Below are 115343 nucleotides of genomic sequence, written 5' to 3'. Positions count from 1 at the left end.
TCCAAATGTAAGTGAAGATTTAATGGTTGCAAGAGATGGACTTCTAGCCTTGGATTTGGGAGCAAAAATTGACATACAACACATCAGTTCTAAAAATTCTGTAGAAATTGTTAGGTCTTTAAAAAAATTGGGGGCAAATATCTTTGCAGAAGTTACACCTCATCATTTTAGCCTTAACGAGGAAGCTATTTTAGAGAAAAAAACATTGGCAAAGATGAATCCTCCAATAAGAAGCGAGAAAGATAGGTTAGCTATAATTGAGGGATTAAAAGATGACACCATAGAAGTTATAGCGACAGACCACGCCCCACATACATTTGAAGAAAAAAATGTAGAAGATATAAGAAAAGCTCCTAGTGGAATAATAGGTTTAGAGACTTCACTTTCCCTAGCAATAACAAATTTATTAAGGCCAGGATACTTAAGCCTCGAAAAAATTTTAGAGAAGATGACCTATAATCCAGCTAGATTTTTAAATTTAGATGCAGGTCAAATAAAAATTGGAGCAAATGCTGATATAGTGATTTTTGATAAGGATGAATTAGTTACATACACTAATTTTAAATCAAAGTCTTCAAATTCTCCTTTTATAAATAAGCCTTTGTTTGGATCTGTCAAATATACAATAGTTGATGGAAAAGTAGTTTATAGAAATGAAGTTTAAAATGGGGAAAAAGAATATTATTAAAATTATATTCGCTGTTTTGTTATGATTGGCAATGATACCTTTTAGTTTTACAAAAAGTCCCGAAACTTATATTTTAGAAAATAAATTAACAAAGAAAGAGTAGAAAAAAGATTTTTCTAGATTTTTAAAATTACACAAAAGTTCTATAATAGAAGAAGGAGGATATTATGTGGTTAATACTTGCAATTTTATCATCAGTTTTTGCTGCCCTTACTTCAATTTTGGCAAAAGTAGGAATTGATGGAGTAAATTCAAACCTTGCTACTGCTATTAGAACTTTTGTGGTTTTACTTATGAGCTGGGGGATGGTTTTTATAACATCATCATTTTCAGGTATTTATAATATTAGCAAAAAATCTTGGATATTTTTAATTTTATCAGGACTTGCAACAGGCGCAAGTTGGCTTTGTTATTATGGAGCCTTAAAATATGGAGATGCTTCAAGGGTTGTTCCTATTGATAAGATGAGTGTAGTTTTAACTTTAATTCTTGCCTTTTTATTTTTGGGTGAGGATCTTTCAATGAAATCTATTATTGGATCTATATTAATTGGAGCAGGTACCTTGCTTATGGTTTTATAAATATCTATTTTTTTAGATAAAAATCAATTTGACTTTTTTCTCTAAAAATAGTAAATTAGTCAGTAGATATAAGCAATTAAAAGAAGAGTAGTTTTAAAAAATAATTAACAGAGAGGCCTTTAGGTGAAAGTGGCTATGCATTTTTTATTATGAAGATCATCTTTTAGCTTAATAAATGAAAAAAATTAGTTTATTACGTAAGATAGGCGTTAACTTCATACTCAATTTTTGGGTGGACCGTCCCTTCTGGGGGCGTTTTTTTATTATAAATTATTTTAAGAAATTAGAAAGAAAGGGTATTATGGCAAGTTTTAAATCATTAGATACTAAAAACACAAAACAAAGAGAGCTTGATCTTTCCAAATACTGGGCTGATATAGACCTATTGGACAAGACCTTTACAACAAGAAAAGATGCTGAAGAATATATAATTTTTGATGGACCTCCAACAGCAAATGGAAAACCAGGTATCCACCATGTTATAGCAAGAACCTTAAAGGATATGACTTCAAGATATAAAAACATGAAGGGCTTTAAGGTTTTGAAAAAAGCTGGATGGGATACACACGGCCTTCCTGTTGAAATAGAAGTTGAAAAAGAATTAGGATTTAGCGAAAAAGATCAAATAGAAGAATACGGAGTTGAAAAATTCAACCAAAAATGTAAGGATTCTGTTTTTAAATATTCAGATATGTGGAGAGATATGTCAGATAGGATGGCTTTTCTTTATGACATGGACAATCCTTATATAACTTTGGACAATGACTATATAGAAACTGAATGGTGGCTTTTAAACCAAGCTTTCAAAAAAGGATTAATTTATGAAGGGGCAAAAGTTATGCCATATTGCCCAAGATGTGGTACAGGTCTTGCAAGTCACGAAGTTGCTCAAGGCTATCAAATGGATAAGGCCATAACTTTAATTTGTAAATTTAAGAAAAAAGATGCCGACAATGAATATTTCCTAGCTTGGACAACAACACCATGGACTCTTCCATCAAACGTTGCATTGACTGTTCATCCAGAACTTGATTATGTAAAGGTAAATGATAAAACTGATGGATGCTATTATTATTTGGCAAAATCTTTGCTTGAAAAAGTTATGGCAGATCATGAATATGAAGTTGTTGAAGAGATGAAGGGAAAAGATCTTGAGTATGTTGAGTACGAACAATTACTTCCTTATGTAAAACCAGATGGAAAGGCATTTTTCTTAACTTGTGCTGATTATGTTTCAGCAGAAGACGGAACAGGAATTGTTCACACAGCTCCAGCCTTTGGTGAGGACGACTACCAACTCGGTAGAAAATATAATTTACCATTTGTTCAACCAGTTGACCTTGAAGGATGTTTTACAGAAACTCCTTGGAAGGGCAAATTTATTTTTGATACAAACGAAGAAATTTTCTTACATTTAAGAGATGAGGGAAAAGTTTATAAAAAACAAACAATCGAACACAATTATCCTCATTGTTGGAGATGTAAAACTCCACTAGTTTATTATGCAAAACCATCTTGGTATATTGAAATGAGTAAACTTTCTGAAAAAATGGTTGAAAATAATAACGAAGTTAATTGGTATCCACAAACAATCGGAGATAAAAGATTTGGAAATTGGCTAGAAAATGTAAAAGATTGGGCAATTTCAAGATCAAGATATTGGGGAACACCACTAAATCTTTGGAGATGTGACGATTGTGGTCATGTTGAATCAATTGGATCAAGAAAAGAATTGGCCGAAAAAGCTAGGGAAGATATAAGTGAAGATATAGAACTTCACAGACCATATGTAGATGATGTAACAATAACTTGCCCTGATTGTGGAAAAGTAATGCACAGGGTTCCAGATGTAATTGACGTTTGGTTTGACTCAGGAGCAATGCCATTTTCACAAGTTCATTACCCATTTGCAAAGGGAGAAGATTTTGAAAATTATTTCCCAGCAGATTTCATTTGCGAAGGAATCGACCAAACAAGAGGATGGTTCTATTCACTTATGGCAATTTCAACAATCATAACAGGAAAAGCACCTTACAAAAATGTTTTGGTAAACGACTTGGTTGTTGATAAAAACGGACAAAAAATGTCAAAATCAAAAGGAAATACCCTAAATCCATTTGAATTATTTGATAAATATGGGGCAGATGCAGTAAGATTTTATTCTTTATATGTATCACCTTGCTGGGTTCCAACAAAATTTGACGAAAAAGGTCTAATCGAAGTTAAAAATAACTTCTTTAGAACAATAGAAAATGTATATAACTTCTTTGCTCTCTATGCAAATACAGATAATATAGAAATAGATGAAATCAAAAATTTTGAAAATGTAGAACTTGAAGAAATCGACAAGTGGCTATATTCGAAATTAAATTCACTATTAAAAGCTTATTATGAACAAATGGAATCATTTGACTACAACAAGGTTGTCCACTTAGTAAATGATTTTGTAGTAGAAGATTTATCAAACTGGTATATAAGAAGAAATAGAAAAAGATTTTGGAGCCAAGATTTAACAGAATCTAAAAAAGCAGTTTATAAAACATGCTACGATGTCTTGCTAAGTCTTTCAAAAATGATAGCACCAATAGCTCCGTTTATATCAGAAGAAATCTACAGAAACCTAACAAATGGACTTTCAGTTCACGTTGAAAAACTGGATGAAGTTAATGAAGCTTTAATTGATGAAAAATTAGAAGAAAAAATGGACCTTGTAAGAAAAATGGTAACACTTGGTCGTGCATCAAGAGAAAAAGAATCAATCAAGGTTCGCCAACCTCTAGAAAAAATAATAGTAGATGGATCATTTAAAGACACAATCGGTGATTTGACAGGTTTAATCAAAGAAGAATTAAACATAAAAGAAGTTGAATTTGCAGATGATCTTTCAGACTTTATGGATTATTATTTAAAACCAAACTTTAGAAAAGTTGGACAAATATTTGCTAAAAATGTGGGAGCCTTTGGAAAATTCTTGGCTGGAGTTGATGCAAAAGAATTTGTAGAAAAGGTTGAAAATTCTCCACAAGAAATAGAAATAAATGGAGAAAAATACACAGTTGAAAAAGATTATCTTGACGTAAGAATCCAAGCAAAAGATGGATTTGATGTTGAAATGGATGGAAATGTCTTTGTAGTATTGGATACAGAAATTACAGAAGAGCTTAAAAAAGAAGGATACGCAAGAGAATTTGTATCAAAAATCCAAAATCTTAGAAAAGATAATGGCTATGAAGTAACAGATAGAATTGAAATCTTCTACAATGCAGATGATGAATTGAAAAATGCTCTAAAAGAATTTGAAGAAGAAATCAAAAAAGAAACTTTGGCTGATAGTATGGAAGTAAAAGACCTTGATACAGAAGAATTCGAATTAAATGATAAAACTGTAAAAATTGAACTTGAAAGAAAATAAAAACAAAGGGAAGTAAGGAAACTTGCTTCCTTTTTTTATGGATTGGAGAAATAATGAAAATTAGATTAATGAACATGGTAAAAATTTACGATGAAAAAAATAAAAAAGTCCTAGTATTAGATAAAAAGAAAAAATACGGCTGGGAGGGCCTAACCTTTCCTGGAGGAAAAGTTGAAGAAAATGAATCATTTGAAAATTCAGTAATAAGAGAGGCAAAAGAAGAAACAAACCTGGATATAAAAAATCCTGAGCTTGTTGGAATAATAACTTGGACCTTCACAAATGATGAGGGCGAATTTCAAAAAGATGTGGGACTTTTATACCAAACAAAGGATTTTTCTGGCAAATTAATTGAAGATAATAGGGAAGGAAAATTATTTTGGAAAGATTACGACGAATTTAAAAAGATGGAAAAAATGAGCGAGTCTATGCCTGAAATTTTAAAAATTTATGATGGAAAATATAGGGAAATTTATTGGGATATAGATAAGAATACAAAAAAATTTCACTAGAAGGACTAAAAAAATAACCTTATAGATTGTTTAAAAAATTGGAGAAATGATTTTTTAAATATAGATATAAGAAAGTAAAAATTTTAATAGGATTAATAGTATTGAATAATACAAAAAAATATAAAATGTTCTGGTCATGAGGAATATAGACAGAAATTTTTATAGAAAAATATTAAAAAACCTAAAAATATACTTGTTTACTAAAGATGTAGGTTTGAATAATGCAATCATTTAGCTTTGATAATATATTTACAAATTAACGTTTTCATTATATCATCGCCTTATAAAGAAATATTCTGATTTTAGGAGGGAAAAATGATAGAAAGAGGCTTTAGTAAACCTACACAAAGAGTTGAAAGACTTAGAAAAGTAATAATTAACGCAACTCCAGAGGTTGAAGCAGACAGGGCTAGATTAATAACAGAATCTTACAAAGAAACAGAAGGTATGTCAAATATACTAAGACGTGCCAAAGCATGTGAAAAGCTTTTTAAAAATCTACCTGTAACAATAAGAGAAGACGAACTAGTAGTTGGTTCTTTGACAAAAACACCAAGATCAACAGGTTTGTGTCCAGAATTTTCATATTCATGGGTTGCAGACGAATTTGATACTATGGCAACAAGGTCTGCTGATCCATTTTTGATAAGAGAAGAAACAAAAGAAGAATTAAAGGAAATTTTCAAATATTGGAAAGGAAAAACAAATTCTGAATATGCAGACTCTCTTATGAGCCAAGAAGCCAAAGATTGTATAGAAAATGGTATATTTTCTGTAGGAAATTATTTCTATGGTGGAGTAGGTCACGTAACTGTAGACTATGGAAAAATTTTAAAAAGAGGATTTAGGGGAGTTTTAGAAGAAGTTATTCTTGCTATGAGAAAACTTGACGATAAGGATCCTGAAACTATAGAAAAAATGCAATTTTATAAGGCACTTATAATTACATATACAGCTGCTATTAAATTTGCTCACAGATACTCAGAAAAGGCAAGAGAGCTTGCTGATAAAGAAAACGATATTAAAAGAAAAGAAGAATTACTAAAAATATCTGATATTTGTAAAAAAGTTCCAGAATATGGAGCAGATACATTTTGGGAAGCATGCCAATCATTCTGGTTTATCCAATTAATGGTACAAATAGAATCTAATGGTCACTCAATAAGTCCAGGAAGATTTGACCAATACATGTATCCATATTTGAAAAATGATAGCATAGATAGGGAACTTGCCCAAGAATTAGTTGATTGTATTTGGGTTAAATTTAATGATATAAATAAGGCAAGAGATGAAGTATCTGCCCAAGCTTTTGCAGGATATTCAATGTTCCAAAACCTATGCGTAGGTGGACAAGATATCCATGGCCTTGATGCTACAAATGATGTTTCATATATGTGTATGGAATCTGTATCTCACGTTGCCCTTCCAGCACCTTCATTTTCAGTAAGAGTACACCAAAATTCTCCTTATGAATTTTTACTAAGAGCTTGTGAAGTTTCAAGATTAGGTTATGGAGTACCTGCTTTTTACAATGATGAAGTAATAATATTAAACTTGGTATCAAGAGGGGTTAAGCTTGAAGATGCAAGAGATTATTCAATAATAGGTTGTGTTGAACCACAAGCAAGCCATAAAACAGAAGGATGGCACGATGCGGCCTTCTTTAATGCAGCAAAAGTTTTAGAAATTACACTTAATAATGGTAGGTGCAATGGAAAACAATTAGGACCTGTAACTGGAGAAATTACAGAAATGACTTCTATAGAACAAATTATAGAAGCGTTTGAAAAACAAATGGCCTACTTTGTAAAATATCTAGCAGAGGCAGATAACTGTGTAGATTATGCCCACATGCAAAGAGGAAATCTTCCATTTATGTCAGCTTTGGTAGATGATTGTATTAAAAGAGGTAAATCTTCTCAATCAGGAGGAGCTTTATATAACTTTACAGGACCTCAAGCATTTGGAGTAGCAGATTCTGGTGATTCTTTATATGCTATTGAAAAGAATGTATTTGAAAATAAGAGAATAAGCCTTGAAGAATTAAAAGAAGCTTTAGAAAATAACTTTGGCTTTACAGATTCTATAATGCCAGGACCTTGTGGAGGAGATAGTGTTTCTGCAAAAGTAGGACAATTATCCGAAGCAGAAATATACGATGCAATAAAGAAAATTTTATCAAACTCTGACACAACAGATGTAGATGAAATTGCTAAAAAACTTGAATTAAATAATACAGCAAACTCTTCTTACCAATCAGCTTGTGGATGTTCTGCAAATGAAACAGGAAGATTTAAAACAATCCAAAAAATTCTAGATAATACTGGTAGTTTTGGTAACGATGATCAAGGATGCGATGAATTTGCAATAAGAGTTGCACAAATTTATTGTGATGAGGTAGATAAGTATACAAACCCAAGAGGCGGTGCTTTCCAAGCAGGTATATATCCAGTATCAGCAAACGTATTATTTGGAAAAGATGTAGGAGCCTTACCTGATGGTAGACTTGCAGGAGCGCCACTAGCAGATGGAGTTTCACCAAGACAAGGAAAGGATGCTAATGGACCAACAGCAGCTGCAAACTCTGTTGCAAAACTTCCTCACTTCCAAGCATCAAATGGTACACTTTACAACCAAAAATTCTCACCAAAATCTGTAGAAGGTGAAAAAGGACTTAAAAACTTTGTATCTATAATAAAATCATACTTTGATCACAAGGGTGCTCATATTCAATTTAACGTTATAGATAGGCAAACTTTAATCGATGCTCAAGAAAATCCACAAGATCACAAAGACTTATTAGTTAGAGTAGCTGGATACTCAGCACATTTTGTTACATTAGCAAAAGATGTACAAGACGATATTATAAGCAGAACAGAACATACAATGTAGTAAGGATCAGCTATGGATTCTATAGACTACAAAAAACAAGGTGTTGTATTTGATATTCAAAGATACTCTATTAATGACGGCCCTGGAATTAGAACCATAGTTTTTTTGAAAGGATGCCCTTTGCGTTGTGCATGGTGTTCTAACCCAGAATCTCAGCATCCAAACAGAGAGCTACTTTATAGAAAAATGCTTTGTATACACTGCAATTTATGTCTAAAAGCTTGCAAGCAAGGGGCCCTCGATCCTTCAAATCCAAATTTAATTGATAGGGAAAAATGTATACTTTGTGAAGACTGTGCTAATATATGTCCTACCGGAGCCTTAGAAGTTAAGGGTAAGAATATGACTGTTGAAGAAGTTATAAATGAATTAAAAAAGGACGAATCTTATTATCATAGGTCAAATGGAGGAATTACCTTATCTGGAGGAGAGGCCCTAATGCAAGCTGACTTTTGCAGGGAACTATTAAAAGCCTGCAAGGCTAGAGGCTGGCATACAGCAATTGAAACTGAAGGTTATGCAAGTAAGGATGCTATAAATAAGGTTATGCCATACATTGATTTAGCCTTATTAGATTGCAAGGCTAGCAATGATGAGATCCATAAAAAATGGACTGGAGTAAGTAATAAACTCATAAGAGAAAATTCATATTTAATTCAAGATATAACACACACAATAATAAGAATACCAACTATACCTACAGTCAATTCTGATATAAATGAGTATAGGGACATGATAAAATTTATAAAAACTTTGCCAAAAGTAAAAGAAATCCACATACTTCCCTACCATAATTATGGAGAAAAGAAATATGAACTTTTGGGCAGAGATTACAAGCTAAAAAATATAGGAAAACTAGATGAAAACCATATAGAAAAGCTAAAACAACTAGTTGAATCTGAAGGCTTTATATGTGAAATTGGAGGATAAAATGGACAAAGATCTACTAGAAAAGATCATCGGGCAAGTATCTGATGATATAGAAAAAGAAAAAAAACCAAGAAAATCTAATCAGGATATTGGTGTTACTGAATTTGTTGGAACAACAGATGGAGATACAATAGGACTTGTTATTGCAGGTGTTGACTCTGAACTTGCAAAAAAAATGAACCTTGGCAAGTACAGGTCTCTTGGAATAATAGGTTCAAGAACAGGGGCTGGTCCTCAAATAATGGCTGTTGATGATGCTGTAAAAGCTACAAATACAGAAGTTATTGCTATAGAAATGCCAAGAGATACAAAAGGTGGAGGAGGACATGGTGTCCTAATTTATCTTGGAGCAGATGATGTTTCTGATGTAAGACGTGCTGTAGAAATAGCCCTAGAAGCTACACCAAAATATTTTGGAGATGTATATGGAAATGAGGCAGGTCATTTGGAATTTCAATATACAGCAAGGGCAAGCTATTGTCTTGAAAAAGCCTTTAGTACTCCATTAGGAAAAAGTTTTGGAATGGTAATAGGATCTCCTGCAGCTATAGGAACAGTTTTAGCTGATACAGCAGTTAAAGCAGCTAATGTAGATATAGTTGGATATTCATCACCTGCCCATGGAACAAGTTTTTCAAACGAGGTCATCTTATGTTTTACAGGAGATTCAGGAGCTGTAAGACAAGCTGTAAAAACATCTATTGACTTAGGTAAGAAGTTATTGTCAACTCTAGGTGAAGAACCTGTATCTTCTTCAACTCCTTATATATAAAAAATTAAAATTTAACTAACTTTAATATTTTATAAAATAAAAGGAAAAAATCATGACAAATCTAGGAGTTTACAGTAGTGTATGCGAGATAATAGAAAAGTCTAAAATAGCTTATAAGTCTTATAGAGAATTTGGTTTAGCAAATAGAGAAAAAATAATAGAAAATATAAGAAAAACATTAAGTAACTATGCAGATAAGTTGGCAGAAATGTCATTTTCTGAAATAAATATGGGAAAATTGGATGACAAGAAAGAAAAAATCCGACTAAGCATTGAAAAAACTCCGGGAACAGAAGATTTAGTATCGGAGGTTTATACCAAAGATAGGGTTATGACCCTATATGAATATTCTCCTTATGGGGTTTCTGCTGCCTTGCTACCAAGCACTAATCCTGTTGCAACTGTAATAAATAATGTAATAGGAATGATAGCAGCTGGAAATTCAGTCGTTCTTTGTCCTCATCCAAGGGCTATTGAAGTAACTAAATTTTTGACAGGCCTCTTAAATAAAATTATTATCGAATCATCTGGAATAGAAAATTTGGTTACTTGCTTGGATGATTTAAGTATTAAAAATATAAATGAACTAATGAATCATCCAGAGTTGGACTTATTAGTTGTTACAGGCGGAAGCTATATAGCTAAGGAAGCTTATAAGTGTAACAAGAAAGTAATTTCAGCTGGCCCTGCCAACCCAACATTTATAGTAGATGAAACTGCAGATATTGATGATGCTGCTAGAAAAATAGTTAAAGGTGCAAGTTTCGACAATAATATTTTATGTGTTACAGAAAAAAATATAGTTGTTGTTGATCCTATATATGAAAAATTGAAAAAATCCTTAATCAGCCAAGGATGTTTTTACATAGATAATGTAGTAGATATGTTAAAACTTACCAAGGTTGTCCTAACTGAAGACTTTAAAATAAATAAATTTTTTGGAGGAAAATCAGTAGGAGAAATTTTAGATTATGCTGGCATCAAAAATGATGGAGACTATAAATTAATAGCTGTAGATGTGCCAAAAATTCATCCACTAGCAACAGAGGAACAACTTATGCCAATTTTGTCAGTGATTAGAGAAAGTGATTTTGATGAGGCTTTAAACACAGCTATACTTTTAGAACAAGGATTATATCATACGGCAGGTATTCATTCAAACAGTATAAGAAGGATGAATATAGCAGCAAAAGAGTTGAAAACTTGTATATTCGTAAAAAATGGTTCATCCTTAGATGGGATAGGATTTTCAGATGATAATCCAGTTAGCTTTACTATAGCAAATAAGACAGGAGAAGGCTCTACTAGTACAAGAAATTTTGCAATAAAGAGAAGGTGTGTTCTGGTAGATGGATTTTCGATAAGATAGGCTCTTATAAAATTCTTTGTTTTAAAATTAGCGAAAAAATTGTAAAATTATTGGTAAGTAGCTAATTACAAACAAGGGGTTTTTATGGAAAATACAAGTAATCATTCAAATTCAAGCCAAGATATAAGAGATGGTATAGATCTTTTATCGATTTTTGGAAAAGAAAAACTTGAACACATACAAAAGTTAATATCTGATGTTACAGGGATTGCCTTTGTAGCTATAGACTACAAGGGCGAACCCCTAACAAAAATGACTAATTTCACAAAACACTGTGCAAGTATAAGAAAAAATCCTATTTGCAAACGCATATGTGAATTATCAGATGCCTCAGGAGCTATCAGGGCAGCTGTCACCAAAAAGACTTCAATTTATTTATGTCCTTTTGATATGTTGGAAGTTGCAATTCCTATAATTATTGACGATACTTATTTGGGTGCTCTAGTAGGAGGTCAAATAGATTGTCCAAATCCACCAGATGATATTTTAAAAATTGAAGAAAAATGGATTTTAGGCAATGAAAAAATAGAAGATTTGGAAAGTAAAAAAGAATTAAGTTCAGGAAAAGTATTAAAATACCAAGAATTTGTAAATTCAGTAAAATTAGTTGAATTTATAATCACAGAAATTATAAGTAAAGAAATACAAATAAGGAATATGGAGAAGTCTTATAAAAATAATATTAGTATTCTTGAAAAAGATATTTCCTTATTAGAAAAATCAAATAAAAATTTGGAAGAAAGATTACATGTTTTAGGAAATAATATAAATAAATATATAATAAACGATTTATTAGAAATATTATCCAACCTTTCCATATTAGCTGATAAAAATCTTATGAATTTTTATATTGACAATTTAGTATTTTTTGCTATAAATTTTTTAAATAAGAAAATCTTACCAATTGATAAGGTTACTAATTTAATAAAATCTTATTTGGAAATAAAGAAAATCCAATATTCTGATAGGTTTACTTACAATATTTCTGTAGATCAGACAATTTCTAACTTTATTATTTCATATAGACCTATAATTATTTATACAGTTTTAATGGCAAATATTAGCCTTAAATACCTTGACGAAGCTTATCATATGGACCTTAATATAAGTTCTAAGGAAAATAAAATTATTATAAAAATATCAGATAATGGCATAGGCCTAGGTGAAAAATCAATGGGGATATTAAAAAAGACTTACATGACAGAATATGAGTTTATAGAAATTTCTTCATACCTTGCTTATATAAAACATACAATAGAAGATAGTAAAGACAAAGAAGTAAGAATAATCAAAGAAAATAATAAAAATCAAGTACTTATTAAATACGAGATAGGTGATTAAATGTTTAATCTTATGATAATAAACAATCAAAGTTTAACTAGAAAAACCTTAATAAAAATTTTAGAAGAAAGTAAGATGGCAAAAGAAATTATTACAAAAAACACAATAGATGAGGGCCTATCTTATCTAGATAAAAATAATGTTGATGTAATAATATTAGAAGTGTCTATGCAAAATTCAAAATTTTTAAACTTCATAGAAAAAATCAAATTAAAAAATAAAAAAATTAAAATTTTTCTACTTTCAAGAGATATAAACTTGACAAACATTAATAAATTAAACCTTGATTTTAATGACATTATAAAAAAACCCATATCTAAAAAAGATATAACAAATAAATTAATAAAGTTAAAAGAAGAGTCTATAAATATAAATCTGGATGATTTTTTGACAGAATTTAATATAAAGCTAAAAGAAAGGGACTTTTTAAAAAGTTTAGATATTTTAAAAACTAAGCTAAAAGAAGTATGTCTTGATAAATCATCTAAATTACAAAGAAAAAAGCTAGAGTTTGTCCTAGAAAAAATATTAATAAAGGAAAAAATAGGAAATATAAATCTTGGTAATTATTTTTCAAAGAATATGACTAATTCTAAAATTCTTGACATAATAGCCTTTGAATTTTTAAAAGACTTGTATCAAGTAAAGGCGTGCAAAGATTTTTCTATACTAGAAGATGTCTTTATATATATAAATAATAATATATACAAAAACATCTCCTTAAATGATATAGTAAAAAATTGTGCCATATCTCAGGCTTATTTAAGTAGACTTTTTAGAAGTAATTTTAAAATAACAGTGGTCAACTACATAAATTTATTAAAAATAAATATAGGCAAAGAGATAATAATTAATGAGGAAATGACCATGGTTGACCTATCAAATTATTTATCCTATAGTGATTACTCATATTTTTCTAAAGTTTTCAAAAAACATGAAGGAATGACCATAGAAAATTATAAAAAGACTTAAATTTTTAAATTTTTATAAAATATATTAAAAAAATTAATGTATTTTATAAAAATTTATTTAAAAAAATAACTAAAAAAACCTGCAAAGAAATCAAAAACTTTTACGCATAGGTTAGAGTTAAATAAAAGATTTAAGGATGGTATGACAAAAAAATATCAAAAGAAAGCTACAATTTCAACGGAAAACGTTAGTCAAGCGAAAAAAGTTGACTTTTACGTTAGGTATATTGTTAATATTTAGATAAGGAAAACATTATATATTTCCAAATTAAGAAAAAAGGAGACGAAGTGGTGGAAAAAACAAAAAATTATTCAGATGCTGTTAGTAAAGCAGAATCCACTAAGAAAAAACTTGATAAAAAGTATTTTAATAAGGGATTAAATATTGGAATTCAATCTGGTATTTATTACGGACTTTACACAGCATTAGTTACTACAGCCACAGTATATGGAATATGGAAGTATTGGTATTCAGGAGAAGCTGGACTTTCTGATATTACCATAGCTTTTATTCTTGGTACACTTGCAACCGGAATAAATGATTTAACATCGGCAATCTGGGCTTTAGTAAATTCAATAATCAAGGGAAAATTTGGAGATTTTCTAAAAACTTTAAAAACAAAACCTGGAATGATTATGGTATTTGCGGCTGTAGTCGGAGGACCTATAGCAGGGGTTACATATATTCTTGCTGTTCAAATGGGAGGACCAGTTGTTATTCCAATAGCAGGTCTTAACGTTGCCATCGGAGCTATACTTGGAAGAGTAATTTTAAAACAAGAATTATCAGCAAGAACAATCCTAGGAATTGTAATTTGCTTGGCATCTTCTCTTTTAATAGGTGCAACAAGTCTTACAGGAGAAGTTAAAGATGGAATGGTTTTAGGAATAATTCTTGCAATAGTTGCAGCTTTTGGCTGGGGACTTGAAGGAGTTATAGCAGGATTTGGAACATCAATGATTGATTCTGAAATAGGAATTGCAATAAGACAAACAACTTCATCATTAACAAACCTACTAATTGTATTACCAATTTTTGGAGTAATTGAAGGAAGCGGGATTCATCTTATTTCAAAGCTTTTCGTTAATGCTATAACTGATCCAACAATCTTAATCTTGTTTGCCAGTGGATTTTTTACATTTATATCATTTGCTTTTTGGTATAAGGGAAATTCAATGTGCGGTGCAGCCTTAGGTATGGCTTGTAATGGTACATATACTTTCTGGGGACCATTTTTCTGCTGGATCATACTTGGAATAATTTTGAAAAATCCAGGTTATGAAATAGCACCAATAGCATGGATAGGATCACTTCTTATGGCATTAGGTATTTTCATAATGAGTGTAAATCCACTTGATTATTTAAAAAGAGGTAACAAATAATGAGAAGACCATTAAATTATGAAATATTAAAATATTTTACTAATGTTGATAAGGCATCAGCCAATGATGTTTATCTAGCTTTAGAAGATGAATTTAAAGATCATAAGGCTTTTACTAAAGAAAACATAATAGAAAGTCTTATGACAGCTAAGGAAAATGGCTTAGTAGATGAAGATTCATACACCTTAATAGATGGTGAATTAGTCGTATATTACAAAGCAAGCGAAGATCAAAAAAACACTATAAATTCTTATATTAAGTAGGTGAAATTATGCAGTACGAATCACAAGCAATAGGTCTTATAGAAACTTTGGGCATGTTACCAGCTATAAAGGCATTAGATGCAATGCTAAAAGCAGCTGATGTAAAACTTGTATCTTATGAAAATATTGGATCAACCCTTGTTACTGTAATAGTAAGAGGAGATGTTTCTTCATGTATAAGTGCAGTAGAAGCTGGAGTAGCTGAGGGCGAAAAAATCGGAAAAATTACAGCTCACAATGTTATGAAAAGACCAGTAACAAATGTAAGCAAGGTAATATCAGTTCATAAAGTAGAAGATTAGGAGTGAATATGCAAGCATTAGGAGGCATAGAAACTTTCGGTTTAGTATATGTGCTAGAAGCTGCAGATGCAATGGAAAAAGCAAGTGGAGTAGAAATTGTAGGCTACGAAAACGTAGCTAGTGGATATATTTCAGTACTTGTAAAAGGAGATGTATCAGCAGTTGAATCTGCAGTAGAAGCAGGAGTTAAGGCAGTAGAAGCTATGGGAGCAGAAGTTTATTCATCTCTAGTGATACCAAGCCCACACCCAGATTTAGAAAAAGTAACCGAAATTTATAATTTAGATAATTTGATATAAGGGGGGACTATGAAAGTAATAGATACAGATCTTCTTTCAGTTCAACAGGCTAGGATTTTACTAGAGCAGGCAGAAAGTTCTAAGGAATCTCTTCTTGAAATTGACAAGGAAGAAAGAAATGACCTATTAAATAAAATAAAACAATACTATAAAGCTAACATAGACCAACTTGCAAAAATGTCTTTTGAAGAAACATCATATGGAAGATATGAGGATGAGATAAAGCTTGGTAAATATTATTTAGATAATATAGATAACGAGCTAGATTCCTATCCTAACATATTTGACATAGTAAGCGGTCAAAATTCGAGACAAGTTGCCCTTTCAAAAGGTCTTAGCCTTGTATTTATATCCCCATACCTATCAACACTTACTTGTTTTCAAGCGATTTATTTTGCAATAAGGGCCCTAAATCCTCTTATTATAGTAAGTGATACAAGATGTGAAAAGACAGTAACAAAGATGGTTGAAGATATTAAAAAAATCTTAAAAGAAGATTTTTATCCAAGAGGATTTTTAGATATCTTAACCTACAATTCTGACTTAGGAGAAAAAACCTTATACGAAAGCGATAAAGTTTCTTTCATATTAGAAAATCTTCTAAGTGAAGATAAAAGAGAAATTCAAAACGATCAGGCTCAAATTTTTAAAGCAGAAATAGGCAACAATATAGTATTTATAGATAAAGATTGCGATATAGATAAGGCAAGTTGTGAAGTTATAAATTCAAAAGCCTTTAATAACGGCCTTTTGCCAGGCGTTGAGCAATCTGTAGTAGTTGAAGAAAATGCCTATGACCAAGTCGTTCAAAAATTCAAAGAATATGGTGCATATTTTCTAAGCAAGGACGAGCATATAAAACTTGAAAAAATTTTATATGACAAAAATTACAATTGCAGGAAGGAACTTATAGGAAGAAGTGCAAAACAAATTGCAGAAATTGCAGGAATAAAGGTTAATTCAGATACAAAGATTTTAGTAGTTACCAAACCTTATGTATCAGAAAATAGCCCTTACTCAAAAGAAAAATACAATCCTATTCTTTCCCTATATATTGAAAATGATTGGTTAAACGCTTGCGAAAAATGTGTTGAATTAATTTTAAATGACAAAAAAGGTCAAAGCCTTTCAATATATTCCAATGATTCCTATGTAATAGAACAATTCATAGAAAAAAAACCAGTTGCAAGAGTTCTGGTAAATGCTCCAACAGGTTTAGGATCAGTAGGAATAGGAACTAATCTTCCAATAAGTTTTAGCCTATCAACCAAAAAAATAGAAGGATTAAATCAAACATCCCTAACACCAAATCACTTTATGAAATTTAGAGAAATTGGTATATGCGATGAAAAAGATATAAATTCTTTTCTAAGTAAAAAAACAGTTAAAAAAGACAAAGATTTATTTGAAAAAATATTAAATTCATTAGAAAAAAATTATTAGGAGGAGAGATGGACTTAAGAGAGTTTTCTAAGAAATTGGCAATGGCTACAGAGCATATGTCAGATTCTGAAAAGGAAAGTGTACGTCAATTATTTGAAAAAGTACAAGACCAATTAAACAAAGAAGATAATAACAATACAAATTTAAATGTAGGCATACAATCAGAAGGTACAGAAATTCCTGATGGACCAACACAAAGACTTGTTGATCTAAAAGCAAACTTTTTAAAACAAGTTCCAACTATAACCTTACATAGGGCAAAAATAGTAACAGAACTTACAAGAGAAAATCCAGGAATGCCAAAGAATGTACTAAGAGCAAAAGCTTTTAGAAAAAATTGTGAAACAGCACCACTTGTTATTCAAGATAACGAATTAATAGTAGGTTCACCTTGTGGGGCACCAAGAAGTGGAGCATTTTCTCCAGATATATCTTGGAGATGGCTAAGAGATGAATTAGATACAATTGAAAATAGACCACAAGATCCATTCCACATTTCAGAAGAAGATAAACAATATTGTAAAGACGTATTATTCCCATTCTGGGAAGGAAGAAGTCTTGATGAAGTTTGTGAAGACCAATATAGAGATGCTGGAGTATGGGAATTATCAGGAGAATCTTTCGTATCAGACTGTTCTTACCACCAAGTAAACGGAGGTGGAGATTCAAACCCAGGATATGATGTAATCCTAATGAAAAAAGGAATGAAAGATATCCAACAAGAAGCAAAAGATCACTTAGAAAAACTTGATTATTCAAATCCAGAAGATATAGATAAAATTTACTTCTACAAGTCAGTTATTGAAACAACTGAAGGAGTAATGATTTATGCTAAAAGATTAAGCGAATACGCAAAACAATTAGCTCAAAAAGAAACAAATCCAAAAAGAAAAATGGAATTGGAAAAAATAGCAGAAGTAAATGCTTATGTTCCAGCAAACAAACCAAGAACATTCTGGGAAGCTATTCAAGCTGTTTGGACAATAGAATCCTTACTAGTAGTTGAAGAAAACCAAACAGGAATGTCTATAGGAAGAGTTGACCAATACATGTATCCATTCTACAAAGCAGACATCGAAAGTGGAAGAATGAATGACTACCAAGCATTTGAGCTTGCAGGATGTATGTTAATAAAGATGAGTGAGATGATGTGGTTAACAAGTGAAGGATCATCTAAATTCTTTGCAGGATACCAACCATTTGTTAATATGACAATAGGTGGAGTTACAAGAGAAGGTGTTGATGCAACAAATGATTTAACATACCTATTAATGGATGCAGTAAGACACGTAAAAGTATACCAACCATCACTTGCAACAAGAATCCACACAAAATCTCCAGAAAAATATTTAAGAAAAATTGTAGATGTAGTAAGAGCTGGAATGGGATTCCCTGCTTGTCACTTTGATGATACTCACATAAAAATGATGCTTGCTAAGGGAGTAAGTGTAGAAGATGCTAGAGATTATTGTATGATGGGATGCGTTGAGCCACAAAAATCTGGAAGATTATATCAATGGACATCAACTTCATATACACAATGGCCAATAGCAATAGAATTAACACTTAACCATGGTGTCCCACTTTGGTATGGAAAACAAGTAACACCTGATTTAGGAAGCCTATCAAACTTTGATACATGGGAAAAATTTGAAAAAGCTGTAAAAGAACAAATTTCTTATATAACAAAATTAACAGCAGCTGCAACAACAATTTCTCAAAGAGTTCACAGAGACATGGCACCAAAGCCATTAATGTCAGTAATGTATGAAGGTTGTATGGAACATGGTAAAGATGTTTCAGCAGGTGGAGCTATGTATAACTTCGGACCAGGAGTTGTATGGTCAGGACTTGCAACTTATGCTGATAGTATGGCAGCAATCAAAAAATTGGTTTATGATGATAAAAAATATAGCCTAGAACAATTAAATGAAGCATTAAAAGCAGAATTTAAAGGCTATGACCAAATCAAAAGAGATTGCTTAGATGCACCAAAATATGGAAATGATGATGACTATGCAGATAGTATTTGTAACGATATTATAAACTTTACAGAAAGAGAACATGCTAAATATAGAACACTTTATTCTAGACTTTGCCATGGAACACTTTCAATATCAAACAACACACCATTTGGACAAATGACAGGAGCATCTGCAAACGGTCGTGATGCATGGACACCTCTATCAGATGGTATATCACCAACACAAGGAGCTGACTTTAACGGTCCAACAGCAATCATTAAATCAGTATCTAAAATGGCAAATGATTCAATGAATATGGGTATGGTACACAACTTCAAGATTCAAAAGGGAATTTTAGATTCTATAGAAGGTGAAAATGCTCTTGTAACCTTATTACGTACAGCTTGTATGTATGGAAATGGTGAGATGCAATTTAACTACCTAGACAATGAAACAATGTTAGATGCTCAAGCTCATCCAGAAAAACACAGAGACTTAGTTGTTCGTGTAGCTGGATACTCAGCATTCTTCGTTGAATTATGTAAGGATGTACAAGACGAAATTATAAGCCGTACAATGCTAGAACATTTCTAGACTAGAAAGGAATATAAATGGATGTAGATTCAAAAAAAGAAGGAATTGAAAGAACTGCTAGAATTTTCAATACTCAAAAATACAACGTCCATGATGGTCCAGGAGTAAGAACTTTAATATTTTTCAAGGGTTGCCCACTTAGGTGTAAGTGGTGCTCCAACCCTGAAGGATTAAAAAGCGAATATCAAGTAATGATCAAAAAAAATGCTTGTATAAATTGTGGTCAATGTGTAGATGTTTGCCCTAAAAAAATTCATTATATGGAAAATGGCATCCACAAAGTTCATAGAGATATAACATGCATTGGTTGTAGAAGGTGTGAGAAAAATTGCCTACAAAAAGCTATAGAAATTGTTGGTGAAGATAAAACAATAACTGAATTGATGGATATTGTTAAAGAAGATAAAGATTTTTATATGATGAGTGGAGGAGGACTTACAGTAGGTGGTGGAGAATGTAGTGCCCAAGCCGAAAGTTTAAAATCCTTACTAGAAGCAAGTCACATGGATGGAATAAATACAGCTATAGAAACTTGTGGATATATGCCAAGAAAATCTTTAGACCTAATAAAAGACCATGTAGATATTTTCTTATTTGATATTAAGCAAATGGATCCTGTAAAACATAAATATTGGACTGGAGTAAATAATGAAAGAATCTTATCCAATCTAAGATATTTACTCGAAAGTGGAAAAAAAGTTAGGGTAAGGATGCCAATTTTAAAAGGCGTAAATGATAGTCATGAAGAAATAATGGCAGTTGTCGATTTTTTAGAAGATTTTAAATGTTTTAAAAATTTTGATGGCATAGATTTACTCCCTTATCATAGGTATGGAGTTGGAAAATACGAACAACTCGATATGGACTATCCAATGGATAGTGAAATGGAAGGAGAATTTGCCTTATCAAATGAACAACTTGATGCAATTCAAAAATGGATTGATGAAAATAAAATTGAAGTAAATTTAGTAAGGCATTAGGTGATTATATGGAAAATTTACAAAGAATAGTTCAAGAATCAGTTCCAGGTAAACAAATAACCCTTCTTCATCTTATTTCATCTCCAGATCCATCGGTAAATGAGAAAATCGGTTTGGATAAGGGAAATGCCATTGGAATTATGACCCTAACCCCAACAGAAAGCTCCATTATAGCAGCTGATGTAGCAGCAAAGGCTGCAAGCGTTGAAGTTTGTTTTATAGATAGATTCAACGGATGCGTACTTTTACAAGGAGATAATGAAAGTGTAAAACAGTCCTTAGAGGCAGTTAAATATACTTTTGAATCCATGCTAAAATTTACCTCTTGTCCTGTGACAAAGTCATGAGAAGAAAGTGGTTGATAGCTGGCAATGATGGGGTGGGAAAAACAAGTCTAGCAAGCTTAATCGAAGGAATTGACCTTAAAGCAAAAAAAAGTTTAGACCTACAATTTAGAGATAAGACTATAGAAGTTTCAGAAGGCTATATTGAAAATCCTTACTTAAATAGTGCCTTGATTATGGTTGGTCAAAATCAAGCTTTAGTAAATATTTTCATGATAGACCTAGAAAAAGATTGTCATTTCCCACCAAACTTTGCCAAGTCATTTACTAGACCAACTATTACTGTAATTAATAAGATTGACTTATATGATAAAAAACAAGTTAAAAAATTAAGACAAATAGCTGAGGCTATTGGAAGCAATCATATATTTGAGATATCTATTAAAAAAGGTACGGGTCTAGATAAGTTAAGAAAATATATAAAAGAAATTGAGGATGAAAGATGCTTTTTATAACAGAAGAAAATTTAAGATACCAATACAAAAAAAGCCCTTTTGACTCATACATCATTGAAAAAGGTAGTAAGCTAACTCCACAAGCTAGACAATTTCTTTTAGATTTTAGAATTGACATAATTGACAAGTCAAAGCCTAAAAAAATAAAAAAGGAAGAAATTAAGCTAAAGGATAATCCAGATTGTAAAAAATCGGATGATGATAAATTAGATAAGAAAGTAGTGCTAATAATTAAAAAACTAGCACTTGAAATAAGAGATTTTGATCATGAATTTGCAACTTATCTAAATAACTTAGCAATAAAAATTTATAAAAATGAAAAAATAGACCTAGAAGAAAAAGAATGTAAAAAAGAAGAGGCTATTAATATCTACATAAACATGAACCTTGATAATCCATATCTTAAAAGCTTTGTAAGTATTGATGAAGCGATTGAGAAACTTAATAAAATCAAAGAAGAAAACAATGAAGATTTCATAGATAAATTAGCTTCTAGACTTTATAAATGGTTTATAAACATTAGCAAAGGAGGATAAGCTTATTAATTTAGAAAATGTAAATAAAGTCATAAAAGACTTTGAACAATCAATAGAAAAGCCCATAAAAACAAAAAATAAAAAACTCTATACAGGTATAGACATAGGAACTGCTTTTATAGTCTTATGCGTCTTTGATGAAGACAAAAGACCAGTTGCAGGAGCTTATGAATTTGCTCAAGTAGTTAGGGATGGAATGGTTGTAGATTATATAGGAGCTTGCGATATAGTAAGAAAGTTAAAAAATCAACTAGAAGAAAAACTAGGAGAAGAACTTCTTATTGCAGGATGTGCTATACCACCAGGAACAGAGAATATAGACGGTGGAGCCGTTAAAAATGTTGCTGAATCAAGTGGTTTTATAGTAGAAAAAGTCCTAGACGAACCAACAGCTGCAAATAAATTATTAAATCTTGATAATGGAGCTGTAGTTGATATTGGTGGTGGTACAACTGGAATATCAATAATAAAAAATGAAAAAGTAGTTAAAGTTTTAGATGAGCCTACAGGGGGAACCCATTTCTCCTTAGTCCTATCAGGAGCATATAAGATTGACTTTGACAGTGCAGAAAAATTAAAAAGAGATTTTTCTAAACATAAGGAAATATTTCCTGTTGTAAGACCTGTTATAGATAAAATAATTTCTATAATTGAAAATTCAAGTAAAGACCAAGAAATCGATCAAATTGTTTTAGTAGGTGGTACAGCACTTTTAAGTGGAATGGAAGATTATGTTTCTAAAAAGACTAATATAAAAACTCTAAAACCATCAAACCCTATGTTTGTAACACCAATAGGAATAGCCCTATCACTAATAGAGGATCAAAAAAATGGATATTAGACTAATAAAGGCACCAAGCCCAGCTACACTTGATATTGTTAAAAACAGATCAAAATTAAAAATCGAAACAAATCCTGGAGCAATGGGACTTGTTCAGGGGAAATTAATTGAAATGACTCTAGCAAGTGACATAGCTTATAAAACTAGTGGGGTTGAAGTTATAGATGTTAGGGGTTCATGTCCACAAAATATGATAATGCTTGCAATAATAGGAGAGATGGAAGAAGTTAAGGTCGCCCTAAGAAATATTGAAGAAAAAATTAAGGAAAAAGATATATGGTAATCGCAAAACTTATAGGCAATGTATGGGCTACAAGAAAGTATGATTCACTAAACGGTCTTAAATTTATGTTAGTAGAAATTTTAGATGGAAGTGAGAAAAATAAAAAAATAGTAGCAGTAGATACAATAGGTGCTGGTAGGGGAGATAGGGTAATTATAACCCAAGGCTCATCTGCAAGAGCAATCCTAGAGGAAAATCAAAATCAAAAAATTCCTGTAGATGCTGTTATAGTCGGAATAATAGACGAGGATTGTGATTTCTAGGAGGTTTTGATGAAAAGACTCATAAGTCAAGAAGAAGTCTTAAAGAACAAAAATGAAAAAGAAATCTATATCGATGATAATACTATAATCACAGCAGCTGCCAAAGATCTCGCAAAAGAATTTGGTATAGAATTTAAAAAATGTGATTGTAAGAGTCAAAAAAATGATATAGAAGAAAAGAAAGAAGAAGTTAAACAAAGTCAAGACTGTAAAAAATCATCAGCTGTTTTATCAGAAGATCAAATTTACAAGATTCTTAAAAAAGGTATAGAACAAGGCCTATTATCTGAATCAGATATTGAAAGGATGATGGGTTAGGATGAATGATTTAAGTCAGTTGTTAGAAAGTTTAGTAGATAATTATAAAAAAAATAAAAACGAAGTTAATATAGACCTTTATAAAGTTCCTGTAGGAATATCAGGAAGACATATTCACCTATCACAAGAAGACTTAGATACTCTTTTTGGTAAGGGATATAAACTTACACCAATAAAAAGCCTATCACAACCTGGACAATTTGCATGTAAGGAATGTGTAACAATTGCAGCAAAAAAAGGTTGTATAGAAAAAGTTAGGGTAATAGGACCAACAAGAAAACAAAGTCAAGTAGAAATACTTAGGTCGGATGCCTTTAAACTTGGTATAAAACCAGTACTTAGACTCTCAGGTGATCTTAAAGATACTCCAGGAGTTACAGTAATTGGACCGGAAGGAACAGTTATTTTAAATGAAGGGGCAATAGTCGCTCAAAGACATATTCATTTTAACAATCTTCAAGCAAAAGAAAGAGGATTTAAAAATGGAGATATAGTTTCGATAAGAACTAAAGGCGAAAGATCGGCAATACTTGAAAATGTAAGTATTAGGGTTGGAGATAATGGATATCTTGATTGTCACATTGATCAAGAAGAAGCTAACGCTCTAGGCTTAGGTCCTAAAGACTTTATAGAAATTATAGTATAAGGGGTTTAGATGACAGAGAAAAAACAAGAAGTAGCAAAGAAAACTGAAGCTACAAAAGACCAAGAAGTAAAGACAGAAGTAAGCAAAAAAAATACAAATAAAAATGTAAAAAAAGAAGAAAAAAAGGAGACTAAAAAAATGGCACAATTAGACGCATTAGGAATGATTGAAACAAAAGGTTTAGTAGGAAGTATCGAAGCAGCAGATGCTATGGTAAAAGCAGCTAACGTTACATTGATGGGAAAAGAAAACATCGGTGGAGGACTTGTAACAGTTTTAGTTAGAGGAGATGTAGGAGCTGTAAAAGCAGCAACAGATGCAGGAGCTGCAGCAGCACAAAGAGTTGGAGAATTAATTTCAGTTCACGTAATTCCAAGACCACATACAGAAGTTGAAACAATCTTACCACACAAAGAATAATAAAAATAAATTAGAAAGAAGGTAAGCATGGCAGAATTAGATTTTGATCTATCTTCAATCCAAGCAGCAAGAGATCTTGCTAGAAAAGGAGCTGAAGCAGAAAAAAAATTAAGAGATTATACATTCGATCAAATCGATAAAATAATAAAAGCAATTGCAGAAGCTGGAGAAATTCATGCAAAAGAATTAGCAGAAATTGCTGTAGAAGAAACAGGTTTTGGAAAAGTAGAAGATAAAATTTATAAAAACCACATGGCAAGTGGACTTTTATATGAAGAAATTAAAAATCAACAAACTATAGGAATAGTAGATGCTGACCAAGAAGGTCAAGTTATAACTATAGCAGATCCAGTTGGTTTGGTAATGGGAATTGTTCCATCAACAAATCCAACATCAACAGTTTTATACAACTCAATGATAGCTATAAAATCTAGAAACCCTATAATCTTTAGTCCACATCCAAAAGCTAGTAAATGTACATCAAGAGCAATTGAGATAGTAAATGAAGCAGCTGTAAAGGCAGGGGCACCAGAAAATATAGTACAAGGATTAACAAAACTTTCAATGGATGCAACAAATGAGTTGATGCATGCTGATGAAGTAAAATTAATCATAGCTACAGGTGGTCCAGCAATGGTAAAAGCAGCATATTCTGCTGGAAAACCAGCTATAGGAGTAGGAGCAGGAAACTCTCCAGCTTATATAGAAAAAACTGCTGATATCAAAAAAGCTGTTAGAAATATAATGGCATCAAAAACTTTTGATAATGGAACAATTTGTGCATCAGAACAATCATTAATTGTTGAAAGATCAAATAGACAAGAAGTTGTATCAGAATTTGAAAAAGCTGGTGCATATTTCATGACTGATGAGGAATGTAAAAAAGTTTGTGCCTTATTATTTAGAAATGGAACAGCAATGAATCCTAACTTTGTAGGAAGAAGTGCAAAAGTTATAGCAGATGCTGCAGGAATTAGCATACCAAGTGGAACTAGAGTACTTGTTGGTGAACAATATGGAGTTGGAAAAGAATATCCACTATCTTATGAAAAATTAACATCAGTACTAGGATTTTACACAGTAAATGATTGGAAGGAAGCTTGCGATCTTTCATTTAAACTTCTAGAAAATGGTATAGGACACACAATGAGCCTACATACAGAAGATAAAGAAATTGCAAGAAAATTTGCTATAAAACCAGCAAGTAGAATTCTTGTAAATACTGGTGGAACAATGGGAGGAACAGGACTTACAACAGGCCTTCCAATAGCTTTAACCTTAGGATGTGGAACAATGGGAGGATCAAGTGTATCAGAAAATGTTGGTCCAAAACACCTTGTTAACTTCAAAAAATTAGTTTATGGAGTAAAAGATGCTGATAAACTTGTTGAAGAAGATGAATTATTCAAAAAATATCACGGAAATAATTCCTCAATAAATAATAACTCATTACCAAACTATGGAAATCAACCAAAATATTTTGAATATTCAACAGGTTGTAATAATTGTAAAACAGAAGAAGAAAAAAGATCTTCAAACTTTAATGAAACAGGTGAGATAAACCTAGAAGAATTAAAAGAAATGGTAGACTCACTAGTAAATGCCTTCAAAGGTGAATAAATAAGTTAATAAAAAAATAAAAAATATAAAGGAGAGAAAAAATGAACGAAGCTTTAGGAATGATCGAAACAAAAGGATTAGTAGGAAGTATTGAAGCAGCAGATGCTATGGTAAAAGCAGCTAACGTTACTCTTGTAGGAAAAGAACATGTTGGTGGAGGACTTGTAACAGTTTTAGTTAGAGGAGATGTAGGAGCTGTAAAGGCAGCAACAGATGCAGGAGCTGCAGCAGCACAAAGAGTTGGAGAATTAATTTCAGTTCACGTAATTCCAAGACCACATACAGAAGTTGAAACAATTTTACCAAAAAATAAATAAGAATCATGAAATATGATTTATCAAACTTTTATAAAGATTTAAAGCTAAAGTTTAATAAATCAAATGGCAAGGAAGTTATTCTATTTTTGATGGAAGAATTTTCTAAAACTATAAGTTTAAAAGATGAAAGAGCCATTATCGCTGTCGGTAATGAGCTCGCATCTTTTCTTAGAGTAAAGGGTCAAACAGACTTTGCTTATAAGATTTATAAAGTAATACAAAAATTAGTGTTAGACAGCTACGGATTTATTTCAAAAGATTATGCCAGTCTTCTAATAAATATATCAAACTGCGATATTGTTGCTAAAAACTATGACATGGCAATTAAAAATTTAAATGAAACTGAAAATATTTTAAAAGAACTTGAAGATACAAAATATTTGATGGCAAGCGTATATAATAATAGGTCTCAGGCTTATAGGGCAAAAAACATGCTTGATTTAGCCCAAGAAGATATTGAAAATGCCCTAAAAATTATAGAAAATGGAGAAAAGATAGCTGTGTCTAAAATTAATCTTGCAGAGATTTTAATACTCAAAAAGAAGTTTGGCAAGGCCTTGGTAAATGCCAATGAGGCTATATTTTATTATGAAAAAAATAAATTAAGACTTCCACACTTGGCTAACGCTTATGCAACAGCTGCCAATATTTACTATAATAATAAAGAATACTATACATCTATATATTATTACGAAAAAGCCTTAGAGGTATTTGATGAAACTGTCGGTAAGGGTCCAGTAAGGGATATTTTAGTTAAAAACCTTAATCAAGCTAAAAAACAAAGGGCTATGTCATGAAAGGTATTGAATTATCAAAAAAATATTTTAATGATATAGCCTATCCTATATTTAAAGACACTTGTCCAGAAATTTTAGATATTGCATCAATTGGACTTGTAGGAGAAGGCTCTGAATGTTTTGGTCTTGATGATGATATTTCAAAAGATCATGATTTTGGTCCTGGATTTTGCATTTGGTTAAAAGAAGATGATGTAAAAATTTATAAAAATAAAATTGAGTCTGTACTCAAAAAATTACCTAAGGAATTTTTAGGCTTTGAGAGAGTAGATTCAAAGCTTTCAGATAAAAGAGTGGGCTTATTTTCTTTAGAAGATTTTTATGAAAAATACACATCATATAGGAAGTTTCCAATTAATGATATAGATTTTTTAAAAATTCCAGAATCTTTCCTTGCTACTGTTACTAATGGAGAAATTTTTTTAGATAATTGTAGTCTATTTTCAGATTATAGAAAATATTTACTAGATTTTTATCCAGAAGATGTAGTTAGAAAAAAACTTGCAGCCTATTTATTTCAAATGGCTCAAGCTGGACAATATAACTTAAAAAGATCTCTTGATAGAAGTGATATTTCAGCAGTTTTTTTTGCAAAGGCTGAGTTTATGGAAGCTTTATTTGGAGTGCTTTTTTTATTTGCAAAAGTTTATATGCCTTATTATAAATTAAGATATAAAAGACTAGTACAAATTAAGTATTATCCTGACCAGTTATTTGAGGATATGAATAAATTTTTCTTATCAAATGATAAAAAAGACCTTGTTTATTTGAGTGAGAAACTAAGTCTATATGTAAAGGATATATTAAGGTATAGGTCTATTACAAGATCAGATGATGATTTTTTATTAAATCACGCTATTGAAATACAAAATTCAATTAAAAATCCACAAATTAGGGCCATTAATTTGGTGAAAGGAAATTAATATGAGATATTTATTTACAAATATTGATAAAAACTTGATGAAAGATATAGTTGAGGATTATAATTTATCATGTATTTTCGATGAACTTTCTTGGATTTTAGATTTTGAATGGAAAAACTTTGACCAAATTAGGGGGATTAATGGCAGGGCAGTGTGCCAGGATTCACCAAAAGAATTTTTTATTATGAGACTTGCTCAATATTTAGCTTATAATAAAAAAGTTATAAATTATATATACGAAGACTTAAAAGAAGCAGAAAAAAATTCTTTTAATCCAATTTTTGATAAATATGCCAGGATGATGGAATTTACGGATGAGGATAAGTTTGTATCTATTAAAGAAAATTTAGAAATCTTATCACCAGTTAAGCTTCATTTATTGGAAAATATTAAAAATATATTAAACTTAAAGTCAACGGATACTCCAAAGGAACTCTTAAGAGTAAGGCCAAAAGAGACTGAGGATAAAAGGATTTCATCTAATGATTATTATATAGCAGAAATTTCATCTTTGTCTTTAAAAAGCTTGTGGGCTATTGAAGAGATGATAAAAGATCCTTCTTATAACTTGGAAGAAAGTATTTATGAAAATACAAAGTACTTATTTAAAAAACTAAATGATTAAGGAGTAAAAATGATCAATAAAGAAAAATTATATTCCATTGGTCAAGCTTCAAACAAGGCAGATGTATCTACTAGAACTTTAAGACATTATGAGACTATAGGGCTTATTAAACCTGACTTAGTTAAAGAAAACGGATACAGGTATTATACAGAGGATACTATCCTCTTAATTTCTATAATAAAATACTTACAGTTTATGGATTTTTCATTGGATGAGATTAGAGATTTTATATTTAATGCAGATTATGATGATGTTAGTAGAACTTTTAATGAACTAATTAAAAGAACAAGCAATGATATAAAAAGATTAGAAGAAAGATTAACTATAATAAAAGATTGGAATGAGTTAATATCAGAAGCATCTTCAGCTTTTTTAATCGGAAATAACACTCCTAGTATTAAATATATAAAAAAAAGTGATTTAATTTCTTATCCAATAGATTTTTCTTTTTATTATGAAGATACTGTCCTAGATTTAGACTTTGCAAATTTTGTAAAAAGTAAGGATAACAAGATAACAGGTCCTGTTATGTTTTATTTTGATTCTTATATTAAAAGATTAAAATATGAGAAGGAACATAGGCCTATAAAGGGTCTATACATACAAAAAGCAGTAAAACCAATTCTTGATAAGAAAATCACCTTCACTATTAAAGATGGATTTTATGGATCAATTTATCATTTTGGAAAATATGAAAATTTAAGTAAATCTTACGAAAAACTTAGAAGTTGGGCTAAAAAATATAGGTATAAATTATCAGATGAGGTTATAGAAAGATTTGTAGTGGATTCTTGGACTTTTAGAGATGAAAAAAAATATGTAACAGAGATACTAATACCCATAGAAATGAAAGTAGAGGAAAATAAATGACATTTTCAGTAAAACCTACTATAAATGTTGGAGATGATAGCCTAGAAATTTTAAATTCTTTAGACGTTAATAAAATATTTTTTGTAACAGATCCATTTGTAGTAGAAAGTAGAATGATAGACCAAGTAACAAGATTATTAGATAGAAATATTTCTTATGATATTTTTAGTGAAATAAAACCAGACCCTAGCCAAGAATTAATTGAAGAAGGAAAAAAAGCCCTAAAGGCTTCAAATCCTGATTTAATTTGTGCAATTGGGGGAGGATCTGCAATCGATGCTACTAAGGCTATTATTTATGACATATACAATGAAGAAAAAACAAAGAAAACTTTTGTAGCCATTCCTACAACAGCAGGTACAGGAAGTGAGTCTACAAATTTTGCAGTTGTAACAGTTGGTAATGATAAAAAAGTATTAATAGATGATATAATGCTTCCAGATTATGCCCTATTAATTCCAAAATTTACAAAAACTGTGCCAAATTTCATTACAGCTGATACAGGAATGGATGTACTTACTCACGCAATAGAGGCTTATATTAGCAAAAACTCATCAATATATACTGATACTTTTTCAAAAACTTGCATAGAAACAGTATTTGAAATTTTACCAAAAGTTTATGATGATGGAGATAGGCTAAAACTTAGAGAAAAGATGCTAGAAGTTTCAAACATGGCAGGAATTGCCTTTAATAATGCAGGACTTGGAATTAACCATTCTCTAGCCCACACTATTGGTGGAACTTTCCATATTTCTCATGGTAGATTAAATGCAATACTTCTTCCTTATGTAATAGAATATAATTGTAAAAATTCAGAAGAGGCTAGAAAAAAATTAGATAAATTAGCTCAAGAACTAAACCATAGGGACTACACTTGCCTAATCAAAGTGATAAAAGAAATGAATCAAAAATTCAATATTCCAGAAAAATTAAGTGGACTTGGAAAAATTGATGAAAAATCTTACCATGATGCTATAGAAAAAATGGCACTTACAGCCCTAAACGATAGGTGCACACCAACAAATCCAGCCTTGGTTACAAAATTTGATTTGGCAAATATCTTAAGAGATGCCTTTTAAAAATGAATATATAAAGAATACTTCTAAATTTCAATGTGTCAAAAAAAGGATGGTTATAATTTAATTAACCATCTTATTTTTTTAAAAAAAATAAAGTGATTTTTATTCTGTGAGTGTTTTTTCTTCTTTTATGTTATACTTTTAAAAGAAACTATGGGGGTGATAATGTGTGTGATAATAAATATTCTGTTGTTTTAAAGAAGGTTTCTAAATTTTTTGATGATGAAGAAATATTAAAATCTGTTGATTTGGAATTAGAAAAAGGAAAATTTTATACCCTTTTGGGACCTTCTGGTTGTGGAAAGACTACAATTTTAAACCTTATTGCCGGTTTTTTGGAAGCAAATTCTGGAGAAATTTATATAAATGGTGAAAATGTTTTGAATGTACCTGCAAATAAGAGGACTGTTAATACTGTTTTTCAAAATTATTCTCTTTTTCCTCACATGAATGTTTTTGATAATGTTGCCTTTGGGCTTGAAATTAAAAAAACTGATAAAAAAATTATAGAAAAAGAGGTTAAAAAAGCTCTTGATATGGTTAATTTATCTGGTTTTGAAAAGCGTGAAATTTCTCAAATGTCTGGTGGACAAAGGCAAAGAGTTGCCATAGCTCGTGCAATTGTTAATAAACCTGATGTGCTTTTGCTAGATGAGCCCTTGTCTGCTCTTGATATGAAGCTTCGTAAGTCTATGCAGGTCTTACTTCGTGATTTGCAATGGGAGCTGGGTATTACTTTTGTTTTTGTAACCCACGACCAAGAGGAGGCCCTTGCTATGAGCGATTGGATTTTTGTAATGGATAAGGGAGAAATTGTTCAACAAGGAAGTCCAAAAGATATTTATGATGAGCCGATAAATCGATATGTTGCCCAATTTATTGGTGAAAGTAACATTTTAAAGGCTAGGATGGTTGATGATTATAAGGTTGAATTTTCAAATAAAACTTTTGCCTGCTCTGATGCTGGAATTAATAAAAATGAAAGGGTTGAAGTTGTAATTAGACCTGAAGATATTAATATTCTTCCAATAGATGAGGCTGATATAGTTGTAAATATTGATAATATTTTGTACAGGGGAGTTTTTAATGAATTAATTTGTTTTGATTCTTCTGACTTTAGGTGGAAAATTCATACAACAAGAAATTTTGAAGAGGGCGATGATATAGGGATTTCTTTTGACGCAGAAAATATCCACGTTATGCGCTATAACGAAAGCGAGGATGATTTTGATAAGAGAATGGAAAAATATGCTATAGGAGAAGATGATGGCTAAAAAATACCAAAAATTATCAGCTATTTATTATATTTGGATTTTAATTTTTATAATTGCCCCAATTCTTCTATTAATTTACCAATCATTTTTTGATATTTATGGAAATTTTACCTTTAACAATTATATTTCCTATTTTTCAAATAAAAATTATATGATTATGACCTTTAATTCTATCTTTACTGCATTTTTGATAACAGCCTTTACCCTCTTGTGGGCCTATCCTTTTTCGTATTTTTTATCCAAGGCTAAGCACAAAGATTTTATCTTGCTTTTGGTAATCCTTCCAACTTGGATAAATTTGGTTTTAAAGGCCTATGCCTTTATTGGACTTTTTAATAAAAATGGAAGTATTATGGGGTTTTTAGGACTTGCAAGTAAGGGGGTTTTGTTTACAAATCCTGCCTTTATTTTGGTTGCATCCTACGTTGAGCTTCCCTTTATGATAATTCCGATTTTTAGGGCTATAGATTCTATTCCAAATGAATATATAATTGCAAGCGAAGATTTGGGAGCAAGTAAGTTTCAAACTTTTAGAAAAATAATTCTTCCCCTTTCTATGGACGGTGTAATGGCTGCAAGTCAAGCTGTTTTTATTCCTTCTCTTTCCTTGTTTTTGATTACAAGAATTATTGGTGGAAATAAAATTATAACCCTAGGAGCTGCAGTAGAAGAACATTATTTGGTAACTCAAAATTGGGGCATGGGATCGACTATTGGTTTGGTTTTGATTTTTATGATGTTTGGAGTTATTTCTATTTTAAATAAAAAGGCGGTCAAAAATGGAAAATAAAAAAAATGGACTGGGAAATTTATACTTGATTTTTTTATTTATAGTAATGTACTTACCCCTAGGATTTTTGATTTTTTATTCCTTTAATAGCGGGGGTAATATGAATGTTTTTGAAAGCTTTACCCTAAAATACTACAAAAAAGTTTTTGAGGACGAAAGATTAATAAATATTGTAATAAATACCCTAATAATTGGACTTTTATCATCTTTAATTGCAACAATTATTGGAACGCTTGGTGCTATTTCAATTTACTATATGAGGGATAAAAATTTAAAAAAGAAAGTTTTAAGCCTAAATTCGGTTTTGATGGTTTTACCTGATGTAATGATGGGGGCCTCATTTTTGATTTTATTTTCATTTTTAATAAAAATTCCCATGGGATTTTATTCTGTTTTGCTCTCTCACATTGCCTTTTCGATTCCAATTGTGGTTTTGATGGTTCTACCAAGACTTTACGCCTTAAATTCTGATATGATGAAGGCTGCGGAAGATTTGGGAGCAAATGATATTACTATTTTAAATAAAATTATCCTTCCAAATATTGCAAGTGGAATTTTTGCGGGATTTTTTATGGCTCTAACCTATTCTCTTGATGACTTTGCAGTTACATTTTTTGTGACAGGATCAGGATTTTCTACTCTTTCTGTAGAAATTTATTCAAGAGTTAGGACAGGAATTTCTCTAGAAATAAATGCCCTTTCAACCATGATTTTTATTTTGTCCTTAATTTTGGCAATTGGCTATTATGTCATACAGAGTAGAGAAGAAAAAAGGAGAGCAAGATGAATAAGGTTTATAAATTTTTTATAGGAATTTTAACTATTGGTCTTCTTTTATTTTTGGGACAAAAAAAATTAAACGAAAAAGAAAAAGACCAGGATTCGAAAAATATTTATTTTTATAATTGGGGAGACTATATCGATCCTCAAATTATAAAGGATTTTGAAAAAGAAACAGGCTATCACGTAATATATGAAACTTTCGATTCTAACGAGGCCATGATGGCAAAAGTGGAGCAGGGAAAAACTTCCTATGACTTGGCCTTTCCATCAGAATATACGGTTGAGATGATGAAAGATAAGAAACTTTTGAAAAAATTAGACCACAAAAAAATAAAGGGTCTTGATAATATAGACTCTAGATTTTTAAACTTATCATATGATCCAAATAACCAATATTCAATTCCGTATTTTTGGGGATCTTTTGGTATAATTTATAACAACAAAAAGTACAAAAAAGAAGATTTTTCATCTTGGAAAAATTTGTGGGATCCTAAATTTGAGGGTGAAATCTTATCCTTTGATGGGGCAAGGGAAACATTGGGAATTGGACTTTTGGCAAATGGAAGATCTTTAAATGAAACTGATGAGAAAGTTTTAAGGCAAACTAAGGATGAATTAGTTGGTTTTATGAAAAATGTAAAGGCAATCCTTGCTGATGAGATAAGAATGTACATGGCCCAAGGCGAGGCTGATGTTGGAATTACATTTTCTGGAGAGGCCTCAATGGCAGAATCTATTAATAAAAATCTTTCTTACACGATTCCAAAAGAAGGATCAAATATTTGGTTTGATACCATGGTTATTCCAAAAACATCAAAAAATACCAAGGGGGCTTACGCCTTAATAAATTATCTTTTAAGGCCAGAAGTTGCAGCAAAAAATGCAGATTATGTTTGGTATCCAACTCCAAACAAAAAGGCAATGAAATATATTGACAAAGAAGCAAGAGATGATAAGACCTTGTATCCAGACGATGAAGATATAGAAAAGTTGGAAGTTTTTAAAAACCTTGGCAAGGAAAGAACAATATTATATAATGACTTGTTTTTAGATTTAAAAATTTCCCCACATGCTGATTAATAAGGTCCTTGTCAAATTTGGCAAGGATTTTTATAAATTTAAGGAATGAATATGGAAAGAGAAAAAAGATTGAAAAAAATTCAAAAAATAGGCTATGGCTTGGGAGATATTGGGTCCAATTTTTCTTGGACTTTTATATCTTCTTTTATAATGCTTTATTGCACAAATATTATAAAAATTGACCCTGCCATAATTGGGTCCTTGTTTATGGTATCAAAAATTTTTGATGGAATAAGTGACATAATAATGGGAAGAATTATTGATAAAACCAATAGTAAAATGGGCAAGGCAAAAATTTGGTATCTGATTTCAATTTTTCCGACTGTGATTTTTACCTATCTTTTGTTTAATGTGAGAGATGATTTCAGTCAAAATGGAAAATATGCCTATGTATTTTTAATTTATTCCTTGCTTGGAACAGTTTTTTATACTATGAATAATATTTCCTATTCGGCTATGACAGCCCTTTGTACTAAAAATAAGGAAGATAGGGTTGAGATGGGATCTTTTAGGTATTTTTTTGCCATGATAGCCATAGTTTTTATAAACTCTTATAGCCTTAATTTGATAGCTTATTTTGGTAAGGGAGAAAAAGCTTGGTCAAAGCTTGCCCTTATTTATTCAATTATCGCCCTTATATTTTTACTTATTCCTGTATTTTCAGTAAAAGAGCTTAAAGATGAAGAGATAAAAAGTGATTTTAAAGTTTTCCAAAGCCTAAAAATTTTACTTAAAAATAAATATTTTATCCTCATATTTTTTCTCCATATTTTCACCTACTTATCAATTGCTCTTTCATCAACTATGATGGCTTACTTTGCAAAATACAGTTTAAAAAATACAGATAGGCTTATTACAATAAATATTTTCACCTATCTACCAATAATATGTGCCCTTCCCTTTATACCAAAGATTACTAAAAGATTATCTATGAGAGATGCTGGAATATTAGGCCATAGTATAGGTTTGATTGGGGGATTTATTTTAATTATCTCTCTTGTAAGAAAATCATTTATTTTATTTTTATTGGGGATATTTTTAAAATCTTTGGGTACAGCTCCTCAAACAGGAGTTTTAAATGCAATAATAGCAGAAATTGATGATTCTTCTTTTAAAAAAAATGGGAAAAAACTTACTGGAACAATTTATTCATTAACAACTTTTTCCATAAAATTAGGATCTGGCTTGGGAGTTTTTATAAGTGGAATTTTTTTAAAAATTGGTCAATTTGATGGACAAATATTAGATCAAGGACAAAAGGCCTTAAATTTTATTAATTATTCTTATATACTATCGCACGCCCTTCTTCCTCTAATTTCCTTATTTATATTTTATTTTTTAGACCTTGAAAAATTTAATGAAAAATATTAATTTAGATTTTTTAAAATAAATTTTTTAAAGGTTTGTAATAATTTTTATCCTATGATATTCTTATTATGTATTTTGTTACTATATCAATTATAAAAAGCAATTTTTATTGGCATTTTAATTGATTAAATTAAACGAAAAATTTTATATGAAAGAGAAGAATATGGAAAAAAACAAATCACTTAACGGACTTTTTAGTTTTGATGGAGATGCAACTTTAAGAGAGTCCTTGCCTCTTGCTTTTCAACATGTTATAGCAATGATAGCAGGATGTATAACTCCAACTTTAATTTTTGCTGGAGCAGCAGGACTTAATCCTTCAGACACAATTATCATGATTCAAATTTCTCTTATAGGATCAGCCCTAACAAGCTTACTTATGATTTATCCTATAAAAAAAATTGGGTCAAAACTTCCCATGATTTTTGGAGTTTCCTTTTCCTATGTTCCAACTATGATTGCACTTTCAAGTCAGTTTGGAGCAAGAGGACCCAAAGAAGTTGTGGCCATAGTTCTTGGAGCTCAAGTAATAGGAGGAATTTGTGCCATACTTTTTGGGCTTGGATTAAAATACATAATGCCACTTTTCCCACCCCTTGTTTCAGGAACAGTTGTTCTTGTAATTGGTCTTTCACTTTATCCAATTGCAATTACAAATATTGGAGGAGCAGGAAGCGTGGATGTAGCTGGATGGGGAGCATGGCAAAATTGGCTTGTTGGAGGAATAACTTTAATTTTATCCCTAGGCTTTACCCATTTTGGAAAGGGAATGGTAAAACTTGCTAATGTATTATTTGCAATAATAATTGGATACATAATTTCCTTATTTTTTAATATGGTTGATTTTTCATCAGTAAGTCAAGCCGGATGGATTTCTGTTGTTGAACCATTTCATTTTGGAATATCCTTTGAGCCATCAGCAATTTTTTCAATAACAATTATATTTATTGTAACAGCCATTGAAGGAATAGGAGATATGACCTCAACAACTGTTGGAGGAATGAATAGGATTCCTTCAAAAAGAGAATTGAGTGGTGGAACTATAGGTTTTGGTGTGGCAAATATATTTTTAGCTGCACTTGGTTGCCTTCCAACAGCAACATTTTCACAAAATGCAGGAATTGTTTCAATAAATAAGGTTATAAATAAAAAAGTATTTACCCTTGCTTCATTAATAATTTTGGTGTCAGGACTTGTGCCAAAATTATCATCAATCCTTACAACAATCCCATATCCAGTTTTGGGAGGAGCAACCCTTTCAATTTTTGCTGCTATAACAATGAATGGGATTAGGATGATAACAAGCCAACCCCTATCTGCAAGAAATACTTCAATTGTTGGAGTATCAATAGCACTTGGAATTGGATTTACATCAGTTGTATCAAGCGCACAAATAGCAGGAGTTTCCTTTATGCCAGAAGGACTTTCAATAGCAATCGGATCATCACCAGTTGTACTTTCAACAATCTGTGCTATTTTGATGAACCTATTAATACCAGAAAAAGAAGAAGATAAGGCAAAAGAAGATTCTATAGAAAGTTTAGAATTAAAAGAAATAGAAAATTAAATAAAAAATATTGGGGATGTAAGTTAATTTCATCCCTAAAATTTTACTTAAAAAAGGAGTGAAAATGTTAAAAGATAAAAAATATTATAATTTAGTAAAAAAACAATTAGATAAGGATAAAATATTAGAAAAATTTGAAAAAAATAATGGAAAAATTACAAGTGTAATGGAAATTGACGTGGTAAAGATACCAGAAAATGTAAATATAGACCAAAAGGAAGACCATGAAAATGGAATTTATGCTTTTGGGGTAAGTTTTTCAAATATAAACCAAAATGCAGGAGTACTTTTAGATATAAAAGAATTTAAACCCTTATCACCATTTTGGATTTTTAACCAAGATAAGAGTCAAAAGGATATAAGCCAAAATGATTTGAAATTTTTTATGGAAACCTTGGTAGAAAATATAGAAGATGGAAATACAAATTTTCCAATCTTTGTCTTTTATAATAGCAAAAATAAATTATCCATATCTCCTCAAGCTATAGATCCCTTGGATATATTAAAAAAATAAGAAGGACTCCTTCTTATTTTTTTGCTTTTGTATCCAAAAAATATCTAATTTCCTTATAAAAGAGGGATAAAATATAGGCTCCTGTTAGCATATATAAGTTAAAAGAAATAGACTTAAATCCCTTAAAATCATTCACATCCATATCAAGATAAACTAAAACCATAGATAAGATCATAATTATAATAATGGTAAAAAAAACTGCAAGCAAAAACTGGTTTTTATATTTTTTACTCTTGTACAAGTCAAAATGATCTGAAAAAAGCAGAGTTACAAAGATAAAAATTAAATCTCCAACTAGAAGAAGTCCACCGCTCATATTAGTTTTTAAAAAATAAGCCCCCATTGTTAAAAACAAAATAAGTAAGATAAATACCCTGAAAAGATTAGGCTTAAAAATTTTAATCAATTTTTTTATCATAAAATCCTCCTATATAGATAATATCACAATAAAAAGAAATTTATCTATATAATTTTAAATTGGGTAAAAAATATTATATAGATTGGAGGAAAATATGGCAATTTTTGATAGGAAAAATGAAAAGGCATTTGAACAAATAGTGGATTATTATGAACTAAAAGATATAAGAAAAGAAGATTTAGAGATTATTTTTAATAATTCAAGTATGTTTGCTGGTGGAGGGATCAATGCCCTATACGCACAAAATTGGCTTATGATAAAACAGCTTGATAGACTTAATAAAAATATAGAAAAATTATTGGAAAATAAAAAATATATATAAAAAATACTAGAAAATTTATTAAACCATAAATTTTCTAGTATTTTTTATATATTTAAATTCACTAAGCTATAATAAGTTCTATACCTTTATCTTCTATGATTTCTTTCCACTCATCATCTATTTTATCATCGGTTATTATCTTATCTATATCATCAAGTTCTGCAAAATGTGTAGATTTTACTTGACCAAACTTAGATGAATCAATTAAAAGTATTACTTCTAAAGAATTTTTGATAATTATTTTTTTACTTTCAAGCTCATAAGAATTTTCACAAGTAAGTCCTAGTTTTGGATGAATTCCAGCAGCTGACAAAAAAAGTTTTGAAGCTCTTATATTTTTTATCATTTCTATACTAGATGGTGATCCAATCATACCAGAATCCCTATGCAAAAGTCCTCCACCAATTATAAGATCTATTTTATCTTTAAACAATAAATTTATAAGATTATTTGATGAAAAAACTAAAGCTGTGCATTTTATATCATTTGTCATAGCTTGACTTAATTTTTCTGTTGTTGTACCGGTATCTATAATTATTATGTCATCTTCTTTTATCATGGAGCTTGCTTTTTGTCCAATTAAAAATTTTTCCCTATCTTTTATCATTGAATTTGTTCCAAGATTGTACTTATTATCCTCAAAAGGATTATCTTTTTTAGAATTATATACAATAGCTCCATGAAAAGTTTCAATAATATTTTTTTCTTCCAAAACTTTTACATCACGTCTAATGGTCATATCAGAAACATTCAAAAAATTTGCAAGCTCTTTTACGCTTGTTCCATTATTTTCTTTTATAATTGAAATTATTTTTTCTAGCCTATCATCTTTTTTACTCATATAAATCCCCTTATTATTAATATTGTACCATATATGATTAGAAATAATAAAAAATACAATAGTTGACAAGTTTTGTTGTTGTAATAACAACAAATTATAAAAAAATAACAAAATAATGTTGACAAATTATCAAATCGTGATAGAATGTAAATAAATAAACAAAGCATGCTAAAAAATAATTTTAAGAAAAACATTTTCAAAAAGGAGAAAAAATGGAAAATAAAGAAATTTTTAAACACATAGACCATACTTTATTAAAAGCATATTCAAGTTATGAGGATATAAAAACTCTTTGTGATGAAGCGGTTAAAAATCAAACAGCATCAGTTTGTATCCCTCAAACATATATAAAAAGAGTAAAAGATAATTATCCATCTTTGAATGTTTGTACAGTTATTGGCTTTCCTCTTGGATATAATTCAACAAAATCAAAAATTGTAGAGGCAGAAAATGCTATGGAAGATGGGGCAAGCGAAATTGATATGGTAATTAACATATCAGATGTTAAAAATGGTGATTATCAAAAGGTAGAAGATGAAATAAAAGCTTTAAGAAAAACTTGCCAAGGAAAAATCTTGAAAGTTATTGTTGAAACTTGTTACCTAACAGATGATGAAAAAATAGAAATGTGCAAGGCCGTAACAAATGCCAAAGCTAATTATATTAAAACTTCTACAGGTTTTGGTACAGGCGGTGCTAAGATGGAAGATATTTTATTATTTAAAAAACATATAGGAGAAGATGTAAAAATCAAAGCTAGTGGTGGAGTAAAGAGCAAAGAAGATTTGATTGCTTTCATTGAAGCAGGATGTGATAGAATTGGAACATCTTCTGCAGTAAAAATGTTAACAAAGTAACAAAAAAGGAAAAAATCATGATAGATAAAAGAGTATTTTTAATAGTTTTGGATAGTTTTGGAATAGGAGAGATGCCAGATGCAGATAAATTTGGTGATGAGGGCTCAAATACTTTAAGAGCAATTTATAAAAGCCCAAAATTTTCCTGTCCAAATCTAGAAAAATTAGGCTTATTTAATATTGATGGTGTTGAGCTTGATAAAAGCATTAAAAATCCAAAAGCTTCTTTTGCAAAAATGAAAGAAGCATCTAATGGAAAAGATACAACAACAGGTCATTGGGAAATGGCAGGAATAATATCAAAAACTCCTATGCCAACATTTCCAAATGGGTTTCCACAAGAATTTATAGATGAATTTTCCGAAAAAGTTGGAAGAAAAGTTTATTGTAACAAGCCTTATTCAGGAACTGAAGTTATAAAAGATTATGGAAAAAAACATCTAGAAGAAGGTGGACTAATAGTATATACTTCAGCTGATTCAGTTTTTCAAATAGCAGCTCATGAAGATGTAGTTCCAGTTGAAAAATTATATGAATATTGCCAAATTGCAAGGGATATGTTAAAAGATGATCTTGGAGTTGGAAGAGTAATAGCAAGGCCTTTTGTAGGTGAAATTGGAAATTTTGAGAGAACAAGAAACAGACATGATTTTTCACTAGAACCTCAAGGTCCTACAATTATGGATAGTTTGGTTGAAAATAATTATGATTCAATTGGTGTGGGTAAAATTTATGATATATTCGCAGGAAAATCTATAAAAGAAACTCATCCGATGAAAGATAATAAAGATGGAATGGATATTACCATAAAATTAATGGACAAAGATTTTAAAGGACTTTGTTTTGTTAATTTGGTAGATTTTGATATGATCTATGGCCATAGAAATGATGTTGATGGCTACGCAAATGCAATGACTGAATTTGATCAACAATTAGGACTTATGATGGAAAAATTAAAAGATGATGACATTGTAATTATTACTGCTGACCATGGTTGTGATCCTTCTACTCCATCAACTGATCATTCAAGAGAATATGTGCCAATGCTTGTATTTGGTAAAGATATAAAAGAAGGAATAAACCTAGGTGAAAGAAAAACATTTGCAGATATAGGAAAAACTATTGGTCAAATATTTGGTTTAGATAGTCCAATAAGTGGTCAAGGTTTTTATGAAGAAATAAAGAGGTAAAAAATGAAATTATTACTAAATTTATTGGGCATATTATTTGTTTTAGGATTTATGTTTCTTATTTCAATAAATAGAAAAGCTATAAATTTTAAAAATATAGCAATTGCTCTTTTTGCCCAATTTTTATTGGCAGGACTTTTGATTAAACTTCCTGCAGGAAGAGCTGTTATAGCAACAGTTTCTGATGGAGTTGTAAAAGTATTATCTTATGGAGCTGAGGGAATAGCTTTTGTATTTGGTTCTTTGGGAGATCCAAAAGCACCAACAGGAATGATTTTTGCTTTCCAAACTTTAACTAATATTGTATTTATATCAGCCCTTGTTGCAGTTTTATATTATGTTGGAATTTTAGGATTTATAGTATCAAAAATTGGTTGGGTTATAGGAAAAGTATTTAAAACATCAGAGGTTGAATCTTTTGTAGCAGTAGCAAATATGTTTTTGGGACAAACAGATTCCCCAATACTTGTTGCAAAATATTTAAAAATAATGACAGATTCTGAAGTAATGCTTGTTTTGGTATCAGGAATGGGATCAATGTCAGTTTCTATTATTGCAGGCTACACAGCTTTAGGAATACCTATGCAATCATTATTAATAGCATCAACTCTTGTTCCTATAGGATCAATTATTATTTCAAAAATTATTTGCCCACAAACAGAACAAGTTAAAGAGCTTGGCGAAATAAAAATGGATAATAAGGGTAATAATGAGAATGTATTAGATGCCTTATCAGCAGGAGCTATGGATGGAATGAATATGGCCATGGCAATAGGTGCATCACTAATTGCTATAATCTCAATTGTAGCTCTTTTAAATGGAATACTAGGAGTTTTTGATATATCATTTGAAAAGGTTTTATCATATATATTTGCCCCAATAGGTTATTTAATGGGACTTGAAGGAAGCGAAGTATTTAAGGCTGGAGAGCTTTTAGGTTCAAAATTGATTTTAAATGAATTTGTTGCTTTTGGTAAACTTGCTCCTATGCTTGATGCAATGAATCCAAGAACAGGATTAATGCTTGCAGTTTCTCTTGCAGGATTTGCAAATGTAAGCTCAATAGGAATTTGTATATCAGGAATATCTGTACTATGTCCAGAAAAAAGACCAACCCTTGCAAAACTTGCAGTAAGGGCAATGATTGGTGGATTTTGTGTAAGTTTACTATCATCAATGATAGTTGGAATATGGATGCTATTTTAAGGAGGAAATTATGAGAATAGTTGATATTATTGAAAAAAAGAAAAACAAAGAAGAATTAACAGATGCGGAAATAGGATATTGGATAAGCGGAGTAACAGATGGATCAATTCCAGATTACCAAACATCAGCTTTATTAATGGCAATTGTATTAAATGGAATGACAGATCACGAAACAGCAAAACTTGCAGAAGCTATGATGAATAGTGGAGATGTGATGGATTTATCAGATATAGAAGGAATAAAATCTGACAAACATTCTACAGGAGGAGTTGGAGATAAAACATCAATTGCCCTTGGAGCAATAGTTTCAGCTTGTGGACTAAAACTTGCCAAAATGAGTGGTAGAGGATTAGGACATACAGGAGGAACCCTAGATAAATTAGAATCAATTGAAGGATTAAATATATTTTTAACAGAAGAAGAATTTAAAAAACAAGTAAATGAAATAGGATTTGCAATAATAGGACAAACTGGAGAATTAGTACCAGCAGATAAAAAATTATATGCCCTAAGAGATGTCACAGCAACAGTAAATTCAATTCCTTTAATTGCCTCATCTATAATGAGTAAAAAACTAGCATCAGGTTCTGATACGATTTTACTGGATGTAAAATATGGTGAAGGGGCCTTTATGCATACAATTGATGATGCAAAAAAACTTGCAAGGGCAATGATCAATATAGGAAAAAAACTTGGAAAAGATACAAGGGCTATGATTACAGATATGAATCAACCTTTGGGAAATACAATTGGTAATGCACTTGAAGTAAGAGAAGCTATAGAAACAGTAAGGGGAAAGGGCCCTAAAGATTTTACAGAATTGGTAATAACTGCTGGAGAAATTATGCTTATGCAAGGAAAAATTGCAAAGGATAAAAGTGAGGCAAGAAAAATGCTTAATGATGCCATAAATTCTGGTAAGGCCTTTGACCAACTTAAAAAAATGGTAGCCTACCAAGGTGGAAATGTAGATCAAATTGAAAATCCATCATTATTACCTAAGGCTAAATTTATAACAGAAATGAAAGCTAAAAATGAAGGCTATATTGAAAATATTCATTCCATGAATTTGGGAATATTATCAATGAAACTTGGGGGAGGCCGTGAGAGAAAAGAAGATAACATTAACTATGCAGTAGGTCTTGAAATGAAAGTTAAAAAGGGAGACAAGGTTAAAAAAGGCGACCCACTTTGCCTAGTTTATCATGACGAAAAATTAGAAGAGGATTGGATAGAAAGCTTTTATGATACCTTTACCTATTCAAAGGAAAAAACTAAGCCGATTGCCATAGTTGAAGAAATTTTACAATAAAGAAAAATTCTAGCAAATTACTACTTGCTAGAATTTTTTTCTTTAAAATTTTTAATATATATAGATATTATTATACTTAGGGCAAATAAAATAATTGATCCTATATATATTATTTTATTAGGTCTTTGCCTTGATATTATTCCAAGCATAGCCCATAAATATCCTATAATTAAACCAGGATTTTTATTTTCTTTGTAGACAAATATAATTGTTGCACTTAAAAGGATTAATAGAATAAAGGCAAAAATTATTGTAAAAAGAGAGGACGGATCTTTTTTATTTTGGCCCAAATACATCAAGATATTTGTAAAAACAAAAAATATAAGAAAACCCGTATGGATTCCTGTAGGAATTGTTATGGTATATTTATATTTTTTAGAAAAATCCTTGTATTGGTCAATTATTCTTACCATAGTAATTAAAACTAAAGAATATCCCATTATAGCGATTAGGGCAGGCATTAAGTAGTTATTATTTACCATAACACTATAAATTCCATTCGCCATATTCCAATAAATAAAAAGTGGCATCAATTTTTCATAATAAATTTCCTCATCAGTCATTGTAAGATTTTTTATATAAGGCAAGAGCAAAAATATAAGAGAAAAAATATAAATAAGGGGCCAAATATAAAGGCAAATCTTATCAAAAACCAAGGGATTATCATGGGTTTTTAGAATATCTATGTACTTATATTGAAAAAATATCCCCCTGTATCCCATATAAGAGAAAATAAGTGTCAAGATGAACATGACAAGTCCAATTATATAATTTTTATTTTTTATTTTCATAAATCCTCCAAATTCTATTTACTTATTTACCCCAAATTTATAAAAATTAAATTTATTCTAAAAAACTAGAGTATTTTTTATAAATTGACAATTTATATATTAATAATGTATTATATGGATAAGAAAAAAATGTGGGGGTATTTATGAAAAATTTAAAGAAAAAACTTGTTTTTGTAGCAGTTTTGTCCTTATCTTTTTGTGTGAGTAAAGTAAGCACTTATGCATCAAGTCCTAAGGATGAAATTATTAATAGTGCAAATTCAATAGTGGAAAAATTAGATAAGAACACCAATGATTTGAATAATTTAAAGGGCGAAAAAGAATCAAAGGAAATCTTAGAGGCTAGGGATAAATTTAATGGATTATTAGATAAACTTCCAAAAGAATATCTTAAAGATTTTCATATGGGTGATGAGGTCAATAATTTGGACCTGATTAAAAATAAAACTAGACTTTTAGAAGTTTTGGAAGGGTATTTTAAATTAGATGAGGGCATGAAGAAAAATTTATTTGACCCATATAATAAAATTAAAGATGGATTAAAAGATGAAAATTTAAGTTCAGATGATGTTGATAAGTTAATAAAAGATTATAATGAAAAATATAAGAACTTATTAAAAGAAGAAAGCTCATCAAATAAAAGTACTAGTAAAGGTGCAAAACTTGTTAAATTAGATGATAAAGACAAATCAAATTTAAGCAAAACTCCAATAAATAATGAAAGAAAAGCTTCTAACGTAAAAACTGGTGTAAAAAGCCTATCAGCGGTGGGCATATTTTTATTTGGATCACTTATTATCTTAAAAAAGATAAGAAGTATATAGGAGAATAAAATGAAAAATAAATTTTTAAAAGCTGGATTGCTTGCTTTAATTATAGGATTTTTTACTCCATTTTATGTAAAAGCAGACCAAGATAATTCAGTTTATGAAAAAGATGTGATTGAAACAATTGAAAAGGTAGAAAATTCAAAAAATAAAAATATTAAAGCATATAACCAAGCTTTGATAAGACTTGCAAGAAAAATCAGTCCAGAAGATCAAAAAGTTCTAGATGAGAGCCAAAGTTTGATAAAAGAGGCTGATGAAATTTTAGAAAAGCTTAGGGCTTTAAAAGAAAGTAAAGAAAAGACAGAAGATCCAAGTGATTTAGTAGAAAATTCAAATAGCAATGATATTTCTGATATTGAAGATCAAACAAGCACGGAAGATTCATCTAATCTAGATAATTTAAGTCAAGGTTACAAGCTTAAAAATGAGCAATATATGAGCCTTGAAAAAGGAACTTTTTGTTTGGGACCTGTTTGTCCAGAAGGCTGGCCAAAAATAAAGGGAAATATGAATTCTTACAATAAGAAAAAAAATGAATTTATATATCATACACCAGGCCAAAGAGATTTTGATAAAATCAGTGATGAAAATATAATTTGGTTTAAATCAGAAGAATATGCTAAAAAATCTAACTTTAGACCAGCTCTAAGATAAGAACTAGGACCCATTTTTGGGTCTTTTTTCATGTAAAAAAGCTTGACAATTTTTGTTTTTCAAATATCTTAAATATAGGTGATAAAAATGATTAAAGAAAAAATTATAGAAAATCTTGGCATTATTTACTTGGAAAGGCCCAAAGTTTTAAATGCCTTGAATTTAGAAATGATAGAAAGTATAGAAAAAATTTTAAAAAAATGGGAAGATGATGATAAAATTATGGCTGTTTTGTTTGATTCACTTTGTCCAAAAGGATTTTGTGCTGGTGGAGATTTAAAGTCCATTTATAATGACTATCTTTTAAATGATAAGTGTGAAAATAAGGACGAATTTTACCAAAAAGAGTTTATCCTTGATGAGTATGTTAAAAATTACAAAAAACCTATTATTAGCCATTATTTTGGAGTAGTAATGGGAGGAGGAATTGGCCTTACTATCAATTCTGATTTTATTATTTGTGATGAAAGTGTAAATTGGGCAATGCCAGAAACTAGACTTGGTTTTGTACCAGATGTTGGTGTTTGTAAACATCTTTCAAAACTTCCACAAGATGTCGGCCAATATCTTGGTCTTTGTGGGGAAAGTTTAGAAAGTTCAGATTTAATAAGCTATAATTTGGCAGATCTTTATATTAATTCTAAAAATTATGAGAAAGTCTTGGATATTTTAATAGAGCTTACAAAAAATTACCAAGGCCAAAATTTAATAGAAGAATTAAAAAGACAAACTGAAGAATTTAAGGCTGAAAAAATAAGTTCTAGTCTTGATGAAAATATGGGAAAAATTGAAAAATATTTTTCATTTTCAAGCCTTGATGAGATTCTTCAAAGCTTAGAAGAAAACAAAGATGATGACTTTGCTCAAAAAACTTTAGATAATTTAATACAAAAGTATATTTTCATGCTCCAAGTTCAATTTGAAAAATATTTCCTATGCAAAGACTTAAGTCAAGATGAGGTCTTTGACCTTGATTTAAAAATTTTAAAATATTCAAGAAAAACTGGGGCTATGAAAGAGGGCATAAGGTCATTGATAATTGATAAGGAAAGTGCCAATTGGAAGGAAAAATCCCTAGACCAAGTTTCAAATGAAAAGGTAAAAGACTTATTAGGAATTGAAAAATTTTATAGAGAAGGATAAACTAAAAATTTTCCCATTTCGACCGAGTGCAACGAGCGGAGAAATCTCTTGAGATCTCTCCATGCGTTCGTTTCACTCACTTAGTCGAGATGGTACTTAGCTTAATTTTTATTTAAAAATAAAATATTATCTAATTTCATACTTTGTATATGCTCTGAAACTTAGCTAAAGCTAGGTTTATTTTTTTATTAAAAATCAATTTGATTAAAAAAATTTTAAATTATATACTAAATAAAAAAGGAGAAAACATGGACGTATTATTAGTTATTGATTTACAAAATGATTTTATAGACGAAGCCTTGGGAAATGATGGTAATGAAAAAATTGTTAAACCAATTGAAAAATTAGTAGAAAATTTTGATGGAGAGGTAATTTTTACAAGAGATAGTCATGATGAAAATTATTTACAAAGTCTTGAAGGATCCCATCTTCCAGTTACTCATTGTATTAAGGGCTCTCACGGTTGGCAGATAAGAATTGATACAAAAAATAACAAGGTAATTGACAAGCCATCTTTTGGATCTTATGACCTTGTTGATTATTTGAAAAAATTAAATGAAAAAGAAAAAATAAAAAATATTTATATGACAGGTATTTGCACAGATATATGTGTTTTATCAAATGCAATTTTAATAAAAAATGCCCTTTTGGATACAGAAGTAACTGTATATGAAAATTTGTGTAAGGCTACAAGTGAAAAAAACCACCAAATAGCCTTAGATGCAATGAGAAATTGCCAGGTAATAATAAGTAAATATTTGGAAAAATAAAATTTTTAAGAATTTTCCCATCTACTTCTTTTAAATATTATATTAATTTTTTAAGTAAAATTTCTTTTTTCTATGATATAATATTTTAAAAGGAGTAAAGATGGGTTTTTTGATGTTTACAAGTATAGAATTATCCTTATATGCCATTAATTCTATGATTGATTTTGATAAGAAAAAACAAATAAAATATGCAGCAGGCCTGATGTTTTTGGTCTTTTTTATATTTGCAGGACTTAGGGGAAGTGGAGATGCTGATTATTATAATTATCTTTACTTTGCTAAAGACATAGGAACTGACTTATCCAAGGTTTTTTCTGCCTACCCTGTTGAAATTGGCTTTAGAATTTCTTCTTATCTTATAAATGTTTTGGGAATTTCTAGACAGGCTATAATTATTTTGATGAATTTTTTATCTATAGCCCCTACAGCCTATATTTGCCTAAAAGAAAGTGAAAATTCTTTCTTGTCGGCCATAATTTTTTTGCCGATTTTTATCCAATTTGATATGCAAACTTCAAGGACGGCATCGGCTATTGGACTAGGTTTTTTAAGCATTTACTTATTTAGCAAAAACAAAAAAATAAAATCTCTATTAGCTCTTTTGCTTGCCCTTTCTTTTCACAAATCGGCCGTTATCTTGTTGCCATTTTTTGTTTTGATGAAAATTGACCTATCAAAAACTTTTCAAATCATAGCTATGGGACTTAGCTTTTTAGTTTCAGTTTTTTCCAAGCAAGTTTTGATGGTTGTTGGACAAATTTTATCTGCTATTGGAATGGGTACTATGAGCTTAAAGATTACAAGCTACACTTTTCAAGGGACCTTTGCCAAGGAAATGAGCTTTATTGACCCTAGAATTTTATATGCCTTGTTTTTATTTTTAACTAGCTTAATATACTTTAATAAAAAAGAAATTAAAAAAATGTCTATAGAGGATATAAGCATAAAGGCAATTTGGTTTTGTGCCATAGTTTTGTTGGTATTTAGGTCATCAACAGCCATAGCCTTTAGATTTTCAAACTTTTTTGGAATATTTCAAATGCTTTATCTACCAATTTTATTAAAAAAACTTAGAAAAGAAGATGAGTATGTTCACTTTTTAGTTTACTTGTCCATTTTTGTTTATATAGTGCCCTACGCCATATTTTTAATGGTAAATGCACCGACTTATGGATTTTTCTTTACAAATGAACAAGCTATACTATCACTAAAAAATTAGGAGGAAAAAATGGAAAAAATTAAATCGTCAGAAATAGGAAAAATTATCAAAGATAATTTAAAGTATATATGTATCTCAGCTTTAGTATTTTTCCTAATTGGTTACTTTTACACAAGTTCTAAAACAAAAAATAATTACAATGCCAAGGCAGCAGTTCTTATTACAGAAAATAAGGGAGAAGATTTGACCTATAATAGCTTAATGTTAAATGAAAAATTAGCCAATATATATGGGGAAGTTTTAAATTCAGAAGATCTTTACCTGAATGTAGCTAAAAAAATGAATGATGAGGAGTCTGCTGATAAATTAAAAAATAATTTAGAAACAGAAATTAATGCACCAGCTGGAATTATAACTTTTGAATATAAGGATAAGGGAGAAAAACAAACAGCTCTTGCCTTAAATTTAATAATTAAAGAATTTAGAAAAGATATTAAGGAATATTTGGGAAAGGATAATATTGAAGTTTTACAAAATGTAAGTGTCAAAGATACATCTAGTAAAAAACCTATCTTGATAGGAATATTTTTAGGTCTAATGGCCCTAATTCTATCCCTCTTGTTTATAGTAACCAAGGAATTTCTTGCTGGGGAAATTAGGTCTTACCATTATTTTGATAAGGTAGAAGTTGATCTTTTAGGAGTTATTGATGAAAAATAATAAATTAACTTATGAAAAAATTGCAGTAAAGCTTTGTAATAAAAAAGAAAAAACTTTGGGTCTAATAAATTTAGGAACAAAAAATCAAAATCAAGGATTAGAAATTGCAAGATCTTGTGCAAGGATAAAAAATACCCTATACCTAGACTTTACAGACCTAGATAATTATAATTTTGATAAAAATATTGAAAAAATAATAGTTAGAGATGGTGACTTATCAATTTTAAATATAAGCATTGAAGATGATATGGCAAAAATTGTAAATTCATTAAAGTTTAAGGAAATGATGGAAAATATAAAAAATTCCTATGACTTAATTTTGATAAATGAAGAAAATTATGAATCACTTTCATTTATAATGACAAAATTTGAAGATGGGAAAATTGCCTTTGTAAAAGAAAATAAAAGTAAAAAAGAGAAATTTGAAAATAGCCTAGATGAGTACAAAAAATTATCATGCCCAATTGTGGGGGTGGTTTACAATATTTAAGAAAATATGCCTAAGCCTAGTGATTTTATTTTTATTTTCATCCTGTAAAGAAAAATCGAATCACCACTATCCTTTAGAAATAGGAGAAAGTATCCAAACTAAGGAAAAAAATCAAAAAAAAGAATTTCAAATTGACGGATACTACTTGGTAAAAAGAGATTGTTTTATGTACGAAAAGATAAATCCCTTAAAAAAGTGGGATAAGATAAAAAAGAAATCTAGCGTAAAAATTTTATCTATTGAGAATGAAAACTTTGTAAAAGTAGATTATTTTGGCAACCAAGCCTTTATGAAAAAAGAAGATTTGGATATAGATAGCTAGATTTTAACTAAAAATTAATAAAGTAAAAAAAATAAGATCTTTTAATCTTGATTTATTTCAAGATTAAAAGATTTTTTTATTTAAAAAAGTAAATAAAAGAAAAAATATTTTTTTAAAAAAATTATGAAAACATTTGACAAGACTATAAAAGCTGCTATAATTAAGTTAACGAAAGAAAAAGAAAAAAATAAAAAACAAACGAAGAAAGAAGGAAAATATGAAATTAGTTTTTATCGGTGCTGGTATGATGGCATCATCAATGAGTATGCCTGCAAATGAAAATGGTCATGAAATTAGACTTGTAGGATCTCCACTTGATGATGATATTATCAAAGAAGGAAAAGAAACTGCTTATCACAACACATTAAAAAGACAGTTAAACAAAAACACTAAATTTTATTATTTAAGTGAATTAGATGAGGCTTTGGAAGGGGCTGATGCTGTAATTTGTGGTGTATCATCTTTTGGTGTTGATTGGATGTTGGATGAAATTTATCCAAAAATTGATGAAAAACTTCCAATTATTTCAGTAACAAAGGGAATGGTTAATGATGAAGAAGGAAACTTATTAACTTATCCTGAATATTGGGAAATGAAATTAAAAGAAAAAGGAATTGAAAGAAAGATTTGTGCTGTTGGTGGTCCTTGTACTTCTTATGAACTTGCAGACCATGATGATTCACTAGTTTGCTATTGTGGAGAAGATATTGATACAGTAAATTTCTTTAAGGAAATTTTCGAAACAGATTATTATCATATATCAACTTCTACAGATGTAAGAGCAGTTGAGCTTTCAGTTGCTTTAAAAAATGCCTATGCTTTGGCAGTAACTTTGGCAGTTGGTCTAGCTGAAAAAAGAGAAGGTATAGGAGCTGTTCATTATAATTCTCAAGCAGCATTATTCACACAAGCTACAAAAGAAATGACAGGTCTTCTTGAATTTGTAAACGGAAATGACAACCAAATAGAACTTGGTGTTGGTGACTTATACGTAACAGTTTTTGGTGGAAGAACAAGGAAAATAGGAACTCTTTTAGGTCGTGGTCTTTCATTTGATGAGGCTATGGAAGAATTAAAGGGAGTTACCCTAGAATCTGTTGTAATTTCAAAAAGAATGGGTGAAGCTATAACAGTGCTTGATAAAAATGGAAAAATTGATAAGGAAGAATATCCACTATTAATGCACATTTACGACATAATAGAAAATGGTGCAGAAGTAAACATTCCTTGGAAAAAATTTAATACAGAAGATATAAAATAATGTTTACTGAGCAAAGAAGGATAGAAATTTTAACTTATCTTAGGGAAAAAAATGAGGTAAGTGTGGCTGATTTGGCAGGGAAATTTAATGTTTCTCTGCCAACAATCAGGTCAGATTTGACTTTTTTGGAAGAAAACAACAAACTTACTAGGACCCACGGTGGGGCAATTTTAAATAAAAAGATTGGTGAATACCAAACTATAAGTGAAAAAAAGATAATCAATACTGATAAAAAAACTATTATTGCCAAAAAAGCAATTGATCTTGTTGAAGAAAATGACACCATAGCTTTGGATTCAGGAACAACAAGTTTTGAGCTTTGTAAAAAACTAACAAGTTTTGATAAGCTAACTTTGATTATTAATGATTTTGCAATAGCAAATTTTTTGTCAGAAAATTCAACCTTTAAGCTTATATTCGTTGGTGGACTTATTGGAAGAGATATTAATTCAACAAATGGGCCCAAGGCTTTAAGCTTTTTGGATAATATAAATTGTGACAAGGCCTTTATATCTTGTGAATCTTTCGATTTGAAGAAAGGGTTTTCAACATTTGACGAAAACCAAGCAGCCTTTAAAAAAAGATTGATGGAAACATCAAAAACAAAAATTATGCTTTTGGATTCAAGCAAGTTTGATAAGGTATCATCATTTACATTTTCTAAAATCGAAGATTTTGATTATCTAATAAGCGATAAGGTAAGTGAAAATTATAGGAAAAAAATTGTAAAAACGACAAAAATTATTTAGTATTTGAAAGGTAAAATTATGGCTAAGGAAAATAATATTAATAATACTCGTGATAAATTTCAGAAATTTGGATCGTTTCTAAGTGGAATGGTAATTCCAAATATAGGAGCTTTTATTGCTTTTGGTCTTATTACTGCAATCTTTATTGATTCAGGATGGGCTCCTAACAAAAAAATAGCAGAACTTATTTCACCACTTTTAAACTACCTTCTACCAATCTTAATTGGTTATAGTGGTGGTGGACTTGTACATGGAAAAAGAGGGGCTGTAGCAGGAGCTATAGGAACTTTTGGTATAGTTGTTGGTGCAGATATACCAATGTTTTTGGGTGCTATGCTTGTAGGTCCATTTTCAGGATTAGTAATTAAAAAATTTGATGATTTAGTTAAAGATAAGGTTCCAAACGGATTTGAAATGATAGTTGATAATTTCTCACTAGGAATTCTTGGTGGAATTATTTGTGTCCTATCTTTCTTGTTTATAGAACCTGTTGTAGTATCAGTTACAAATGCAATGGCTGGTGGAATTGAATTTTTGATGAACAAAGGATTCTTACCACTTGTTTCATTATTAATAGAACCTGGTAGGGTATTATTTTTAAATAACGCAATTGACCACGGTATAATGGCACCACTTGGCCTAACCCAAGTTGCAAAAGTAGGTTATTCTCCATTATTTATGATAATAGGAAACCCAGGAATTGGTCTTGGAATCTTACTTGCTTATTGGAAATTTGGAAAAGGAAACATGAAAGAAGCAGCACCTGGTGCAATGATTATTCAATTTTTGGGTGGAATTCATGAAATATACTTCCCATATGTTTTATCAAACCCACTAACCTTAATTGCATGTATTGCAGGACAAGCAACAAACATTATTGTAATGCAACTTCTTCATTATGGAACAGTTTATACCCCATCACCTGCATCAATATTTTCAGTAATAGCGATGACACCTAAGGGAAAATATTTATCAATGTTAATTGTAGTATTATCAGCTACAGTTGTAACCTTCTTAGTTGCAAGTATTTTTGTAAAAAGATATTACAGAAATTATACCGGTGATGAGGAAGAAGTAAGTGAAAACTTAAATGAAAATGTAGGAAATGAAATTTCTTCAAAAGAAATAGAAAAAATTGTTGTAGCTTGTGATGCTGGAATGGGATCATCTGCAATGACAGCTTCATCATTGAAGAAAAGATTAAAAAATGAAGGATTTGACCTTGATGTAATCCACACATCAATCCAATCAATTCCTGATGATGCTGACCTTATAGTTGTCCACAAAGAATTAGCAGAAGCTGCTAAGAAAAAAGCACCAACTAAGACAAGAATTATAATATCATCTTATATAAATCCAAAAGAATTTGATGATGTAGTAAAATTATTAAATGAAAAAAGATCAGATTTAAAAACAAGTTTGGAAGTTTTACCAAATGATAATATTATAATTGATGATTCAATTACAACAAAAGAAGACGCTCTAATAAAAATTAACCAAAAATTTGTAGCTGGTGGCTATACAACAGAAAAATATTTAGATGGAATGAAGGAAAAAGAATCAGAATTCCATACAAATATGGGTAACGGACTTGCAATTCCTCATGGGTCTTATGACTATAAGTCAGAGATTTTAAATACTGGACTTGTTGTTATAGTAAATAAAAACGGAATTACTTGGAATGATGAAAAAGTATATCTTGTTATAGGAATAGCAGGAAAGGGCGACGAACACTTAGAAATCTTATCAAAAATTGCTACAGAATTTGATACTGAAGAAAAAGTAAAAGAAATTGTAGAATTAGGCGATAAAAATAAAATTAAAAAAGCACTAGAATAAAATTTTGGGCATATTTAATCAAAAAATTAAATATGCCCTTTTATTTTTGAAAAATTTTATTAGGAGTTTTTGGGTAAAAATAAGGTAGGATAAAAAATAAAGGAGGATTTATGTTAGATTTTACTTATAGTATTCCTACAAAAATACATTTTGGAAAAGATGCCTTAGATTTTGTAGGAGAAGAAGTTAAAAAATATTCATCTAAGGTTCTTTTGACCTATGGGGGAGGATCTATCAAAAAAAATGGTGTATATGACAAGGTTGTAAAAGAACTTAAAAATTCTGGAGTAGAAATTTTTGAACTTTCTGGGATTGAACCAAATCCTAGGATTGATTCTGTAAGAAAAGGGGTCAAAATAATTAAAGAAAATGATATTGGGGCAATTCTTGCAGTTGGTGGTGGATCTACTATTGATGCCTCAAAATTTATGGCAGCAGGAGCCCTCGCAGATTTTGATCCTTGGGAATTTATTTCTAAAGGAAAACCAATGAGCCCTGCAATCCCACTTTTGTCAGTTTTAACAATGGCTGCTACAGGATCTGAAATGGACAATGGGGGAGTTATTACAAATCCTGAAACAAAAGAAAAACTTTCATCAGGCCATCCTGATACTAGACCAAAAGTTTCATTTTTAAATCCAGAAATTACTTATACAGTTAGTAAATATCAAACGGCATGTGGTTCAAGCGATATCTTATCTCATATTTTTGAAAATTATTTCAACCAATATGGGTCAATGTATATGCTAGATAGGATGATGGAATCTTTAATGAAAACTGTAATAAAATATGGACCAATTGCCATGAAAGATCCAAATAATTATGAGGCAAGGACAAACTTGATGTGGGCATCTTCTTGGGCAATAAATGGATTTATTTCATCATCAAGCAAATCTCAGTGGACAGTTCATCCAATAGAGCATGAACTTTCAGCCTTTTATGATATAACTCATGGACTAGGACTTGCAATTTTAACACCAAGATGGATGGAATACGTATTAAATGAAACAACAGCCCATAAATTTTATGATTTGGGAGTAAATGTATTCGATATTGATAAAGATCTTGATCAAATAGAAGTAGCTAAGAAAACAATTGAAAAAGTTAAAGAATTTTTCTTTGATACATTGGGTCTTGATTCAAATCTTAAAGAAATTGGTATTGATGATAAATATTTTGACCAAATGAGCAAGAAGGCTTGTGGCAAAAAAGAAAAAATCGATGGCTTTATTGAACTTAGCCCAGCTGATGTAAGAAAAATTTATGAAATGTGCCTTGAAGATTAAAAAATTTGACAAAAGAAAAAATCCCTGCTAGAATAAGTATCAAGTTAGAAGAATAAAAAACCATAAAACGAGAAAAGTAGTTTAGTAGAGTTTTCAAAGAGAGTTCCGTAAGCTGAGATGGAATAAAACAAAGCAAAAACGAAAATGGACTCCGATGGGCTTGTTCGATATTTAGGACAAGACGGGATCTCCCGTTATAGAGATAGGATATGAATGTATCTGATGAGAGGCATAAAATATTATGCAATTAAGGTGGTAACGCGGAATTTTCGTCCTTATTATAATCATTTGATTATAGTAAGGACTTTTTTATTACAAAGATATCAACCAGATTTTAACTCAGGCCTAAAAATTTATATTTTTAAGGAGAAAAAAATGACAGTAAGAGCACCATACAAATACGATATTGTAGGATCTTTTTTAAGACCAGAAAGATTAAAAAAAGCTAGAGAAGATTTTTCTAAGGGATTAATTAAGGAAAATTGACCTTAAAAAAATTGAAGATGAAGAAATTGAAAAATTAATTGAAAAGGAAAAAAAGGCTGGTCTTAAATTTATAACAGACGGTGAATTTAGAAGAAGCTGGTGGCACTATGACTTTTTCTGGGGGCTAAACGGAATTGAAAAATATACTCTAGAAGAAGATAAGAGAATAAAATTTCATGGAGAAGTTTTAAGACCAGATTCAGTAAAAATTGTAGGTAAAATTTCAGGTACAAACCACCCATTTTTAGAACATTTTAAATATGTACAAAAATTTGAAGAAGATGACATAAAAGCAAAACAAACAATACCTGCTCCTGCCCAATTATTAAGAACAGTTTATAATCAAATTGGAGAAGGCGGGGTTTATGAAAATGAAGATGATTTTATAAAAGATGTGGCTAAGGCTTATGGAGAATTCTTCAAAGAACTTCATGATTTAGGTTGTGAGACTGTTCAAATTGATGATTGTACTTGGGGAGCCTTGGTTGATGATGATGCAATAAAAGAATATGAAAAAGACGGCAAAAACGTTGAAGAATTAAAGAAGACATATTTGACAATAAATAATGAGGCAATTGATAAGGCGCCAGAAGGATTAAATGTTTTAACCCATATTTGTAGGGGAAATTATAAATCAGCCTTCCACTTTAAGGGTGGCTATGATAAAATCGCAGATTATTTACTAAAAGATGAGCATGTAAATGGATTTTTCTTAGAATATGATGATAAAAGATCAGGATCTTTTGAGGCTTTAAAAAAAGTTCCAAAAGGAAAAAAAGTTGTCCTAGGCCTAGTTACAAGTAAGAAGGCAGATTTAGAGAAAAAAGAAGATTTGATAGCTAGAATCAATGAGGCTAAAAAATACCTAGATAAGGATCAAATAGCAATCTCCCCACAATGTGGTTTCTCTTCAACAGAAGAAGGAAATAAAATTACAGAAGAAGACCAATGGAAAAAAATTGCCCTAATAAAAGAAGTAGCAGAGGAAGTTTTGTAGAATAAGTTATTTATAAAATTAATAAAATATAGCTCAAGACTAATAAACTTACTTGTTTACAAATAATATAGTATTTTGCTAATTTCCGGGGGATATAATTTGATTATAAACATTTTTTTAATTACAATGATTGCTATAAATTGATATAAATTTACTTTACTAAGAAATTAAAATCAAGGAGAAATCCTTGATTTTTTTATGCCATAAAATTTATTATAATAAAAAAAGTTATAAATAATTATTTTATTTTTGAAAAATTGGTTTATAATAATAAGAATAAAAGTATATAAATTAGAAAGAGGGTTTGTCCTATGGATAAAATTATAAAAATAAATAGTGAGTTGAGCGATTTTTTGTGGGGGTATCCTATGATAGTTGCTCTTCTTTTTGGGGGACTTGTTTTAGTTTTCAGGTCGAATTTTTGGGTCTTTAAGAATTTTTCCTATATTTTTAAAAATACTTTTGGAAGACTTGTTAAGGATTCAAAATCGGATGAAAATTCAATTTCTCCTTTTGAGGCAGTTTCTACGGCTTTAGCAGGTACTATTGGGGCTGGAAATATTGTAGGAGTTGCAACAGCAATTGGTTTTGGTGGGCCTGGTGCTATTTTTTGGATGTGGATTGCAAGTTTTGTTTGCATGACTACAAAAATGGTAGAGGTAACTATGGCGGTTGCTACAAGAGTTTCGGATGATGATGGAAAATATATTGGTGGACCCATGTATTACATTGAAAAAGGAGCTGGATCAAAATTTTTGGCCAAGATTTTTTCATTTTTTGCCTTTATAGCAATTATAGGAACAGGAGCCTTGGTTCAATCAAATTCCATTTCTGAATCTTTAAATGCAATGACTGGTTTAAATCTTCATATTGGTGGAATTTTGATTGTGATTTTTATGCTCTTAGTTGTTGTTGGTGGTATAAAAAGAATTGGGGCTTTTGCATCAAAAATTGTTCCTATTATGTCTATTTTTTATATTATCGGTTGTATTTTAATTCTTATTTTACAAATTGAAAATTTACTTCCAGCTTTTAAGGAAATTATTGTTTGTGCTTTTTCTGGAAAATCTGTAGCAGGAGGGGCAACGGGTTCTGCCATTTTACTTTCTATAAGGTGGGGACTTGCGAGAGGAATTTTTTCAAATGAAGCAGGACTTGGTACAGCACCAATGGCCCATGCAACCAGCCACACCGACCATCCAATTAGGCAGGGAATGTGGGGAGCTATTGAAGTTTTTGTCTCTTCAATGATTATTTGTACAATGACTGCCCTTGTAATAATTACTAGTGGCTTGTATGAAACAAAGGGCCTTGAAGGAGCTGCCCTAACAGCAGCATCTTTTTCAAAAATTCTTCCTTTAGGAAAATATATAGTTTCTCTTGCCTTAATTTTATTTGCCTTTACAACTGCAGTTTCCTGGTGTTATTATGGGCAAAGATGTGTAAAATATTTGACAGGATCAACAAAGATTGCTGAAATTTTTAAGTATGCTTATATTGGTTTTTGCTATGTAGGATCAATTGGTGGCTTAAAATTTGCCTGGTCTGTGGCTGATACTGCGAATGCTCTTATGGTAATTCCAAATATAATTGCCCTTATAATAATGAGTGGAACATTTAGAAAAATTTTAAAAGATTTTGACGAGTATAAGATTTCTGAAAAAAGAGGAAATTATGCTTGGACCTACGATAATAAATGGGAAAAATATTTTGAGTAAAAAAAATGACTTTTGCAAAAGCAAAAGTCATTTTTTAATTATTTATTTAATTGTTCAAGCAAAAAATCTGGATCAATTCCGTGTACCATGCAAGCTTCATCAAGTGTTTCATATAATGATGAAGGACAAGCAATACAACCCATTCCGATTGAAAGGAAAGTATTAATTGATTCTGGTTTTGTTTGAATTATATCACCGATTAACATATCATGTGTAATTTCTACTTTTTCTTTTTTTCTATCTTCTAAAGCCATAAAACCCTCCTTATTTCTATGATTTATTTTACTATAAGATATGGTAAAAATCAAAGTAATTTACTAGGAATTGGGGTACAATTATTGTGGTGATATTATGAGTGAAAAAAATTTAGAAAAAATTATGTCTTTAAGAAAAAAATTAGAAGAATTGGACCAAGATTTAATAAAGATTAAAAGTAAAAATTCATTTTTGAAATTTTTCCTAAAATCCCTAGTCCTTGCTCTGATTTTTTTATTTATAGGCAGATATACAAATTTAAAGAATGAATCAAAAATCATGGTTTTTGTTGGAGTTTTTGTTCTTTCTAATATTTTACAAACAATTTTTACATCCAAAAAACAAAAAGAAGAGATTGAAAAAATAAATAAAGAACAAATTAAAATTCAAGCTGAAATTTTTAGCCTTGTAAAGGATTCAAATAATTGAAATAATCTATAAATTAAGTATAGTATTAGCAGTCGAAGACTTAAAGTGCTAAGGAGGATTTATGAAAAAAGAATTTAAAGCAGAAGCCAAAAAAGTCATGGATTTGATGATAAATTCAATCTATACAAACAAGGATATTTTTCTTAGAGAATTAATATCAAACGGCTCAGATGCTATTGATAAATTATATTATAAAGATTTAAAATCAGATAAAAATGTTGACAAGAAGGATTATTATATAGAAATTATCCCAAATAAGGAAAAAAGATCTTTAACAATTAGGGATACAGGAATTGGAATGGATGAAAAAGATTTGGAAGAAAATCTTGGAACTATTGCAAAATCTGGTACTGAAATCTTCAAAAAAGATATTCAAGGTGAAGATTTAAATAACCTTATTGGTCAATTTGGAGTTGGATTTTATTCTGCCTTTATGGTAAGCGATAAGATTGTTGTAAATAGTAAAAAAGATGACCAAGCTTATAAGTGGATAAGTGAAAATGCCCAAGGCTATGAGATAGAAAAATCCGATAAAAAATCTCAAGGAACAGATATTACCCTATTTTTAAAGGAAAATTCTGATGATGAAAATTATGATATCTACCTTGATCAATACAAGATAAAAGAGCTTATTAGAAAATATTCAAATTACATCAGATATCCTATAAAAATGGAAGTTACAAAATCAAGAAAAACAAAAGATTCTACAGACGAAGATCCAAAATATGAAGATTACAGTGAAGTAGAAGTTTTAAATTCTGAAATTCCAATTTGGAAAAAATCAAAAAAAGACTTAACCGATGATGATTATATAAATTTCTATAAGGACCAAGGATACGGATTTGATGATCCACTTTCATGGCTTCATTTAAATATTGAAGGAACTGTTGAATTTAGGGCAATAATTTATATACCAAGAAAAGCACCTTTTGATTTTTATTCCAAAGATTATCAAAAAGGCTTAGAACTTTATTCATCGGGTGTAAAAATAAAAGACAGACACGAGGACTTATTAGATGATGAATTTGCCTTTGCCAAGGGAGTTGTGGAAAGTGATGATATTTCCTTAAATATTTCTAGAGAAACTCTTCAAGAAACTAGGGAATTAAGGTTTATTGCCAAACAAATTAACAACAAAATAAAATCCCATCTTTTAGATATGATGAAAAATGATAGGGAAAAATACCAAATATTTTTCAAAGAATTTGGAAACAATATTAAAGGAGCGATCTATGAATCTTATGGGGCAAAAAAGGACAGGCTAGAAGATCTTTTATTGTTTAATTCTTATAGAGAAGATAAGCTAATTTCTTTGAAAGAATACAAGGATAAGATGAAATCTACTGATGAAAATATCCTTTATACAGTTGGAGAAAATCTAGAAAAAATTAAAAATTCCCCAGCCCTAAAATCTGTGGATGATGATAAGGACGTTTTACTTCTTGACCAAAAACTAGATGAATTTTTAATAAAAATGCTAAATTCATACAAGGATATTTCATTTAAATCAATAAACGAAGTTGATGAAAATGAAGAAGTAAATGAAGAAAATAAGGATCTTATTGAAAAAATAAAAGAAATTTTACCAGAAGAAGTTGTTGATGTAAAAATTTCCCAAAACTTATCAGATGATGTAATTTCAATGATAAAACAAAAGGGAGATGTTTCAATTGAGATGGAAAAAACATTGAAAGACCAAGTAAATGCTCCTCATTTAAAGGCCCAAAAGGTATTAGAAATTAACAAAAACTCCAAGGCCTATGAACTTTTGGAAAAAGATTTAAAAGAAAATTCAGATGAATTTAAAATGGTAGTAAATATATTGTTTGACCAAGCAAAACTCATTGAGGGACTAGAGATAGAAAATCCTCTTGAATATGCAAAAAATATTTGGAAATTAATTTAGGAGAAAAAATGACAGAGTACAAAAGAAAAAATGTCTGGGAAAATTTATCCTCTGACCAAGAAAAAGAATTGGAAAGCCTATCAAAAGATTATATGGATTTTCTAGATAAGGCAAAAACAGAAAGGCTTGCTGCAAAAGAGATTGTAAAATATGCAAAAGAGGCAGGTTATGTTGACCTAGATGAAAAAATAAAATCTGGAAAAATAAATCCTGGTGATAAAATCTATGCAGTCAATAAAAACAAAGCTGTAGTTATGTTTCACATAGGAGAAGAAGACTTGGAAAAGGGACTTGCAATTGTTGGAGGCCATATCGATTCACCAAGACTTGACTTAAAACCTGTACCATTAATGGAAGAAAATGGAATCGGATATTTAAAAACTCACTATTATGGGGGAGTGAAAAAATATAATTGGACAAATATGCCTCTTGCCCTTCACGGAGTAGTTTTTACAAAAAATGGAGATAAGGTAGAAATTTCTCTTGGAGATAAGGAAGATGAGCCAGTATTTTATATATCCGAACTTTTAATCCACCTATCCAAAAAATTAATGACAAAACCTGCTGAAGAAGTTGTAACAGGTGAACAACTATCAATAATTGTAGGAAATAGACCACTTTTGGATGAAAAAGAAAATCCTGTAAAGAAAAATATTTTAAAAATATTAAATGAAAAATACGGCATCGAAGAAGAAGACTTTATAACAGCTGAACTTGAAGTAGTTCCCGCAGGAAAAGCAAGAGAAGTTGGTTTTGATAGGTCAATGATTGCCTCTCATGGCCACGACGATAGGGTTTGCTCATACGCAGCTTTGAGAGCCCTTCTTGACATAGATAAAACTAAAAAAACTTTGGTAGGATTATTTGTTGACAAGGAAGAAATTGGATCAGTAGGTGCTACTGGTATGACTTCACAATTTTTTGAAAACACCCTACTAGAAATAATGAATTTAAAAGAAGAATTTGATTTAATCAAATTTAAAAGAGCTTTGAGAAATTCAAAAGTTTTATCAGCTGACGTAACCTTAGCAGAAGATCCAAACTTTAAAGATGCAACAGAAAGTCAAAATTCAGCTCAAATTTCTCATGGAGTTGCCCTTACAAAATACACAGGTTCCGGTGGAAAAGGTGGATCAAATGATGCTGATGCAGAATATTTATCAGAAGTTAGACTTGCCTTTAATAAAGATGGAGTAATTTTCCAAACAGGAGAGCTTGGAAAAGTTGACCAAGGTGGTGGAGGAACAATAGCCTATATTCTTGCAGAATATGGAATGGATGTAGTTGATTGTGGAACACCAGTAATTTCCATGCATGCCCCAATAGAATTAATTTCAAAAGCAGATTTTTACTCTACATTTACAGCTTACAGGGCCTTTTATAAAAATATTTGACAAGAAATTTAATCTAGCGTATAATATTATGCTAATTTGACTTATCCACAATTTCATAGTATAATAAGTACAAATGCATGGAAGGTGGGTATATGGAATATAAATCAGTTAATGAAATAAGAACAGAAGTTGAAAAAAACGTAGGAAAAGAAGTAACACTAAAGGCTGATAAAGGAAGAAAAAGAATTGTAACCAAAAGCGGTGTAATTTTAGATGCTTTCCCAAGTGTATTTACAATAAAAGTAAATAATGCTTTTGATACAGAAAGAACTGTATCTTATAGTTACTCAGATGTCTTAACATCTACAGTAAAATTACAAATTAAAAATTAATTATAGATTAATTAAAAAATCATCCTTGAAATAAAGGATGATTTTTTTGTATAAAATTATTTAAGTTTTTTTTCAGAATTAAAAACATTTTTTCTGTTGTGATCTAGCTTTAAGAAATTTTCATAAAGAACTTCTAAATCTATTATTATTTTTTTCATCTTAGCTGAAATATCTTCTATATCAGAGCTAGAATGTAAGTTGATTGGTAAGGATTTTATTTTTTTAATAGATAGGACATTGGTATTTATTGACCTTATTAATTTTTTTGATGATAAAAAAGCAAGTATATAAAAAGGGTCAATTTTATTTTTATCAACTTTCAAGATAAAACAGTTATCATTTACCAGATATTTTTCGTCCCTATCGACAATTGATGCTGAGTAGGGGGAGTTTTTGGTGATTATAATATCGCCTTTTTCGGCATAGTTATAAGATTTTTCCTTATCTTCATCTATTAATTCGTAAACAAGACAATTTCTATGATCAACAAAGCCCTTGTTAATATTGGAATTAGATAAATATTTTACTCCTTTTTTGGAATTTGAATTATTTACCCAATCATCATTAAGCTCAACAGTAGGATATCCCCTTTTAATAGATAATAAAAAATCAGAAAGTTTGAGTGATTTTTTGATTTTAGCATTCTCATTTAATGATAGTGTTAGGGGATTATCCTTTAAATTTTTCTTTTCAATAATTTCTTTAAGAAATAGATTGCACTTATCATCATAATACTCATATTCTATTTGATCAGATTTTTTTCCTATAGATATTAAAATATTATCATTATTAAAATTAATAAGCCTATAAAGATCCTTATTAAACAATTTTTCTTTTAAATTTTTAAAGTACAAACTATTAAAATCCTCATAAGAAAGCAATAAATTTATAAAAGAAAATATATTTTCATCTAGTATTTTTTCAACAGCCTTGTAATTTATCTCGTTAATTTTGGAAAAAAAGTTAGGGAATTTTAAATCTTTAACATCTTCCTTATAATAAATATTACCCTGTAAATTTAGAGCTTTTTTAAATAAGAATAGGAATATATAGGTATCAAAATCTTTTGTTAAAAAATATGAATTTTCCATTTCTTTAACTTTAAATAAATTTATTATATAGGAAAGATTTTGACTAAGCTTAATAAGCATCCCATCCTCAGCCAAATCTTTATAAAATTTTTCTATGTATTCATTCCACATAGATTCATCTGAATAAATAAAAGGAAAATTTTTTATAAGTTCATAGATAAAGTCTTTTGAAAAAGATTTTTTGATATTTTCTATCAAATCCTTATAAGATATTTTGATTTTATCTAGATAAGATTTTATATCATTAGGAAAATCATCATAATCTTCAAGGCAAATATAAAAAATTGCCATTAAATCTGCTTTGTTTTTAATAAATTTCAAATCTACTATATCTTGGCTATATTTTTCTAAATAAGCTATCAAAAATTCAGGATAAGAATTGTAATCTAAATTTTTTAAGAAAATATGGATAATATCTCTTTGATATTTATTTAAAACTGTACCAAAACTTGAAGGTTTATCAACAATCTTTGCTCTATAAAGATTTGGAAAATCTTTTTTATTTACAAACTTATCAAAAGAATATTTAACAAGATCATAAATTAACTCCATAACTATAAATTTAGGATTTTCAATCTCTAAGAGTTCAAGCTCCCTTTCAAGGGCTAGGAGTTGGTATCTAAGAAAATTATCCCTATCTTCCTTGCTTAAAGAATATAAATATAGGAAAACTTCATCAGAAGTTTTTGTAGCATAACCATTTGGTATTTTTGAATTTGGAGCAACTTTGAAAAAATCTGTAATATATGCTCCTTCCAAAACGGTATTTGAATATAATTTGTTAAGTCTTGTATAAGGAGTATTATTGTATTTTCCATCATCTAAGGAATGAAAACTACAAAAAGCTGGCATATCAGAAGTGAAAATTTCATCATTGGTTAGAAAATCATTATCAATATCTTTAAAATTTTTCTTATCAAGCCTAATATTCATAGCTAAATATATAAAATCACTATTCAGTCTCTCATCTCTAAATTCTTTATTATCTAATTTTTTAGGAAGTCCATTTTTTTGAATTGAATTATCCCAAATCATAAATGAACCAAAATAAGCAAATTCCTTTTTTAATAAATCATATTTCATAAAATCACCTAAAATACTTATACTCTATAAACTTATTTTACATTAAATCGATATATTTTTAAAAGTATTTAAATACTTTTGAAATTTTAAGAAAATTACTAATAGACTAATATTTTTTGAGATAAAAATATTTTGGTTTTATAATACTGAGTATTTAATATATTAATGTGTTAAGTTTAATATATAGAATATAAAAAAGGAAGTGATATAAATTTATTAGAGAAAAATTGTTGTAGTAGGTCTTGGAAATTAAAAAAAGAGAGGTGGAAAAAATGGCAGAATTTGAAAAAGGCGACAAAGTAATGTTAACTGAAGATTTAAATTGGAGTATTAGTAAAGGTGAAGTTGGAATAGTGATAGATTGGGACTTTTTTGATTTTACAAAGGTAAAATTTGATAATGGAGAAGAAGTATTAGTTGATAATAGAAAATTAATGAAAGTCTGAAAAATTATTATATGTATCTTACTGATATTTTCATATAAATTTATGAAATTAAAATAAACAAAAAAAGAGCAAGTAATTCTTGCTCTTTTTTTATATAAATTTTAATTATTTATTTGATCCAGCGTCTGAAGCAGGTGTGCTTGCATCGTTTGATGAAGGTGTGCTTGCTGCGTTTGAATCTGTTGTACTAGCGTTTGAATCAGCTTTTTCTGTTGTTGTAGTAGAAGCAGGTGTGCTTGCTGCGTTTGAGTTTGATGTTGTTTCAGCTTTATTTCCACATCCAACTAATGCTAGAGATAGTGCTAATACTGGTAATACTTTTTTAATTTTCATTGTTTAATCCCCCTGTTTAAAAAAATATACTTACTATCATTCCCGATAGTATTTATAATATACCAGATTTGAAGAAAAATTCAAATAATTATGTTAAAAATATTTTTTATTTATAACAAATAAATTTTTTAAATTTCTAGATTAACCCAATCACCTTTTCTAAACCTGGTCCATAAACCTACAAATCTTGATATTTGATCTGCCATTATTCCCATCCAAATTCCTTGGATTCCAAGATTAAGGACGTGGACAAAAAATAAGGTTGCAGCAGATCTTATAAAGGTAATTGAAATTAAACTTACAGCTAGGGTATATTTTACATCTCCAGCAGCCCTCAAGGCTCCTCCAAAAATTATTTGAGATATTTGGAAAATTACTATAAAAGTTAAATAAAAAGTAATTATTGATCCCATAGCAATGATATTTTCGTCATCAAAAAACATCCTAAAGATATTTTTTCTAAATAAGACCAATATTATTGAAATTATTATAGAAATTGAAAGTCCAATTTCTTGGCAAGTTTTTCCGTATTTTATTGCCTCATCTTTTTTTCTAGCTCCAAGGGCCTTTCCTGTAAGGGCAACTGCTGCAACTTGCATTCCATCTCCAAAAGAAAAGGAAAGGGATAATAAATTCATTCCTACATTGTGGGCTGCAAATTGGTCTGTACCAAGTTTGGCAGCAGTGATAGCAGTAACCAAAAATCCTATTCTTGCAGCTATATTTTCTACAAAAATATTTGATCCTAGGGCTAAAATTTCTTTAAAAATAAAATTTGAAAAACCTAGGGTGTATTTTTTGATAAGCTTGTAGGACATATATGAGGACTTTCTAAATAAGGAAGAAAAACTCATAATAGCAGCAACTATGGTTCCAAGAACAGTTGCTAGACCAGCTCCAGCAACTCCAAGTTTTGGAAAACCCAAATTACCATTTATAAGTAAATAATTGAAAAATATATTTACTAGAGATGAAACCAAATTTGTTGTAAAGGCAATTTGTGTATTTCCACTTCCCCTTTGACCAGCATTAATTGTCATGGAAATGACATTAAATATTAATCCACCCATTATTATCCTAAAATATGAAACTCCCAAATCATGAGTGTCAGGAGATGATCCGGAAAGTTTTAGAATTTGTGGGGTAAAAATTACAAAGATTGATGAAATCAATATACAAAGTAACAAGGCAACAATCATGGCTGTTACCATAGTTTGGTTGGCCATTTTTTTATCTTCTTCGCCCCTTCTTCTTGCAACAAGGGCTGATACTGAAACAGAAATTGCAATGAAAAATGAAAGGGCTATAAATTTTGGTTGAGTTGTAAGTCCTATGGCTGCAACTGCATTTGATCCAATAGATGAAACCATAAAGGTATCAATAAGACCTGCCAAGGCTATAAAGAAAGATTCTAAAACCGAAGGCCAGGCTATCTGCAAGGCTCTTTTCCAATATTTATTTTTTATCAAACTACCACCTTACTTTCTAAATTTTTAAAAATTTCAAATATATTAATATCACTTGCCTGATCATCCAATTTTATTTGATAATTAAGGACTTTTGATATCATGTCCCTGGTTTTTTTGATGCTTAGTTTAAGATCCTTATTTTCTAAAAAATATGCTAAGAAAATTGAATCAAATAAGTCACCACTTCCCCCAAAAGACTTGTCCAAATAAATATATTCTTCCTCTATGTATTCTTTATCTTTTGCTAAAATAAAGTGTTTATTATTATCTTCAACGCTTGTTATTATAAGATTTTTATCTCTTTTTTCAAAAAAATCTACTATGGGGTGGGGGCTAGTGAATTTGTTGTCAGTTAGAAGATTTGCCTCGGTAAGGTTTGGGATAATAATTTTGGCAAAGTCTGTCATATATTTATAAATTTCTACAATGCCTTTATCAAGACTGTTATAAATTTTTCCTGAATCTCCCATAATTGGATCTAAAACCATAAAAAGGTCATTTTCTTTTACAAAATCACAAATTATTTTTGCCTGCTTTAAATTTAAGACAAAACCTACGAGAACTGCCTTATATTTTCTATTTTGTTTTTTATAGACCTCAAGAGTGTTTTTTAAATATTTGCTAGAATCAAAAATCTCGATTGGACTTTGAGAAAATTGATTGGAAATTAAGGCTGAAGGTAGAAAATCAACATCATAAGAATAAAAATTTAAAACATCCCTGCAAAGACTTCCTCCCATATAACCACTTGAAAGAAAGTCACCAATAAGTAATATTCTTTCTGTATTTTTGCTTTTTTTCATATTGCTCCTTTAAAATAAAACATACTTACCCATTATTATAGGACTATTATAATTTTATTGGTAAAAATAAGCAAATTAGAATAAAATAAGAAAAAATATAAATATTATTTGTAAGAAAATTAAATTTATTATATTTTATCCTGGCAAAATTTTATAAAATTAGATATAATTGTAATATGAAAAAATATAATGAAAAAATTAAAAAAATTTTAAATGAAAATAGGTTTGTCGAAAAAACAAGATCATCACTACTTAAGGTAGTCTTTGGTAGGGCAGGTCTTTATATCCTTTTTATAATCCTTCAAATTTTAGCGATTATTGGGATATTAAAATATATATCAATTGATAAATCTTTAATTTTTGGATCATCAGCCCTTATTGGTGGGATTTCTTTGCTTTTTATCCTATCAATGGATGTAAACCCTTACGAAAAACTTTCTTGGTTTTTTGTAATAGCAGTTTTTCCGACCTTTGGGATTATGTTTTTTATCCTATCAAGGATTGATATAGGAAAAAAATTAGAAGAAAGCACTATTATGGATAGTGAGGAGGAGACTAATTATCTACATACCATAGACAATAAGCTAGTTGAAGAATTAAAAAATGAAGATAAGGAATTTTATAATCTAGTAAAATATTTAAATGATTACGGATCATACCCTGTAAGCAAGAATAATGATGCAAAATATTATAGGGTAGGAGATGATACAGTTAATGATTTAATTGATGCCATAAGAAGTGCCAAAGACTTTATTTTTGTAGAATTTTTTATAATAAATCAAGGATATTTCTGGGGTACAATTCTTGAAGAGCTTGCAAAAAAAGCAAGCGAGGGCGTTGAAGTAAGATTAATGTATGATGGAACCAATGCTATTTTAAATTTACCAAAAAATTTTCCGGAAGAGATGGAAAATTTGGGTATAAAATGCAAGGTTTTTTCACCAATTATTCCAATTATTTCAACCTACCACAATAACAGGGACCACAGAAAAATCTTGGTAGTTGATGGAAAAGTTTCTTTTACCGGCGGGGTAAATTTGGCTGATGAATATATAAATGTTGAAGAAAGATTTGGCCATTGGAAAGATACCTTTATAAGACTTGAAGGGCCAGCTGTCCAATCATTTACCATAATGTTCTTGCAACTTTGGGATAGCGAAGAAAAAGAAGATCTTGAAAGATATTTAAAAACATATGCAAAAAAATCTGAGGGGTACATGATTGGAGTTGGTGATAATCCAATTAGAAAAGAAAGATTTTTTAAAAATATTTACATGCATATGCTTGATACAGCAAAAGATTATGTTTATATAATGACCCCTTATCTTATTATTGATAACGAAATGATAAAATCTTTGACCTTTGCAGCAAAAAGGGGAGTTGATGTGAGAATTGTTCTTCCAAAAATTCCCGACAAAAAAATCCCCTATATGTTGGCAAAATCTCACTACAAAAAATTAATTCAAGCTGGAGTAAAAATTTATGAATATATACCAGGTTTTGTTCACGCAAAAACTTGGATTTCTGATGGTGAAAAAGCTGTGGTAGGATCTGTAAATTTAGATTATAGGGCCCTATACTTAAATTTTGAATGTGGAGTTTATATTCACAAGGCTCCAGTGATAAAAGAAATTTTAGAAGATTTCCAAATAACTTTTGATATTTCTAAAGAAATAAGTATGGAAGATGTGAAGGCATATCCACTATATAAAAAATTAGCAGCTGCAATAATAAAACCACTTGCACCCTTAATGTAAAGACCTAGAGATAGGTCTTTTTGTTTTGAAATTAATTGATAAATATCTTCTAATTAATTGTAAGGAAGAAGGATTGTTTAAAAAATAAAATCTATCTTTATATTTTGTTGAAATTATAAAGGATATTTTAAATATATTATAGACTTTTAGTAAAATACCTGATATTATAAGGTTAAGATAAAATAATTTTTAAAAGGAGGAGTTTATGAAATTAAAAAATAAGGCACTACTAACATCTGCCCTTATCCTTGCTCTTGCATTTTCTGGAGTAAGTTCTGTAAAGGCAAGTGATGATTTTAGTTCAGATTCAAGTTTGGAAAGTACAGAAAAAGATAGTAAGAATCAAGAGAATGTTGATACTTTGAAAGATGATAGTCAGGAAAAACGTCCAGTCTATTGCGAAATTGATTTGTATGTAAAAAACAGAAGAATAAAAGACTGGCTTAAAAAGGGGGCTTATTCTAAGATAGAAGGCCAAGAAGGGGAACTTTTAGAAGATCATAGAGATATAGAAAAAATTAATATAAAAAGAAAATTAGAACCAGGCAAAAAATATAAAATAGAAATTTTAGATGGAAAAAATGGAAAAGCTTATGCGAAAGGAGAAATAAACCTAATAGCAGAAGCTAAAGATGGTCATAAAATGGATGTAGAAATAATACCAAATACCCCTATAAAGACTAGAAAAATGACCTTGAACTATAAAAATAAAAGTTTAGACAAGGATAGGCTTATACCTAATGGCAAATTTTATGTGTTTGTAGATGGAAAATTTGAAAATGAATATAAAGATTATAACGAGATATATTCATTAAAAGATTTTGAATATGAGACAGGAAAGAAATTTAAAATTGAATTTAGAAGAACAAGAGACGCTAATTCAGAACTTTTAGCAAGCATTGAAGATGAAATGCCTAAAGATGGAGAGATGGTAGATTCAAAATCAATGAATGTTTATTTAAAATTCCCAACAGATTCAAAAGAGGATAAAAAAGATAGTGAAAAAGGATCAGAAACTACTGCTAGTTCGGGAGAAAAAGAAGGTAAAAAGACTGGTGAAACTTCTGATGATTCAAAAGTAGATAAACCTCAAGCAAATAACAATTCTAGTCAGGATTCAAATGAAGATAAGAAGGGTAAAGATAAAAATGAATCAAATGAATCTAAACCTTCATCTGATGATAAATCTAATCCTTCTTCAAACAATACTAGTAATGGACAAACAAAAAACGGATCCAACAAAGGCACTAGTGTGACAGTTAAACCTATACTAGGAGCTAAGGATGATAAGGATAAAATTTCTGAAAAATCTTATCCAACAAGAGAAGAAGCCATTGAAGCTGCTAAAAAAGAAATGCAAACAAATTCAAAATGGAAGTCATACTATTTGATTGAACAAGAAGATGGTAGCTTTAAATATGGCTTGAGTGAAAAAGAAGATAAGAATCAATCAGAATCATCTTCATCAAATAAAACAGGTAAGCTTGTTCAAAAGACAAATAATTCAACACAAAAACCAAAATCTGCTGTAAATGTAAAAACAGGAGTTGCAGGAGTTGGAGCTGTAGTCGGAGTTCTTCTTCTTGCTATAATTGGATATTTTGTTACTAAAAAGAAAAAATAAAGTCTAATCAGATTTAACCCTCAATCTTATAGAGATTGGGGGATTTTTTTCATTAAAATTTCTTACATAAAGTCATCTATTAATATTTATTTAAAAGTAAGTGAAAAATTTTAAATAAATATTTTTTTATTAACTTTTAAGCTTAGCAAAAAATTTCTTTAAAAAGATTTGACAAATTTTTTAAATATTATAAAATAAAATCAAGAAGTGTATGGAGATACACCGAACACCATACAAAATTTATAGAAAGGAGTTTTTATGTTTGATTTAAATAATTCATCTCAAATTCCCTTGAATGAACAAATTGTTGAGCAAACAAAATTAATGATTGCCCAAGGGATTTTACTTGATGGAGACCCAATGCCTTCGGTTAGAGACTTATCAAAAACTTTGCTTATCAACCAATCAACTGTACAAAAAGCCTACAATAAATTGAAAGAAGATGGGATTTTGCTTACAAAAAAAGGTCTTGGAACTTTTGTAAGTTTGGATGATAAAAAAATTGATTTAAAAAAAGCAAGTCTTGAAAAAAATTTATATGATATTTTTTTGAAGTGCAGGTTTTATGGGATTGACTTTGAAAAAATAAAAGAAATTTATGAAAAAAGTAAGGAGGATTTTTATGATAGCGGAAGTAATGAGCCTTTATAAATCTTTTGGGAAAAATAAAGTCTTAGAAGATGTAAATTTTTCCTTGGAAGAGGGGAAAATTTATGCCTTGGTTGGGAGAAATGGTTCTGGTAAGACTACCCTTTTAAAAATTATGGCTGATATTTTCCAAAAAGATTTGGGAAAAATTAATATTTATGGCAAATCTTTTAAAGAAGATAAGCACATAATAGAAAATATTGCCTACCTACCTGACAGGTTTGATTATTTTGATTATTCTTCTGTTGAAAAAATGCTCGGCTACTACCAAGATATTTATCCAAAATTTGATAAGAGATTTGTCATAAAAGAGCTTGAAAAAAACAATATTGATATTAAGAAAAATTTAAGGTCTTTTTCTAAAGGATATAAAAATTTGATAGGACTTTTGGCAGTAATTGGAACAAATGCAAAGCTTGTCTTGTTAGATGAAATTCTTGACGGCATGGATGTTTTAAATAAAGAGCTTATTCTTTCTTATATTTTAGATATGAAAGATTTTGGAAGAACAGTTCTTGCTTCAAGCCATGAGCTTGAGGAATTGGCAAAGATTGCTGATGAAACCTTGTATATTTCTAAAAATGGAAGGCTTACAAATCTTTATCAAAATAAGGAAAAATTTGTAAAATTGCAAGTAGTTGTTAAGGATAAATTAGATCCAAAAATCCTAGAGAGGGCTGTTTTGAGATTTAATCTTGGCAGGGTCTATACAATTTTAATTGAAAATAAGGAAAATTTATTGGAAAATATAAAGAAAAATGAGACTGTCGTTCAATTTGATATTTTAGATCCAAAAATTGAAGATTATTTCTATTGGGAGAAGGGAAGGAGTAAATAATGAAAGACTTTAAAAAAGAAATTAGCATTTTAAGTAGAAGAAATGGATTTTGGATAATTCTTGTTCTTGCAGTAGGTCTTCTGTTTTCTGGACTTTTTCAAACAAAATCCTTGGATGAAAGTTATAGGTCTTTAATCCAAACAACAAATACTCTAAATAAAATGGCAAAAACTGGAAAAAAATACGGTAAAGATGTAAAAATAGACAAAAAATTTTTCCAAGATAATGATATTATATTTGATAAAATGGCAAAAAAATATAAGTATGATGAATATGGTAATTTTAATTATGAAAAGGCAAGACCTAAGGAAATTGATAAATATGAAGAATTTCAATTAAAGTATGGGGAGTATATTTCAACCCTAAACCAATACAAATATTTATCTCATGAAGCCAAGGGAAAATCTAATAATTTTTACTTTGTTTATATTTCTCTTATGGGCATACTTGTAGCTATAGTTTTGGGAGTTTTATTTTCATCAATGGAGCATGCTACATCTTATTATGAATTTGCAAGAGTATACCCATGGACAAAGAAAAAAGATTTTCTTATGAAAATAGGCTTTGGTGTGATGATTATTTTAGGATTTGTGATTCTTTCTTCAGCTTTAAATTATATGATTTTAAAAACTTCAAATTTTGAAATTTTAAAATTTGGAACAAGGCAAATTCCTGAAACTATCAAAGGTTTTGGAATGCTTTCAGCAATCTATCTTGCTATTTTGTCAGCAGGATTTATGGCTGGAAATATTTTGGGACACTTTGGTTTAACTATAATGACCTTTGGATTTTTGGATATCTTGGATGGAATAATTGGAAATATTAGTGAAATTTTATTAGGATATTCTTACAACAATAGAACTTTTGCAAGTCTTATTGAGAAAAATATTCCAAACAATGGAAGTCCTGTAAATACAATTTTGAGAGTTATTTTAAGACCGCCTACAAATTTTGATACTACAAAATATGGGGTTATAGGATTAATATTATTTTCTTTAATAGTTTTTTCTGTATCTTTTTCATTAATAGAAAAAACAAAAACAGAAAATTCTGGAAAAATGATTTTATTAAAGCCAATTCAAAATCTTGCAAAAATTTTGGTAATTCTACTTTTTGCAAGTATTGGAACAATGATTTTCCAATCATCAATTTCTGAAGGATTTTCTATTATGAATTTTGTAGTTTTGGCTATTTTGATTTTTGTATTTACAAAAATATTTAATATCTTGTTTAATTTAAAATTAAAAGTTTAATAGGTCTACTATTTAAAGCATGGTAGTATAAGGCTGGAGTAATCTTCAGCCTTTTTTAGTGATTAAATATTTAAATTTGGTAAAATATAAGAAAGATAATTTTTAAGGAGTGAATTTATGGCAAAAGATAGGTTAACTTGGAATGAATATTTTATAAAACTTGCCCACATGGTTGCTCTTAGGGGAACTTGCGATAGGGCTTATGTTGGTTGTGTTTTGGTAAATAATGAAAATAGGATAATTTCTACAGGCTATAATGGATCTATAAAGGGAAACCCTCATTGTGATGAAGTTGGTCATACTATGAGAGATGGTCATTGTATTGCAACAATCCATGCTGAAATGAATGCGCTTTTATATTGTGCCAAGGAAGGAATTTCTGTAAAAAATTCAATTTGCTATGTTACACATTTTCCATGCCTTAATTGTACAAAATCTTTGATCCAAGCTGGGGTTAGGGAGATTTATTATACAAATGATTATAGAGTAGATCCATATGCAATTGAGCTTTTGGAGAAAAATAAAATTAAATTTGAAAAAATAGAAAATAGAGATTGAAAATGGGATATAGGAAAAGAAAACTTGAGATAATAAGAGAATTTTTAAGTCTTGATTTAATCTTAGATATTAGAAAACTTTTAAAAAATAAAAATAAAAATTCTAATCAAATAAGGGAAGTAGAAAGTCGTTTTGGGAAAAAATTGAGGACCTTATTTGAAGATTTGGGGCCAGTTTTTGTAAAATTTGGTCAATTATTATCAACGAGAAGGGATATTTTTTCTGAAAATATAATAAGTGAGCTTGAAAAATTACAAGATGATGTAAAAGAAGAAGATTTTGAAAATATCAGGCAAGTTTTTTATGAAGAATTTTCCAAGGATATCTATGATGTTTTTGATGGATTTGACCAAAAGCCCCTAGCCTCAGGTTCTATTGCCCAAACTCATTTGGCAAGTATAAAGGTGGGATCTCTTGAAAGAAAAGTTGTTGTAAAAATCCAAAGAAAAGATTTGGACCAAAGAGTAAAAGAAGATTTAAAGATAATGAAAGATCTTTATAAAAAACTTGAAAGTAAGCTTGATGGAATAGAATCTTTTAATTTTGGAGAAATAATAGAAGAATTTTCCCTATCCTTAAACAAAGAGATAGACTTTGAAGTAGAAAAAAATAATATTAAAAAATACAGAAAATTAAATGTAAAGGAAAATGACCTTTTATCCCCGGACGTTTATGATTCTTATTCTAGCAAGAAAGTTTTGACCCTAGAATATATTGATGGAAAATCTATTAGGTCGGTTTTTGAAAAAAAGTCTAATAAAAGAAAAGATATGGCCCAAAAAATTATTGAGGCCTATGTCAATCAGATGTTTACATATGGATATTTTCATGCAGATCCCCATCCTGGAAATATTTTTGTAGATAAAAACTTAAATATTTACCTACTAGATTTTGGAATTGTGGGAAATTTATCTGAAAATTATCGCTACCAAATAATGAAGGTATTTTTGGGAGCAAGTTTTGGAGAGGTAAAATTAATCACTGATGCCATAATTGGCATGGGTTTACTAGAATTTGATTCCAAGAAAATTGGAGATTTTGAAAAAAGAATCCAAAAACTTTTGGATAAGTATATGGTAATGAGCCTAAATCAAATGAAGCTTGCCGATTTGATTAGGGATTTTTATACCCTTTTGGTAGATTATTCCATAAAAATCCCATCAGAGCTTACAAATTTTGCAAAAACAGTTTTAATATTAGAAGGTCTGATAGAAAAATTAGTTTACAAAGAATCCTTCCTAGAACTTGCCCTTCCTATTGCAAAATCTATGGTTTTTAAAATATTTAGCCCAGATATTGTAGTGAATAGGCTAAGACCAAAATTCTATGACACCTACTCCTTGATAAAAGAATTTCCTCAAACTACTTTAAATATCCTAAGGCAACTTGCCAGGGGAGATTTTAGAATAATAGACCAAAAAAGTGAAGAAGAAAGAAAATCTTACGAAAAAATAGAAAATCAAAAAAGCCAAGCCATAATTTTTCTAGGTCTTTCTATAATTATAGGTTTTTCTCTTTTGAGCCTATCAAATATAAAGATAGACCAAAATCTTTTAAAGGCATTTTTAATATTATGTATAAGCTTGGGACTTTTTATGGGATTTATTATCATAAAAAACCTATATAGAAAGGAATAATATGAGAAAAACAAAAGAATTTGAAATAGAAAGATTTATTACAAATAGTGAGGGATACTTAAAAAATAAATATCTTTTAGGATTTATGTTTGAAGTTTCATTTGATCAAGCAGAAGAAGTAGAAGATGAAAAAATAATGAAAGATAAAAGATGGATTGTTTATTCTTGGGACATAAAAATAGAAAAACCAATAAAAGCAAAAGATAAAATAAAAATTACAACATTTGCCATAGATATGAATAAATTCTATGCTTATAGAAATTTCTTTATAGAAAAAGATGGAGAAATAATAGCTAAGGCTTATTGTGTATTTTTATTATTTGACCTTAAAAAAATGCGACCTGTAAAAATTCCAAAAGAAATTGCAAGTGCTTACCAAAAAGAAAATCCAATTTATGAAGAGAAATCTCATCAATACGAAAAAAATTATGGATCTTTGGAAAAAATACAAATAAGAAGGACAGACCTTGATTCAAATTATCATGTTAACAATGCTTCATATATGGATTTGTTGGGGGAAATAAGTGGAATAAAAGACCAAGATGTAGAATTTATAAATATAGTCTATAAAAATGAAATCAGAGATAAAAAATATATATTTGGTCAAAAATGTGACAAAAACGTCGAAATATCATACCAACTTGTAGATGAAAATGGAAAAATTTATAGTTTTGGAAAAATTAGGAGAAGAGATGTACAAGGATAAATTTGGAAATATACCAAACAAAGACAAGATAAATTATTACCTAATAGAATCCAACCAAAACTTAGGTCCCTGGGTTACTAGGTTAAAATTGATTGGAAAAAGTGCAAAAATGATAGGAAAAGAATTAAAGCTCGATCCTGATATAGCTTATGCTTGTGGTTCACTTTTTGAAATAGGCAAAAAAGAAAATAAAAAAGGCCTAGCCCAAGTAATGACTGGCTTTAATATTCTAAGAAATGAATCATATTTTTTTCCAGCAAGAATAGCAATCACCAGTAAATTTATAATAAAAGATATAAAAACTTTTGATGAAAATTTTAATATAGAAAAAAAAGACCAAAAAAAATTGGAAAACCTCCTAAAAAGCTACCAATACAATGACTACGATAAATTAATTCAAGTTTTAGATAAGTCAATTTTAGAAAATTATGTTGGAATAGAGAATTATTACAAAGATAAAAAAGAAGACAAAGAAAAAGAAATGAAAATATTAAAGGACTACCAAAAATATTTTGAAGAAAAATTAAAAAATTCAATTAAATATTACGTTGATAAAAATGCCCGATGACTTATCGGGTGTTTTTTTATGAATATGATTTCATAAACAGAATAACTTATTACAAATACAAAAAAACCCATAGTAATGTCTTAATATAAACCTTGATTATTTTTAAACAAATATAGGTTGACAATAAAATAATAATAGTGTAAACTATTTCATAGATAATTCTAGAATATCAGAGTGCTGACCGCTCATCAACTTTTATTTTCGATAACCGAGATTTTTTAATCGTTCGCTAGTCTACAATTATTTTGATAACCGGGGTTCTCAATTTGGATACTGTCCGCTAGTTAATTTTTCGAAGTTAATAACCGGGGTTCTCTGTACACTTTAACCAAACTTAATTATATGGAGGCAATATTATGAAAAAGTACCAATTGGATGTACCTACACCACATTCTTATACCTATGTCACAAAAAATGTTCCAAATGTAACAGTAGAACAAAGAGAAAGAGCTTTAAAAGCTACTCATTATAATGAATTTGCATTCCCTGCAGGCATGCTTACAATTGACATGCTTTCAGATTCAGGAACAACAGCAATGACAGACGTTCAATGGTCTGCTATGTTTTTGGGAGATGAATCTTACGGTAGAAATAAGGGATATTATGTTCTTTTAGATACATTTAGAGATGTTTTTGAAAGAGGAAATGATCAAAAAAGAATAATTGATCTTGTTAGAACTGATTGTGAAGACGTTGAAAAAATGATGGATGAAGTTTATCTTTGTGAATATGAAGGCGGATTATTTAACGGTGGATCTGCTCAAATGGAAAGACCAAATACTTTCATTATTCAACAAGGACGTGCTGCTGAATCAGTATTATTTGAACTTGTTAGAAATATTTTAAATGAACGTGAACCAGGAAAAACTTATACAATTCCATCAAACGGACACTTTGATACAACTGAAGGAAACATTAAACAAATGGGTTCAATTCCTAGAAATCTTTATAACAAAGAATTGCTTTGGGAAGTTCCAGAGGGTGGTAAATATGAAAAAAATCCATTCAAAGGAAATATGGACACAGAAAAACTTGAAGAATTGATCACAAAACTTGGAGCTGAAAATGTTCCATTAATCTATACAACAATTACAAACAATACAGTTTGTGGTCAACCAGTATCAATGGCAAATATGAGAGAATGTTCAAGAATAGCTCACAAATACGATATACCATACATGTTTGACGCAGCTAGATGGGCAGAAAATGCTTACTTCATCAAAGTAAATGAAGAAGGATACCAAGATAAGTCAATAAATGAAATTGCTAAAGAAATGTTCTCATATTGCGATGGTTTCACAGCTTCACTTAAAAAAGATGGACACGCAAACATGGGTGGAGTTTTAGCTTTCAGAGATAAGGGATTATTCTGGAAAAAATTCTCAGACTTTAACGAAGATGGATCATTAAAAACTGACGTAGGTATCCTACTTAAAGTTAAACAAATCTCATGCTACGGTAATGATTCTTACGGTGGAATGAGTGGTAGAGATATCATGGCACTTGCAGCAGGACTTTATGAAGCTTCAAAATTTGAATACTTAGATGCTCGTACAAAACAATGTGAATATCTAGCACAAGGATTCTATAAAGCAGGAGTAAAGGGTGTTGTACTTCCAGCTGGTGGACACGGTGTTTATATAAATATGGATGAATTCTTTGATAACAAGAGAGCTCCAGAAACATTTGCAGGTCAAGGATTCTCAGTTGAACTTATAAGAAGATATGGAATAAGAACAGCTGAACTTGGAAACTATTCAATGGAATACGATTTAAAAACACCTGAACAACAAAAAGAAGTAGCTAACGTAGTAAGATTTGCAGTAAACAGAAGCCAATTAAGCAAAGAACATATGGATTATGTAATTGCAGCTGTAAAAGCTTTATATGAAGACAGGGCTTCAATTCCAAATATTAAGATTGTTAAAGGTCATAATCTACCAATGCGTCACTTCCACGCATTCTTAGAGCCATATGAACCATCAGAAGACGAAAAATAAATTTAAAAATTAATAAATCAACAGGATTTTAAAGTCCTGTTGATTTACTAATAAAGAGGTATATTATGGACAATCAAATATCAAACAGAGATGGATTTCAGTCTAAGTGGGGATTTATACTAGCATGTATAGGATCTGCAGTGGGAATGGGAAATATTTGGAGATTTCCAATTCTAGTTTCTCAATATGGTGGAATGACTTTTTTGATACCATATTTTATTTTTGTAGTATTAATTGCTAAGACTGGTGTAATAGCAGAAATGGCCTTGGGACGTTCTACAGAATCTGGAACAGTTAGGGCTTTTGGAAAGTGTACTGAGCTTAAATATGGCAAAAAAAGTATAGGTGAAAATCTAGGAATTATACCTGTGGGAGGATCATTAGCCTTGGCTATTGGTTATACATGCGTTATGGCTTGGATATTTAAATATACTTTTATGGCTTTCACAGGTAGCTTAACTGCTATGGAGCAAGATATGGACATAATTGGAAAAACCTTTTCCGAAACTGCCGTGGGAGCTCATTTTTGGATAGTCGTTGCTATAGTAGTAAGTTTTACTATAATGATACTTGGAGTATCTAATGGTATTGAAAAATCTAACAAAATTATGATGCCAGCCTTATTTGTTTTATTTATAGGACTTGCAATATATATTTATACAATACCAGGATCATCAAAAGGTTATGAATATATTTTTACAGTCGATAAAGAACTTATAAAAAATCCTAAGGTTTGGATTTATGCTTTTGGACAAGCTTTCTTCTCCTTATCAGTAGCAGGATCTGGAACAGTAATTTATGGATCATACTTATCCAAAAAAGAAAATTTGATAAGTTCAGCAAGAAACGTAGCTGTATTTGATACAATAGCAGCTTTGATGGCAGCTTTTGTAATAATTCCGGCTATGGCAACATCTAATGCAGCACTTGATACTGGCGGCCCAGGACTTATGTTTATTCATTTAGTACATGTAATGAATGGTATGCCAGGTGGTAGAATAGTTTCTATTATATTTTATGTTTGCGTATTATTTGCAGGAATAAGTTCAATCATAAATTTATATGAATCATCAGTAGCTTACTTACAAGAAAAATTTAATTTTTCAAGAAAAAAATCAACTCTAATAATCCATGTCTTTGGATGTGTAGTTGCTATGTTAATTCAACCTATAGTTTCAGAATGGATGGATGTAATTTCTATTTACATTTGCCCACTTGGAGCAGCTTTAGCAGCAATCATGTTTATTTGGGTGGCAGGTAAAGAATTCGCCTTAAAAGCTGTTAATGAAGGATCAGATAAGCCTGTAGGTAATTGGTTCTATCCTCTTACAAAATATGTATATGTAGGAGCAGCTGTACTAGCCTTAATTGCTGGAGCAATATTAGGTGGAATTGGCTGATAATTTAAAATAATTATTAAAAATTATAACACTAAGTGCTAATATGTGTAAGAGAAAAAATATTTAATATATGTACCAAGCTAAACTTTGATTTAAGTGAGGTTTGGTACATTTTTTATTTAAAAAAGTTTAAAGTAAAAGCTTCTGATTGTTTTAATCAGAAGCTTTTATATTATAAATTATATAATTTTCCTATGACAAGATCATTTAAATTTATTTAAGCAGATAGTTTTCTAGATAGTAAGCTATACCATCTTCATCATTAGATTTTGTTACAAAATCAGCCTTTTCTTTTATTTTTTCACTGGCATTTCCCATAGCAACAGAAAAAGCTCCTATATCAAACATAGAATAATCATTTTCTTCATCACCAAAAGCTATGATGTTTTTTTTATCTATTTTATAATATTTGGCAATTTCTAGTAGGGAAGAGCCCTTTGAAAATCCTTTTGGCATAAATTCCACATAGTTGGCAGTTGTCCTTACTACTGTATATTTACTTTCAAATTCTTTCTGAACAATAGGGTATACTTGGTCGATTTTTTCTTTACTTCCACCTATTATCATATTATTTGCCAAAAAATCTATCCCATTTCTCATATTTTTATCTATAAGGTATCCTATTTTTAGTCTTTTTGTTGTATCAATCAAAGATTTATTGTTCTTATCGTCAGAATATACTTTTCCGTCTTTAAAAGTAAATATTTCAACATCTAAATTTTTAACAAAGCTTATTATTTCATTTGATTGGTCAATTTTAAAGGTATGGTTAAATAAGACTTGGCCTGTGGCAAAGTCTGTAACCCTACATCCATTATAGTTTGATAATAGTCCATTATAAGTGTCAAATTCAAGATCTTCTGCCAAGTCTTTTACCCCTTCAACATCCCTTCCTGAAGCTATAACAAGTATGTGTCCTTCTTTTTGACATTTTAAGAGGGTATTTTTGGTTTTTTCTGTAATTACATGATTTGAATTAACCAGGGTACCATCAACGTCTAGAGCGATTAATTTTTTCATATTTCTCCTCTTTTATAAAAAAGCTTCTCACTAAACATTTGTTAATTAGAAGCTTTTTTTATTTATTATAGGTGAAGAATTGAAGCGTAAGATTCTTTTAATGCTGGGTAAAGTTTTCTAAATTCTTCGTAATATTTCTTATATATTTCCACGTTTTCTTTATTTGGTGTGTATACATGATCTTTCATTTTTAAAATATGATCAGATGCTTCTACCAAATCTTTGTATTGACCGTAACCTACCATACCAAGCATAGCAGCTCCCAAGGCTGCACTATTTTCTGAGTTCATATCTGGAAGGGCAACTGGTAGGTCATAGACATCAGCTAAAAGTTGTCTCCAAAATTCACTTTTTGAACCACCGCCACACATGTGGATTATATCAATTGGTGTTCCAGTATTTTCTATACCATTTTTTATATCATTTAAGGCATAGCTTATTCCTTCAAAGACAGCCCTAGTCATATCTTTTTTAGTATTTAATGTAGATAAGCCAACAAAAGATCCTCTACACTCAAGGTTAAAGTGAGGTGATTGTTCTCCGTTTAGGTAAGGTAGGAAAATCAAATTTTCACTTCCAGGTTTTGTAGATTCTAAATCTTTATTAATTTCTAAATAATCTTTATCATCTGGATAATAAGTGTTTCTCCACCATTTTAGAGATCCACCTGCTGAGTTTACACTTCCCATATAATGCCAAGTATTAGGCATGGTCATACAAAAACAGTAAACACTCCTGTTTTTATCTAAAATTGGTTTTTCTGAAAATGAAAATACAGTTCCGGAAGTTCCTATGGTTGTAAGGGTTCTTCCAGGTTTTACAACACCAACTCCAATAGCTGCAGCTGCGTTATCACTAGCTCCTCCAACAACTATTGTTTCATGGCTTAGGCCTAATTCATCAGCCAAATTTTTTTCGACATATCCAGTAATTTCATGTGATTCATAAACTTTTGGAAGTCTTGATTTATCAATTTCCATCAAATCTAAAATTTCATCAGCCCATTTTCTGTTTACAACATCTAATAATTGGGTTGCAGATGCATCAGAAACTTCTGTAGCATAATTTCCTGTGAGTCTATACCTTACATAATCTTTTGGTAGTAAGAGCATTTCTGCTTTTTCAAAAATCTCAGGCTCATTATCTTTAACCCATTGAATTTTTGCAGCAGTAAGACCAGGCCTTGCTGGGGTTAGGCTATATTTTTCAAATAATTCATCACTTACAATTTCTCTTACGTGTTCACAGGCCTTGCTTGTTCTACCGTCATTCCATAGAATAGCCCTTCTTAGAGGGTCACCATTTTTATCAAGTAAAATTAAGCCCATCATTTGACCAGATAAACCAATAGCTTTGACATCGTTTTTATCGATATCAACCCTGTTCATAATATAAGAAATATTTCTTTTAACAGCCTTAAACCAGTCTTCAGGTTCTTGTTCTGACCAACCATTATGAGGTTGGTAATGAGGGTATTCTTGTTCAGCAACGGCAATTTCTTTACCATTGGCATCAAATAAAACTGTTTTTAAAGATCCAGTTCCAAGGTCTAATCCGAAGTAGTAATTCATAATATCCTCTTTCTCTTAAAATTTATTTATTTTTATAATCATCGATTATTTCAAAATCTTTCCAAGGTACATTTAACTTAGCATCTTTATTTAATAATTCATCTACATGCATTAGCAAAGGGAAGTCCTTTTGATCTAGAATATTTTTCTTGCTAAGTTTTCTAACGGCATCTGCAGTTCTTGTAGCTATAACTATGGCCTCTAGTGTTTGACCCTTAAGTTCCTTTTTAACTTCTTCTATGCTAAGGCCCTTTCCTAATAAAAGACCAACAGTCCTACTCCTACCTGCTTGAACTGTTACATATAAATCTCCAACTGCATACATGATATTTTTCAAATCACAATTCATAAATTCTAACAATTCAAACATTTCCTTAGTAGATTGTTGGAATAGGGTAGAAATTCCATTTATAAATTTGATTCCATCATCTCTTTTTTCAGCCATTCCCATACCAATAGCAGTTGCTAGGGCGTAGCCATTTTTAAGGGCAACAGCAGCCTCAAGGCCAACAACATCAGTTGTAAGATTTATAATATAGTAAGGAGTTTCAAAAATTGACTTAATCCATTTTAATTTTTCTACATCAACTCCACAAAAAGCTACAAAAGTCTCTTCCTTATCAGTAAGACCTCTAGCAGTACAAGGACCGCCTATAGCATAGATATCTCTGTCGTTATCATATTCTCTTTTCCAATAATCAGGATATACAGTCAAATTTCCGTCATCTTCATTAATCATTCCCTTGGTAACAGAAAGAATTTCAATATCTTTTGGAATTTTTGGTAAAATTTCTTTTCCAAACCAGTCAACTCCAAAACTTGATACACCACAAACAACAAGGTCAGTTCCTGGTAGGGCCTTATCAAGCTCTTCAATTTTATAAAATTTTAACTTATCAGTTTTTGGCAAATCTCTCATCAAAGTTTTGTGATGATTATTTTCTCTTAAGCCATCAATAATTTCACCATCAAGAGGACTACCAACCAACCTAACTTCGTGACCATTATCTAAAAGAGGGATACTCAAAGATGATCCCATTTGTCCTGAACCAATAACTGTAATTACACTCATATAATCTCCTTTAATAAACGTTTTCAAAATAAATTCAGCCTAAATATTTAATAAAAAATTAAATATTAAATCATTTATAATATATCACCATAAATTAGAAGTGTCAATCAAAATAAATCAATTGATATAAAATTATTATCATTTGATTAAACAAAATAAATTTAAAAGCCCTATAATTAAAATAGGACTCAATAGTTTGTGTGAATAATTTATAATATTTCTATATTTTTAGAGATAAACTTCTCTCTAACCTTCTCATCAAGTTTGTCATCACTTATAATAATATCGACATCATTAGTTTGGCAAATGGTAGAAGTAGAAGTTGATCCAAACTTAGAACTATCAATTAGGGCTATATTTCTTCTGCTTTTATTTAATATCTGGTTTTTCAATCTTACTTCATAAATATTAAAATCAGTCAAAGATCTAGTATCTATTCCTCTAGAGGAGAAGAAGAAAGTACTTATATTAACTTCATTTAAAAGTTCATTATTAAAACTTCCCTCAGTAGTAAAAGTTTCATTAGAAAGCATGCCACCAATCAAGATAGTAGTAATTAATGGGTTATTATTAATAGCTTCAGCAACCATCAAACCATTAGTTATAACAGTAAGTCTAAGCTTAGTTTTTGCAATTAATTTTGCAAGCTCATAACAAGTTGTAGAACCGTCAAGGGCGATGCTTTGATCATCTTCTATGTATTTAATAGCCTTGGATGCAATTAATTTTTTCTCATTTATCTCTTCGCTTAATCTATTTTCAAAAAAAACAAATTTGGAATCAGAAACATCGTCTATCTTAGCTGCTCCACCATGAATTCTTTTTATATCGCCAGCCCTATTTAAATCATTTAAATCACTTCTAATAGTTGATTCGGCATGGCCTAAAGAATCAGAAAGATATTTAACTGATACATTTTTTTTATCATTTACTATTTTTTTAATTAATTCTAATCTTTTTTCTTTTATCATTTAATCACCTTTTTCAAAATAATAATATCATAAAATATCACTTTTAGCAATTTTTAAATCAAATGATATTAAAAAATATTAAATTGATGAAAAAATGATTAAAATGAAAAAAATTATTATTTATTTAACAATTATTGACTTTTAAAAAATCATATGATATATTCAAAGCAGATAATAAATCAAATGATTAAATACGACGCATAATGATTGTGATTCGATTTGAAATCACAATTAAGGGGGATTAAATGAGTAATATTATTTATGAATTATTTGAAAATATTAATAATTCTGACTACATAGTTGCAAGTTATTATCTTAGACTTGAGAAAAACGTTGACCCGTATGAAAAAGCAAAAAGTTTTGCTATAGGTCAATCATTAGGTACTTGGGTTAAGGTACCAGGTATAACTGATGAAATGAGAAAAAAATATATGGGAAAAATTGTAAACATAGTAGAAGTTCCTGCTTCTGATCTTGTAGATGATTCCATTTTAGAATATAGGGATTACATATTTTCTATAGCATATCCTTTTGATAATTTTGGACCAAAATTTCCAATGATTATGACAACGCTTTTAGGAAATGATGCTTCGACATCAACCCAAGCTAAGCTTATAGATATTTATATGCCAAAGAAATTTACAGATATGTTTAATGGTCCTAATTTTGGTATAGAGGGCTTAAGAGAAGTTAGTGGAGTAAAAGATCGTCCTATCTTATTAAATATGATTAAGCCATGTTTAGGATTTAAGGCAGAAGCTGGAGCAGAAATTTTTTATCAAACAGCTCTTGGTGGAGTTGATTTAATTAAAGATGATGAACTTTTGGCAAATCCTTCTTATTGTACATTGGAAGATAGGTTGGATAAATACATAGAAGCATCTAATAGGGCTTATGAAGAAACTGGCAAGAAAACTTTATATGTACCAAATATAACAGACCATGTTGATAAAATTTTAGATAATGCAAAAATGGCTGTTGATAAGGGCGCTAAACTTGTAATGTTAAACTTTGCATCTGTTGGAATAGATGTTTTACAATATTTAACAAAAAATATAGATGTTCCTGTTATAGCTCACTACGCATCTGCTGGTCCTTACTATGAAAGTGCATTTTCAGGAATTGCCTCAAACCTATTTTTAGGAAAATTTGCAAGGATGGCAGGGGCTGATGTTGTTATGATAAATACACCATATGGTGGATACCCACTCAAAAAGAGTAGGTACTTAAGAACAGCTCATGAATTAATGCTTGATCATCCATCTTATAAAAAAACAATGCCATGTTGTGGTGGAGGAGTAAATCCTGGAATTGTTCCAACTTATATTAAACAATTAGGAAAAGATATAATGTTGGCAGCTGGCGGAGCTGTACAAGGTCATCCAGATGGGGCAGAATCTGGAGTAAAGGCAATGATTCAATCAATTGAATCAGCATGCCAAGGAATTGACCTAAATGAAGCTAGAAAAAACCATAAAGAATTGGATAAGGCTTTAGAAATTTGGGGAATTGATGATAGGTTATAGGAGTAAAAAATGAAAAATTATGATGTAATTGTAATAGGTGGAGGCGCTACTGGCGCAAACATCCTTAGAGAATTGTCAAAATACGAACTAGATTTATTGTTACTTGAAGCAAATACAGATGTAGGAGCTGGAGTAACAAAGGGAAATGGTGGAGTAGTACACTCTGGATACGATGCTACAGCAGGTAGTTTGAAGGCAAAATTAAATGTAAGGGGAACAGAAATTTTTGAGCAATATGCAAAAGATTTAGGAATACCTTATGAAAGTAAACCATCAATGACTTTAGCCTTCAATGAATCAGAGAAAGAAACTTTAGATAAGTTATATGAAAATGGAAAACAAAATAAGGTTCCAGGATTAAGAATAATTGAGACCGATGAAATTTTAGAACTTGAACCACATGCAAATCCTGAAGTTAAGTATGCACTTCTTGCTCCATCAGCAGGAATAACAGATCCTTACACCATAGCTGAGGCTTGTTGTGAAAACGCTGTAATAAATGGTGCTGAAGTTAAAACTTCAAATACTGTTTGTGATATAAAAAAAGATGGAGATTTTTATACAGTAAAAACTAAAGAAGGTAATGAGTATAAGACAAAATATATTGTAAATGCAGCTGGAGTTTATGGAGATGTAATTGCTAACCTTGTAAATCCAGGATCACATGAAATAACTGAAAGACATGGGTCTTTGATGATTATAGATGGAAACATTGGCTTTGAACTTCAAACAACCCTATTCCCAGTTCCTGGTGCTCATACAAAAGGAATGGCAGCAATACCAGCTTGTGGTGGAAATATAATTTTAGGATCAACTGCAGAGATACAAAAAGATAAAGAAAATACAAGCTTTACAAAAGATCAAGCAGACTTATTATTCAACTCTGCATCAAGACTTATCCCAGAGCTTGAAAAGAAATATATTATAAGAGTTTTCTCAGGACTAAGACCTGTTGAAGTAAATTCAAATAATGATTTTGTTATAGAAGAAGATGAAAAAAATAAGGGTTTTTATAATGCAATAGGAATTCAATCACCTGGTATAGCATCATCATTTGCCATAGCAGAATATATGGTTGATCTTATGAAAAAAGACATAGACTTAAAAGAAAAATCAAATTATGATAAAAAAAGAAAAGCTATTGTAGACTTCTCAAAACTATCAACTGAAGAAAGAAAGAAATTAGTAGATAAGGATCCTAAATATGCAAACGTAATCTGTAGATGTGAAGTTGTTCCAGAAGCAGAAATATTGGATGCTATAAGAAGACCTTGTGGTGCAACTACTGTAGATGGAGTTAAAAGAAGAACAAGATCAGGTATGGGTAGGTGCCAAGGCGGATTCTGTGAATCAAGAATTGTTGAAATTTTAAGTAGAGAATTAGGTAAAAAACCTGAAGAGATACTCAAAGAAAACAAGGGTAGCGAAATTTTAATTGGAGAAGAATAAAAATGGTTTATGATTTAATAATTATTGGTGGAGGTCCAGCAGGCCTTACAGCAGCCAAAGAAGCTTATGAAGAAGGCGTTAGAAATATGCTTATTATCGAAAGAGATAAGGAGCTAGGTGGAATACTAAATCAATGTATACACAATGGTTTTGGAATTTTAAAGTTTAATGAAGAATTGACAGGACCAGAATATGCAGGAAGATATATAGATTTTGTAGAAGATAAAAATATAGACTACTTACTACATTCCATCGTTTTAGATTTAAGAGAAATAGAAAATGGAAACAAAATAGTAGAATGTGCATCAATGGATGATGGATACCTAGAACTTGAAGCAAAAACTGTAATTCTTGCAATGGGTGCTAGAGAAAGAACTAGGATGATGATAGAAACTCCAGGATTTAGACCGGCAGGAGTTTTTAATGCAGGACTTGCACAAAAATATTTAAACATTGATGGATATAAGGTTGGAAAAAAAGTTGTAATTCTAGGATCAGGAGATATAGGACTTATAATGGCAAGAAGACTTACTCTTACAGGTGCTAAGGTTGAAAGAGTAGTTGAAATTGAACCATATACAAATGGACTTCAAAGAAATGTAGCCCAATGTTTGGATGATTTTGGAATTCCTTTACAATTATCACACACAATTGCTGAAATAAAAGGAAAAGACAGGGTTGAATCAGTAGTTATTGCTGAAGTAGATAAAAATTATAATATCATAGAAGGAACTGAAGAAGAAGTAGAATGCGATACAGTCCTATTTTCTGTAGGATTGATTCCTGAAAATGAATTATCAAGAAATTTAGGGGTTGATATAGATAAGGCGACAAAGGGCCCAATAGTAAACAACTCACTTGAAACAAATATACCTGGCGTTTTTGCTTGTGGTAATGTTTTACATATACACGATGTAGTAGATTTAGTTTCTGATGAGGCTGAAGAAGCTGCTAAAAACGTTGTTTCTTACTTGAATGCAGAAAGTAAAGAAAAAAAATCACATATTTTGGTAAAACATGATAAAAATATAGGCTATGTTGTACCTCAAGTAATTGAAGATAAAAATAAGCATGTTGAACTTAAGTTTAGGGTAAGAAAGCCTTCTGGTGGAGTTTCATTTGTTGTAGAAGATAAAGATGGCAATGAAATAATAAGAAAGAAAAGATGGGCTACTCAACCTTCTGAAATGGAAAAATTAATAATTCCTAAAACAAAACTTGAAAAAATAGAAGATACAATAAATATTCGTGTTGAGGGAGAAGATATTTATGAAGAATAAAGAGTTAGTTTGTATAAAATGTCCTAGGGGTTGTAAGTTATTTATCGGCAATATTGAACACCCAGACCAATTAATTGTTGAAGGTAACCAATGTCCAAGGGGAGAACAATATGCAGTAGATGAAATAGTTGATCCAAAAAGAACTATAACAGCCACTATAAAACTTATAAGTGAAACTGAAAGAAGACTTCCAATAAGAACAGATGGAGAAATTCCAAAAAAATTATACAAAGAAATAGTGGATGAAATAAATAAAATGAAGGTAACAGCACCTATTAAAAGAGGTCAGGTTTTAGTTGAAAATATTAAAGATACGGGAATAGATTTAATATCAACTAAGGCTGTAAGAAAATAATAAATAAGGCAATTAAAGCTAAGTCTTTAATTGCCTAAAATATATAAAACGAGGAGTGCATAGGATGAAGTATGTAATTGGAATTGATGCTGGAACAACTAATGTTAAAAGTGTCTTATTTGATTTAGAAGGTAATGAACTTTATACTGAAAGTGTCCCAAATTTACCTTATTATTTGCCTAATAATGAAATTGAACAAGATATGAATGTTGTTTGGCAAAACGTTTTAAACTCTCTAATTCTTTTAATGAGAAGAAATAAAATTAATAAAGATGACGTCATAGGAATGGGAGTTACAGGTCAAGGTGAAGGAATTTGGTTAATAGATGAATACGGAAAACCTATTCAAAACGCTTATTTATGGAATGATGGAAGAGCCTATAAAGAAGTAGAAAATTTATTAAAAGATGAAAACGAAAATCTATACAAAGACATTGTTAAAACAACAGGACTAACAGCATTTCCAGGAAACCAATTAATTCTATTGATGTGGATGAACAAAAATCAACCAGAAGTTTTAGAAAAAGCCGACAAAATGTTTTTCTGTAAAGACTGGATAAGATTTAATCTTACAGGTGAAGTTTTCACTGATACAACAGATGCAGGAACTGCCCATCTTGATTTAAGTACTAACCAACCAGCTAAAAGTATTTATAAAAAATTAGGGCTTGAAAAATATTTAAGACTAATTCCAGAAGTTAAAAAACCACATGATATCGGTGGATACTTAACACAAAAAGTGGCTGATAATGTTGGATTAAATGCAGGTATTCCAGTAGTAATGGGTGGAATAGACCTTGTAAATTCCATGGTTGGTATGGGAGCTGTAGAAAATAATGATATAGGAATAATTCTTGGAACAACTTGTGGAGTTCAAGTTGTACTTGAAAAAGATAAGGCAGAATTCGGTGATTCTAGATACGAAAATCACGCCATAGAAAACCTTACCATATCAATGAATCCTACTATGAATGGTATGCCAAATATTGATTGGTCAGTAGGAGAAATTGCTGTCAATAAAGATTATAAAATCATTGACGAAGTAATTAGGGAAGTAAAACCTGGTTGTGGTGGACTTATTTATCACCCATACATAGGAGCTGCTGGTGAAAGGGCACCTTTTACAAACGTAAATGCTAAAGCGTCATTTTTTGGTATAAATCAAGATACAGATAGGGCAAGCCTAGTAAAAGCTGTATATGAAGGAATGATTTTTGCTGTTAAAGATTGTCTATTAAAGGCAAGTGATGATGGAGAAATATTTATATCAGGTGGTGGAGCTAAATCAACAATTCTTCCTCAATTAATAGCAGATGCAACAGGACTTGTTGTAAATAAATCAAAAGGATATGAACTTGGGGCAAAGGGTGCTGCAATTATGGTTCTAATAGCTTTGGGATATTACAAAGATTATCCAGAAGCTAAGGCGAAATGCTGTGAAGCTCTAGATAAAATTTATCCAAATAAAGACAAAAAATACATCTATGATAGGTACTTCACCCTATATAAAAAATTAAGACTTGCCTATAATGACCTTTGGAATGAGCGTAGAGAAATTTTAGATGATGTAAATAAATATATGACTGAGAAAGGGATAGATAAATAAAATGAATGAAATAATAAAAAAAGATAATATAAAATTTACAGACCTTAAACTTGATTGGAAAAAAGCCCTATATTTATCAGCTAAACCACTTCTTGATGATGGTTCTATCAAAGAAGGCTTTATTGAAAATATTATAGAAAATATCGAAAAAAATGGTCCTTATATAAATTTAGGTAAGGGAATAGCCATTGCCCATACTAAAGACTCATCTTTTGTAAATGAAGATTCCTTATCACTTCTAAGACTTAGCTGTCCTGTTATAGTTTCAAATGATGAAGAAAATCCAATCTATAACCTATTTACTCTTGCAACAACAGGAAGCGATAAGCATTTAAAATATCTTTCAAGCTTAACTAAAAATTTATCAGATGAAAATATATTAAAAGAATTTGAAGATGCAACATCAAGAAGTCATATTCATAAACTATTAAATAATTTAGATGATGAAAAAATAAAATTTGCTACAGTTTGTGCCGAGGGTATAGTATCAAGTTTTATGATAAAAGAAAATATTGGAAATATCTTATCTTATTGGGGTGTAAGAGATAAGGTTGAGATATTTATCTACAATATTGATAATTATAAAAACGCAAATGATAAAGACATTGATGAGTGGTTTGTTTCTAAGGATGCTGAAGATAAGGTAGACTTGGGAGATGAGTACACTGTCCTAGATTCTGTTATTGATAGGGTAGAGTTAGAAAAGAAATTAAAAACAGTAGCAGAAAAATATGATTTATTAGATGATAAAAAAAAAGCAAAATATGTTTTAGTAATTGATGAAGGAACAACAAGTTCTAGGGCGGCTGTATTTGATAAGTCTGCAAATAGGATGGCATTTAAGGGAAGTGATTTTAAACAATATTTTCCTAAATCAGGTTGGCATGAACAAGATCCAGAAGAAATACTTGATGTTACAGTAGAGGCTATGAAAGAGGCGATAAAAAAAGCTGATATAAATGCATCCAATATAGCTTCTGTTGGAATTACAAATCAAAGAGAAACCACAATAATGTGGAATAAAAAAACTGGAAAGCCATATTATAATGCAATAGTTTGGGCCTGTAGAAGAGGGGCTGATTATTGCCAATCTTTAATCGATCAAGGCTTAAATGATTTTATAAATGAAAGAACAGGCTTAATAATAGACGCAACTTATTCAGCATCAAAAATTAGGTGGATTATAGATAATGTAGAAGGTGTAAAAGAAGATATAGAAAAAGATGAAGTATTATTTGGAACAATAGATACTTGGCTTTTATGGAATTTAACAGGTGGAAAAGTTCACGCAACAGACTCTACTAACGCATCAAGAACTATGTTATATAATATTTATGACCTAAAATGGGATGATGAAATATTAGAAAAATTAGACATACCAAAATCAATTTTGCCAGAAGTAAAAGATACAATTGATGATTATGGTTTTGTAGATGAAAAAATACTAGGAACCAAGCTTCCTATCCATTCCTTAGTAGGAGACCAACAATCTTCACTATTTGGTCAAGCTTGTTTTATAGAAGGAGACTGTAAAAATACCTATGGAACAAGTAACGTTCCTTTAGTATATATAGGAGAAAAAACTATAAAATCTGATAAAGGCTTGTTAACTCTTGCTTGGTCATTTGATAATAAACCTTACTATGCAGTTGGAGCAAGTATCCTTACAACTGGAGAGGTAATGAAGTGGCTAAAAGAAAAAATTAAACTCTATGATGATAATGACAAGATGACAGAAGAAGTTAAATCTTTAGAAGATTCAAATGGGGTATTTTTCGTTCCAGCTTTCCAAGGACTAGGTGCACCACATTGGGATATGTATGCAAGAGGAATGATAATAGGATTAAGTTCTGGTGTTGAAAGAAAACATATAATAAAAGCTGGACTAGATTCAATTGCTTATCAAACAGAAGATTTATTAGACCAAATAGAAAAGGAAACTGGAATTAAAGTAAGCAATATGAAAGTTGATGGAGGAGCAAGTAACAATGATTATCTAATGCAATTCCAATCAAACTTATTAGATATGCCAATAAAAAGACCTCTTGATACAGAAACAACTTCACTAGGTGTAGCTTATCTTGCAGGACTTGGAGCTGGCGTTTGGGAAAACAAAGAAGTTATAAAAGATCTTTGGAAATCAGCAAAAGAATTTACACCAGATAGAAATAAAGAAAAAGTTAAAGAATCATATGAAGACTGGAAAAGAGCTGTCGAATATTCTAAAGGCTGGATGAAAAAATAGGAGTCGTTATGAAAAAAGTTTATTTAGGTACTAATACAAAAATGTATAAGACCATAAAAGAACATGTAGAATTTGTAAAAGATTTAGAAGAAGGAACAAAAGATATCAGCAGGGATGATTTAGAATTGTTTGTAATCCCATCCTACACATCAGTTGGTCCTTGTAATGAAGCTATTGATGAAAGCTTAGTTAAAATTGGTGCCCAAAATATGAACTGGGCTGATAAGGGAGCCTATACTGGAGAAATTTCTCCTTTAATGTTAGAAGAAGTTGGAGCGAAATTAATAGAATTAGGACATTCAGAAAGAAGACATGTCTTTGGTGAAGACGATATCACTGTAAATAAAAAAGTTCTAGCATCTTTAAAACACGATTTTACTGCTCTTTTATGTATAGGTGAAACTGAGGGGCAAAAAAACGAAGGCTATACAGATAAGATAATGAATATCCAAATTAATGTTGGCTTTGAAGGAGTGGAAGATAAGGATATAGATAAACTTTGGGTAGCCTATGAACCAGTTTGGGCAATAGGTGAAAACGGTACTCCTCCAACAAAAGAATATGTTGAAAAAACACATAAGAAAATTAGAGAAATTCTAGTAAAAAGATTTGGAGAAAAAGGAAAAGAAATTCCAATCTTATACGGCGGTAGCGTAAATAATGAAAATTTTGAAGAATTAATCAGAATTGACGAAGTAGATGGATTATTTATAGGAAGATCTGCTTGGGTAAGTGAAAATTTCCTAAAAATAATAAAGAGGGTAATGGAAATTAAAAAAGAAAATAAAAAGTAGGAGGAAGAGATGACAATTCTGAACTTATGTCTGGCTTTTGCTGGAGGAATTTTTGCAAGTCTTATAGGTGGTACAAACTCATTTATTTTCACAGGTTTTACAGCACTTGCAGGAATTGCAATAAGCCTTGTAACAGGTAATGATGATTTCTTAAACACAGTAGCTTTTGGGCCTTTCTTTTCACCAGCAATAGCATTTTTTGGTAGTGTGGCTTCAACTGCTTTTGCAGCTAGGTGGAGTAAAAGAGAAAAAGGCGATGAGAAAAGCATGAAATCTTTAGGACCTGCAGGTATAGAAGGGCAAAACTTATTGATGCCTTTATATAAAACAAAAGATCCTTTAGTAATTTTGGTTGGAGGAGCTTTTGGTTCTTTAGGATATTCAATTAACTATTTGTACAGCCAAATTTTACACTTAAACCTAGATACAGTTGCTCTTACAGTATTTACAGGAGGAGTTATTTGTAGGTTGTTATTTGGTAAAAAGGGACTTTTTGGACAATACCCATCAGATTTTAAAAGATATTCAGATATGACACCTAAATACATTTTATTTACAGTTATCTGGGGATTTTTTATAGGTCTATTAAGTGGATACGTAGCAATCAAATTTAATATTGCATCAATTGGTTTTGCAATAAGTGCTATGAGTTTGATATTCTTACACATTGGTCACGAATTTACCTCAACTCACCACGTTACTCAAGTTGCAGCTTACGCAGGATTGGGATTTGCAAATCCATGGATGGCTGCTATATTTGGAGTTATAGCTGCCTTATTTGGAGAATATTGGGGAAGAACAACAAACACATTTGTAGACACACACTTGGATAGAGAAGGAAGTACAATAGCCCTATTTAGTTTCATAATATTTGCATTAACAGCATAAGGAGATTTATATGAAAAGATTAGTAAACAATCCAGAAGACATAGTTGAAGAATTAATAGAAGGTTATACAAAAGCCTTTGATGATGTAAAAGTTTCAGAACTTAGTGGAAGAGTAGTGGCAAGAAAAAATATCGACAAAGATAAGGTAGGAATAATTATCGGTGGCGGTAGTGGACACGAACCATTATTTTTAGGATATGTTGGAGAAGGATTTGCAGATGCATGTGTAATAGGTCACATTAATACATCACCAGACCCATATGCAGTATATAATGCCATAAAAGAAGTAGGTTCTAATAAGGGAGTCCTATTGATGTATGGAAACTATACTGGAGATGTTCTAAATTTTGATATGGCTCAAGACATGGCAATAGCTGAAGGTTATAAGGTTAAATCTATCCAAGTAACTGATGATGTTGTTTCAGCAGATGAAAAAGATGGCAGAAGAGGAATTGCTGGTGATATTTTTGTAATGAAAATTGCAGCTTCAGCGGCAGATCTTGGATATGAATTTGATGAAGTTTATGAAGTTGCACAAAAGGCAAATGACCTAACAGCTTCAATGGGTGTAGCTTTGGGAGCTGCAGATGATCCAAGAACTGGCCATGAAATGTTTAACCTAGAACAAGGACAAATGGAAATTGGAATGGGTATACATGGAGAGCCAGGAGTTAGAAGAGGAAAAATCGAAACTTTAAACGAAGTTGTAGATGAAATTACCGATCCTCTTATAAAAGAGCTAGACTTAAAAGAAAATGACGAAGTAGGAGTTTTAATTAATGGTCTTGGAGCTACTCCTTACATGGATTTATTTGTAATGAATAAAAAATTAAGTGAAATTTTAGAAGAGAAAAAAATAAAAGTAAATAGGACTTTTATTGGAACATGTGCATCTACTATGAATATGCCAGGCCAATCAATTACTCTTATAAAACTTGATGAAGAATTAAAGAAATTGTTAAATCATCCATGTGATGCACCATATTTCAAGATAAAATAAAGAAAAAAGGAGAAAAGAAATAATGTTTAATAATGAAGATCAAAAAGCTGTTGACGCCCTAAGGGTCTTGTCAATATCTCAAATTGAAAAAGCTAACAGCGGCCACCCAGGACTTCCTATGGGGGCTGCTCCAATGGCTTATGTACTTTGGAATAAAGTATTAAATACAAATCCTAAAAATTCTAAATGGATTAATAGAGATAGGTTTGTCCTCTCAGCAGGACATGGATCAGCTTTGTTATATTCTTTGTTACATCTTTCAGGATTTGATCTTAGCCTTGATGATTTAAAAGAATTTAGACAAGTCGGTTCAAAAACTCCAGGACATCCAGAAAGAATGCATACAGATGGAGTTGAAGTTACAACTGGACCACTAGGTCAAGGTGTTGCTAATGCAGTAGGTCTTGCTATGGCAGAAAAACATCTTTCAAAATTATATAATAAAGATGATTATAAGGTTATGGACCATTACACATATGCCCTATGTGGTGATGGAGATTTGATGGAAGGTGTTGCTCATGAGGCAATTTCTCTAGCTGGTCATTTAAAATTATCAAAATTAATTTTACTTTATGATTCAAATGATATTTGTTTAGATGGAGACTTATCTACATCATTTTCTGAAAATGTAGAAGAAACCTTCAAGGCTTGTAATTGGTCATATATTAAAGTTGAAGATGGAAATAATCTAGAAGAAATTTTAAAGGCTATTGAACAAGCTAAAAGTGACAATGATAAACCAACCCTTATAGAGGTAAAAACTATTATAGGTTATGGTTCAGAAAATGAAGGTACAAATAAGGTTCACGGTTCACCAATAGGAGCTGACGATTTTAAGAAAGCCAAAGAAAGATACAATTGGGTAGATGATGACTTTGTAATTTCTGATGAAATTTATAAAACTTTTGAACAAATCCAAAAAAGAGGAAAAGAAGAAAATCAAAAATGGGATCAGATGTATGATTCTTACAAGAAAAATTATCCTGACCTTGCCCAAGAACTTGAAGATGGCTTTAATAGAAAATTACCAGAAAATTGGCTAGATAAGGTTAAAAAATATTCTCCAGAAGATAAGGCAATTGCAACAAGGGCATCATCTCACGAAATCCTTCAAGATATTGCAAGAGAAATTCCTACTTTGTGGGGAGGAAGTGCCGACTTATTTTCTTCAAATAAAACTGATATAAAAGATACTGTGGCATTTAGAGATAAAAGTCCAGAAGGAAGAAATGTTTGGTATGGAGTTAGAGAATTTGCTATGGCTACAATAGCAAATGGTATTTTAGCTCATGGAGGATCCTTCCACCATGTTTCAACTTTCTTAGTATTTTCTGATTATTTGAAATCAGCTGTTAGGGTATCAGCCCTTTCAAAATTACCAACAACTTATGTATTTACTCACGATTCAATAGCTGTTGGAGAAGACGGACCTACCCACCAACCAATCGAGCAACTTGCAATGTTAAGGTCTATTCCTGATACAATTGTCCTAAGACCAGCAGATGCAAACGAGGTTAGGCTATCATGGAAAATTGCTCTAGAAAGTAAGGAAAAACCAGTAGTAATAGCTCTAACAAGACAAAATGTTTCTAACTTAGAACAAACTACAAAGCTTGATAATATTGACAAGGGAGCTTATATAATAAGTGATAGTGACAATAAGCCTGAAGGAATTCTTATAGCTACAGGATCAGAAGTTGAGCTTGCCTTAGAAACAAAAGAAATTCTTAAAAAACAAGGAAAAGATATAAGGGTTATATCTATGCCTTCAATGGAATTGTTTAGAGATTCTGGAGAAGACTATATAGAAGAACTTTTACCTATGGATTGTAAAAATATAGTTTCAATTGAAATGGGTACATCTTTTGGTTGGGGCGAATTTACAGGAAGAAATGGTCTAAATATATCTATAGATAGGTTTGGAATTTCTGGAGAAGTATCACAAGTTCAAGAAGAATTAGGATTTACAGCTGAAAAAATAGCTGAAGCTTACAATAAAAAATTTGATAAATAAAAAGGAGAATAAAATGAGAGAATACATTATTGGATGTGACTGCGCAGCAGTAGAATTAAAAAATACAATTAAAGAATTATTAGAAAATGAAGGTATCAAAGTTGAAGATGTTGGAGTAAAAACAGTTGAAGATGGAACCTACTATCCAAATGTTGCAAAAACTCTTTGCGAAAAAATCCAAGAATCTGACTATGAAAAAAGAGGAATCCTTGTTTGTGGTACAGGTATAGGAATGGCAATATCTGCTAATAAATGTAAGGGAATAAGAGCAGCTGTTTGCCATGACCAATATTCAGGAGAAAGAGCTGTATTATCAAATAACGCAAATGTATTTTGTTTTGGCCAAAGAGTAATAGGACCAGAACTTGCTAAAAAAATTGTAAAAGAAATTATTAGCCTAGAATTTAAAGATGGTTCTTCAACACCTAAGGTTGAAGCTATAAATGCATTAGAAAAGTAATTTAATATGTTTTTAATGATGGGCATAGAAATATGCCCATTAAATTTTTAAGTGAAAAAAATAGGGTAAAGTATATAGGTAATAAAAAAATAAGGAGGCTTTATGAATTGTCTTGTTGGACAGTCAGGTGGACCTACTGCTGTAATCAATTCTTCATTGGCTGGAGTTATTCAGGCAGGAATTGACTTAAATTATGATGGAATTTTTCTATCATTAAATGGCATTGAAGGAATTATAAATAAAAATATAAAAAAAGTTGATAAGGATCTATTTGAAAAAAATTTTGGAAAAGATAGGCTTAAGAAAAGACCTTCATCTATATTGGGATCTTGCAGGTATAAACTTCCTGAAGATTTGGATGATGAGGTATATGGTAAAATTTTTGAAAATTTCAAAACATATAAAATAGATACTTTTGTATACATTGGAGGAAATGACTCCATGGATACTGTAATGAAGTTAAACGCCTACATAGAAAAAAATAAAATTGATTGGATAAATGTAGTTGGATGTCCAAAAACTATAGATAACGACCTTTGTGAGATGGACCATTCTCCAGGTTTTGGATCTGCTGCTAAATTTGTTAATACGGTTTTAAGACAAGTTAGGCTAGATTGTGACATTTACCCTATAAAATCAATTACCTTTGTTGAAATAATGGGAAGAAATGCAGGCTGGCTAACTGCTACTTCTTATCTTTCTAATTATAAAAGAGATAAGGATGTAGTAAACCTTTTATATCTTCCAGAAGATGAAAAATCATTAGATGATATAAAAGAGGAAATAAAGGAAAAATTAAAAGAAGATAATAACCTTGTTGTTGCTGTATCAGAAGGTTTTATGGATAAGGATTATCTTTTAGAAAATGAAAAACAAAAATCTTTTGATAAGGGTTTTAATCACCCAATTATTGCAGGAATTGGACAAAAAATTTCTGACTATATCCACAAGGAATTAGAGATAAAAACTCGTTGTGTAGAACTTAATATAGTTCAAAGAACAAGCTTTTTAATTTCAAAAACAGACTCTGATGAGGCCTTTGAGCTTGGATACTTAGCTTTAAAAGAAGGAAAAGTTAAGACAAATATAGTTCCTTTCTTAAAAAGAGAAGAAAACAATCCTTATAAGGTATCATATTCTACAACAAATCCAGCTAATATAGCTAATAAGGAAAAGAAAATTCCAAAAGAATGGTTGGCTAATAGAAAAGTTTTAGAAGAAAAAATGATAGAATATGCCCTACCACTAGTTCAAGGCCAAATAGACCAAGAATATTCAGATGGTATTTTTGATTATATAAAGTTAGAAGATTTTGCAAAATAAAAAGACCCCATAGGGGTCTTTTTATATGAATTTTATTTCTTCCTTATCACTTATCATTACTGGAATTCCTACTTGATTTGTATGGATTTTTTCTTTAAATTCAATTTTTTTATCCCTATAAGATAAAAATCTTTTTAAATTAGCCATAGATTCAGTTATATCAACTAAGACTGCCTCTCCATAAAAAAGGGGATCTTTTTGATAATTTTCTATTACTTCTGTGCAGTCAGGGCAAAGGGAGCTTACAAAAATTTCAATCATTTTATCCTCCTGTATACAAGGTACTTATAGGTCGTATTTTCTTCTATAATTTCTTCAGATTCCTCTACAAGCTTAAAATTTTTATCCTCATCAAAGTTATGAAGGTAGGTATCGGCATCTTTTTTTGCATAAATTTTTGTAATAATAGCTTCATCACAATAATCTAAAAGCAAGTCAACTATTTGGCTTCCACCAATTACAAAAACTTCCCTATCCTTTTTGTTTTCCTTTATATATTTCAAAAGTTTATCCACATCATTAAAAACTAAGGCATCATCAAGCTTTAAATCCTTGTTTCTAGTAAGGACTATATTTTCCCTCTTTGGAAGGGCTCCGTGCATAGATTGGTAGGTTTTTCTTCCCATAATTACTATATTATTCAAAGTAGTTTTTTTGAAATGAGCAAGGTCTTTTTTAAAATGAAAAAGTAGCTTATTATCTTTACCAATTCCAAAATTCTCATCAACTGCTAAAATTATTTTCATAATTACTCCTTTTTAAATCTTATATCTTATTTTATCATTTTGAAGTAAAAATTAAAACTATGAAAACTTTTTTTATAAAAGTATAATATAAATATAAGTATGAAAAATAAAGGAGTAAATAATGAAATTTTTTCTAGACACTGCAAACGTTGATCAAATAAAAAGAATTAATGATTTAGGCCTATGTGATGGAGTTACAACTAACCCATCTATTATAAAAAAAGAGGGAAGAGACTTTAAGGAAGTTGTTACAGAAATAGCTTCTATAGTTGATGGACCAATTTCTGCTGAAGTTACATCTTATGATTACGATTCTATGGTTAAAGAAGCCTTAGATATTGCAAAATGGGCAGATAATATTGTTGTAAAAATCCCAATGACAGAAGATGGATTAAAGGCTATAAACACCCTTTCAAAAAAGGGAATTAAAACAAATTGCACATTAATTTTTTCAGTAAGTCAAGGACTTATGGCAGCAAAAGCTGGGGCAACATATATTTCACCATTTGTTGGAAGAATTGACGATATGGGAGAAGATGGGGGAGAATTAATTTATAATTTAAAAACTGTCTTAGATAATTATGGCCTAGAAAGCGAAATTATCGCTGCATCAATTAGGACAAACAAACACCTAGAAGAAGCAGCACTAGCAGGAAGCCATATAGCAACAATTCCAGGAAGTTTATTTGAAAAGTTATGGACACATCCATTAACCACACAAGGAATTGAAAATTTCAAAAAAGACTGGGAAGCCTTTATAAACAAATAAATTTAAAAAAGAGTTAGTTTGCCTAAATCTTTTTTTAAATATTTTAAACACAGTAAAGATTTACACAAAAAAACCAGAGCTATTAGCTCTGGTAATTTTTTATATTAAGCTTCTATTGTAACGCCTGTGTCGTATTTCTTATCGTCGATTATAACTTTTACCTTATATTCGCCTTTAAGTCCTTCTTTCATTACAACTGTTCTTGTATCTCTATCATCATCTGTTAAGAATGTACCTGAGCACATTGCTCCACGGATATTATTTGATGCAGTTGAAATGAAGTATTGATGTTCTTCTGTATCATTTTCAAGAACTAGTGCAGCTAATTGACCTTTTTCGAATTTAGCATAGAAAGTTAGCATATCGAATTGATCTTCAATTCTTGCTTCTCTCTTAGGATCTATTAAGCCTTCAGCTTCTTCTGCAGGAATTTTTACATCATTTTCTACAGTTTTTGCGTTTTTACCTACTATTTCACCTTTTCCAAGTGTTAAGTTGTTTGAACCTTCCTTGTAAAGAGAAATTTTTTCAGCTCTGTAGTAGTTTGATTTTGTTTTTAATTCCAATTCTTTTTTGCCGTGGTTCATTATAACTGTTGATGAATATAATTTTGCTCCATCATCATTATTTTGAATCAAAGCACCAAGTGAGTTTGAAGGATTTCCGTCACCATCAAATGCGATTCCACCTGAGTGCATTAAATAATAATCTTCTCCGTAATAAACCATGTTACAGATATATGGTGAGAACCATTCAGCTCCTCTTTCTTTACCATATTGGTAAGTTTGTTCGATTTCCATCTTATCTGTATCTATTCTATAAATAACTCCTCTTGAGTAGTTATCTTTTGCATCTAGATATTTATCAGGATTATTTGTTCCGAAATGGTGGTTATCAAAACATCCAACATCTCCATTTGGTGTATGGAATACTGAGTGTTGTTCATATTGCCATCCGAAATCTTCTTGTCCAGCTTTTGGTGTGAAGAAATATTTTTGATATTTTTCAGGCCAGCATTCAGGATCTCCTATAATCCAGTTAAGTTCGTGTGTATCATAGTCTATGTTTACCATAGCGTTCATATGTCTTCCTGAAAGTGAGATTGAATTTGTGTATTTGTCATACCACAAAGAGTTGTTGTGGAACCAATCTTCATCAGACCATGATCCAGATTTGTTAGCACCTGGTTCTAAGAATTCTTTGTAGTTGATTGTCTTTTTAACTTCACCAGTTTCTCTATCAATTACATAAAGTCTATCTTCAACAGTATGATCTTCAAAATCTCCAGAAAGAACCATCAAGTCTCCATTGTCCATAAAGATTTGATCGTGGTGGTAACCATTTGGAATTCTGTATTCTCTGTAAATTTTACCAACTAGGTCAAATTCATAAAGTCCTGATAAAACATATGGCATTTTGATAAGTCTGTCTGAACTCATCCAGAAATGTCCATCGTTTGTTTGTTTGATATCCCAAATCAAAGCTCTATCAAATTTAATTCTCAAATCTCCTCTGTAGTCAGTAGCTATAGAAAGGTCACTTGTTGCAGGACATGAGAATATAACTTGGTCTTTTAAATATTCTTTTGTTGTATCCATTGAAATGATGTTTTTATCAGTATCAACATCTGCAACTTTTATTGTATGAGTAACTTTCTTATCTGGGTTTTGATATGGCCAAATTTCAATTTTATTTTCATAATCATTGTAAAGACCAACTATAGGAAGTACGTGTTCTTTAGCTTTTGGGAAAGTATGGATTAAATCTCCTTCTTTTTCCTTACCCTTAATTACAATAGTAAAAGCCATTTCCTCTTCAGTATTAAATAACATAACTGCTGAAAGAGCATTTACTATGTATGGGTTATATTTAATCAAAGGATTATCAAATGTATAAGAACCTTCTCTAAGTTCTTTTAACATTTTTTCTTCGTTTTTATGTTGGATTTCTATTAAGTGCTCATTGTAAACATATTTTACGTGCTTATTTTCTGTCATTATATATACTCCTTTATCATTTTTTCAATTACTGGTTTTTGTTGTAATGCTTGCTTTCTTTCAACTTCTTTGCCATCTTTGAATAAGATGATTGTTGGGTAACCTTCAACACCATATTTTTCAACAGTTTCTTTGTTTTCTTCAAAACAAACTTTAACTATTTTAATTTGTTCAATTTCCTTGTCAACAGCATCAAGTATAAAACTTAACATCTTACAAGGTCCACATGTTCTAGAAAAGAAATCTACAAGTACTAGACCTTCTTTAATTTCTTCTTCTAATTCAACTCCATTTACTTCTTTAGCCATCTACATCTCCGTTTCTAATTTTTTAACATAGTCAAAGGCTCTTTGACCTGCTATAGCACCATCATTTACAGCTGTTGCAACTTGTCTTAAATGTTTAATAGTGCAATCACCAACTGCAAATACACCATCAAGACCTGTCTCCATAAATTCATTAACCTTTACATATCCTCTTTGGATATCAATGCCAAGATTTTGAGCATAGTCTGTTTGTGGGATAGCCCCAATATATTCAAAAACTCCGTCAGCTTCAACAGTTTCAACTAAGCTTTCGTCGTCTTTGTTAGCAAATTTTACAGCCTTAAGTAGGCCATCTTCATTAGGAATAAATTCCAAAACTTTTTTATAAGGATGAACTGTAACGTTATCAAGTGATCTTAAATGCTCTGCACTTGAAGGGTCACTTGTAAGGTCGAAATCAGTAACAACTGTTATAGATTTTACAAATTCTGACATGTAAATACTTTCATCTACTGCAGAATTTCCACCACCAATAACAACTACATCTTTATCATCATATTTGTGTCCATCACAAATTGCACACCATGAAATTGATTTTCCAGAAAGTTCTTCTTCACCTTTAATACCTAATTTTCTTGGTTTTGTTCCTGAAGCTATGATCACTGATTTTGTTATTATCTTATCTTCAGATTCAAGTGTAGAAATTTCTTTGGTTTTTCCTAAATCTTTTATGCCTGTAACTGTTTTATAATCAAACTCTACACCAAGGTGCATAACTTGCTCAAACATTTTTATAGCAAGGTCTGCTCCGTTAATAGAGGTAAATCCTGGATAATTTTCTATATCAAATGTATTCAGAACTTGGCCACCAGCAGATAACTTATCTAATAAAAGCACATTTAAGTTAGCTCTTTTAGCATAAATTGCAGCTGTTAAGCCTGCGGGACCAGCTCCCACGATTACTAAATCATACATACTAAAACTCCTTTGTCTAATAATTAACTTTTTAAATACACTTTAATTATATGATATTATGATAAGGATTTCAATTATACCTATGAATTAAAAATATTTATAAAATTAAATTTAAATATATAATATTTAATTTTATAAAGGTATTTTACAAGTGAAATTTATTTTGCTACAATAAGGATAAATTCTTAACAATTCTTATAGATTGTTAAAATACATATAAAAAAATAGGAGAACAAATGCTTAAATTAATGAGAAAAATCCCTGGTGGGATGCTAATAGTACCAATGATCATTGCTATGGTATTTACAAATATTTTCCCAAATGCTCTTCATATTGGTGGAATGACCGAGGCTACTTTTACTGGTAAGGGAAGTCAGGCAATGATAGGAATTTTATGTTTTATATCTGGAGCTAACATTGATATAAAATCGATTCCAAAAGTTATTAAAAAAATGGGATCATTGATGTTGGTTAGGGCAATTATAGGAGTTTTATTAAATATAATTTATGTGAAATTGTTTGGATTCGAAGGAATTTTAGGAATCCCTGCCCTTGCAGTTATGTCAACAACTTGTATATCAGCTGCCTTATACCTTGCCTTAACTTTAGATTATGGTTCAGACCTTGATGTTGCTGGATTTTCTTTTGCAGGACTTTTAGCAAATCCTGGAATAATGATTTTATTATATTCATTAGGTTCCGAAGGAGAGCTTGATGTAATGACTATAGTTTCATCATTAATTCCTTTAATAGTTGGACTTATAGTAGGAAATCTTGATAAAGAATTTGCATCTTTCATACACCCAGCTACAGGAATGTTGATGCCATTTTTAGGATTTACTTTTGGTGCAGGAATAAATATATTAGATGCTTTAAAACAAAGTTTAAATGGAGTTTTATTAACTCTTCCAATATACTTTATTTCACTTCCAGCCATGATATTATTTGAAAGAAAAGTATTAAAAACAAATGGGGTAGCATCATTTGCTCTTGCAGCAGTAGGGGCTATTGCCTTATCACTACCACAATTATTACAAGATATTGATCCAGTAGTTGCTGCAAATGCTAGTGCCTTAACATCACAAATGGCATTTTTGACAATTTTCACATCAATTCTCACACCAATATTATTATCAAAATATTGTAAAAAAATGGGAATAGAAAAAAACAAATTAGAAAAATAAAAAATAGGGGGATAAAAAATCCTCCTATTTTTTTGCTTATTTTTAGTTAATATTTAATTCTTTATATTCAAATCCAGTATCTTCAGCAACACCCTTGTTTGTTACATAACCATCGTAGGTATTTACAGCTGTGATAATTTCTGGAGATTTTTCACAGGCATTTTTTAAACCGAGATTAGCTATTGTTTTTATATATCTGGTTGTTGCATTTGATAGGGCATAGGTAGATGTTATTGCTACAGCTCCTGGAATATTTGCAACTGCGTAGTGAATTACACCGTGTTTTACAAAAATTGGATCAGAGTGGCTTGTTGCATGTCCTTTTGTAATATCTGTTGAACCACCTTGGTCAATAGCAACGTCTACTATTACAGAGCCTTCTTTCATTTGCTTAACCATATCTTCCTTAATAAGTTGTGGTGCACGTCTTCCTGGGATTAAAACTGTTGAAATTACTAAATCAGCATCCCTAACAGATTCTTCAATGTTCATTGGGTTTGAATAAACTGTTTCAATTTTATCTGGAAGTATATCTTGCAAATGACTTAAAGCTTCAATATTTACATCCAAAACGGTAACTCTTGCTCCCATTCCTACGGCAATTTTTGTAGCTCCTGTTCCTACAGTTCCTGCACCAACAATTACTACGTGAGCAGGTCTTACTCCTGGAACCCCTTGAAGTAAAATTCCTCTTCCACCTTCAGGTTTTGTAAGATATCTTGCACCTTCTTGAACAGCCATTCTTCCTGCAATCTCACTCATTGGGGTAAGTAGAGGTAATTTGTTGTCAAGTCTTAAGGTTTCATAGGCTATTGCAGTAACTTTTTTATCCACTAATTCTTTGGTCAATTCTTCGTTACTTGCAAGGTGAAGATAGGTATATAAAATTAATCCTTCTCTTAAATATTTATACTCTTGTTTTAAAGGTTCTTTTACCTTATATATTATATCTGCACTTTCCCAAACTTCTTTTGCAGAATTTATAATTTTTGCTCCTACTTCTTCATAATCTTTATCTTCAATTCCAGAATCTATTCCGGCATTTTTTTCTATTAATACTTCATGACCAGCCTTAACTAACTCAGAAACAGCACCAGGTACTATTGCAACTCTGGATTCTTGGTCTTTAATCTCTTTTGGTACTCCTATTATCATATTTCCTCCTTTATTTTTTAACTAGTCTAGTATGGTTATACCCAATTTGTTATAAAATAATTTTTTTTAATTATTTGTATTAAAAACAAATTTTTCTAAATAATAGGCTATACCATCTTCATCATTACTTTTTGTAATAAAATCTGCCCTTGATTTCATAAAATCAGTTCCATTTCCCATTACAACTCCACTTCCTGCCATTTCAATCATGGTTAGGTCATTTTCCTCATCTCCAAAAGCAATTACATCATCCATAGTCATACCAAAAAATCCAGCAATTTCTTTTAAACTTTTCCCCTTATCGATTCCTTTTGGCATTACTTCATAAAAGCGTGGGGTAGACTTAACTTGGGCAGTTTTATCAAAAAATTTTTCTTTTAATTTTTCTGACTCCTTATCTATTAAGTCAGGATAATGAGAGAACATAATCTTATTCGGAGCAAAATCTAGGCTATAAGCCAAATCATCAATTACCCTATAGTGGGTAAAGGCCTTTTCACAAATTTCTTTTAGTGTATAGGTGTCTTCAGAAGAAGTAAGAACTACATCATCAGAATAAATAATATAGTGCATATCAAGATTTTTCTCGGAAAATTGCAAGATTTCCTTAGCTAGATTTAAGTCTAGGGTGTGATTAATTATCACTTCACCTGTTTTATAATTTGTAATCCTTCCCCCGTTAAAATTAGAAAGAAGTCCTCCGTATTTTTTGAATTCCAAAATGTCAGCAAAAGGATAAACCCCAAAAGGATCACGGCCAGATGCTATAACAACAATATGTCCTAATTCTTGAGCTTTAATCAAAGCCTTCTTGGTTTTTTCAGTAATTTCTCTTTTAGAATTTAACAAGGTCCCGTCTATGTCAACTGCAATAAGTTTTTTCATCTTAACTCCTTTTTCTTTTCTTTTTATATACTATATTGGTCAAATATTTTTTATCAAAAAATAAATATTTTAATTTTAAGTCCTTTTATTTTAAAAAATTAAAAAAATAGGGTAATAAAACAGAAAGAGGTGATTTTATGGGAAATTTAATTAGTGTTGATAGGAAAATGAAGTTTCAAAATTTTAAGCGTTCTGAGCTTGCTGAAAGGCTTGGTAGGCTTGCTAGGATTTGTAATGACTTAGATATTCCAATTTTAATTATTGTTGATGGATGGGAGTCTTCGGGACGTGGTTATGTTATTAAGGACTTGTGTCGTGAATTTGCTGCTAAAAATTTTGATGTTGAGGTCTTTGATAAGGATGAATCTTTTGATGATAAGTATCCTTTTATAAGGAAGTTTTGGATAGATGTACCTGAAAAGGGAAGGATTAAGATTTTTGATAGGTCATTTTATTATAAAATTTTTGAAAAGAAAAATTTGTCTGATAAAGAAATTCAAAAAAGAATTGATTCTATAAAATCTATCGAAAAGGCTCTTTTTGACGACCAAACCATTATTTTGAAATTTTTCTTAAATGTAGACAAAAAGGAACAGAAAAAAAGGGTTGAGAAACTGGAGGATTCTTTTAAGGAAGATTTCTATATTGATGGTTTGGATGTAGACCAAGTTAAAAACTACAAGGATTATGAAAAACATTTCAAAAAAACCTTGGATGCTAGTGATTTTTCTTATGCGAGATGGGATATTGTAGACTCTAATGACAAAAAGGCTGCTAGCAAGGAAGTTTTGGGTCTTGCTCTTGATAGGATTAGTCAAGGAATGGAAAGAATTATTAGGCAAAGGGAAGAAAATGAAAATGAAAAAAGAGATTATATTTCTTCTTCTAATATTTTACAAAATATTGACCTTTCTAAGTCTATTTCTGATGATGAATATAAGGAAAAAAAGGATAAGCTCCAAGATGAAGTTGCTAAATTAATGTACAAATTTTACCAAAAGGGTATAAGCCAAGTTTTGGTTTTTGAGGGAGTTGATGCTGCTGGAAAAGATGGGGCTATTGAAAGGTTGATTAAAAAAGTTGATCCAAGACTCTACAGTGTTCATGGAATTTCTGCTCCATCAAAGGAAGAACTATCTAGAAATTATTTGTGGAGATTTTTTACAAAACTTCCTAGAGATGGTTATGTTGGAATTTTTTCAAGGTCTTGGTATGGAAGGGTTATGGTCGAAAGAGTTGAAGGTTTTGCCAAAACCAATGAATGGGACAGGGCCTATGAAGAAATGCTTGATATGGAAAAGCAAATTTACGACCACGGATCTTTGGTTTTGAAATTTTTTGTAACAATTGATAAGGATGAGCAATTAAAAAGATTTAAAGATAGGCAAAGAGAGCCTGATAAGCAATATAAAATCACAGATGAGGACTGGAGAAACAGGGATAAGTGGGATGATTATATTGAGGCAATGAATGAAATGCTTGAAAGAACCAATGCCAACTATGCTCCTTGGATAATTGTTGAAGGAAACTGTAAAAAATATGCAAGAATAAAGGTCATGGAAGAATATATAAAAGCTGCCAAAAATCACCTAAAAAAACTTGAAAATAAAAAATAATTTTTAAATGTAACATAGGTTACCGATTAATAATCTTTTTTCTTGTATTATAGGATTGTAAGATTAAAGAGAAGATAAAAATAGAGTATATAAAAAGAAAGGATTTTATTATGTTTTGTTTTCAATGTCAAGAAACAGCTGGTAACAAGGGCTGTACAAAAGTAGGTGTTTGTGGAAAAGATGAAAATACTGCAAATAGCCAAGATTTATTAATTTATGTAACAAAGGGACTTGCTGAAGTATTAAATAAATTAGAAAATGTTGATTCTAAATATTATGATCTAATTTCAAATAATATGTTTGTAACAATTACAAATGCAAATTTTGATGAGGAAGATATTTTAGACAAGGTAGAAGAAACTATAAAGGCAAAAGATAAATTAATCAAGGAAAATAATATTGAAGATTTATCAGATGCTGCAAAATATACAAGTGATAATAGAGATGAGCTAAAAATAAAAGCTATCGAAGTTGGTGTATTAAATATAGTAAATGAAGATGAAAGATCTTTGGTTGAATTAATCACTTATGGTCTAAAGGGAATGGCAGCTTATAACCACCACGCAAATGTTTTGGGTTATAGAAATAAAGAAGTTGATAAATTTATCACTAAAACTTTGGAAAAAACCTTAAAAGATGATAAGGATATAAATGATTTAATCAATTTAACAATGGAAACTGGAAAACATGGTCTTATGGCAATGGAAACTTTGGATAAGGCAAATACAGAAAAATTTGGTAATCCAGAAATTACTGAAGTTGATTTTTCTGCAGGAGAAAATCCAGCAATTTTAATTTCAGGTCACGATTTAAATGATATGGAAATGTTGCTTGAACAAACAAAGGGTACTGGTGTAGATGTTTATACTCACTCAGAAATGCTACCTGCAAACTACTATCCAAAATTCAAAAAATATGACCACTTCCACGGTAATTACGGAAATTCTTGGTGGAGTCAAAATGATGAATTCCAAAAATTCAATGGACCAATTTTGATGACAACAAACTGTATAGTTCCACTTAAAAAAGATAATGACTATCTTGATAGGCTATTTACAACAGGAAATGCAGGATATCCTGGTGCAAAACACATAGACCCAGATGAAAATGGCCATAAAGATTTCTCACAAATTATTGAGATGGCAAAAGCATGCAAGGCTCCAGAAAATCTAGAAAATACAAAAATTGTTGGAGGTTTTGCCCACAATCAAGTTGAAGCACTTGCAGGAGATGTGGTAAAAGAAATTAAGGCTGGAAATATTAAAAAATTCGTTGTAATGGCAGGATGTGACGGAAGACACAAGGGAAGATCTTATTACACAGAATTTGCAGAAAAATTACCAAAAGATTATGTGATTTTAACAGCAGGCTGTGCAAAATACAGATACAACAAATTAAATCTTGGAGACATAAATGGAATTCCAAGAGTATTAGATGCTGGTCAATGTAACGATTCATATTCTTTGGTAAAAACTGCTTTACTATTACAAGATGCCTTTGGCCTTGAATCAGTAAATGACTTACCACTAGAATTTAATATAGCTTGGTATGAACAAAAAGCTGTAATAGTTTTACTAGCTTTATTAAGTCTAGGAGTACAAAATATTCACCTAGGACCAACACTACCTGCTTTCTTATCAGAAACTGTAGTAAATTTCTTGGTAGAAAATTTCAATATTGCTCCAATTACAAATGTAGAAAAAGACTTAGAAGAATTTACAGCATAAAAAATAAATAGAAAATAAATCTTATTAAAAGACCCACAAAATTTGTGGGTCTTTGTCTTATATTAATATTCATTCATCATTTTTTTTACATCTTTATGTAGGTAAAAAAGTGCTATTACATTTGGAATAACCATCAAAGAATTAAATAAATCTGATAAATTCCAAACTAGTTCAATCTCTCTTGTAGATCCCCAAATTATAAAAAATAAAACTATAATCCTATAAGGAGTGAGACCTTTTTTGCCGAATAAAAATTTAATATTAGTTTCACCAAAATAGTACCAACCAACTATAGTTGTAAAGGCAAAAAATGTTAAAGATATGGAAAGAAGAATTTTTCCAATATTTCCAAATCCTAATTCAAAGGCCTTTTGGGTAACAAGGGCTCCATCAAGGCCGAATTCATTTGACTTTGTTGAAAGAATTATTAAGGCTGTTGCTGTACAAACAACCATAGTATCTATAAAAACTCCAACCATAGCTGTATAACCTTGTTCTACTGGATGTTCAACGACTGCAGTTGCGTGAGCGTGAGGAGTAGATCCCATACCAGCTTCATTAGAAAAAAGTCCCCTAGCAACACCCATAACGAGAGCTCTTTTAATACCAAATCCCAAGGCTCCACCAGCAGCTGCCTTTGTAGTAAAGGCTGCTTGAAAAATTGTTTTAACAGTTGATGGAAGGTTGGCCCTAAATTTTATAAGGATAATTACTGAAAAAACTATATAAATAAGAGCCATAAAAGGAACAACAAGTTGGGCAAAATTTGCAATTCTTTTAATACCACCAATAAAAACAAGGCCTGCAACAATAGCCACTATAAATCCAATAACAATCAAAGGTATAAAATTAAAAGCTTCGTTAATACTAGTAGCTATAGAGTTTGATTGGGTCATATTACCAAAAAAACCTAAGGCAAGAACAATAAGAATTGCAAAAGTTTTTGCTAAAATCATTCCTAATTTTTTATTTTTAAAACCATTTTTCATATAATATGCAGGTCCACCTACATATCCCTCATCATTACTTTCCCTATATTTTTGGGAAAGACAGGCTTCAGCAAAGATTGTAGCCATACCTAATAAGGCTGAAAACCACATCCAAAAAATAGCCCCAGGACCACCAACTACAATAGCAGTAGCAGTTCCTGCAACATTTCCTGTACCAACTTGGGCTGCAATAGCAACGGATAAGGCCTGGAAAGATGAAATACCATCATGGTTTTTCTCAAACATTCCACCAAAGACATTTTTAAAAGCAGTGCTAAATTTTCTAAATTGGATTGCTCCTGTATAGATTGTGTAAAAAATTCCTACACCCAGCAAAGATCCAATAAGTAGCCAGTTTCTAATTACACTATTTAAACTATTAATCAGATTCGATATCATAATTACTCCTATAACTTATTTTTTTCATATTTACTTTAAAATCCTGGATTTTGAATCAATTATATATAATTAAAAATAAATTGTCAAACAAATTTAATAAATTGATTAATTAACGAACAAGAAAACGTTACTTATAAATAATTCTTATAATGTAATTTTTAAAATACAAGGTAGGATATTATTAAATAGAGGTGAAAAATGAATTTAAGACAAATACCCATATTTAAAAATTTAAAAGAAAAAGATTTACAAATATTAAAAGAAAATATAAAAATAGAAGAAAAAATATATGAAAAAGGATCCTATATATTTAAGCAAGGAGATGTAAAAGGCGATTTATATTTTCTAAAAGAAGGATCAATATTAGTTGCAAAATTTGATTCAAATGGAAAAAGATCCATAATACAAGCCTTCAATAATAAAGCAATATTTGGAGAAGTTTATGCCTACCTAAAAGAACCATTTGATTTTTCTGCTCTGGTAGAAAAAAAATCAAAAATTATAGTAATTAAAGAATTTAGAAACTTAATAAACGAAACCATGCCAAAATCATTTTTAATAAGCTATATAGACTTAATAAGCAAAAAATGCCTAGCCCTAAGTCAAAAAAATCAAATTACAAATCAATTTACTCTCAGGCAAAAAATAGCAAACTTTTTATTAATAGAAGAAGAAAACGAAAAAGTAATCTTAAAACAAACTAGAGAAGAACTAGCAGACTTTTTATCAACAACAAGGCCATCCTTATCAAGAGAATT

Annotated in this window: 112 protein-coding genes and 1 other annotated feature (2 of these 113 only partly in view); of the genes, 92 read left to right on the top strand and 20 right to left on the bottom strand. The window is 30.3% G+C overall.

Going from position 1 to position 115343, the window contains the following annotated elements; translation table 11 throughout:
* The 40 genes from CJ192_RS05880 to CJ192_RS05685 all read left to right on the top strand — a co-directional run.
* Positions 1-664, top strand: partial view of a dihydroorotase gene (locus tag CJ192_RS05880; protein WP_102198097.1) — the 3' portion only. Its footprint begins 605 nt before the window's first position; the window shows 664 of its 1269 coding nt (coding positions 606-1269); its start codon lies beyond the left edge, outside the window; the stop codon is at positions 662-664.
* 191 nt (positions 665-855) lie between these two features.
* Complete coding sequence (locus CJ192_RS05875) at positions 856-1269, top strand: EamA family transporter (RefSeq protein ID WP_004817982.1); 414 nt, start codon at positions 856-858, stop codon at positions 1267-1269.
* A gap of 301 nt (positions 1270-1570) precedes the next feature.
* The gene (gene ileS / locus CJ192_RS05870) at positions 1571-4681 is read left to right on the top strand and encodes an isoleucine--tRNA ligase (protein WP_102198096.1); all 3111 of its coding nucleotides are present in this window, start codon (positions 1571-1573) and stop codon (positions 4679-4681) included.
* A gap of 53 nt (positions 4682-4734) precedes the next feature.
* Positions 4735-5193, top strand: coding sequence for an NUDIX domain-containing protein (locus CJ192_RS05865; RefSeq protein ID WP_102198095.1), 459 nt, complete (start codon positions 4735-4737; stop codon positions 5191-5193).
* A gap of 315 nt (positions 5194-5508) precedes the next feature.
* Positions 5509-8085: a glycyl radical protein gene (locus CJ192_RS05860; protein ID WP_004817953.1), complete on the top strand. Its 2577-nt coding sequence runs from the start codon at positions 5509-5511 to the stop codon at positions 8083-8085.
* 12 nt (positions 8086-8097) lie between these two features.
* Positions 8098-9015 (top strand): glycyl-radical enzyme activating protein, encoded by a 918-nt coding sequence (locus CJ192_RS05855; RefSeq protein WP_102198094.1) that lies wholly within the window; start codon positions 8098-8100, stop codon positions 9013-9015.
* A 1-nt stretch (position 9016) separates the two neighbouring features.
* Positions 9017-9787 carry a propanediol utilization microcompartment protein PduB gene (pduB, locus tag CJ192_RS05850; protein ID WP_102198093.1) on the top strand — a complete coding sequence of 257 codons (771 nt, stop codon included), beginning with the start codon at positions 9017-9019 and terminating at the stop codon, positions 9785-9787.
* Between the two features lie 52 nt (positions 9788-9839).
* On the top strand, positions 9840-11156 hold the full coding sequence (locus tag CJ192_RS05845; protein WP_102198092.1) for an aldehyde dehydrogenase: 1317 nt from the start codon (positions 9840-9842) through the stop codon (positions 11154-11156).
* An 84-nt stretch (positions 11157-11240) separates the two neighbouring features.
* On the top strand, positions 11241-12497 hold the full coding sequence (locus CJ192_RS05840) for a PocR ligand-binding domain-containing protein (protein WP_102198091.1): 1257 nt from the start codon (positions 11241-11243) through the stop codon (positions 12495-12497).
* On the top strand, positions 12498-13469 hold the full coding sequence (locus CJ192_RS05835) for a helix-turn-helix transcriptional regulator (protein WP_102198090.1): 972 nt from the start codon (positions 12498-12500) through the stop codon (positions 13467-13469).
* 287 nt (positions 13470-13756) lie between these two features.
* Complete coding sequence (locus CJ192_RS05830) at positions 13757-14851, top strand: DMT family transporter (RefSeq protein WP_037376789.1); 1095 nt, start codon at positions 13757-13759, stop codon at positions 14849-14851.
* Positions 14851-15114, top strand: coding sequence for a hypothetical protein (locus tag CJ192_RS05825; protein WP_004818035.1), 264 nt, complete (start codon positions 14851-14853; stop codon positions 15112-15114). Before CJ192_RS05830 ends, CJ192_RS05825 begins: the two co-directional genes overlap by 1 nt.
* Positions 15115-15122: 8 nt before the next feature.
* Positions 15123-15416 carry a BMC domain-containing protein gene (locus CJ192_RS05820; RefSeq protein WP_004813794.1) on the top strand — a complete coding sequence of 98 codons (294 nt, stop codon included), beginning with the start codon at positions 15123-15125 and terminating at the stop codon, positions 15414-15416.
* A gap of 8 nt (positions 15417-15424) precedes the next feature.
* A complete protein-coding gene (locus CJ192_RS05815; RefSeq protein WP_037376788.1) occupies positions 15425-15715 on the top strand; it encodes a BMC domain-containing protein in 291 nt (96 codons plus the stop codon).
* Positions 15716-15724: 9 nt separating this feature from the next.
* Positions 15725-17158 (top strand): aldehyde dehydrogenase family protein, encoded by a 1434-nt coding sequence (locus tag CJ192_RS05810; protein WP_004817938.1) that lies wholly within the window; start codon positions 15725-15727, stop codon positions 17156-17158.
* Between the two features lie 8 nt (positions 17159-17166).
* Positions 17167-19716 carry a choline trimethylamine-lyase gene (gene cutC / locus CJ192_RS05805; protein ID WP_004817915.1) on the top strand — a complete coding sequence of 850 codons (2550 nt, stop codon included), beginning with the start codon at positions 17167-17169 and terminating at the stop codon, positions 19714-19716.
* Between the two features lie 17 nt (positions 19717-19733).
* Positions 19734-20696: a choline TMA-lyase-activating enzyme gene (gene cutD, locus CJ192_RS05800; protein ID WP_004813783.1), complete on the top strand. Its 963-nt coding sequence runs from the start codon at positions 19734-19736 to the stop codon at positions 20694-20696.
* Between the two features lie 8 nt (positions 20697-20704).
* The gene (locus tag CJ192_RS05795; RefSeq protein WP_004813780.1) at positions 20705-21043 is read left to right on the top strand and encodes a BMC domain-containing protein; all 339 of its coding nucleotides are present in this window, start codon (positions 20705-20707) and stop codon (positions 21041-21043) included.
* 11 nt (positions 21044-21054) lie between these two features.
* The gene (locus tag CJ192_RS05790; protein WP_244897290.1) at positions 21055-21495 is read left to right on the top strand and encodes a EutP/PduV family microcompartment system protein; all 441 of its coding nucleotides are present in this window, start codon (positions 21055-21057) and stop codon (positions 21493-21495) included.
* The gene (locus tag CJ192_RS05785; protein ID WP_102198088.1) at positions 21483-22031 is read left to right on the top strand and encodes a cobalamin adenosyltransferase; all 549 of its coding nucleotides are present in this window, start codon (positions 21483-21485) and stop codon (positions 22029-22031) included. The genes CJ192_RS05790 and CJ192_RS05785 overlap by 13 nt, the downstream gene beginning before the upstream one ends.
* Positions 22032-22035: 4 nt before the next feature.
* Positions 22036-22872 carry an ethanolamine utilization protein EutJ gene (gene eutJ / locus CJ192_RS05780; protein ID WP_081456709.1) on the top strand — a complete coding sequence of 279 codons (837 nt, stop codon included), beginning with the start codon at positions 22036-22038 and terminating at the stop codon, positions 22870-22872.
* A complete protein-coding gene (locus CJ192_RS05775; protein ID WP_004813771.1) occupies positions 22862-23155 on the top strand; it encodes a BMC domain-containing protein in 294 nt (97 codons plus the stop codon). Before eutJ ends, CJ192_RS05775 begins: the two co-directional genes overlap by 11 nt.
* The gene (locus CJ192_RS05770) at positions 23149-23418 is read left to right on the top strand and encodes a EutN/CcmL family microcompartment protein (RefSeq protein WP_004837443.1); all 270 of its coding nucleotides are present in this window, start codon (positions 23149-23151) and stop codon (positions 23416-23418) included. Before CJ192_RS05775 ends, CJ192_RS05770 begins: the two co-directional genes overlap by 7 nt.
* Positions 23419-23427: 9 nt before the next feature.
* Positions 23428-23736 carry a hypothetical protein gene (locus tag CJ192_RS05765; protein ID WP_102198087.1) on the top strand — a complete coding sequence of 103 codons (309 nt, stop codon included), beginning with the start codon at positions 23428-23430 and terminating at the stop codon, positions 23734-23736.
* Between the two features lies 1 nt (position 23737).
* On the top strand, positions 23738-24382 hold the full coding sequence (locus CJ192_RS05760) for a phosphate propanoyltransferase (protein WP_102198086.1): 645 nt from the start codon (positions 23738-23740) through the stop codon (positions 24380-24382).
* A gap of 138 nt (positions 24383-24520) precedes the next feature.
* Complete coding sequence (eutM, locus tag CJ192_RS05755) at positions 24521-24802, top strand: ethanolamine utilization microcompartment protein EutM (RefSeq protein WP_037376806.1); 282 nt, start codon at positions 24521-24523, stop codon at positions 24800-24802.
* A gap of 27 nt (positions 24803-24829) precedes the next feature.
* Positions 24830-26422: an acetaldehyde dehydrogenase (acetylating) gene (locus CJ192_RS05750; protein WP_102198085.1), complete on the top strand. Its 1593-nt coding sequence runs from the start codon at positions 24830-24832 to the stop codon at positions 26420-26422.
* 41 nt (positions 26423-26463) lie between these two features.
* Positions 26464-26739, top strand: coding sequence for an ethanolamine utilization microcompartment protein EutM (gene eutM, locus CJ192_RS05745; protein WP_004813762.1), 276 nt, complete (start codon positions 26464-26466; stop codon positions 26737-26739).
* 5 nt (positions 26740-26744) lie between these two features.
* The gene (locus CJ192_RS05740; RefSeq protein ID WP_102198084.1) at positions 26745-27536 is read left to right on the top strand and encodes a tetratricopeptide repeat protein; all 792 of its coding nucleotides are present in this window, start codon (positions 26745-26747) and stop codon (positions 27534-27536) included.
* Entirely contained in the window at positions 27533-28459 is a 927-nt protein-coding gene (locus CJ192_RS05735) for a DUF4037 domain-containing protein (protein WP_102198083.1), read from the top strand. Before CJ192_RS05740 ends, CJ192_RS05735 begins: the two co-directional genes overlap by 4 nt.
* Before the next feature lies 1 nt (position 28460).
* Positions 28461-29084: a DUF4125 family protein gene (locus CJ192_RS05730; RefSeq protein WP_102198082.1), complete on the top strand. Its 624-nt coding sequence runs from the start codon at positions 28461-28463 to the stop codon at positions 29082-29084.
* 9 nt (positions 29085-29093) lie between these two features.
* Positions 29094-29954 carry a MerR family transcriptional regulator gene (locus CJ192_RS05725; RefSeq protein ID WP_102198081.1) on the top strand — a complete coding sequence of 287 codons (861 nt, stop codon included), beginning with the start codon at positions 29094-29096 and terminating at the stop codon, positions 29952-29954.
* Positions 29951-31036 (top strand): 1-propanol dehydrogenase PduQ, encoded by a 1086-nt coding sequence (locus CJ192_RS05720; protein WP_102198080.1) that lies wholly within the window; start codon positions 29951-29953, stop codon positions 31034-31036. Before CJ192_RS05725 ends, CJ192_RS05720 begins: the two co-directional genes overlap by 4 nt.
* A gap of 167 nt (positions 31037-31203) precedes the next feature.
* Positions 31204-32310 (top strand): ABC transporter ATP-binding protein, encoded by a 1107-nt coding sequence (locus CJ192_RS05715; protein ID WP_004817975.1) that lies wholly within the window; start codon positions 31204-31206, stop codon positions 32308-32310.
* Positions 32303-33100, top strand: coding sequence for an ABC transporter permease (locus CJ192_RS05710; protein WP_004817922.1), 798 nt, complete (start codon positions 32303-32305; stop codon positions 33098-33100). Before CJ192_RS05715 ends, CJ192_RS05710 begins: the two co-directional genes overlap by 8 nt.
* The gene (locus tag CJ192_RS05705; protein WP_102198079.1) at positions 33090-33887 is read left to right on the top strand and encodes an ABC transporter permease; all 798 of its coding nucleotides are present in this window, start codon (positions 33090-33092) and stop codon (positions 33885-33887) included. Before CJ192_RS05710 ends, CJ192_RS05705 begins: the two co-directional genes overlap by 11 nt.
* Positions 33884-34963: an ABC transporter substrate-binding protein gene (locus CJ192_RS05700; protein WP_102198078.1), complete on the top strand. Its 1080-nt coding sequence runs from the start codon at positions 33884-33886 to the stop codon at positions 34961-34963. Before CJ192_RS05705 ends, CJ192_RS05700 begins: the two co-directional genes overlap by 4 nt.
* 51 nt (positions 34964-35014) lie before the next feature.
* Positions 35015-36334 (top strand): MFS transporter, encoded by a 1320-nt coding sequence (locus CJ192_RS05695; RefSeq protein ID WP_244897289.1) that lies wholly within the window; start codon positions 35015-35017, stop codon positions 36332-36334.
* A gap of 160 nt (positions 36335-36494) precedes the next feature.
* Positions 36495-37898 (top strand): uracil-xanthine permease family protein, encoded by a 1404-nt coding sequence (locus CJ192_RS05690; protein WP_244897288.1) that lies wholly within the window; start codon positions 36495-36497, stop codon positions 37896-37898.
* A gap of 64 nt (positions 37899-37962) precedes the next feature.
* Complete coding sequence (locus CJ192_RS05685; protein WP_004813733.1) at positions 37963-38412, top strand: hypothetical protein; 450 nt, start codon at positions 37963-37965, stop codon at positions 38410-38412.
* Between the two features lie 13 nt (positions 38413-38425).
* On the opposite strand, the gene CJ192_RS05680 is transcribed toward CJ192_RS05685, so the two are convergent.
* Complete coding sequence (locus tag CJ192_RS05680; protein WP_102198075.1) at positions 38426-38830, bottom strand: hypothetical protein; 405 nt, start codon at positions 38828-38830, stop codon at positions 38426-38428.
* A gap of 94 nt (positions 38831-38924) precedes the next feature.
* Between CJ192_RS05680 and CJ192_RS05675 the strand changes: the two genes are divergently transcribed.
* Positions 38925-39152: a hypothetical protein gene (locus tag CJ192_RS05675; protein ID WP_102198074.1), complete on the top strand. Its 228-nt coding sequence runs from the start codon at positions 38925-38927 to the stop codon at positions 39150-39152.
* 61 nt (positions 39153-39213) lie between these two features.
* Here the strand turns inward: CJ192_RS05675 and CJ192_RS05670 are convergent, their stop codons facing one another.
* Positions 39214-39993 (bottom strand): DeoR/GlpR family DNA-binding transcription regulator, encoded by a 780-nt coding sequence (locus CJ192_RS05670; protein ID WP_102198073.1) that lies wholly within the window; start codon positions 39991-39993, stop codon positions 39214-39216.
* A gap of 212 nt (positions 39994-40205) precedes the next feature.
* Between CJ192_RS05670 and deoC the strand changes: the two genes are divergently transcribed.
* From deoC to CJ192_RS05650, 4 genes are read left to right on the top strand one after another with little or no spacing between them, the layout of a single operon-like run.
* Complete coding sequence (gene deoC / locus CJ192_RS05665) at positions 40206-40850, top strand: deoxyribose-phosphate aldolase (protein WP_102198072.1); 645 nt, start codon at positions 40206-40208, stop codon at positions 40848-40850.
* A gap of 17 nt (positions 40851-40867) precedes the next feature.
* On the top strand, positions 40868-42040 hold the full coding sequence (locus tag CJ192_RS05660) for a phosphopentomutase (RefSeq protein WP_102198071.1): 1173 nt from the start codon (positions 40868-40870) through the stop codon (positions 42038-42040).
* 3 nt (positions 42041-42043) lie between these two features.
* Positions 42044-43246, top strand: a complete 1203-nt coding sequence (locus tag CJ192_RS05655; protein WP_102198070.1) for a NupC/NupG family nucleoside CNT transporter — start codon at positions 42044-42046, stop codon at positions 43244-43246.
* Positions 43247-43256: 10 nt separating this feature from the next.
* On the top strand, positions 43257-44558 hold the full coding sequence (locus CJ192_RS05650; RefSeq protein ID WP_102198069.1) for a pyrimidine-nucleoside phosphorylase: 1302 nt from the start codon (positions 43257-43259) through the stop codon (positions 44556-44558).
* A gap of 20 nt (positions 44559-44578) precedes the next feature.
* Here CJ192_RS05650 and CJ192_RS05645 read toward each other — a convergent pair whose 3' ends face one another.
* A complete protein-coding gene (locus CJ192_RS05645) occupies positions 44579-45349 on the bottom strand; it encodes a TspO-related membrane protein (RefSeq protein ID WP_102198068.1) in 771 nt (256 codons plus the stop codon).
* Between the two features lie 143 nt (positions 45350-45492).
* Here CJ192_RS05645 and CJ192_RS05640 point away from each other — a divergent pair, with 143 nt between their 5' ends.
* The 14 genes from CJ192_RS05640 (at position 45493) to CJ192_RS05575 (ending at position 59773) form a co-directional block, all read left to right on the top strand.
* Positions 45493-46173 (top strand): hypothetical protein, encoded by a 681-nt coding sequence (locus CJ192_RS05640; RefSeq protein ID WP_102198067.1) that lies wholly within the window; start codon positions 45493-45495, stop codon positions 46171-46173.
* 9 nt (positions 46174-46182) lie between these two features.
* On the top strand, positions 46183-46833 hold the full coding sequence (locus tag CJ192_RS05635; protein WP_102198066.1) for a sunset domain-containing protein: 651 nt from the start codon (positions 46183-46185) through the stop codon (positions 46831-46833).
* Positions 46834-46920: 87 nt separating this feature from the next.
* Positions 46921-47976 carry an enoyl-CoA hydratase/isomerase family protein gene (locus CJ192_RS05630; RefSeq protein ID WP_102198065.1) on the top strand — a complete coding sequence of 352 codons (1056 nt, stop codon included), beginning with the start codon at positions 46921-46923 and terminating at the stop codon, positions 47974-47976.
* 248 nt (positions 47977-48224) lie between these two features.
* Positions 48225-48746 (top strand): cysteine hydrolase family protein, encoded by a 522-nt coding sequence (locus CJ192_RS05625; RefSeq protein WP_102198064.1) that lies wholly within the window; start codon positions 48225-48227, stop codon positions 48744-48746.
* A gap of 100 nt (positions 48747-48846) precedes the next feature.
* A complete protein-coding gene (locus CJ192_RS05620; RefSeq protein ID WP_102198063.1) occupies positions 48847-49965 on the top strand; it encodes an EpsG family protein in 1119 nt (372 codons plus the stop codon).
* Positions 49966-49974: 9 nt separating this feature from the next.
* Positions 49975-50625, top strand: coding sequence for a YveK family protein (locus tag CJ192_RS05615; protein ID WP_102198062.1), 651 nt, complete (start codon positions 49975-49977; stop codon positions 50623-50625).
* Positions 50615-51115 carry a P-loop NTPase family protein gene (locus CJ192_RS05610; RefSeq protein ID WP_102198061.1) on the top strand — a complete coding sequence of 167 codons (501 nt, stop codon included), beginning with the start codon at positions 50615-50617 and terminating at the stop codon, positions 51113-51115. The genes CJ192_RS05615 and CJ192_RS05610 overlap by 11 nt, the downstream gene beginning before the upstream one ends.
* A 166-nt stretch (positions 51116-51281) precedes the next feature.
* The gene (locus CJ192_RS09470; protein WP_244897287.1) at positions 51282-51437 is read left to right on the top strand and encodes a hypothetical protein; all 156 of its coding nucleotides are present in this window, start codon (positions 51282-51284) and stop codon (positions 51435-51437) included.
* A gap of 217 nt (positions 51438-51654) precedes the next feature.
* On the top strand, positions 51655-52698 hold the full coding sequence (locus CJ192_RS05600) for a glycerol-3-phosphate dehydrogenase (protein WP_102198060.1): 1044 nt from the start codon (positions 51655-51657) through the stop codon (positions 52696-52698).
* Positions 52698-53447: a DeoR/GlpR family DNA-binding transcription regulator gene (locus CJ192_RS05595; protein ID WP_102198059.1), complete on the top strand. Its 750-nt coding sequence runs from the start codon at positions 52698-52700 to the stop codon at positions 53445-53447. Before CJ192_RS05600 ends, CJ192_RS05595 begins: the two co-directional genes overlap by 1 nt.
* An 18-nt stretch (positions 53448-53465) precedes the next feature.
* Positions 53466-55286, top strand: coding sequence for a PTS mannitol transporter subunit IICBA (locus CJ192_RS05590; RefSeq protein ID WP_102198058.1), 1821 nt, complete (start codon positions 53466-53468; stop codon positions 55284-55286).
* A gap of 110 nt (positions 55287-55396) precedes the next feature.
* Positions 55397-56572, top strand: a complete 1176-nt coding sequence (locus tag CJ192_RS05585; protein WP_102198057.1) for an iron-containing alcohol dehydrogenase — start codon at positions 55397-55399, stop codon at positions 56570-56572.
* A gap of 54 nt (positions 56573-56626) precedes the next feature.
* Positions 56627-56852 (top strand) — a binding site (T-box leader).
* A 201-nt stretch (positions 56853-57053) separates the two neighbouring features.
* Positions 57054-58055: a 5-methyltetrahydropteroyltriglutamate--homocysteine S-methyltransferase gene (locus CJ192_RS05580; RefSeq protein ID WP_342352381.1), complete on the top strand. Its 1002-nt coding sequence runs from the start codon at positions 57054-57056 to the stop codon at positions 58053-58055.
* Positions 58056-58366: 311 nt separating this feature from the next.
* Positions 58367-59773 carry an alanine/glycine:cation symporter family protein gene (locus tag CJ192_RS05575; RefSeq protein WP_102198056.1) on the top strand — a complete coding sequence of 469 codons (1407 nt, stop codon included), beginning with the start codon at positions 58367-58369 and terminating at the stop codon, positions 59771-59773.
* A gap of 38 nt (positions 59774-59811) precedes the next feature.
* Here the strand turns inward: CJ192_RS05575 and CJ192_RS05570 are convergent, their stop codons facing one another.
* Entirely contained in the window at positions 59812-60027 is a 216-nt protein-coding gene (locus CJ192_RS05570) for a DUF1858 domain-containing protein (RefSeq protein WP_102198055.1), read from the bottom strand.
* Between the two features lie 97 nt (positions 60028-60124).
* Between CJ192_RS05570 and CJ192_RS05565 the strand changes: the two genes are divergently transcribed.
* From CJ192_RS05565 to CJ192_RS05550, 4 genes are all read left to right on the top strand, one after another.
* Positions 60125-60457: a hypothetical protein gene (locus tag CJ192_RS05565; protein WP_004817948.1), complete on the top strand. Its 333-nt coding sequence runs from the start codon at positions 60125-60127 to the stop codon at positions 60455-60457.
* A 61-nt stretch (positions 60458-60518) separates the two neighbouring features.
* Entirely contained in the window at positions 60519-62363 is a 1845-nt protein-coding gene (htpG, locus tag CJ192_RS05560; RefSeq protein WP_102198054.1) for a molecular chaperone HtpG, read from the top strand.
* An 8-nt stretch (positions 62364-62371) separates the two neighbouring features.
* Positions 62372-63757 (top strand): aminopeptidase, encoded by a 1386-nt coding sequence (locus tag CJ192_RS05555; protein ID WP_102198053.1) that lies wholly within the window; start codon positions 62372-62374, stop codon positions 63755-63757.
* A gap of 92 nt (positions 63758-63849) precedes the next feature.
* Positions 63850-64089, top strand: a complete 240-nt coding sequence (locus CJ192_RS05550) for a Veg family protein (protein WP_037376783.1) — start codon at positions 63850-63852, stop codon at positions 64087-64089.
* Between the two features lie 56 nt (positions 64090-64145).
* Here CJ192_RS05550 and CJ192_RS05545 read toward each other — a convergent pair whose 3' ends face one another.
* Positions 64146-66263, bottom strand: coding sequence for a hypothetical protein (locus CJ192_RS05545; RefSeq protein ID WP_102198052.1), 2118 nt, complete (start codon positions 66261-66263; stop codon positions 64146-64148).
* A gap of 272 nt (positions 66264-66535) precedes the next feature.
* Here CJ192_RS05545 and CJ192_RS09310 point away from each other — a divergent pair, with 272 nt between their 5' ends.
* Positions 66536-66709, top strand: a complete 174-nt coding sequence (locus CJ192_RS09310; RefSeq protein WP_004817767.1) for a hypothetical protein — start codon at positions 66536-66538, stop codon at positions 66707-66709.
* A 105-nt stretch (positions 66710-66814) separates the two neighbouring features.
* Here the strand turns inward: CJ192_RS09310 and CJ192_RS05540 are convergent, their stop codons facing one another.
* The 3 genes from CJ192_RS05540 to CJ192_RS05530 all read right to left on the bottom strand — a co-directional run bounded on the left by CJ192_RS05540 (position 66815) and on the right by CJ192_RS05530 (position 69314).
* A complete protein-coding gene (locus tag CJ192_RS05540) occupies positions 66815-67042 on the bottom strand; it encodes a hypothetical protein (protein ID WP_102198051.1) in 228 nt (75 codons plus the stop codon).
* A 128-nt stretch (positions 67043-67170) separates the two neighbouring features.
* Positions 67171-68511 carry an MATE family efflux transporter gene (locus CJ192_RS05535; RefSeq protein WP_102198050.1) on the bottom strand — a complete coding sequence of 447 codons (1341 nt, stop codon included), beginning with the start codon at positions 68509-68511 and terminating at the stop codon, positions 67171-67173.
* Complete coding sequence (locus tag CJ192_RS05530) at positions 68508-69314, bottom strand: bifunctional hydroxymethylpyrimidine kinase/phosphomethylpyrimidine kinase (RefSeq protein ID WP_102198049.1); 807 nt, start codon at positions 69312-69314, stop codon at positions 68508-68510. Before CJ192_RS05530 ends, CJ192_RS05535 begins: the two co-directional genes overlap by 4 nt.
* 176 nt (positions 69315-69490) lie before the next feature.
* Between CJ192_RS05530 and cls the strand changes: the two genes are divergently transcribed.
* The 11 genes from cls (at position 69491) to CJ192_RS05475 (ending at position 82303) form a co-directional block, all read left to right on the top strand.
* Positions 69491-71071 (top strand): cardiolipin synthase, encoded by a 1581-nt coding sequence (cls, locus tag CJ192_RS05525; RefSeq protein WP_102198048.1) that lies wholly within the window; start codon positions 69491-69493, stop codon positions 71069-71071.
* Between the two features lie 205 nt (positions 71072-71276).
* Positions 71277-72695 carry a DUF5633 domain-containing protein gene (locus tag CJ192_RS09465; protein ID WP_244897286.1) on the top strand — a complete coding sequence of 473 codons (1419 nt, stop codon included), beginning with the start codon at positions 71277-71279 and terminating at the stop codon, positions 72693-72695.
* 258 nt (positions 72696-72953) lie between these two features.
* The gene (locus CJ192_RS05515; protein WP_102198047.1) at positions 72954-73346 is read left to right on the top strand and encodes a GntR family transcriptional regulator; all 393 of its coding nucleotides are present in this window, start codon (positions 72954-72956) and stop codon (positions 73344-73346) included.
* The gene (locus CJ192_RS05510; RefSeq protein ID WP_102198046.1) at positions 73318-74181 is read left to right on the top strand and encodes an ATP-binding cassette domain-containing protein; all 864 of its coding nucleotides are present in this window, start codon (positions 73318-73320) and stop codon (positions 74179-74181) included. Before CJ192_RS05515 ends, CJ192_RS05510 begins: the two co-directional genes overlap by 29 nt.
* The gene (locus CJ192_RS05505) at positions 74181-75434 is read left to right on the top strand and encodes a hypothetical protein (RefSeq protein WP_102198045.1); all 1254 of its coding nucleotides are present in this window, start codon (positions 74181-74183) and stop codon (positions 75432-75434) included. The genes CJ192_RS05510 and CJ192_RS05505 overlap by 1 nt, the downstream gene beginning before the upstream one ends.
* 117 nt (positions 75435-75551) lie before the next feature.
* Positions 75552-75992: a deoxycytidylate deaminase gene (locus tag CJ192_RS05500; RefSeq protein ID WP_004815378.1), complete on the top strand. Its 441-nt coding sequence runs from the start codon at positions 75552-75554 to the stop codon at positions 75990-75992.
* A gap of 2 nt (positions 75993-75994) precedes the next feature.
* On the top strand, positions 75995-77629 hold the full coding sequence (locus CJ192_RS05495) for an ABC1 kinase family protein (RefSeq protein ID WP_102198044.1): 1635 nt from the start codon (positions 75995-75997) through the stop codon (positions 77627-77629).
* Between the two features lies 1 nt (position 77630).
* The gene (locus CJ192_RS05490; protein WP_102198043.1) at positions 77631-78335 is read left to right on the top strand and encodes an acyl-[acyl-carrier-protein] thioesterase; all 705 of its coding nucleotides are present in this window, start codon (positions 77631-77633) and stop codon (positions 78333-78335) included.
* Positions 78322-78903, top strand: coding sequence for a phosphohydrolase (locus CJ192_RS05485; RefSeq protein WP_102198042.1), 582 nt, complete (start codon positions 78322-78324; stop codon positions 78901-78903). The genes CJ192_RS05490 and CJ192_RS05485 overlap by 14 nt, the downstream gene beginning before the upstream one ends.
* A gap of 356 nt (positions 78904-79259) precedes the next feature.
* On the top strand, positions 79260-80903 hold the full coding sequence (locus CJ192_RS05480; RefSeq protein WP_102198041.1) for a tryptophanase: 1644 nt from the start codon (positions 79260-79262) through the stop codon (positions 80901-80903).
* A gap of 65 nt (positions 80904-80968) precedes the next feature.
* Positions 80969-82303 carry a sodium-dependent transporter gene (locus tag CJ192_RS05475; protein ID WP_102198040.1) on the top strand — a complete coding sequence of 445 codons (1335 nt, stop codon included), beginning with the start codon at positions 80969-80971 and terminating at the stop codon, positions 82301-82303.
* Positions 82304-82516: 213 nt separating this feature from the next.
* On the opposite strand, the gene CJ192_RS05470 is transcribed toward CJ192_RS05475, so the two are convergent.
* From CJ192_RS05470 to CJ192_RS05455, 4 genes are all read right to left on the bottom strand, one after another.
* The gene (locus CJ192_RS05470; protein ID WP_102198039.1) at positions 82517-83323 is read right to left on the bottom strand and encodes a Cof-type HAD-IIB family hydrolase; all 807 of its coding nucleotides are present in this window, start codon (positions 83321-83323) and stop codon (positions 82517-82519) included.
* Positions 83324-83388: 65 nt separating this feature from the next.
* Positions 83389-84894: a xylulokinase gene (xylB, locus tag CJ192_RS05465; protein WP_102198038.1), complete on the bottom strand. Its 1506-nt coding sequence runs from the start codon at positions 84892-84894 to the stop codon at positions 83389-83391.
* Positions 84895-84916: 22 nt separating this feature from the next.
* Positions 84917-85966, bottom strand: a complete 1050-nt coding sequence (locus tag CJ192_RS05460; RefSeq protein WP_102198037.1) for a glycerol-3-phosphate dehydrogenase — start codon at positions 85964-85966, stop codon at positions 84917-84919.
* A gap of 209 nt (positions 85967-86175) precedes the next feature.
* Positions 86176-86937 (bottom strand): DeoR/GlpR family DNA-binding transcription regulator, encoded by a 762-nt coding sequence (locus CJ192_RS05455; RefSeq protein ID WP_102198036.1) that lies wholly within the window; start codon positions 86935-86937, stop codon positions 86176-86178.
* Positions 86938-87182: 245 nt separating this feature from the next.
* On the opposite strand from CJ192_RS05455, the gene CJ192_RS05450 reads away from it, so the two are divergent.
* The 12 genes from CJ192_RS05450 to CJ192_RS05395 all read left to right on the top strand — a co-directional run bounded on the left by CJ192_RS05450 (position 87183) and on the right by CJ192_RS05395 (position 101877).
* Complete coding sequence (locus tag CJ192_RS05450; RefSeq protein ID WP_102198035.1) at positions 87183-88463, top strand: RuBisCO large subunit C-terminal-like domain-containing protein; 1281 nt, start codon at positions 87183-87185, stop codon at positions 88461-88463.
* A 9-nt stretch (positions 88464-88472) separates the two neighbouring features.
* Positions 88473-89912, top strand: coding sequence for an NAD(P)/FAD-dependent oxidoreductase (locus tag CJ192_RS05445; protein WP_004818020.1), 1440 nt, complete (start codon positions 88473-88475; stop codon positions 89910-89912).
* 2 nt (positions 89913-89914) lie between these two features.
* A complete protein-coding gene (locus tag CJ192_RS05440; RefSeq protein ID WP_004817866.1) occupies positions 89915-91192 on the top strand; it encodes an NAD(P)/FAD-dependent oxidoreductase in 1278 nt (425 codons plus the stop codon).
* Positions 91182-91547, top strand: a complete 366-nt coding sequence (locus tag CJ192_RS05435) for a DUF1667 domain-containing protein (RefSeq protein WP_004818029.1) — start codon at positions 91182-91184, stop codon at positions 91545-91547. Before CJ192_RS05440 ends, CJ192_RS05435 begins: the two co-directional genes overlap by 11 nt.
* Before the next feature lie 64 nt (positions 91548-91611).
* The gene (locus tag CJ192_RS05430; protein ID WP_004817884.1) at positions 91612-93153 is read left to right on the top strand and encodes an FGGY-family carbohydrate kinase; all 1542 of its coding nucleotides are present in this window, start codon (positions 91612-91614) and stop codon (positions 93151-93153) included.
* A 1-nt stretch (position 93154) separates the two neighbouring features.
* A complete protein-coding gene (gene glpK, locus CJ192_RS05425) occupies positions 93155-95398 on the top strand; it encodes a glycerol kinase GlpK (protein WP_102198034.1) in 2244 nt (747 codons plus the stop codon).
* A gap of 8 nt (positions 95399-95406) precedes the next feature.
* A complete protein-coding gene (locus tag CJ192_RS05420) occupies positions 95407-96192 on the top strand; it encodes a triose-phosphate isomerase (RefSeq protein ID WP_102198033.1) in 786 nt (261 codons plus the stop codon).
* Between the two features lie 9 nt (positions 96193-96201).
* Positions 96202-97080, top strand: coding sequence for a DUF7973 family transport facilitator (locus CJ192_RS05415; RefSeq protein WP_102198032.1), 879 nt, complete (start codon positions 96202-96204; stop codon positions 97078-97080).
* Between the two features lie 10 nt (positions 97081-97090).
* Complete coding sequence (locus CJ192_RS05410) at positions 97091-98080, top strand: dihydroxyacetone kinase subunit DhaK (protein ID WP_102198031.1); 990 nt, start codon at positions 97091-97093, stop codon at positions 98078-98080.
* Between the two features lie 22 nt (positions 98081-98102).
* Positions 98103-100094: a transketolase gene (gene tkt, locus CJ192_RS05405; protein WP_102198030.1), complete on the top strand. Its 1992-nt coding sequence runs from the start codon at positions 98103-98105 to the stop codon at positions 100092-100094.
* A gap of 13 nt (positions 100095-100107) precedes the next feature.
* Positions 100108-100554: a ribose 5-phosphate isomerase B gene (gene rpiB / locus CJ192_RS05400; RefSeq protein ID WP_004817967.1), complete on the top strand. Its 447-nt coding sequence runs from the start codon at positions 100108-100110 to the stop codon at positions 100552-100554.
* Positions 100555-100656: 102 nt separating this feature from the next.
* Complete coding sequence (locus tag CJ192_RS05395) at positions 100657-101877, top strand: diphosphate--fructose-6-phosphate 1-phosphotransferase (protein WP_102198029.1); 1221 nt, start codon at positions 100657-100659, stop codon at positions 101875-101877.
* 21 nt (positions 101878-101898) lie between these two features.
* On the opposite strand, the gene CJ192_RS05390 is transcribed toward CJ192_RS05395, so the two are convergent.
* Positions 101899-102138 carry a hypothetical protein gene (locus CJ192_RS05390; RefSeq protein WP_102198028.1) on the bottom strand — a complete coding sequence of 80 codons (240 nt, stop codon included), beginning with the start codon at positions 102136-102138 and terminating at the stop codon, positions 101899-101901.
* Positions 102135-102623, bottom strand: a complete 489-nt coding sequence (locus tag CJ192_RS05385) for a dihydrofolate reductase (protein ID WP_102198027.1) — start codon at positions 102621-102623, stop codon at positions 102135-102137. Before CJ192_RS05385 ends, CJ192_RS05390 begins: the two co-directional genes overlap by 4 nt.
* 121 nt (positions 102624-102744) lie before the next feature.
* Here CJ192_RS05385 and fsa point away from each other — a divergent pair, with 121 nt between their 5' ends.
* On the top strand, positions 102745-103392 hold the full coding sequence (gene fsa / locus CJ192_RS05380; protein ID WP_039914440.1) for a fructose-6-phosphate aldolase: 648 nt from the start codon (positions 102745-102747) through the stop codon (positions 103390-103392).
* A 104-nt stretch (positions 103393-103496) separates the two neighbouring features.
* On the opposite strand, the gene CJ192_RS05375 is transcribed toward fsa, so the two are convergent.
* Genes CJ192_RS05375 through CJ192_RS05365 form a run of 3 tightly spaced genes read right to left on the bottom strand, consistent with a single transcriptional unit; the run spans position 103497 to position 106630 of the window.
* The gene (locus CJ192_RS05375; protein ID WP_004815437.1) at positions 103497-105389 is read right to left on the bottom strand and encodes an aryl-sulfate sulfotransferase; all 1893 of its coding nucleotides are present in this window, start codon (positions 105387-105389) and stop codon (positions 103497-103499) included.
* Positions 105389-105697 (bottom strand): thioredoxin family protein, encoded by a 309-nt coding sequence (locus CJ192_RS05370; protein WP_004817864.1) that lies wholly within the window; start codon positions 105695-105697, stop codon positions 105389-105391. The genes CJ192_RS05375 and CJ192_RS05370 overlap by 1 nt, the downstream gene beginning before the upstream one ends.
* Positions 105698-106630 (bottom strand): NAD(P)/FAD-dependent oxidoreductase, encoded by a 933-nt coding sequence (locus CJ192_RS05365; protein ID WP_102198026.1) that lies wholly within the window; start codon positions 106628-106630, stop codon positions 105698-105700.
* Positions 106631-106866: 236 nt separating this feature from the next.
* Between CJ192_RS05365 and CJ192_RS05360 the strand changes: the two genes are divergently transcribed.
* Entirely contained in the window at positions 106867-107814 is a 948-nt protein-coding gene (locus tag CJ192_RS05360; RefSeq protein ID WP_102198025.1) for a 2-keto-3-deoxygluconate permease, read from the top strand.
* A gap of 42 nt (positions 107815-107856) precedes the next feature.
* Here the strand turns inward: CJ192_RS05360 and ald are convergent, their stop codons facing one another.
* Together ald and CJ192_RS05350 are read right to left on the bottom strand one after the other, a co-directional pair.
* Positions 107857-108969, bottom strand: a complete 1113-nt coding sequence (gene ald, locus CJ192_RS05355) for an alanine dehydrogenase (protein ID WP_102198024.1) — start codon at positions 108967-108969, stop codon at positions 107857-107859.
* Positions 108970-109035: 66 nt separating this feature from the next.
* Positions 109036-109854, bottom strand: a complete 819-nt coding sequence (locus tag CJ192_RS05350; RefSeq protein ID WP_102198023.1) for a Cof-type HAD-IIB family hydrolase — start codon at positions 109852-109854, stop codon at positions 109036-109038.
* 137 nt (positions 109855-109991) lie between these two features.
* On the opposite strand from CJ192_RS05350, the gene CJ192_RS05345 reads away from it, so the two are divergent.
* Positions 109992-111470 carry a hypothetical protein gene (locus tag CJ192_RS05345; RefSeq protein ID WP_102198022.1) on the top strand — a complete coding sequence of 493 codons (1479 nt, stop codon included), beginning with the start codon at positions 109992-109994 and terminating at the stop codon, positions 111468-111470.
* A 110-nt stretch (positions 111471-111580) separates the two neighbouring features.
* Positions 111581-113197, top strand: a complete 1617-nt coding sequence (gene hcp, locus CJ192_RS05340; protein WP_102198021.1) for a hydroxylamine reductase — start codon at positions 111581-111583, stop codon at positions 113195-113197.
* A 62-nt stretch (positions 113198-113259) separates the two neighbouring features.
* Here the strand turns inward: hcp and CJ192_RS05335 are convergent, their stop codons facing one another.
* Positions 113260-114585 (bottom strand): alanine/glycine:cation symporter family protein, encoded by a 1326-nt coding sequence (locus CJ192_RS05335; RefSeq protein WP_102198020.1) that lies wholly within the window; start codon positions 114583-114585, stop codon positions 113260-113262.
* A 198-nt stretch (positions 114586-114783) separates the two neighbouring features.
* On the opposite strand from CJ192_RS05335, the gene CJ192_RS05330 reads away from it, so the two are divergent.
* Positions 114784-115343, top strand: the 5' portion of a protein-coding gene (locus tag CJ192_RS05330; protein ID WP_004817908.1) for a Crp/Fnr family transcriptional regulator. 88 nt of this gene lie beyond the right edge of the window; only the first 560 of its 648 coding nucleotides appear in the window; the start codon lies at positions 114784-114786; the stop codon falls past the right edge of the window.

It is taken from the genome of Anaerococcus hydrogenalis (assembly GCF_002871895.1).
GTDB lineage: Bacteria > Bacillota > Clostridia > Tissierellales > Peptoniphilaceae > Anaerococcus > Anaerococcus hydrogenalis.
This window is presented reverse-complemented; position numbering and strand designations above follow the sequence as displayed.

Coding starts and splice junctions, on each gene's coding strand:
- CJ192_RS05875 (WP_004817982.1), top strand. CDS start 856: ATGTGGTTAATACTTGCAATTTTATCATCAGTTTTTGCTGCCCTTACT.
- ileS (WP_102198096.1), top strand. CDS start 1,571: ATGGCAAGTTTTAAATCATTAGATACTAAAAACACAAAACAAAGAGAG.
- CJ192_RS05865 (WP_102198095.1), top strand. CDS start 4,735: ATGAAAATTAGATTAATGAACATGGTAAAAATTTACGATGAAAAAAAT.
- CJ192_RS05860 (WP_004817953.1), top strand. CDS start 5,509: ATGATAGAAAGAGGCTTTAGTAAACCTACACAAAGAGTTGAAAGACTT.
- CJ192_RS05855 (WP_102198094.1), top strand. CDS start 8,098: ATGGATTCTATAGACTACAAAAAACAAGGTGTTGTATTTGATATTCAA.
- pduB (WP_102198093.1), top strand. CDS start 9,017: ATGGACAAAGATCTACTAGAAAAGATCATCGGGCAAGTATCTGATGAT.
- CJ192_RS05845 (WP_102198092.1), top strand. CDS start 9,840: ATGACAAATCTAGGAGTTTACAGTAGTGTATGCGAGATAATAGAAAAG.
- CJ192_RS05840 (WP_102198091.1), top strand. CDS start 11,241: ATGGAAAATACAAGTAATCATTCAAATTCAAGCCAAGATATAAGAGAT.
- CJ192_RS05835 (WP_102198090.1), top strand. CDS start 12,498: ATGTTTAATCTTATGATAATAAACAATCAAAGTTTAACTAGAAAAACC.
- CJ192_RS05825 (WP_004818035.1), top strand. CDS start 14,851: ATGAGAAGACCATTAAATTATGAAATATTAAAATATTTTACTAATGTT.
- CJ192_RS05820 (WP_004813794.1), top strand. CDS start 15,123: ATGCAGTACGAATCACAAGCAATAGGTCTTATAGAAACTTTGGGCATG.
- CJ192_RS05815 (WP_037376788.1), top strand. CDS start 15,425: ATGCAAGCATTAGGAGGCATAGAAACTTTCGGTTTAGTATATGTGCTA.
- CJ192_RS05810 (WP_004817938.1), top strand. CDS start 15,725: ATGAAAGTAATAGATACAGATCTTCTTTCAGTTCAACAGGCTAGGATT.
- cutC (WP_004817915.1), top strand. CDS start 17,167: ATGGACTTAAGAGAGTTTTCTAAGAAATTGGCAATGGCTACAGAGCAT.
- cutD (WP_004813783.1), top strand. CDS start 19,734: ATGGATGTAGATTCAAAAAAAGAAGGAATTGAAAGAACTGCTAGAATT.
- CJ192_RS05795 (WP_004813780.1), top strand. CDS start 20,705: ATGGAAAATTTACAAAGAATAGTTCAAGAATCAGTTCCAGGTAAACAA.
- CJ192_RS05785 (WP_102198088.1), top strand. CDS start 21,483: ATGCTTTTTATAACAGAAGAAAATTTAAGATACCAATACAAAAAAAGC.
- CJ192_RS05775 (WP_004813771.1), top strand. CDS start 22,862: ATGGATATTAGACTAATAAAGGCACCAAGCCCAGCTACACTTGATATT.
- CJ192_RS05770 (WP_004837443.1), top strand. CDS start 23,149: ATGGTAATCGCAAAACTTATAGGCAATGTATGGGCTACAAGAAAGTAT.
- CJ192_RS05765 (WP_102198087.1), top strand. CDS start 23,428: ATGAAAAGACTCATAAGTCAAGAAGAAGTCTTAAAGAACAAAAATGAA.
- CJ192_RS05760 (WP_102198086.1), top strand. CDS start 23,738: ATGAATGATTTAAGTCAGTTGTTAGAAAGTTTAGTAGATAATTATAAA.
- eutM (WP_037376806.1), top strand. CDS start 24,521: ATGGCACAATTAGACGCATTAGGAATGATTGAAACAAAAGGTTTAGTA.
- CJ192_RS05750 (WP_102198085.1), top strand. CDS start 24,830: ATGGCAGAATTAGATTTTGATCTATCTTCAATCCAAGCAGCAAGAGAT.
- eutM (WP_004813762.1), top strand. CDS start 26,464: ATGAACGAAGCTTTAGGAATGATCGAAACAAAAGGATTAGTAGGAAGT.
- CJ192_RS05740 (WP_102198084.1), top strand. CDS start 26,745: ATGAAATATGATTTATCAAACTTTTATAAAGATTTAAAGCTAAAGTTT.
- CJ192_RS05735 (WP_102198083.1), top strand. CDS start 27,533: ATGAAAGGTATTGAATTATCAAAAAAATATTTTAATGATATAGCCTAT.
- CJ192_RS05730 (WP_102198082.1), top strand. CDS start 28,461: ATGAGATATTTATTTACAAATATTGATAAAAACTTGATGAAAGATATA.
- CJ192_RS05725 (WP_102198081.1), top strand. CDS start 29,094: ATGATCAATAAAGAAAAATTATATTCCATTGGTCAAGCTTCAAACAAG.
- CJ192_RS05720 (WP_102198080.1), top strand. CDS start 29,951: ATGACATTTTCAGTAAAACCTACTATAAATGTTGGAGATGATAGCCTA.
- CJ192_RS05710 (WP_004817922.1), top strand. CDS start 32,303: ATGGCTAAAAAATACCAAAAATTATCAGCTATTTATTATATTTGGATT.
- CJ192_RS05705 (WP_102198079.1), top strand. CDS start 33,090: ATGGAAAATAAAAAAAATGGACTGGGAAATTTATACTTGATTTTTTTA.
- CJ192_RS05700 (WP_102198078.1), top strand. CDS start 33,884: ATGAATAAGGTTTATAAATTTTTTATAGGAATTTTAACTATTGGTCTT.
- CJ192_RS05695 (WP_244897289.1), top strand. CDS start 35,015: ATGGAAAGAGAAAAAAGATTGAAAAAAATTCAAAAAATAGGCTATGGC.
- CJ192_RS05690 (WP_244897288.1), top strand. CDS start 36,495: ATGGAAAAAAACAAATCACTTAACGGACTTTTTAGTTTTGATGGAGAT.
- CJ192_RS05685 (WP_004813733.1), top strand. CDS start 37,963: ATGTTAAAAGATAAAAAATATTATAATTTAGTAAAAAAACAATTAGAT.
- CJ192_RS05680 (WP_102198075.1), bottom strand. CDS start 38,830: ATGATAAAAAAATTGATTAAAATTTTTAAGCCTAATCTTTTCAGGGTA.
- CJ192_RS05675 (WP_102198074.1), top strand. CDS start 38,925: ATGGCAATTTTTGATAGGAAAAATGAAAAGGCATTTGAACAAATAGTG.
- CJ192_RS05670 (WP_102198073.1), bottom strand. CDS start 39,993: ATGAGTAAAAAAGATGATAGGCTAGAAAAAATAATTTCAATTATAAAA.
- deoC (WP_102198072.1), top strand. CDS start 40,206: ATGGAAAATAAAGAAATTTTTAAACACATAGACCATACTTTATTAAAA.
- CJ192_RS05660 (WP_102198071.1), top strand. CDS start 40,868: ATGATAGATAAAAGAGTATTTTTAATAGTTTTGGATAGTTTTGGAATA.
- CJ192_RS05655 (WP_102198070.1), top strand. CDS start 42,044: ATGAAATTATTACTAAATTTATTGGGCATATTATTTGTTTTAGGATTT.
- CJ192_RS05650 (WP_102198069.1), top strand. CDS start 43,257: ATGAGAATAGTTGATATTATTGAAAAAAAGAAAAACAAAGAAGAATTA.
- CJ192_RS05645 (WP_102198068.1), bottom strand. CDS start 45,349: ATGAAAATAAAAAATAAAAATTATATAATTGGACTTGTCATGTTCATC.
- CJ192_RS05640 (WP_102198067.1), top strand. CDS start 45,493: ATGAAAAATTTAAAGAAAAAACTTGTTTTTGTAGCAGTTTTGTCCTTA.
- CJ192_RS05635 (WP_102198066.1), top strand. CDS start 46,183: ATGAAAAATAAATTTTTAAAAGCTGGATTGCTTGCTTTAATTATAGGA.
- CJ192_RS05630 (WP_102198065.1), top strand. CDS start 46,921: ATGATTAAAGAAAAAATTATAGAAAATCTTGGCATTATTTACTTGGAA.
- CJ192_RS05625 (WP_102198064.1), top strand. CDS start 48,225: ATGGACGTATTATTAGTTATTGATTTACAAAATGATTTTATAGACGAA.
- CJ192_RS05620 (WP_102198063.1), top strand. CDS start 48,847: ATGGGTTTTTTGATGTTTACAAGTATAGAATTATCCTTATATGCCATT.
- CJ192_RS05615 (WP_102198062.1), top strand. CDS start 49,975: ATGGAAAAAATTAAATCGTCAGAAATAGGAAAAATTATCAAAGATAAT.
- CJ192_RS05610 (WP_102198061.1), top strand. CDS start 50,615: ATGAAAAATAATAAATTAACTTATGAAAAAATTGCAGTAAAGCTTTGT.
- CJ192_RS09470 (WP_244897287.1), top strand. CDS start 51,282: ATGTACGAAAAGATAAATCCCTTAAAAAAGTGGGATAAGATAAAAAAG.
- CJ192_RS05600 (WP_102198060.1), top strand. CDS start 51,655: ATGAAATTAGTTTTTATCGGTGCTGGTATGATGGCATCATCAATGAGT.
- CJ192_RS05595 (WP_102198059.1), top strand. CDS start 52,698: ATGTTTACTGAGCAAAGAAGGATAGAAATTTTAACTTATCTTAGGGAA.
- CJ192_RS05590 (WP_102198058.1), top strand. CDS start 53,466: ATGGCTAAGGAAAATAATATTAATAATACTCGTGATAAATTTCAGAAA.
- CJ192_RS05585 (WP_102198057.1), top strand. CDS start 55,397: ATGTTAGATTTTACTTATAGTATTCCTACAAAAATACATTTTGGAAAA.
- CJ192_RS05575 (WP_102198056.1), top strand. CDS start 58,367: ATGGATAAAATTATAAAAATAAATAGTGAGTTGAGCGATTTTTTGTGG.
- CJ192_RS05570 (WP_102198055.1), bottom strand. CDS start 60,027: ATGGCTTTAGAAGATAGAAAAAAAGAAAAAGTAGAAATTACACATGAT.
- CJ192_RS05565 (WP_004817948.1), top strand. CDS start 60,125: ATGAGTGAAAAAAATTTAGAAAAAATTATGTCTTTAAGAAAAAAATTA.
- htpG (WP_102198054.1), top strand. CDS start 60,519: ATGAAAAAAGAATTTAAAGCAGAAGCCAAAAAAGTCATGGATTTGATG.
- CJ192_RS05555 (WP_102198053.1), top strand. CDS start 62,372: ATGACAGAGTACAAAAGAAAAAATGTCTGGGAAAATTTATCCTCTGAC.
- CJ192_RS05550 (WP_037376783.1), top strand. CDS start 63,850: ATGGAATATAAATCAGTTAATGAAATAAGAACAGAAGTTGAAAAAAAC.
- CJ192_RS05545 (WP_102198052.1), bottom strand. CDS start 66,263: ATGAAATATGATTTATTAAAAAAGGAATTTGCTTATTTTGGTTCATTT.
- CJ192_RS09310 (WP_004817767.1), top strand. CDS start 66,536: ATGGCAGAATTTGAAAAAGGCGACAAAGTAATGTTAACTGAAGATTTA.
- CJ192_RS05540 (WP_102198051.1), bottom strand. CDS start 67,042: ATGAAAATTAAAAAAGTATTACCAGTATTAGCACTATCTCTAGCATTA.
- CJ192_RS05530 (WP_102198049.1), bottom strand. CDS start 69,314: ATGAAAAAAAGCAAAAATACAGAAAGAATATTACTTATTGGTGACTTT.
- cls (WP_102198048.1), top strand. CDS start 69,491: ATGAAAAAATATAATGAAAAAATTAAAAAAATTTTAAATGAAAATAGG.
- CJ192_RS09465 (WP_244897286.1), top strand. CDS start 71,277: ATGAAATTAAAAAATAAGGCACTACTAACATCTGCCCTTATCCTTGCT.
- CJ192_RS05515 (WP_102198047.1), top strand. CDS start 72,954: ATGTTTGATTTAAATAATTCATCTCAAATTCCCTTGAATGAACAAATT.
- CJ192_RS05510 (WP_102198046.1), top strand. CDS start 73,318: ATGATAGCGGAAGTAATGAGCCTTTATAAATCTTTTGGGAAAAATAAA.
- CJ192_RS05505 (WP_102198045.1), top strand. CDS start 74,181: ATGAAAGACTTTAAAAAAGAAATTAGCATTTTAAGTAGAAGAAATGGA.
- CJ192_RS05500 (WP_004815378.1), top strand. CDS start 75,552: ATGGCAAAAGATAGGTTAACTTGGAATGAATATTTTATAAAACTTGCC.
- CJ192_RS05495 (WP_102198044.1), top strand. CDS start 75,995: ATGGGATATAGGAAAAGAAAACTTGAGATAATAAGAGAATTTTTAAGT.
- CJ192_RS05490 (WP_102198043.1), top strand. CDS start 77,631: ATGAGAAAAACAAAAGAATTTGAAATAGAAAGATTTATTACAAATAGT.
- CJ192_RS05485 (WP_102198042.1), top strand. CDS start 78,322: ATGTACAAGGATAAATTTGGAAATATACCAAACAAAGACAAGATAAAT.
- CJ192_RS05480 (WP_102198041.1), top strand. CDS start 79,260: ATGAAAAAGTACCAATTGGATGTACCTACACCACATTCTTATACCTAT.
- CJ192_RS05475 (WP_102198040.1), top strand. CDS start 80,969: ATGGACAATCAAATATCAAACAGAGATGGATTTCAGTCTAAGTGGGGA.
- CJ192_RS05470 (WP_102198039.1), bottom strand. CDS start 83,323: ATGAAAAAATTAATCGCTCTAGACGTTGATGGTACCCTGGTTAATTCA.
- xylB (WP_102198038.1), bottom strand. CDS start 84,894: ATGAATTACTACTTCGGATTAGACCTTGGAACTGGATCTTTAAAAACA.
- CJ192_RS05460 (WP_102198037.1), bottom strand. CDS start 85,966: ATGAGTGTAATTACAGTTATTGGTTCAGGACAAATGGGATCATCTTTG.
- CJ192_RS05455 (WP_102198036.1), bottom strand. CDS start 86,937: ATGATAAAAGAAAAAAGATTAGAATTAATTAAAAAAATAGTAAATGAT.
- CJ192_RS05450 (WP_102198035.1), top strand. CDS start 87,183: ATGAGTAATATTATTTATGAATTATTTGAAAATATTAATAATTCTGAC.
- CJ192_RS05445 (WP_004818020.1), top strand. CDS start 88,473: ATGAAAAATTATGATGTAATTGTAATAGGTGGAGGCGCTACTGGCGCA.
- CJ192_RS05440 (WP_004817866.1), top strand. CDS start 89,915: ATGGTTTATGATTTAATAATTATTGGTGGAGGTCCAGCAGGCCTTACA.
- CJ192_RS05435 (WP_004818029.1), top strand. CDS start 91,182: ATGAAGAATAAAGAGTTAGTTTGTATAAAATGTCCTAGGGGTTGTAAG.
- CJ192_RS05430 (WP_004817884.1), top strand. CDS start 91,612: ATGAAGTATGTAATTGGAATTGATGCTGGAACAACTAATGTTAAAAGT.
- glpK (WP_102198034.1), top strand. CDS start 93,155: ATGAATGAAATAATAAAAAAAGATAATATAAAATTTACAGACCTTAAA.
- CJ192_RS05420 (WP_102198033.1), top strand. CDS start 95,407: ATGAAAAAAGTTTATTTAGGTACTAATACAAAAATGTATAAGACCATA.
- CJ192_RS05415 (WP_102198032.1), top strand. CDS start 96,202: ATGACAATTCTGAACTTATGTCTGGCTTTTGCTGGAGGAATTTTTGCA.
- CJ192_RS05410 (WP_102198031.1), top strand. CDS start 97,091: ATGAAAAGATTAGTAAACAATCCAGAAGACATAGTTGAAGAATTAATA.
- tkt (WP_102198030.1), top strand. CDS start 98,103: ATGTTTAATAATGAAGATCAAAAAGCTGTTGACGCCCTAAGGGTCTTG.
- rpiB (WP_004817967.1), top strand. CDS start 100,108: ATGAGAGAATACATTATTGGATGTGACTGCGCAGCAGTAGAATTAAAA.
- CJ192_RS05395 (WP_102198029.1), top strand. CDS start 100,657: ATGAATTGTCTTGTTGGACAGTCAGGTGGACCTACTGCTGTAATCAAT.
- CJ192_RS05390 (WP_102198028.1), bottom strand. CDS start 102,138: ATGATTGAAATTTTTGTAAGCTCCCTTTGCCCTGACTGCACAGAAGTA.
- CJ192_RS05385 (WP_102198027.1), bottom strand. CDS start 102,623: ATGAAAATAATTTTAGCAGTTGATGAGAATTTTGGAATTGGTAAAGAT.
- fsa (WP_039914440.1), top strand. CDS start 102,745: ATGAAATTTTTTCTAGACACTGCAAACGTTGATCAAATAAAAAGAATT.
- CJ192_RS05375 (WP_004815437.1), bottom strand. CDS start 105,389: ATGACAGAAAATAAGCACGTAAAATATGTTTACAATGAGCACTTAATA.
- CJ192_RS05370 (WP_004817864.1), bottom strand. CDS start 105,697: ATGGCTAAAGAAGTAAATGGAGTTGAATTAGAAGAAGAAATTAAAGAA.
- CJ192_RS05365 (WP_102198026.1), bottom strand. CDS start 106,630: ATGTATGATTTAGTAATCGTGGGAGCTGGTCCCGCAGGCTTAACAGCT.
- CJ192_RS05360 (WP_102198025.1), top strand. CDS start 106,867: ATGCTTAAATTAATGAGAAAAATCCCTGGTGGGATGCTAATAGTACCA.
- ald (WP_102198024.1), bottom strand. CDS start 108,969: ATGATAATAGGAGTACCAAAAGAGATTAAAGACCAAGAATCCAGAGTT.
- CJ192_RS05350 (WP_102198023.1), bottom strand. CDS start 109,854: ATGAAAAAACTTATTGCAGTTGACATAGACGGGACCTTGTTAAATTCT.
- CJ192_RS05345 (WP_102198022.1), top strand. CDS start 109,992: ATGGGAAATTTAATTAGTGTTGATAGGAAAATGAAGTTTCAAAATTTT.
- hcp (WP_102198021.1), top strand. CDS start 111,581: ATGTTTTGTTTTCAATGTCAAGAAACAGCTGGTAACAAGGGCTGTACA.
- CJ192_RS05335 (WP_102198020.1), bottom strand. CDS start 114,585: ATGATATCGAATCTGATTAATAGTTTAAATAGTGTAATTAGAAACTGG.